The organism is Anoxybacillus andreesenii (assembly GCF_030813005.1).
Classification (GTDB): Bacteria; Bacillota; Bacilli; order Bacillales; family Cytobacillaceae; genus Robertmurraya; species Robertmurraya andreesenii.
The window spans coordinates 1-115,343 of record NZ_JAUSTU010000006.1 but is presented as its reverse complement, the minus strand read 5'-3'; the positions used below and the strand labels follow the sequence as shown (position 1 = coordinate 115,343).

Below are 115,343 nucleotides of genomic sequence, written 5' to 3'. Positions count from 1 at the left end.
CCACAATTGTTCCGTTACCATTTGAATAGGTTGCAGGGAGAATTAATATATCTGCCCCTTCATATATCTTGTGCATATTATTCCAAGAATCTATTTGTGTTATGAACTCAATATCCTGCAAACTTTCGGTTTTAATATACTTAATACACTCAGATCTTAATGGGCCATCATTGTTTATTAACATTCGAATATTAGGATATTTTTCTTTAAGAACTTTAAACACTTCTAGAGCAAATAAAGGCTGATAACGGTCGATCAATCTATTGGCAAAAAGTAATGTATAATCCTTATTAGGTTTTTCCGCCCTAAGCGTATGTTCAAAATACATCTCTATGTCTAAAGGATACATTGCACATGTTACCTTTGATTTTTCGAATTCGATTTCCTCGATAAATTGTGCCTCCGCCACAGTTCCCATTCCTACATATAGATCTGCTCTTGAGAATAATTTCTTAATCCATTTTAATTTCCTTGAAGAATTTACTTTATTCATCAAAGATTGTGATTGGTCTCGATCACTGCTTACATTTCTTAATGGTTCACTCATTATTATCACTTTCTTATTGAAAAATTTAGCGAATATTAATAATAGCCAGTGCCACCTCATAAATCCTCCTAACATAACGATATCGGGTTTAAAACGTATAAGTTCTGAGAAAACACCAAAAGAAAAATAACCTACCTTTGGGAACACACCTGAAAATCTAAGTATTTTACATTTTTCTCCCAATGGTATTTCCCACCATTTTGGGCGCTCTGCTTCTCTTCTAACATAAAACCAAAACTCTGTATCAAAGTGTTTTTGGAGTGAATAACAAAACTTAACTTGGTAGGGAGCGGCCATATTACTAATAAAGACCAATTTCTTTTTCATAAAACACTCTCCTAAAAATATGTTCAGAACTAAATATAGAAAGGTATGATAGCTATTTTGTTAACGTATGATATATTTCTATTAATCTCTCATTATTCAGCTCCCGATCATGCGTTTTTTTCGCCTTATTTCTTGCATTTTTGGAGAATTTTAACGCTATCTCATCGTCCCCAAAAATTTCACAAATAAAATGAGCAAGCATATAAGGAGCGTCCCCTTGATAAACATAACCTTCTTCTTTATGAATTAATAAATCAGAAATTCCACCAACATCGGCTGAAACAGAGGGAACACCTAGTAGCATAGCTTCCCCCAAGGAATTAGGACTGTTTTCGATAGATGAAGGACAAACAAATACATGTGAGCCTAAATATCTATTGCACATTTCCTTTTCATTTAAGATACCAGTAAAAATAATCTTAGAATGTAAGTTATATTTCTTAATAAGGGTTTGGATGTATTTTCCATATGGGGTCAATTTTAATTTTTCTATCAGTGTGCTGGTGTTAGTAATATTTGGACCGCCTACATATAGTTTGCATTCCGGAAAACGTCTTAATATTTGTGGCATGGCTTCGATCATAAAATGTAGCCCTTTTACAGGGTAACTCCCTTGGCTTAGAAAAATTGAAAATCTTTCACAAGTGTTTATATCCCATTGATTCTCATAAAACTCATTTCTCAGTGTTTCATTACAATGAAAATACTGTAAATTGGGATTAATTTGTGTGCAACAAGCTTTATCCCAAGTTGTTCTTCCAATCACGTAGTCTACTTTTCTCAATGCTTCTATTTCATATTTGCCTCTTTTAAAAAATTTTCTTTGCTGCTGCCTTATGTTATTCATTGTCACAAGTGCTCTAAATGTATAGCTTTTCTGTACCTTTGAAGGTAAACTAGCCAGGTAATGTTTTGCGATGACTGACACCAAACCTTGAATTGAAATAATGACTTTTATATTTTTTTCTTTACACAAATTTACTACTGCAAGAGTATGAGAATACTCGGTTCCAAAAATATGAACGTAATCTGGGGTAACTTGGTTAATCATTTCTTTCAAATAATTGTTTCTTTCAATCGATCTACTAGAAGTATTTACAGCAGGAAAAGCAAAATAAGTTATTTTTTTTCCTTTAAGAGTCTTTATTTTGTTAAGCCCTTTTTTAGGAAATGCAATATTAAGATTTATTTTTTCCATATTAGACAGAATAGATGAGGAGTTCTCGAGCCAACCAGCAAACGGAAGAGCCTTTTCATTCATTAATTCACTTGCTTCAGGAAGGGGAATATTAACAATCCACATTAAATTCATCCTAGCACCCCCTTTGAGAAAATTTTTGATAATAGTGTTCAAAAAATAAGGAGAACTCTATACACTCCCCATTTTCTATTTCTTTAAAAAAGCATAGGGTAAGAAAGGAAGTGTAGGTACAATAACAAAAATGGAAAATCCTATTTCATAAATTGTAATAGTAGGATTTATAAATCCAAAGACAATAAATAATATGTTTACAATCAATAAGTAGATAAAGTAAGGATGATTGAAATAAAACAATAATTGTCTTCTTAAGATTAAATAAATTCCTATAAATAAAGGAAGCGATCCAAATAATCCATAATACGCCATTAGATCAAGCCATCCTGAATGACCCCCAATTACTGCATTCATTTGGTTTCCAAAAGGGCCATAAATTCCGAATAGAGGATTATCTAGAAATGTTTGGAAGGAGCTTAAATATAGTTGAACTCTATATGATGTCTGAGCACCTGTACTTTCCGTCAAGAATCCTTGAGCAAAATCAAGGAATTTTACCCTGATCGTATCATTTTCTTGAAATAGGTTAGCCATATGGATAAAAAATGACCCGATTAAATCTCCAGGAATAAATATTAAGAAGAGTACAGCGAACAAAACCCCAACTATTAAGCTTTTTTTTCCACGAATAAAGAAAACTAAAAATATCCCGACTAATGTGAAAAGCAATGCTATCGTATATGATGCACGGAAAAGCATTAGTAACATCATCACAAAGACAATTATGCTAATCACTTTATGCCAAACATTGTTTGTGCTCGTTTTTTTAGAAAAGAAGTATATCAAAGGTATAATAATGAATACGGAGCTATAAACAAACCCGAACCCACCAATTCCAAGGCCATGATAATTTTGTTTAATTGTTTCATCCCCGACTGCCAGCATTCTTGATGCAAGTGGATATTTCTTTAGTCCCAAATACGTTTGTAAGGATGCAATAGCGTAAAAAGAAAGAGAGAATAAGGCGATCTTTCCTAACATTTGAAAATCCTTTTTATAATACATATAGTAGTGAGTTATTAATATACCGCAAATAAATAGAAAAAATAATAGTAGTGCAGCACGTGGTGAGTATGCCCCATAAAAAAAATTCCCTGTAATTATGTAGGGAAAAAAAGTGACCAGCCAACAGCCAATCATTATAATGTCAACTGTGAGATGATCAACAAAGCACTTGTAATCTGTTGTAAGCAGCCAGGTACCAAATAACAAAATGAATAATAATAATCCTACTTTTGAGCTAAGATAGGGCCAACATACAAAGGCACATAGAAATATACAAACAATCTTATTTATTTTATCCACAGGATTAAAGGAAACATTTTTATTTAGAATTGATATTTCAGATTTGGTCATACTTTTGATCTATCCATTTCTTATCATTTTTCTTCCCATACAACTTATAGAACTTCAGATAAATACTTCTGGATTTTTCGCTTGTTTTGCTCAATTGAATGTTTTTCCCGAACAATTTCAATTCCTAATTTTTTAAATCTACTATTATCTAATTCTGAGCTCATTTTAAGAAGAATATCTGTTATGTTTTCCTTCTTTTGCGAGGTTATTACATAAGGCAAATCCAGTTTCTTTAAGTATTTTATGGATGAAATATCACTTGGCCCCATTGCGAGTATAGTTTTCCCACTTGCTAAATATTCAGGTATTTTGGTGCTTATTGAAAGCCTAGTTTTTTGTTTCATTTTTCTATCGAAACTCTCCACATGTACCAATACATCATACTTTTGCATTTCATCAATTATTTCGTTTTCTGTTACACTTCCCATATACTTCAAGGATGTTCCATTATTTAAAGAAGTAAAGATTTTTTTATCTGGAAGCTGGTTTGAATAAATGGATAGGCTTATGTTAATTCCTTCCGCCTCTGATATATAGGCACAAGCACTTCCTATCGCTTTAAGTGATTTCCATCTATTCAAGTGCATTCCACCAAAATATGCCATTTTAATATTAGAGTGATTATTTTCTTCAGCAGAAGTAGGGACCCTTGCACTCAAAAACCTTTCAATATCAATTGCATTCATGATTGTAATACATGGTTTTCTCAGCTTATTTGCATACTCTTTACCCATGTCATCACCAATTACAAAAACTTTATTCACATTTCTAAGTGTCTTTTTTAAGACCCTTTTTAATCGGATCCAGTTTATCCACTGAAATAAATCTAACGAATAAGCTGGAGTTAAATAATCATCGGTGTAATACAAATAGATGGGAATAGAGAACTTTGAAGCTATTTGATTGGCAATTTTGTATGAAAAAGTGCTTTCTCCACCAACAAAAAAGATTACTTCAGGTGCATATTCATCTAGCCAATCTTGTAATTTCTGGTTGTTCCACTTATTAGAAGACCAAAGAACATCTCTAAGAAAATTAAAAGCTGACCATTTATTTTGTTTTATGAAAAGAATAGTTCGAGATTGTTCATGACTATGAATTTTAATATTATTTCCTTTAACCCTCTCTCCAATATTCTCTTTCTTACTACGTAGAATGCTAACATCTGTAATTTTAAAGAAGTTATGACACACTGAAAAATTTGGGATCTCATTTTGAAAATACAATTGTGCAATTTTTTCCTTTGGCCAACTTGAGAATATAGATGAAAATGTCTTGCCGTTATTTAATGTGCTACTAAATGCATTGTGACTAATTACTAATACTCTTGGATATCGTTTCTCTTGCAAAACATAACCCTCACTTTTGCGTTAGCTTTCCTTTATTTTCTCCATGTCAAATCGTTTATTATTTTTGTATAACTCTGAATCAACTTCACAACCTTCACCGACACATTCTCATCAAAATAATCATTGGCACGATATGTCCGAACATTTTCCTCCCACATCGCCCGACTTAATTCAACAGCCTGCACAATTGTCTGTTCAGTAATTCCACCAATAACGATGGTTCCCTTATCCAGCACCTCCGGCCGTTCTGTTGAGGTCCGGATTAATACTCCCGGAAAACCGAGAATGGCTGATTCCTCTGATAAGGTCCCGCTATCAGACAGAACCGTGAAGGCATTATGCTGGAGCTTGTTATAGTCAAAAAAACCAAAAGGCTTCAGTTGTCGCACGAGTGGATGGAAAGCAAAGCCTCTTTCCTCAATTCGTTTCCAGCTTCTTGGGTGGGTCGAGTAGATTACAGGCAGCTGGTATGTTTCGGCAATTTGGTTAATGGCATTCATCAGTGAAAGGAAGTTTTCCTCGTTATCGATGTTTTCCTCACGATGAGCAGAAACAAGGATGTATTTACCCTGTTCAAGCCCTAAATGCTGGAGCACTGTACTACTTTGGATCTGTTTCATGCTCTTAGCAAGAACTTCTGTCATCGGCGAGCCCGTCACAAAGATATGCTCTTTCCGAATTCCTTCCGATAATAAATAACGTCGACTGTGCTCTGTATAGGGTAGATTGATATCAGAGACGTGATCGACGATTCTACGATTAATTTCTTCGGGCACATTCAAGTCAAAGCAGCGATTGCCTGCTTCCATGTGAAAAATAGGAATTTTCAAACGCTTAGCGGAAATCGCACTCAAACAGCTATTCGTATCTCCCAGGATTAAGAGAGCATCCGGGTTTTCTTCTAGCAAACATTGATAGGAGGAGGAGATGATATTTCCCATCGTTTCCCCAAGATTTTCTCCAACCACTCCCAAAAAATGATCTGGCTTTCTTAACCCTAATTCCTCAAAGAAAATCTCATTTAAGGTGTAATCCCAGTTTTGTCCTGTATGAACGAGAATATGTTCAAAGTAGCGGTCACAGGCCTTAATCACCTCTGATAGGCGGATAATCTCTGGCCTCGTACCGACAATGGTCATAACCTTAAGCTTCTTCACAACTGTTAAACCTCCACATAATACGTATCCGGCTTTTCTGGGTCAAAGATTTCACATGCCCAGAACAATGTAATGACATCCTCATCCCCTGTATTTTCAATCGAGTGGGTATAGCCGACAGGAATGTCCACAACTTCAGGCACTTCACCATTTACGTGATATTTAATAACTTTATCTGAGTCAATCTTTCTAAAGCGAATGGTCGCCTCTCCTTGAATGACGAGAAATTTCTCCACCTTCGTATGATGCCAGTGATTGCCACGAGTCACCCCTGGTTTTGTCTTAGAGATGAAGATTTGACCAAGCTCTTTTGACTTTATAAATTCCGCCAGCCATCCTCGATTGTCGCTGTTTTTCTTAAGACGATAGGAAAAATTGTCCTCTTCCAAGTAGGACAAAAAGGTGCTATACAAATTGCGGTCAAACTCTTTTTCTAAGGAAGGCATCACAAGTGATTCTCGGTTTGCTTTGAAGGAAAAAAGCTTCTCGGCTAGTTCACCGAGCTTTACTTCATATGTCATAGGAACCGTACAGAATTCTCCGTATTTTGTCGGATTTCCATCAAGGGCGCGCAGAAATTCATTCAACACCTCATCGATATAACACATCGTTAAACTAGTCTCTGGATCGTGAATCTCAATTGGTTCATTACGTGAAATCTTATGACAAAAGGTTGCGACGACGCTGTTATAATTCGGACGACACCATTTTCCAAATAGGTTTGGAAGACGATAAACAAACACCTTTGCTCCAGTTTCCCCACTGTACCTAAACAGTAGTTCTTCGCAGGCCCTCTTGCTGTTTCCATAAGGATTATCCTTGTCAGCCTGGGTAGAAGAAGAGAAAAGGACTGGCGCTTTGTTATTATATTTTTTTAAGAGCCCTAATAGTTTGCTAGTAAAGCCTTCATTCCCTTCTACAAACTCTCTTTTATCAAGCGGTCTATTTACTCCTGCCAAATGAAAGACAAACTGGCATTCTTTTAAATATTGTTCAAGTGTTGACGAATCTGTATCACGGGTTACTTTATAAATGTTTTCATACCCCTTATTGATGAGCTGAGAAATGAGATTTTTCCCAACAAAACCATTTGATCCGGTTACGAGTATTTTCACTTTTTCGCCTGCTCCTCCCTTGATTTCTACATGGCTTCTACTATATACTTCGCCTTCTTTAATTCCTCTTGGATATAGTTTAATTGAAGCAACTTCTCCTTTATTTGCTCAACATTTAGAATTTGCGTGTTGTGGGAGTTATACTCTTTGTCCTCTGAAAGCTTTTCATCACCATTGATAAAATATTTGTCATAATTTAAGTCCCGTTTATCTGCCGGTACGCGGTAAAATCCACCCAGATCCTCGGCAACAGAGTGCTCCTCTCTTGTTAAGAGGGTTTCGTATAATTTTTCTCCATGACGAGTTCCAATCACTTTAATCTCATTGTCCGCCTCAAATAATTCCTTTAAAGCCTGCGCTAAATCTCCAATAAAACAAGCTGGCGCTTTTTGCACCATAATGTCTCCTGCATCCGCATTCTGAAACGCAAAAATGACAAGCTCCACCGCTTCTTCTAAGCTCATGAGGAATCTTGTCATTTTGGGATTAGTGATTGTTAATGGTTTGCCACTCTTAATTTGCTCTACAAACAATGGGATTACAGAACCACGAGATGCCATCACATTGCCATACCTCGTACCGCAGATGAGTGTTTGTTCTGGAGAAGTTGTTTTTGCTTTTGCCACAAACACCTTTTCCATCATCGCTTTCGAGATGCCCATCGCATTGATTGGATAGGCAGCTTTATCCGTTGACAGGCAAATCACCTTTTTAACTTTATATTCAATAGCTGCTGTTAAAACATTGTCTGTACCAAGAATATTGGTTTTTACAGCTTCAAGTGGAAAAAACTCACAAGATGGTACTTGCTTGAATGCCGCTGCATGAAACACATAATCAACCTGATGCATCGCATTTTTTACACTTGTGATATCTCTTACATCGCCTAAATAAAATTTCAGCTTATCATTGCGATATTTTTTTCGCATATCATCTTGTTTTTTTTCATCCCGGGAGAAGATCCGAATTTCTTTTACATCCGTGTCCAAGAACCGCTCCATCACGGCGTTTCCGAAGGAGCCTGTGCCTCCCGTAATAAGTAATATCTTGTCTTTAAACATCAAGTTGCCCCTTTCGCTAATGGTAGGTGTTTCATAATGATGTTGATATTTCTACGAATATCGTAATGCTGTTCAAGAAAATGGCGTCCATTTCGCCCAAGGCGTTCCCTAAGATCTACAGTCGAAGCCAAGCTTTGGGCATTTTTGATAAATCCTTCAATATCACCGCTTTCTGACCAAAGACCACATTCGGAATTAAGGAGGACATCCTTTAAGTCCGTTCTTGAGTCGGTGGCTGCAAGAACTGGAAGCGAATGCTCCATATAGGCGGTTAGCCTCGATGGAAAATTTGGAATGGTAAAACGATGATCTAGGAAAATTAATCCAACATCTGCCACAGATAGTAGCTGATCATATTCTGATTTGGGTAATTCCTTCAGCAAGGTTACATTTTGAGGCATGATTTTTTTTAAATGCTTCCTAATTTTTTCATACTCCGTGCCAGAACCAACAATTAACAAATGGGCATTTTCTATTTGGTAGAAATGATCGATGACCTGTAATAGAAAATCGATTCCCTGTGGTCTCCCTAAATTACCTCCATAGACAAATAGAGTCGAGTCGCTTGGAACATCGTATTTCTCAAATACCTGCCTATCTCCCATTTCTTTGATTTCAATTGGCTCAATCGAATTCGGAAAAATTTCTACCTTTCCCTTCTTTATTTTATGATTGTGCTCGAGTATATACCTCACATTGCCTTCTGACATACAACCAATCTTGTCGGACAATTGATATAGGTTCCTTTCCTTTCTACGAAAGTATCTCCATATGAGACTGCCCTTTTTTAGAATTTCGATATCTACAGCATTTTGTGGAAAAATATCCTTCAGAACTAAATAAGTTTTGCTTCTATGCTTTCGTTTGAAGTACTTAATCACTCTTTCGAATGTAATCGGTGGGGTCGAATACATGACTAAGTCAAAATGTACCCCAGCAAAGTACTTTTTAATCGCCCATAGGTATTGCTCTTCAATCAAAAGCGTGGATATTCCTTTTTCAATGAAGCCTGTTTTGGTAATATTCCCCGTCTTCACTTTAAGGAGCTTAATATTCTTCAAGTCTATTAATTCCGTGGGTAGATTTGTTCTCTTTTCCCTTGGAAACACGACATATACATTCAGCCCTCTTCTTGCAAGTTCTCGCACTAGATCTGTATAAATTCCTCTCTCATGAACATCTTCCATCTCTGACAAAGTTAAAAATAGGACATTCAAAAAATTCACCCTTATTTAAAGAAAAATGATTTTCAAAGGCCGTTGCTTGCACCTTCCTAAAACAAGCCTAATATTTTCTTTCGAATTGGCACTGGCTCTTGATGTTCAAGCTTCTCACCCATTAACAGCGCCTCGGCATTTGTTTTGTAAAACGCTGTAAAGTTCCTACCAAAATCAGCAGATATTCGCCGGTAGGCCTCTTGCAATGAAAAGCCTCTGGAGCTACAGTTATGTGCATCTGATGCAATGAAATGAACCATGTGATGTTCGATCAGCTTCTCTGAAAGAGCTTTAGCCTTTTTTCCAAAATTGCCTAGTACACTTGCAGCGGTTACTTGAACGAGAGCGCCCTCATGAATAAGTTCATATAGCAGATTCGGCTCTTCCTCAATCCCCTTATTTCTCTCTGGATGGGCAATGATTGGCACAATTCCCTTTAATCTTAGCTCATACACTGCATGATGAATATTGGGTGGCACCCCTCCTGCTGATAGCTCTAGTAATAGATATCTTCCTTTATCATTAAGAGTAAGTACCTCTTTTTCAAATAGCTTGAACATATCCCGATGCAATCTTAACTCCTGTCCAGGATGAATCGATAAAGGGATTCCTTCATTCTGTAAGTACTTTTGATACTGCCGAATAGCGTTCCGTATCTTTTCCTTTGGATTTTCATAAACCCCATTCATGTGATGAGGAGTGGCTATGAGGTCAGTGATCCCATTACTTACTGCAGCAACTGCCATTTCGATAAACTCCGCTATTTGAGGAGGTCCGTCATCCACACCAGGTATGATATGGGAATGGATGTCAACCACGCTTATCCCTCCTTAGTCATCAACTAACTCATTCTATTAATCTAACTATACTGGCTATAATATTCCGTCTTCTTCGATTCGACCCCATTCACAACAACCCCAAGGATCCTTGATTTTGCTTTTTCAAGGAGTTCTTTTGCTTTTAAGGCACGCTCCTTATGAGTTTTTCCACTAGCCACTACCATCACCACTCCGTCACAACGGTTGGCAATGATTTGGGCGTCTGTCACAGCAAGTACTGGTGGCGTATCATACACAATGTAATCATACCTATTTTCCAATTCCTGCATTAATTTTTCCATCGCCTTTGAGTTTAATAGCTCTGAAGGGTTCGGTGGGATATCGCCAGAGGTCAGGATTTCCAAGTTGGGCACAAAGGTATTGGAAATAGCCCCTTCTAGATCGGTTTCTTTCGTTAAAATATTGGTTAATCCCACAATATTACTCGCCTGAAAGGAATAATGGATGCTAGGCTTCCTTAAATCCGTATCTACGAGCAATACCCTTTTTCCCTGCTGTGCAAGAACAATCGAAAGATTCAATGCCGTTGTTGACTTCCCATCAGCTGGCTCGGGGGAAGTAACCATGATCGATGTAATCTCTTCGTCCACCGAGGAAAACAATATATTTGTACGAATGAGCCTGTATTGTTCGGATATAATTTCTCTTGGGTGATGATGGGCAATTAAAGGAATTGTATTCTTATTTCTATTTCTTTCTCTATACCTTGATCTGCGATTCAATAACCTCTACCCCCATCTTTTGAATTGTGGAGCTTTTTTTCACCTTTTGCTTTGACATTTTTTGAATGGATCCAAGTACAGGAAGTCCTAAATAGGCTTCAACATCAGATGCAGTATGCAATGAATTATCCAGGTACTCCAAAAGAAACACCAGTCCAACGCCCATCAACAATCCCAGTACAATGCCAACGGCAATATTCATTCTAGGATTAGGACTTATCGGTGCCGGATTCTCCTTTAACTCCGCTTTTGCCAATATATTGACATTATCTACATTCATGATCCCTTTAATTTCCTGCTGGAAGGTTTCTGATATTTGATTCACAATTTCAACTGCACGCCCTGGCTTACTATCCTGAACGGTCAATGAAAATACCTGTGATTCCGACTGGCTACTAACCGAAATATTCTGTTCTAACTGCTCAACTGTTTGATTAAGCTCCAGCTTCTCGATCACCTTTTCTAAGATCGCTGCACTTTTAATGATGACGCTATACGTATTGATTAATTCAATATTGCCTCTCATTTGTGTAGTATCTAACTGATAATTTGTGTCCTTTTGATTAACTAAAATTTGTGTTGAAGCTTCATATTTGGGAGTCAGGAGAAAATAAGAAACAACGGCACTTAATGCCCCCATCACAAATGTAAAAAGTGCAATAAGCATCCATCGCTTCCTTATTATTCCAAATAATTCTTTCATGCTAATCGAGTCTTCCATTTTAACCTCCTATCTAGTAGGTTAGATCTGTATTATTTTTCAAGCCTATCATTCTTTAAAAAATCCATAATGATCTGAAACCATAAAGAGTGCCCTCCTTCATTTAGATGAAGGCGGTCACTTGTCATGATATCCGCCAATACAATATTATCCTCATCTATTTTTGTTAAAATCTTTTCATGACTATTGATATAGGACCATTTTTTCTCCATTATTTTTTCTGTTGATGCATTCACATAGTCTAGGTACGTTTGCTTCAAATTATTTTTATTCTCACTGTTAATGATCGGATTAGGTGATAACAATATTATTTTTGCATTTGGAAGTCCCATTTGAAGTGAAGACACTAGTGTTTCCATTTCGTTCACAGTTTGTTCTAAACCAATAGATTGATGGTAATTATTTAATAAAGCCGTTTCAAAAATAACCAAATCTGGTTGCTCTGGAATAATATCATTGATTTTTCCACTATTGATGAAATCAGTTGTTGTATAACCCTCATACCCACGTGCAATGAATCTCAAATTTTCTAGTTCGGGAAACTCGGCCCTTAAGCCTTTTTCAAGCAGCTCTGGCCATGTGTTCGCGGGATGGCTCGCTCCGCTTCCAGCAGCACCATCGCTTCCAACAACTGCGATGACTACATGTTGTTGCGTAAGAGCTTTATATAAAAGATAATCGATGAGCGTTTGGGATGGATGAAGATTTGGGTCCAAGCTTTGGATTCGTGCCTCTTTCGCTTCCCTCTCTCTTAATTGGATTTTCTCTTGCTCCTGTTTCCCTTCTATTCCAGCCGCTGTGAGTTTACTTTGCCAATGCAGATTCCCCATGACAAGCACCCCGATACAAAGAGCGGCTACTATGAAAAACAAAAATGTTCTCACCTTATCCTCCTAAATTTTTTCTACATGGTTACAGTTTTGCTTCTGCCACTTTATAAATTCCACCAATGTCTTGTATTCTTGAATTTCTTTTTTTTCGATCCCAAGCTCTTTTAGTTCCTTTAGCAGGTCGCTCCACTCCTGTTCAATATACAAATGGGAATCGATATCAAGATCAGGTTCGATTAACATCATGAAATCTACATTTAGAACCTTAGCGATTTTCTGAATCACATCAATTGTAGGGTTTTTATTGATGTTTCGTTCAATATTACTTAAATAAGATTTGGAGATATTCGATAGCTCTGCTAATTCCGATAATGTATAGCCTCTTCGCTTCCGGATTTCTGCGATATTTTTTCCAATCATTTTTCAACCTCTTTAACTAGATTTTCTTTTGAAAACTTAGACAATCACTTCCTCTTAAAGTAATCTTCTATTCTATTTGAATTTGATTTTTGACGCAGTTGATTACTCGCATCTGCTCTTCCTCGTTCATATTCGTTCCAGAAGGCAAGCATAGTCCATCCTTGAACAGCTTCTCTGAAATGACCTCTTCTTGACTATGAGCAAAAAACTGGTACCCCCTGAAAAGTGGCTGAAGATGGAGCGGCTTCCACACAGGTCTGGCCTCAATATTTTCTTTATCAAGCGCTCTAAGTAGTTCGTTCCTATTAAAACCAGTTATTTGAGCATCCAGCACAATGGCCGTTAGCCACCGATTCGAATACGTCTCTTCCAGTTCTGGCATAAAGGAAATACCCGGAACCGAACCTAGTTCTTTTTCATAGGTATTGAAAATCTCTCTTTTTCTTTTCACTCTTTCCTCTAATACTTCCAATTGACCTCTACCAATCCCAGCCAAAACATTGCTTAGCCGATAGTTGTAGCCCATTTCACTATGCTGATAATGGGGGGCAGGCTCTCGTGCTTGGGTTGCCAAGAAACGGGCTTTTTGCAGTGATACGATATGATTCGAAACAAGCATTCCTCCGCCAGAGGTCGTAATAATTTTGTTGCCATTAAAGGAGAAAATCCCAAAATCCCCCATGCTTCCACTCATTTTGCCTTTATAGGAAGAGCCTAGCGATTCCGCTGCATCCTCGATAATTGGAACCTGATAGGCGTTACAGATGGCGATGATTTCATCCATCCGAGCAGACTGGCCATAAAGATGAACAACAATGACTGCCTTTGGAAGCTTATTTTCCCGTTTCGCTACTTGGAATGCTCGTTCTAATGCAAGTGGGGACATATTCCACGTTTCTGGCTCTGAATCGATAAAAACTGGCTCTGCCCCTTGGTATAAAATAGGATTTGCCGATGCGACAAATGTTAGGGAGGAGCAGAAGACAATATCCCCCTCTTTAACATCCAATAAAGAAAGAGCCAAGTGAATCGCTGCAGTACCTGAGCTTACTGCAACGGCATCCTTGACTCCCACATAGGTCGCTATTTCTTTTTCGAATTCATTCACATTAGGGCCTAATGGAGCTACCCAGTTAGTATCAAAAGCTTCATTAATATATTTCATTTCCATCCCGCTCATATGTGGGGACGATAAGTAGATTCTATTCTTGATTGTGGTATTTAGCAGGGGGCTCCCTCCTTTCATAACTTAGCCATGGCTCTTTGTTCGTACCTCTCCTGCGCCCTCAAAATCTGGTTCATCGAGATGAATATTTTCCGATCGAATCACCTTCAAAAAGGTTAGCCAGAGAATCTTTAGATCCAATAAAAAAGTTTGATGCTCTACATACCATACATCGAGCTCAAACTTCTCTTCCCAGGTGATTGAATTTCTGCCATTGACCTGCGCCCAGCCAGTGATCCCAGGTTTCACCAAATGCCTTCTTGCCTGCTTTTCCGAATACAGAGGAAGATACTCCATCAATAGTGGTCTTGGCCCAACAAGACTTAACTCGCCCTTCAAAACATTGATTAACTGTGGCAGCTCATCAAGACTGAATTTACGAAGAAATACACCCAAAGAAGTAATCCTTAGATGGTCTGGCAACAGCTTTCCATCATGATCTCTTTCATTACTCATCGAACGAAATTTATAGAGATCAAAGGGAGCACCATGCAACCCTGGTCTTTTTTGTTTAAAAAGGACTGGTGCCCCAAGCTTCCATTTGATTAAAAGAGCAACTAGGAGCATGAGCGGTGCAAGTACTATCAATCCTAATATTGAGATAAATAAATCCAATATTCTTTTCATCCATTCACATCCATAAAATCTTCTCGAAATCGCTATTTATTTGAATCTATTTCATCAAGTCTCTTCTTAATTTCTTCTATTAAACTAGATAGTTTCATATCTTCTACTTCATTCCCTATTGTATAAGCGTAGATTAGTACTTCTTTGAATTTTTCCTGATCTATACAGCCCTTCATTTGTCGATTACTCTTTTCATTAAATATTATAAAAATAGATTCTTTTCTTCTATTACATACCCATCTGGGTTCAGAGATTGCCACTTCCATGTATCTCTGCACATTTCACTAATTCCCTTTTCAGCGCTCCAATCAAGCTCTGCCTTAGCTTTTGTTGGATCGGCATAGCAAATCGCAATATCGCCTTGTCTCGCTTCCACAATTTTATATGGGATTGGAACCCCAGTTACCTTCTCAAATTCCTTCACCATTTCAAGAACACTATAGCCTCGACCAGTTCCAAGATTATAAGCATCAACACCAACCTCATTTAGCGTCTTATCAAGTGCTTTGAGATGGCCTTTTGCAAGGTCCACTACATGAATATAATCACGGACCCCCGTACCATCGGGCGTTGCATACTCAGCTCCAAATACATTAAGATGACTTCGCTTCCCAACAGCTACTTGAGCAATATAAGGCATCAGGTTATTCGGAATCCCATTTGGATCCTCACCAATCCGCCCACTTTGATGAGCCCCAATCGGGTTAAAATATCGTAATAGAGCGATACTCCACTTCTTATCAGATAGATAGATATCTTTCAATATTTCCTCAATCATTTGCTTTGTTCTTCCGTAGGGATTCGTTGGACTTAACAAAGAGTCCTCTGTAATTGGGACGGTTTCGGGGGCACCGTACACCGTTGCAGAGGAGCTGAAAACGATTTTCTTAACATCATATTTTTGCATCAAATGACAGAGAATGATCGTTCCTGTCACATTGTTTTGATAGTAGTGAAGAGGTACAGATACGGAGTCACCAACGGCTTTGAGGCCAGCAAAATGAATGACTGCGTCAATTTCATTTTCCCGAAACACAGACTCCAGCCCTGCATGATTCAGAAGATCCACCTCGTAAAACGTGGGCTTCTTTCCAGTTATCTCATATACTCTATCAAGTGCCCTTGGATTACTGTTCGATAAATTATCGACGACAATTACCTCATAGCCTGCCTCTAGAAGCTCCACACAAGTATGACTTCCTATGTAACCAGCCCCTCCTGTAACAAGAATTGCCAATATTCCACCCCCTGAACTTAAGAATTTAACACCTTTTGACTCCCTACCAAACCCTCGATATACGATAAAACGTCATGCTGTATGTCCTCCTGCTGTATAGCAAAATCAATGGTAGCCTTCACAAATCCAAGCTTATCCCCAAGGTCATACCTTTTTCCTTCAAATTCATAGGCTAAGACTTCCTTCTTCTCATTAAGAAGATTGATGGCATCAGTTAATTGGATTTCCCCTCCCGCACCTGGTGGAAGCTCTGCCAAAATCTCAAATATTTCCGGCTGCAAAATATATCTGCCTAAAATTGCATAATTCGATGGAGCTTCATGAATACTAGGTTTTTCAACTAGGTTCCGAATGGAGATAATTCCTTTCTCCACGTTGCCTCCTTTTGGATTAATAATCCCATACTTATGGACGTCCTCACGCTGGACCTCCTGTACACCGACAACAGTCGTACTATAGCGATTAAAGACATCCATCAGTTGCTTTAGGCAAGGCTTCTCCGAACGGACAATATCATCCCCTAGAAGGACTGCGAACGGTTCATTTCCTATGAATCTACTGGCGCAGGAAATGGCATCCCCCAGTCCCCTTGCTTCCTTCTGCCGGATATAATGAATGTTCGCCATATTCGATATCTTTTGAACCTGGTAAAGAAGGTCATGCTTTTTTTTCTTAAGAAGTGTTTCCTCGAGTTCGTAGGACTTATCAAAATGGTCCTCAATGGCTCGCTTTCCACGCCCTGTCACAATAATAATGTCTTCAATCCCTGATTCGATCGCTTCCTCGACAATATATTGAATCGTCGGCTTATCGACGATCGGCAGCATTTCCTTTGGCTGTGCCTTTGTAGCAGGTAGAAACCGTGTTCCAAGACCAGCAGCCGGTATAATCGCCTTTCTTACTTTCATATGTTCAATCCCACCTAAATATTTATAGTACAGCTAGCTTTTTCTCCGTTGCCTGATCATTGCTAAGGAATAACAGATGTTCTCTCAGAGTATTTTTTTCCATGGATGCAAACCCATCAATCAACTGCATAATCGATTCCACATCCGTATTCATCGTTTTTCCTACATAAATTTTTGGATGAATTTGCTCCTCATGAATTTCTCCGGGCTTTAATAATTCTTCAAATAACTTCTCGCCCGGTCTCATTCCTGTGTATTCAATTCCGATTTCTTCAACCGTACTGCCTGATAGATGAATTAAGTTCTTAGCAAGGTCGACAATTTTGACTGGCTCTCCCATGTCGAGCACAAATACCTCTCCCCCTTCAGCCAATGCCCCTGCTTGTAAGACAAGTCTGGATGCTTCCGGGATGGTCATGAAGTAACGGACCATATCAGGATGAGTGACCGTCACGGGCCCCCCTCTTTGAATTTGCTTTGTAAAAAGCGGGATGACACTGCCTCTACTCCCCAACACATTTCCAAAACGGACAGCCACGAATTTCGTTTCACTTTCCTTATTGATGTGTTGAATGATAAGTTCAGCGAGCCTTTTCGTTGCTCCCATCACACTCGTTGGATTTACCGCTTTGTCTGTAGAAATCATGACGAAATCATCGACCCTGTTCCAGTTTGCTGCATTCGCGACATTCAAGGTACCAATAATATTATTTTTGACGGCCTCATCAGGATTCATTTCCATCAAGGGTACATGCTTATGTGCAGCAGCATGGTAAACAACGTTTGGCTGATACTCCTTCATCAGCGACATCATTTTGTCCCCATCCTGGATATCCGCAATTTCTGTGTAAAATTCAATCCCACTCGAGCCGTATGATTCCTCTAACTCCATCCTGATGGAATAGATGCTATTCTCACCGTGCCCTAATAAAATGAGTTTTTGAGGCTGGAATTTGCAAACCTGCCTACAAATCTCTGAACCTATCGAGCCACCAGCACCTGTTATTAACACTATTTTATTTGTTAAATAATCAGATATTCTTTCCGAATCCAACTGTACTGGCTCTCTTCCTAATAAATCCTCTACTTGCACATCACGAAAATGGTTGACGGCTATTTTTCCTGTCATTAAATCCTCTAATCTTGGAATCGTTTGGGTCCTTATTCCTGTTTTTAAGCATTTTTGAACAATGAGGTTTAACTCTCTTCGTTCCAGGGAAGGTAAGGCAATAACAATATTTTCAACCTGATAATGTTGAATCGCTTTTTCAATTTTGTTTCTCCCCCCAAAAACAGGAATTCCAAGAATATCGAGATGCTGCTTTTTGACGTCATCATCAATAAAGGCGACAGGTTTTAACTCAGCATCATGACTAAGAAGCAGCTGCCTTGCAACCATAGTGCCAGCTGAGCCTGCACCAACGATAAGTGTTCTAATCTTGCTGTCGTCCTCGCTCTTTCGATAGTTATTCAGGACCCTCCAGCCAAAGCGGGAACCGCCGATCAATAGCATATGGAGCATCCACGTAACAACGATAAGGCGTAGGTAAGCATCTTGAAAAAAAATAAACTGTAAGATACCTACAGTCAGAAACGTAAAACTCACCGTCTTCAGTACGATGAGGAGCTCACCAATACTGGCGTACAGCCATGCTTTTTTGTAGAGCTTATAAATATAGCTAAAAAAATGATGACAGCTTAACAGAATCAAAGTACTCAACATGTATGTACTTGAAGCAAAATCAAAATGAATATTTGTTAATGCACTTCCAATAAAAAGAGCAATCACTACAATGATAGAATCGGAAAAAAAAAATATAGAAATCCTTCTTTTATAACTCACCCATATCCCCCTTAAGATAAAATAAAATTCTTAACTACAAAGTTTTTCTAAAAAACTCCTTAGTTAAGAATTTTATAAAAAATGGGCATCTAACCCGTCCTCACACCACACTATCGACGACTAGCGTCTAAGGTAATTGCAACCCACAGCATGACCGAGTGCCTTCGTTATTAAAGGTAAGAAGACATCACCTATCCCAAAACCAAGTTCAATATAAGACTTAGATTTGTGCTTTTTAAAGAACGGTAAGAGAAAAATAAAAAACTTGTTTGGAACCTGTTTTATTTTCATAACCTATGATAGTTCTTTATAAAGAACAAGTCAATACCTTTTGAAGAATATTTTAAAAAAAAATGATAATATTGAACTAGACACATTCTTTATATTGAACTCTTCATTTTATGACGCTTGGGGTTCTTTCATTCCACCAATCTCGCCCTTCTCCTTATTTCCTTCTAAAAAAACTCTATCAATTTTTTAAACTTCATAGTAACATGGAAAAATATCAACAGGTTGAAGGAGTATTCGCATAAATGAAAATTGAAGAACAATGGACATCAAAGCTAGGTTTTATTTTGGCAGCTGCTGGGTCAGCGATCGGACTTGGGGCGATTTGGAAGTTCCCCTATGTAGCAGGAACGAATGGAGGAGCGATCTTTTTTCTTCTTTTTATTTTATTTACCCTATTTATTGGAGCTCCCATTTTAATTGCAGAGTTTATTATAGGGCGGGCCACACAGAAGGATGCCATTAGCGCATACCGGGAATTAGCACCTCGCACGCCCTGGCATTTCATCGGATACTTGGGCGTAATAGCCTCGATTGTCCTTCTTTCCTTCTACAGTGTTGTCGGGGGATGGATCTTATCTTATTTATGGAGAAGCATTACGGGAGCTTTTAGTGGTTTGTCACAAGAACAATATGCATCCCTATTCGAGAAAACGATTGGGAACCCTGCTGAAGCCATTATTACCCAGCTTATTTTTATGCTTATTACCATTTGGGTCGTTCAAGGCGGCATTCAAAAAGGGATTGAGAAAGCAAATAAATATATGATGCCAGCTTTGTTCATTCTCTTTATTATTCTCGCGATTCGTTCGATGACATTAACAGGGGCATCAAGCGGAATTGAATTTCTATTGAAGCCTGATTTTAGCAACGTTTCTGCTCAAACGCTTCTCCTCTCACTCGGACAGTCCTTCTTTGCCTTAAGTGTCGGGATTTCCGTAATGGTGACCTATGCATCTTATTTATCAAAAGCTGAAAATATGATGAAATCGGCTTTTTCCGTTGTTGGTTTAAATATCTTAATTTCATTGTTAGCGGGATTGGTTATTTTTCCAGCTGTTTTCGCCCTTGGGTTTGAACCTGATGCTGGTCCTGGACTCGTATTTGTCGTCCTACCTGCAGTTTTTAATGAAATGGTGTTTGGCGGCGTCTTTTTATCGATTTTCTTAATTTTGTTATTGTTTGCTACATTAACCTCTGCTTTTTCCATTTTGGAAATTGTTGTTGCCGTTATGGTCAAGAAGGAAGCAGGAAAAAGGAAGCGAGCTGCTTGGATAGCAGGAATCATTATTTTCGTCATTGGGATTCCAAGCGCACTTTCATTTGGGGTTCTCTCAGATATTACTCTGTTTAAAAAAGGTATTTTTGATTTTGCTGATTTCATGGTCAGCAATGTCGGCTTACCACTTGGTGCCTTGTTTATTTCAATATTTGTTGGCTACCGAGTTCCACGTAAGCTTGTAAAAAAGGAACTAGAGCTTGGAACAAAGGGCTTAGGTAAGCTTTTTGATCTATGGTATTTTTCTATTCGTTATGTGGTGCCAATCGCTATTATAATTGTTTTCTTGAATTCTGTAGGGATTTTAAAATAGACAAAAGCAAGTGGAGTGAATGCTACCACTTGCTTTTTTTTACAAGGATCCTATTGATTTAGATACGTTCCACAAAACGCTTCATTCTTTTAACGGCTTCCTGTAATTGTTCCATGGATGAAGCATAAGAGCAGCGAATATGTCCTTGTCCACTTTCTCCAAACACATCTCCTGGAACAACGGCTACCTTTTCCTCAAGCAACAGCCTTTCTGCAAATTGCTCAGAGGTGAGACCAGTGCTTTGAACCGATGGGAAAGCATAGAAGGCGCCACCTGGAACATGGCACTCCAGCCCAATTTCATTTAAGGATTGTACAAAATAATTTCTCCTACGGCGATAATCCTTTCGCATCCCAATGACATCCTCTTGGCCATTCTTCAGTGCTTCAACAGCAGCATATTGAGCCATGGTGGGTGCACACATAATCGCATATTGATGAATTTTGAGCATCGCCTGTGTAATTTCCTCAGGGGCACAAACAAAACCGAGACGCCAACCTGTCATGGCAAAGCCTTTGGAAAATCCAGAAATCAAAATCGTTCTTTCTCTCATTCCTTCAATCGCAGCAAGACTGACAAATTTCTCATCATAGGATAGCTCGGCATAAATCTCATCAGATAAGATAAGCAAATTATACTTTTTCGCCACTGCAGCAATTTCCTCGAGATCATGCCGATTCAACATCGTCCCTGTTGGATTGTTTGGAGAGCAGAGAATAACAGCCTTCGTCCGATTGGTAATCGCTTGTTCAAGCTCCTCGGCAGTAATCTTAAAATCATTTTCCTTCTTTGTCTGCACCGTAACAGGCTTCCCACCAGCTAGGGCAACAAGGGGAGCATAGGAAACAAAGCATGGCTCAATCACAATGACCTCATCACCCGCGTCGATAATTGCTCTCAAGGCAATATCTAGCGCCTGGCTGGCCCCAACCGTCACGATAATTTCTTTTTTCGGCGAGTAGGTCACATGAAAGCCCTTTTCCATATACGCTGAAATTTCTTCCCTTAGCTCCAGCAACCCCGCATTCGCCGTATAGGACGTATACCCCTGTTCCAGGGATAGAATAGCCGCCTCCCGTACAGACCATGAAGTGACAAAATCCGGCTCTCCTACTCCAAGGGAAATAACCCCTTCGATTCCGGCCGCTAGATCAAAGAAGCGACGTATACCAGAAGGCTTGAGTGCATTCACAGTTTCAGATAGGTATGTTTTCGTCTGTTCCATTAAGGAGCCACCACAATTCGCTTGTCGTCATCATTCTGCTCAAAAATGGTTCCATCGTGCTTATATTTTTTCAAAATAAAATGAGTGGTTGTTGAAATGACAGAATCAAGGGTAGAGAGCTTCTGTGAAACAAAGTTTGCCACCTCATTCATCGTCTTTCCTTCAATCACAACTGATAAATCATAGGCACCAGACATCAAATATAATGCCTTGACCTCTTTAAAGCGATAAATTCTTTCTGCGATTTCATCAAAGCCAACACCTCGTTTTGGCGTTACTTTGACATCGATCATCGCCGTGACTCCCTCTTGCCCCGCTATTTTGGACCAATCTACAATAGAGGAGTACTGTACAATCACATTGCTTTCCTCAAGCTTCTTGATAAGCATTTCTGTTTCTTGTACACTTAAGTTCACCATTTTGGCTAAATCTTCTACAGGAATTCGAGCATTTTTTTCAAGTACTTCGACAATTTCCAACTCAATCTCTGTCAGCTTCATAAAAACCACCTTAATTTATGTCATAAAATAACTAAATTATATCAAAATATGCTGTGATTGAGTATTTCATTTTAATACTTCTACGATTTTTTTGAGAGGAGGGTTTTTTCATGTCCGTTTTGAAGGGCAAACAGAAAATAAATGGGAATGATCTTTACTATGAGCATTATTTACACGAAACATCCTCCAAGACCATTCTTTTAATTCACGGTTTTCTTTCGTCCACCTTTAGCTTTCGACGCTTGATTCCATTGCTATGCCAAGAATACAACGTGATTTCAATCGATTTTCCTCCCTTTGGCAAGAGCGGCAAGTCAACAAGGTACGTCTATTCCTACAATAATATTGCTAAATCGATCCTCTCGCTTCTTGAGCAGCTTCATATTCGTGAATTTGTCGTAATTGGTCATTCAATGGGAGGACAGCTCTCTTTAAACATTGCTTATTTACGACCAGATTTAGTAAAGAAGGTTGTCCTATTATGTAGTTCAGGATATCTAGAACGCTCGAAGCAATCCTTGATCTATTTGAGCTATTTACCTTTTTTTCATCTATTTATAAAACGGTATCTAGAAAAATCAGGAGTGATGAAAAATTTGCAAAATGTTGTCTTCAATCAGCAATTAATTGATGAAGAAATGTTCCAGGGGTATATGGAGCCATTTTTAAATGAAGAAATATTTAAGGGACTAGCAAGATTGTTGCGCCACAGAGAGGGTGATTTATCGGAAGAAATGTTACATAAAATTGAAACGCCATGCCTCCTCATTTGGGGAGAGGAGGATAAAGTGGTACCACTCAGCATCGGCAAACGATTACAGAAGGATTTGAAAAATTCTCGTCTTATTGTGTTAAGTGAGACAGGCCATCTTGTTCCAGAGGAGCGGCCAAAAGAAGTTTTTCAGCATATTGTTAGCTTTTTGCAGGAAACAGAAGTTCATGTGGAAGCCTAATAGCTATTGTTGTTATTTTCATAATTTTTGTTTTATGATAGGAATGGAAATTATTATATTGAAAGAGGTGCAGCAATGAGTCATTATGATTTCAGCAAACAAATTAGTCGGCAAAATACCGCCTCAGTGAAATGGGATCGGAACGATATCGTCTTTGGAACATCTGATGTTCTACCAATGTGGGTTGCGGATATGGACTTTGCGCCACCAGAAGAGGTCACAGCAGCATTGAAGGACCGACTTGAGCATGGCATTTACGGATACACCTATGTACCTGACACGGCGACAGAAGCGATGCAAGCATGGCTTTCAAAGCGGCATCACTGGAATATTCAGCCTTCATGGGTCCTCTATAGCCCAGGGGTTGTGCCAACGATCGGAATGGCTGTTCAAACGTTGACCAAGCCTGGTGATAAGGTCTTACTTCAATCGCCAGTATACGCACCCTTTTTCAGTATGATTGAAAAAAATAACCGGGTCGTAGTGAATTCTCCGTTATCATTAGTGAATGGGAAATATGAAATTGATTTTGCTGATTTTGAGGAAAAGCTAAAAGAGGGTGTAAAGCTATTCCTTCTATGTAACCCTCATAACCCAGGTGGGCGTGTTTGGAGTGAAGAAGAGCTTCGAAAAATAGCCGATCTATGTATCCAATACGATTGTCTCATCCTCTCAGATGAAATCCATTCGGACTTAGTTTTCAAGCCGAACCGACATATCCCTGTGGCTTCCTTAGAGGAAAACTATCAGGACCATATTGTCACCTGTGTGGCACCAAGTAAAACCTTTAATTTAGCGGGCCTACAGGCTTCGGCCATCATCATTCCAAATCAGTCGATCCGCGAGGCCTTTAAAGAGACTCAAAATCGGCTTAGTATTAATAGCTTAAACACCTTTGGGGTGGTTGGTTTAGAAGCTGCTTATCGTTACGGGGAGCAATGGTTAGAAGAACTGCTTGATTATTTAGAGGAAAGCACCCATATCGCCATTGATTATATTGAGAAGGAGATCCCTGATCTAACTGTCATGAAACCGGACGGTACGTACCTCCTATGGATCGACTGCCGAAAGCTCGGCTTGTCAGATGCGGAAATAAGGGACAAACTACTTAAGAAAGGAAAGCTTGGTCTTGAACCTGGCCCTAAATATGGTCCTGGTGGAGAAGGCTTCGTGAGAATGAACATCGCCTGTACGAGAGATATGCTGCTTGATGGGTTAGAGCGGCTAAAGCTAGCATTTACGTAAAAAAAATCTTATGAAAAATGGGAGCAGTGATCCTTCAAAAGGAAGTTGCTCCCTTTTTCATGGAAGCTTCATTTCGCTATATTTCTTTCATAAGTGTTGAGCTGCATGGAAATTCGTCATATACTAGATGATAATGAGAATCAATAATAATGGCTCTTTTCTCAAACATTGTTGCTTTTGAACAAAAAATTATTAGACAATACAGTTGTTTATGCTGTCTATCTGTTTGAACCAACGGAGAAAAGTGCGACTCAAACTATGCGTATCGCACGCCTAGTATGAAACGGAATGGCCGGTATTAAGGACATTCCAGAACCACAATCCGTGCGAAAACAGCCATAATAATTAAGAGTTAGGAAGATGTCTCTTGGAAATATATGATGTAACCATTATTGGCGGCGGGCCAGCAGGATTATACGCAGCATTTTATAGTGGATTAAGAGAAATGAAAGTTAAAATCATCGAGGCACAGCCCTATTTTGGCGGAAAAATGCAGCTCTATCCTGATAAAGTCGTCTGGGATGTTGGCGGTCAGCCACCAACCTTAGCATGTAAGCTAATTGATCAAATTGTTCGCCAAGGATTAACATTTAATCCTACTATTGCTCTGAATGAGAAAATCACATGTATCGAGAAACGAGATGACTTGTTTATTGCTCATTCTCAGAAGGAAGCTCATTACTCAAAGGCAATTATCTTGGCAATCGGTGGAGGTATTTTTTCCCCACAAAGATTAGAAATATTTGAAAATCACCTTGAAAATGTCCACTACACCTTAAAGCCACCTAGCTACTATAAGGGGAAGAATATTATTATTTCTGGAAAGGGTTCTTCTGTATTCGATTGGGCCATTGCTTTAGCTGAAGTAGCCAGTACGGTGACAGTCATTATTTCAGAGGATAAGGAAAAAATCAATGCTGCCGTATATCAGCAGCTCATGGATCTTTCTGTATGCATTCTTGAACATACAACGATTTCGGAGCTAGAAATAAACAATGATCAGCGGATTACTGCGATAAAATGCGAGGATTTGAAATCAAAAGAAAGCAGGAGTATTTCTACGGATGAGGTACTCATTAATTTAGGCTATAATCGAGATTTCACATTATTAAGCAACAGCCAGCTTCCCATTCAAACCGTAGAAAACAGCTATGTTGAAGGCCAGCCAAATGGGGTAACCTCGGTTCCAGGTTTATTTGCAATCGGAGATATTATTAAACATAATGCAAAAATAAATATGATCACCGGTGCCTTTCAAGATGCAGCCAATACCGTCAACATGGTGAAGCAGTTTGTCGACCCGAGTGCACGGAAAACAGCGATGGTCTCTACCCATAATTCCGTCTTTAAAGAACGTAACAAAGAAATTCGAAGAACATTAGACTGATTCAAACAAACATGATTCTATTTATCTTTGGAGCAAGAGATTTCGACTTTGAGAAATCTCTTGCTCCAAGTTATTATTTAGATCGATCCCGACCAAGTGGGACGATAAGCGGCGTATGGGTGACGGGATCATCGATGACTTTGCACTGTAGACCAAATACCTCTTCGATCAGTTCTTCGGTGACAATGTCGAATGGATTACCTTGGGCGATAACCTTCCCCGCTTTCATAGCGATTAAATGGGTGGCATAGCGAGCAGCATGGTTTAAATCATGGAGTACAGCCACTAAGGTATTCCCTTGCTCATTAAGGTCTTTAAATAATTCAAGCAGATCAATTTGGTGCGCGATATCTAAATATGTTGTCGGCTCATCCAAAAGAAGCAAGGGGGTTTGTTGGGCAAGCAGCATCGCGACCCAGACTCGTTGTCGTTGACCTCCAGAAAGCTCATCTACATAGCGGTTGGCAAGATCGGTGGTATTGGTCAGCTTCAGCGCCGTTACAACGGCCTGTTCATCCGACTCCGTCCATTGCTGAATGAGGTTTTGATATGGATAACGTCCATGGGCCACCAAATTGGCGACCGTGATTCCATCTGGGGCAGTCGATGATTGCGGCAGAAGACCAAGCCTTTTCGCCACTTCCTTGGATTTGTATTTGCTAATTTTCTTTCCGTCCAATAATATATGACCTGTTGTAGGTTTGATTAAATTGGAAAGGGTGCGCAAAAGAGTCGATTTTCCGCATGCATTAGGACCGATAATAACCGTAAAGGAACGGACAGGTATCTCAATCGATAGATTCTTGGAAATGACTCGTTGATCGTATTGAATGGTAACATCTTCCGCTCTTAGGCTCGAATGGATAGAAGAATTCGCTTGGCTTTGAATATCTGCTTTTGTTATGGCCATAATCAATGAAAACCTCTTTCAAGAAAATCTATAGAATCAAAGGTACTTTTCTCAAACATTGTTGCTTACATACCGCCTTATATGTATGCGTTCATTAAGTTATTCATACTGAATAAAATCCATTCACACACACATATATAAGGCTGGAATCAACACGATATTTTAACACAATATTTATACAGTAGAACGTGCTTGGTGAAACAATAACCAAACTAAATATAATCCTCCAAGGGATAAGGTTAGCACCCCTACAGGAAGAATCATTCCGGGAATCATTCTCTGGGCCAGAACATCCGCACTTAATAGAACAAACGCACCGACAGCCGCCGTTGGAGCTAGGCTTTCTGCCGTATTTGTAAAACGAAGAGCAATTTGCGGTGCCGCTAATGCCACGAAGGTCACCGGTCCCATAATTGCTGTCGCAACTGCTGTTAAAGCCACAGCAATCAGAATCAGCAAAAATTGGGTCCGCTCGAAATGGACACCATGGGACTTGGACGCATCCTTCCCCAGTTCCATCTCACGAAGAGGTCGATTCATGATCACTGCCAAAATAAGCAGGACAAGCACCAACAAAATTCCAGGAAGCACATGGTACCAATCGATTCCATTTAAAGATCCCACTCCCCATGCACCTGCTGTTAATGCAACCTCCGCTTTACTTTGAAGAAGCAGCATTGAATTGATACTGCCTAAAACCGTCGAAATGGCAATCCCAACAATAATTAAGCGGAAGCCCTGTGTCCCATTACGAAAAGCAAATAAATAAATAATAATTGCTGTGGCAAATCCGCCGATGAGCGAACCAAATGCAATCGTCGTAAAGGACATCGACTTGATTACGAGCATCACAACTAAGGCTCCGGTATACGAGCCTGAAGTAAAGCCCAGAATGTCAGGTGATCCTAATGGATTTCGGGTAATCGATTGAAAAATCGCTCCACTTATCGCCAAACCCGCCCCAAAAACAATAGCAGCTATTACCCGAGGCAAACGCCAATCGATAACAACTGTCCGTTTTAAACCTGTCAATTCACCTGAAAACGCGGAAAAAACTTCGACTATACTTAATTTAAGGGTTCCAACCATGAGGGAAAACAGGCCAAGGGCTAGTACAGCAGCGAGAAAAATCGCAGTAACACTCATACTTCTTACATCTAAGCGGAGCTTAACTGGTCCTTTTAGATGTATATATTTTCGCCCAAAATCAATTCGATCCACGAGAAACACTCCTTTCTTTTCCCTGCATCATAAACTACTCGCTTTTCGTCTCCGTACAAGGATAAGAAGAATGGGAGCACCGACAAACCCTGTGATAATACCGACTGGAACCTCTGCTGGAGACATAACAACCCTTCCAATAATATCAGATAGAAGTAGGATCAACGGTGCAACAACGACGGAATAGAGAAAAATCCATGGTTGATCGGGACCGACAAACCATCTCACACAATGAGGAACCATTAACCCAATAAAAACAATTGGGCCCGCAATCGCTGTTGCCCCACCCGCTAATAGCGTCACGGCAATAAGGCCAAGGATTCGCATCCTATTCACGTTCACCCCTAGAGAGGAGGCGCGGTCGTCCCCAAATGCAATCGCATTTAACGCTGGTGCGATTGCTAGGGCCACGATAAGGCCTATGACGAGAAAAGGAAGTATTGGCCAAAGATCCTCCAGACCTTTTCTTGCAATCGAACCGATTCTCCAGTTCAGCATTCCCGCAAACGCTCGGCTATTTATTAAAGATAAAGCAGTAGTTATTCCGTTCAATGCCGCCGCCATCGCCACTCCAGCAAGAACAATTTGTTCAGGAGACGGGGATTTCTTGCCTGCGCCACCACCAATGAAATATATTGCTATAGTTGCAACGAATGCACCAACAAGAGCAAACCAGATATAACTTGTTATCGATGTAATAGAAAAAACACCCACTGCCAATGCAACAGCAAAGGCTGCCCCAGCATTCACGCCAAGAATGCCAGGGTCAGCCAGTGGATTCCGTGTCAAAGCCTGGATCACAGCTCCTGCTAGTCCAAAAGCTGGTCCAACCGCAAGAGCGATGATGGTCCGAGGGATACGGGACTCATGAATAATCGTATAGTCATAGCTATTAGCAGAAGAAAACAGAGCTTCCCAAACGACGCTAAAGGAAAGTGGCTTCGCTCCGACCATGAGGCTTAGAAAGACAGCCGCCAGCAAAAGGAACAGGGCAATGACTAATCCTATCATCCGTTGCAACCTTAAGGCAGTAATTGGCTTCATTTTCTTTTCAACTACTTTTTCAGATTCGCCTTTTGGCTGCTTACTTGCTGTCACTAGTTTCACTCCCCGCCTTCCAAGGCTTTGTTAAACATAGGTGGCAATTGTTCAATGGCCCATAAAACGGCCGGTGCTGTACCTGCTGAGAAGGCATTTGCATAATCGCCATCAATAATCATCGATCTGCCATCAGCAACGGAAGGAATTTTTTGATAAAGGGCATTGCCAGTTACTTCTTTTGTATCAACCCAAATCGGTAAAATAACAGTAAAGTCAGCATCTAAAAGCTCTAATTGCTCGTCAGCTACCTTAATATAGAAATCACCTTTTGCCTGTTTTTCAATTTCTTCTTTATTTTTGAATCCCAGCTTAGTCATAAAATCCACACGGGAGTCACCGGTTACATACGCTCCCCAACCTTCAGATGTATAAGCACCTACTGCAACCGTCTTGTCAGCAAATTGTGGGTATTCTTCTCTTGCTTTTTCAAAAGCAGTGTCAACATCCTTCAATAACTGCTCACCCTCTGCTTCCTTACCAAGGGCTTTCGCAATCATTTGTACTTGCTGTTGATAAGAGGTCAAATAACTATCGCCACCTTCTGGAACACCAATGGTTGTGGCAATTTCAGAGAGACGATTATAACGCTCTTGATCACCCGAAGATCGAACATCGAGGATTAGGTCTGGCTCAAGGGAAGCAATTTGCTCATAATCAAGTTCCATCGTTCCAAGGATGGTAGGAGCAGTCTTATAGGCTCCTTTTAACCAAGGACCGACACCTTCACCACCAAAAGCAAGCCAGTCACTAGCACCAACTGGTTCTCCTCCAAGAGCTAAAACAGTTTCTGCATCTCCCCAGCCAAGGGCAACAATACGTTTTGGCTCTTCCTTAATCTCTATATTACCGAATTTCGTTTCAATTGTTCTACTAGTAAAGTTATTTGTTTCGGGATCTGATTTCGTCTTAGACTCTTTGCTTGTATCAGAACCGCATCCAACTAATCCTATTACTACGAGCATAACCATAAAAAAGCTCATCCATTTAGTTAAGCTTAAGCCTTTCCTCATAATTTATGTATTCTCCTCTCAACGTCTCAGACAAATAATAAGATAATGATAATGATTATCATTATCTTACATTATGGACACCTTAACCAATTTTGTCAACCACATCTTATCAGGGAGATCAAAACAGAATAGGAGCATTGTATCCATTATCTTCCCAAAAAAAAGAGCATTAACACTTACTATTTTTTACCTTCAACCATAAAAAAACACCCCTCAAAGTAATGTTAATAACATCTACTTTAAGGGGTACCGTTCATCACACTCTAGGGGCCTCTTTGTTCTGATCTCGCTGTTGTAATATCTTCTCCTCAAGTGCTTTCGTCTTTTCTTCATCCTTTTTGGATTTCTTGACGATGAACCGCATCGTCAAAATCGCTGCGATCAAAAAGATGGAAAATGAAATTGCAGCAGGAATGTATTCTGTCTTATCCTCTGGAAAATATAGAAAAAGCTGTAACACCGTCCAATGGAACATAGGATTCTTCCTTTCCGTCGCTCTCTATTGAACTATTATAGCAATCAATTTTCAACATCTCCAGCTTTTAAACCTTGCCTAGCTAAACTTTGTTTTGTTTCTTCTTCCGCCTTATGCGTATGGGTTCACTAAGTTGCTTGTATCAAGCAAAACACGTTCACCCATACACATAAGGCTAAACTCAATAAGCTACTTCAAAACTTTAATCTTCTTAATCACGACATCCTCGAATGGTTTTCCTTTTGAATCCACATCCACACTGGCAATGTTATCGACAACATCCATTCCTTCAACAACCTGTCCAAATACCGTGTGAACTTTGTCAAGCCAAGGGGTTCCGCCCTTCGCCTTGTAAGCTTCAATAATCTTCTTAGGATATTTTAATTTCTCCATATCCTTAACCTGGCTCTCATCAACAGAACTGCGCTGCACGATGAAAAATTGACTGCCATTTGTGTTTTGAGTGCCTAGGTTAGCCATCGACAATGCTCCACGAATATTATAGAGCTCGTCCGAAAATTCATCCTCAAAAAAATCTCCATAGATGCTTTCTCCGCCCGCACCTGTTCCTAGCGGGTCACCCCCCTGAATCATAAAGTCATTCATGACACGGTGGAAGGTAACACCTTCATAATAGCCTTCTTCACTATGGGTAATAAAGTTTTCAACGGCCTTTGGCGCCTGCTTTTCAAAAAGCTTGATTTTTATCCTCCCCATCGATGTTTCCATCTCGACTAATCTCTCCCCTTCTTGCACCTCTGAGGTGAGCTGTGGAAGAGAAAGCTCATCTTTATTTTCAACCGTATCTCCCCCTTTTTTCAATAAATAAAAATAGGTGGAGAAAATTAGAATGGCTGCAACGACCATAATCCAAATCTGGTATTTTTTCAATATCTCTTACCTCCTGATTACATCCTCTTTGTTTTTCGACTAAAATGATCCATAATTATCATAAGATATTCTTTAAGCATTTGGAAAGGAGCTTTATCAATGAGTGAATTAAAAATTGGCGATTATGTGACGGCCTTTTATAAAACAGGGAAATATATCGGAGAAATCACGGATATCCGTGGGGAAAATTATTTAGTGAGGGTATTAGCAGTCGCTAAGCATCCCATGCAGGGAGACATCCATACGGGAAAGGATGCAGACGTCCCTTTTTTCCATGAAAGACGAGCATTAGCCTATCGAGAACAAGCCAATATGCCAAGAAAAATGGTGAAGCCTTTTGAAGGTGAAGTCCCTGATTACAAGGCCTCATTACGGGAAGCGGTAGACAAACTTAAAAGCGAATTAACAGCGGACCCTTCCCTTTGGGCCGAAAAAAGCTTAAGAAATATAGAAATATTAGAACAAGATTACTTTAAATAAGCCAAATCGCAAATAGGGATTTGGCTTATTATACAAAAATATTAAAGAGCTTTGAGAAATCTACCCGATCTCCTATTGTCGTAGGTTCGTGCTGCTTTAAGTATTTTTTGTCCTTTTCAACGAGGTTGAATATATGAAAGGTTGTAAGGGCATCATCTAATGCACGGTGATGCTTCCCAACACCTTCTTTTCCATATTCCTGAACGGCCTTCCACAAACCTGTCTGGTTCTGATCTCCAAAAAAACGTTTATATTCCATGGACAGATCGATCTCTTGCCCCTTAATCGGAAATGTGTATCCCCCTTTGTGACAATTATTTCGAAGCACCTTCATATCCATATTTCCCCATGTCACCACAGTATTTTTTCTAGCGTTTGCGTTGATCTCTTTTAGTTTGCTTACTAGCTCAGCAAAGGGGATGCCTGAATCAACCTGCTTCTGCGAAATATTGAGAAATGCTTTACATCGGTCCGACAAAATGGGAAAGTGAACAGGTGTAACATAGGAGGAGTACTTCTCAGCAATCTGATGATCGCGGACTACTACGATCCCAACCTCGATAATTTCAGGGAAAAAACCCCGATAAATCACACTTTTCTCAGGCATTGTAAATTCAAAATCGATGAATAAATGCTGCTCCACTATCCTTTTCACCTCCTCCAGCCTTATTTACTCATTATAACACTTTTGAGCCTAATTTTTTCATTTTTCTGTTAAAAGGATAGCTGATATTTCGGAAAAAATATTACTCAAACCTGAGGGTAAATGTTCTATAATGTTCATATCTAGTGAGGAAAAAGGGGTGAACGTTATGCGGATGTTCACTGGGTATTTTTTTATCGTTATATTGATTCCGATCTTCATCTTTCTCCTGATGTTTGCTTCTACAGAGACTGAAAAGGTTCAGAGCTTACATATCGTTTTAGATAAGAAGATTCATATAGAAAAAACGAATTTATCTCAATCAAGCTATGTGAAGGATCGCCAGGGACAGATCATATCGGAAATTCATCAACCAATAAATCGAATCTTCGTAAGTTCCGACAAAATTCCAGACTTTATTGAAAAGCTCTTTGTTTTGTCAGAGGATCGGAATTTTTTTGAACACCCGGGCTTTGACCTTACCGCAATGGGAAGAGCATTGGCTGTTAATATCAAGGCCAGTGGGATCGAGGAAGGAGCCAGCACCATTACACAGCAGCTGGCACGAAACCTTTATTTGTCCCATGAACAATCCTATAATCGGAAGCTAAGCGAAATTTTGTATGCCTACCAGCTGGAGCGGACCTATACGAAGGATGAGATATTAGAGCTTTACTTAAATACTGTCTATTTCCAAAATCGGGCCTACGGAATTGAGGCCGCTGCGAACACCTACTTTCAAAAAGGCGTTGGACAATTATCCAATGCGGAACTGGTCTTTCTCTCTGCCATCCCGAACAATCCGTCCCTTTATAATCCGCTCAAGCATTTCGACCAAACGAAGGCGAGACAGGAGAGATTAATAGATTTGGCACAGGAAGAGGGTCTGATTAATTTCGAGGAAGCTGAGGAGATGAAGGGAGAACCAATCCAGCTTTCCGTCAAAAAAAGAATCGATCGGTATCCAGACTATGTGACCTATGTTGAAGCAGAATTGAAGGATCTGATCGCCACAACGGATGGATACCAATCTAAAATGGCTGCAGCGGATGAGACAAAGAAGGAAGAGCTAGAAAAAGAGCTCAATAACCGAGTCAGTGAAGTTATGGCCACGGGAGTGATCATTGAAACAGCACTCAATCCAGCCATCCAGGAAAAAGCCGTAACGACAGTGAAACGACAGCTTCCCTATCAGGATATTGAAGGGGCCGTTTCCGTCATCGATCACGAAAGCCACGAAATCATCGCCCTTGTCGGTGGAAAAAATTATCAAAAATACGATTTTAATCGAGCCTATCAAGCCTTTCGCCAGCCAGGCTCGGCTATCAAGCCATTGCTTGTCTATGCTCCCTATATCAACCGAACAAATGCCTCTTTGACTGAAAAAATCTCGGCTGACAATTTTTGTTCAAAGGGATATTGTCCGAAAAATTATGGGGGTGGAACATACGGAGTGGTGACGCTTGAGCAGGCGTTAGTTCGTTCCTATAATACACCTGCGGTCCGTCTACTTCAGAAAAATGGAATTGAGAACTCGTTCAATGATTTGGCAAAATTTCAATTTAAAAAAGTGACAGAAGAGGATCAGCGACTGCCTTCTGCGATTGGCGGATTCACACATGGAATGACGCCCCTTGAAATGACAAATGCCTATACGGTTTTTGCGAATGGAGGAAGCTACCAGCCAGCGAGAGCGATCAAGCAGGTGACCGATTTAAGCGGAAAGGTGCTTTACAAGTGGGAGGATCAGCCTGTACAGATTTGGAATGGCGCAACCATTACCAAAATGAGAACAGTTTTAAACAAGGTCGTGACCTCTGGGACTGGGAGAAAAGCCAATTTTCAAAGCTCTTACATTGGCGGTAAAACAGGAACAACGAATGATTACAATGATTTCTGGTTCATTGGCTTAACCGATAAGGTGACAGCGGGCGTTTGGATCGGAAAGGATAAGCCCTCCAGCATTAAATATGTCGAATCTACTGCCCCCCATCAAAAAATCTGGAAGGAAATTGTTTCGGGAATTCAATAGACAGGAAGAAGCCCCTCAAAAATTTTGAGGGGCTTCTTCCATTATTGATTCGATTAGATTTGTACGGTTTCCTTTTTACCCCGCATCGCCATGGGGATGTAGACACAATATGGTTCGCTTTCAAGATAATCCCCCGTTACTGCATAGGTTCTTGAACGGGAGCCTCCACAGACAAAGCGGTATTCACAAACTCCACATTTTCCCTTATAAAGATCTGGATTTCGTAGCTCTTTTAAGACAGGGGACTCGCGGTAAATTTCCTTTAATGGTTTATCTCGCACATTACCTACATTAATTGGAAGAAGTCCGCTTGGAAGCACATCCCCCACATGAGAGATAAAAATAAAGCCATTGCCATCATTGACTCCTTTGGGAGCTCGCTTTAGTCCATCAACCATGGAAGCATGATCGGTCGTAATGGAGTCCTCATAACGAATATCGGAACCTTCAATTTTGTGCTCCCTCATTTTTTGCTGTAGCACGACGCGACGATAATGCTGGGCTGCTGTTGTCTTAATATCATATGGGGCTGTTTTGCTTAGCTCATAGAGCCATCTGAACACCTTCTCATGCTCAGCTGGCGAAATGCAAGCATCCTCCTGCCCACGGCCTGTTGGCACAAGAAGAAAAATGTACCACATAATCGCCTTTAGTTCCTTGACAAGCTCAGCCATTTGCTCAAGATGATCATAGTTATAACGGGAAATAACGGTATTGATTTGGAGCGGCATATCCAATTCATTTAAGTACTTAATTTTTTCAAGTGTCAGCTCAAAGGAACCTGGCGTTCCGCGAAAATGGTCATGAATTTCTGGTGTTGGACCATCTAAGCTAAAGCCCCATCTTGATAGACCGACATTCTTTGCCCGCTCCATTCTTTCCTTCGTAACATTCGCTGTCGCACTTGGGGTCATTGAAACACGCATCCCTTTTTTCACTGCATATTCCGCAAGATCAAAAAGATCCTCCCTCATCATGCAGTCTCCGCCTGTAAATACAAGCATCGGGTTATTCATTTCATAGATTTGGTCAATCAGCTGCAGACCCTCTTCGTGAGTAAGTTCCCGCGGATCTGGCTTTGTTTGCGCATCTGCTCTACAATGAACACATTTCAGCTGACATGCCCGCGTTACCTCCCAGATTGCAATGAAAGGGTTTTCGTTATAATCGATCATCTTTCCTATTCCATGTGGATGTCCTTTTCCGTGCACTCTATTCACCTTTTTCTATAATACTTTATATTACATTATAGAAATTATAAATAAGGATCCGCAGTTACTTTTGTCACTCAAAAAATGAAAAAAGGATGACAAAATCATCCTCTTCCATCCACTTAGATTGGTAAGCTTGCAATGATGCTATTATAAACCTTGACTGCTAAATAAAAGACCCCTGTAAGCAAGGAGGACCAAACCACGACCTGAAAAAAAATCACGCCAATCACCCCTGCGAAGGACATCGACGAGCTGATCTTAAAGACAAAGTAGATAAAATAGACGACGGTGGCGCTAACAAAAATAGCCCCAATCCCCAAAAAGCTATATAAGCTTAATAGCGATACCGCCCCGCCCATAAAATAAATAATGGAGCCCGAGCGAATTTGTTTTAGATTTTCCCCTTCTGAATCCTTAGAAAAAAAGAGGAGAGACAGTTCATTGATGGTGTCCGCAATTAATTTTAAGGCGGCAAACACCATGAAGAACAATACGAGAAGTAAAGCAATTAATGCTAATTTAATACCACCATCTGAAAAGAACTCTTTCATCCCCGAATAGATCCCCGCATTTTTCAACAGCTCGATCAGACTCATTTCAACTCGAATGGATAGGGATAGGCTAAATAATAGGATCGATAAAAGCGGAAAATAGCTTGTTAAATATGTATTTTTCATGTTCCTGCTCCAATTTACCTGATTAAGAAAGACTACTACTATTATGCAAGGTTCATAGACTTCTGACAAGTTTATGAAATCTATTCCAAATTATGTAATGGCCCAAAAACAAATTAAACTAAATTTTTAATCTCTTTCGACAATTTAGGCGTGTTTCTACCTATTTAATATAGCAACTTCATTCCTAGACAAAATTGCTTTTCTGTTATGCATTGCTATACATTTTCGGTTATAATTTACTCAAGATGTAAATATCGATAACATCCTAGATTGCTTTTTCATACTATCGTTTGAAAATTCACATTCTTTAGATAAACTGTTTTCAAATTAAATTACATAAATACTATTACTAAAGGAAGGGTAGAAATTTAAAAAATGATAGGATTAATTATTATTCTGATTTTAGTTTTATTCTTGCCTTTTTCAGTGAAAAAGGTAGAGCATAATCTGGAGATTTTCCTATTTATCATGGGGATTTTGGCCGCTACTATTAGCGGGATGATGAATGCTCAATTGATCGAAAAAGCTCTGGTAGACCCGATTAATATCACCATTGCTGTTCTACTTGCTGGTCTATTAACAAAATGGCTCCAAGGCCCAATTGAAAAAACGATTTTAGCTACAAGCAAACTATTAACACCAAGAGTTTTCTTTGCTTTAACAGTCATCATTTTGGGACTTGCTTCAAGCATTATAACAGCCATTATAGCAGCGATTCTACTTGTTATCGTGATTAACGTACTTCCTCTCGATCGCAAAGCGGAGATTCGGTTTACGATTTTGGCTTGCTTCTCGATTGGATTGGGCGCTGCATTAACACCCATTGGCGAGCCCTTATCCACGATCACCATAAGTAAGGTCAATGGAGATTTTTTCTACTTGCTTAAGTTGATCGGTCCCGAGGTAATCCCTGCGGTCGTGATTTTCGGTTTACTCACATTCTTTTTGGTTAAGCCGCACGAAAGTTCAGATGGCTTAGCAACCGATGAAAAGACTGAGAACTATAAGGAAATCATCATTCGCGCCGCAAAAATTTACTTGTTTGTCATGGGCTTAACCTTCCTCGGTCATGGTTTTGAGCCGTTGATTAATGAATATATCATTGGTCTTCATCCAATGCTGCTCTATTGGATCAATATGATCTCTGCCATCCTAGATAACGCCACACTAGCAGCGGCAGAAATTAGTCCAGCGATGAATACAGAAACCATCCGTGCGGTGTTACTTGGCCTCATTATCAGTGGTGGAATGCTTATTCCAGGAAATATCCCTAATATCATCGCAGCAGGAAAACTAAATATTACAAGTAAAGAGTGGGCACGCTTTGGTGTTCCAGTTGGCCTCATTACCATGGTTGTCTACTTTATTGTCCTATTTGTTTTCTACTAAGTTTCATATAAAGAAAAAACGAGGAATCCTATGAAATTCATCATTTCGTGGGATTCCTCGTTTCTGATCATCAACAATTATTTTCTTTTAATAACTGCCATTGTGCATCTCGATACACAGATGAGCTTATCCTCTTCATCGGTAATTTTGATATCCCAAACCATCGTTGTTTTTCCTTGGTGTAAAATGGTGCCCGTCGCCGTTACGATTCCATCCCTTTTTCCTCGCACATGGTTTGCATTAATTTCTAAGCCAACGGCAGCCTCCGTCTCTTGATCAATCAGGGCAAAGGCTCCTACGGAAGCGACGGTTTCTGCTAATGCCACAGAGGCTCCCCCATGCAAAAGCCCAAATGGCTGATGTGTTCTGCCGTCAACTGGCATCGTCGCCACGACAAGTCCTTTCTCAAGCTTTGTTACTTCAATTCCTAATGCATCCATGAGTGTTTGCTTAGTTTCCAATAAGTTCTCCTCCTACTTTTGTCTATTTCTATGTAAATTTTAAATAGATCACAACGATTTCTGTTTCTGGCTAGTGAACTAAATTCAGAAACTCCAATGTACCAAAAGTATACCAAATTTTCCTACAATTTGGATCATTTTTGCTTTAGACCTTTTTTACTTCATTACAGAAAAAAGCCCTCCATCTCCCGGAGAGCTTTCAAATGCTGATTTTCCCTTAATAAAATGGTGGAGCACCATAACCATATCCAAATCCATATGGATTAAATCCTACCGGATAGAATGGGTAGGGCCTTGGGCGAAAAAATGCTCCGCCAATTAAGCCACCAGCCAAGCCGCCTAATAATCCGCCGACAAATGGACCGCCAAAAAAGAATCTCTGATCGTTTACTACGGGTCCTCTATAATATTGCATCCGATACCCTCCTTGTTCACGCTTTTTCCCCTCTCTACTACATATGCGATAAACACCTAATAAGAGTGGGCGAAAGCTCCAAGAACGAATGGATTTACGGATGTTCCCTATAGAATCATTGCTGCTATCCAGCCAAACAGGATTAATGGAATATTATAGTGCAGAAACGTTGGAACACAAGTGTCCCAAATATGATTATGCTGGCCGTCGACATTAAGCCCAGCGGTGGGACCAAGGGTACTATCGGAGGCAGGGGAACCCGCATCTCCTAAAGCCGCTGCCGTTCCCACCAAGGAAATCGTCGCCATCGGACTGAAGCCTAGCTCTAAAGCAAGTGGGACAAAGATGGTAGCGATAATCGGAATGGTTGAGAAGGATGAGCCAATTCCCATCGTCACTAACAATCCCACGATGAGCATTAATAAAGCCGCGAGGGATTGATTTCCTCCAATGAGATCTGCCGATTGTTTCACAAGGGATTCGACATCGCCGGTTGCCTTTAAGACATCTGCAAATCCAAAAGCGGATAGCATAACAAATCCGATGAATGCCATCATTTTCATCCCATTTGTCAAAAGCTCGTCCGCTTCCCCCCATTTAATTGCGCCACTCAAATACAAAATAATAATTCCTGTTAAAGCTCCAAATATCATCGAATCCGTAGCAATTTGCACAATCAATGCTGCGACAATCGCTATCAGCGAGAATAGAATTCCAACCTTCGTATACTGCCCTTTCTCTGTTTCGACAAGCTGAAAGGAGCGGTAATTTCGTTCCTTGCGATAGGTAAAAATAGAAACGATTAGCCCTAAGACGAGACCAGCTGTAGGAATCAACATGGCTACAGGAATCTGATTTAACTTAACATTTAAGCCACTATCAATCATGTTGGTTGCCAAAATCTCGTGAAATATTTTCCCGAAGCCAACGGGTAATAAAATATATGGAGCAGTTAAGCCAAAAGTAAGAACCGATGCAATCATTCTTCTATCTATTCTTAATTCATTCATCAATGTTAATAAGGAGGGAATCAAGATCGGAATAAAAGCAATATGAATCGGAATGACGTTTTGCGAGAGGCAGGCCATGACAAGAATGGCCACAGTGATGATCGCCTTTGGATACATTTTCCCCTTGGATGCCCCATTATTTTTCACAAATCCCAACACTTTTTCGACCATCAGGTTTGGAAGACCCGTTTTGGATATACAAACTGCAAAGCCACCTAAAAGCGCATAGCTTAGAGCAACTTCAGCACTTCCTCCTAGGCCGCCAGAAAAAACTTCTATTGTTTTATGCAAAGATAATCCACCTGTTAACCCACCTACAAGTGAACCGAGGATTAAAGCAAGAACGACATTTACTCTTAATAAGCTTAAAATTAACATAACTAGGACAGCGATCACTACCGCATTCATTTCATGTTCCCCTCTCGATGCTTTAGTTTGGTAAATTGGTAGAGAATTAAAATATAGTAATTAAAATAGCATGCTAGCCTTTTTTCTGTCAATTGTTTTTGATTTGTAAAAATTTTACTAGAAGACCCTCTTCTCAAATATGGTAATACTAGGATGTTCCAAACAATAATCCTACGAAAAAAAGCCCAGGGAGTAAACCCTGGACTTAGCATGATGCTGTCTATTTATTCATTTCAAATCTTTCAACTAGAAGAGCTAGGGTGCGCGTCATGACTCCGGTTGCACCAGCTGGACCGAGCTCTGTGTTTTTGCGAGTTACTGAAGTTCCAGCGATATCTAAATGAACCCATGGTGTACCTTCTGCAAACTCACCGACAAAGGCTCCGCCCATGATCGCGTGTCCTTCTCGTCCTGGTGAATTATTTAAATCTGCAATCTTGCTGCTCCGAACCCGGTCAATATCCTTTTGGAAAAGAGGCAAGCGCCAAATTGGCTCTCCTGCTTCATAGGATGCTTCCAGTACCTGCTCAAACCACGCTTCATTGTTCGTTAAGGCACCCGTTGTTTCATTTCCAAGGGCAACGATAACGCCCCCTGTTAATGTCGCAACATCGACTAGATACTCGGCACCATGATGCTTGGCATATGTAACGGCATCAGCAAGCACCAATCTTCCTTCAGCATCTGTATTCAACACCTCAATCGTCTTTCCACTCATTGAGGTAATGACATCATCTGGCTTGAAGGCAGAACCGCTAATCATATTATCTGTCGATGGAATAACAGCGACCACATTTTGTTCAGGCCTTAATTCCCCGATGATTTCCATCGCGCCTAATACGGCTGCCGCTCCTCCCATATCGGTCTTCATGCCAACAATCCCATCCTTTGGCTTGATGGAATAGCCGCCGGTATCGAAAGTGATGCCCTTCCCAACTAGGCCGATAACATCCTTCCATTCTTCTTTTCCCTGATATTTTAGAACAATCAGCTTTGGAGGCTCCTCTGACCCTTGATTGACTGCGAGCAATGCCCCCATGCCAAGCTTAAGCATGTCTGCTTTTTCCAAAATCTCCACTTCAAATCCGTATTTCTCACCGAGCTCCTGGGCATAGTTAGCCATATCTGTGGCAGTCAGCAGGTTTCCAGGTGTATTCACTAAGGTGCGGGCTGAATTGGTTGCTTTTCCATAAACATAGCCAACCGTTAATGCCGCTCCCACCTCTTCCTGATCCTGCTCACTTAGGATGGTTATCCTCCTAATTTGTTTCTTAGGCTCGTTCGATTTTTGCTTGTAGCCAGCAAATTCGTATGTAGCAAGTGGCAGTGCTTCACTTAAGGCATGGGCCACATCCTGGTGCTCGATTTTTTCTGATAAAAACGCATCCAAATAAATCGTAGCATCCTCAAGCTTTGAGTGCTGTATCTCCTTAAAAGCCTTTCCAAATGCTTCGCGCACTAATTCAAACGTTACATCCTTTTCTTTGCCAAGACCAATGAATATTAATCTTTTTGCTCCGATTTTTCCGAAGGTATGTATTTTAGAAATTGCTTTTTTCTTTGCGGAGATATCACCGCTTTTTACTAATTCTGTTAACTGCCCCTCAAAAAGCTCGTCCAGCTTGGCAATATTCCCTTCGAACTTTGTTGGTTTATCATACAAACCGACGATTAAGCATTCTGTAGCTTCCACAAAATTGATTTCATTTTTTACATGGAACATCATTTCACCCCCAAGAAATATGTTTTTATTATATACGAAATGAGGAATTGTTTCGACTTTCTAACTATCATGAGGGCGCAACCTTTTGGTTATGGTATAATGTGTATACTTTTTATTATTGGGGATTCAAATGCAACAATGTTCGAGAAAAGAGCCATTTTTTATTGGTGCTTCAAGGGCAACATTGTTTGAAAAAATTATCGTTAATAAAGGTGGTTGGAGCATGGACTTGTTTATGAATTTTTCATTTTGGGCTGCAATTGCTGCCATCCTCTTTGCACAATTTGTTAAAGTTCCTATTCATTTTGCTGTGACGGGGAAGCTTGACTGGTCTCTGTTGACAAGCACAGGAGGGATGCCCAGCTCCCACTCAGCCGCTGTCACTGCCTTGACAACAGGTGTTGCGTTGGAATCTGGGATGCAGTCGCCAGTATTTGCGGTCTCGGCGCTCTTTGCAATCATTACCATGTTCGACGCCACAGGTGTGCGCCGTCAAGCAGGTGAACATGCGATTGTCTTAAACCAGCTAGTCAATGATTTTAACAAATTTATTGAAGAAGCAAAGGACTGGCCCCAAAAACCGGAACAGCAAAAACGAAAGGAGCTAAAGGAATTGCTCGGGCATAAACCGATCGAAGTCTTTTTTGGAGGTTTAACCGGGATCTTTTTAGCTTTATTCCTTCACTATTTACTGCAGCTATAATAAGAATTCTTTTCAAAAAGCAAATTAGAAAAGGCAAACAGTTGATTTTATCACTGCTTGCCTTTTTTGCTCCAAATTATTGGCTTTTTGATTGAATATATTGCTGTCTAAATACTTGCATCGACTCTTCTTCGTTCAATGCCTTTAGTTTCTCCTCGGTTAGCTTGCCGTTACCCTTCTCAATGACATAGACCTCAACCTTCTTCTTGCCCCATTTTTCATAGACTTCTTTTACCGTTTCATAATAGAGATCTACCTTGTTTCCTTTGATCGCTCCACCTTTATCCGCTACCACTCCATAGCCGTAACCAGGGATAAACAGGATCGTACCGATCGGAAAGACATTTAAGTCTGCTGCGACGGTTGAATACAAATCCCGGGTCACCTTCACACCTGAATAGGTGATCCCAAATTCGGGATGTCCAGGACTTTTTCCCGTTGACTCATAGCCAGCTGTATACCCAGTAGCAATCACTTCTGTACTAGGATATTGGGACCAATCAATGGCCTCCTCCAAGGAAGGTGGTTTCCCTGAGACCTCTTCGCTCGAGGAAATTTTTAAATCATTATTTGTAATTCTTTGAAGAAACTTATACGCAAGCTCCATCGGCCTTATTTTATGTTCCAAATTCTTGTTAGCTGATTCATTGCCTTCATTTTCATGTACACTGAGATAGTTCGTTAAGGACATAGCCTCAACACCAGAAATTCCCTGATAAGTTGTAAGTATTGCTGCACAAAATAAGAACGTCATAAGGATACGTCTTACCCACTTCTTAATATTTATCATGTGAATTTTCACTCCTCCCAAAACTATTCATTTCCCAAAGTGAAATGAAATATTCATAGGAGGAAGATTTTTTATCATTAGCCTTTTGCATAATAGCCTAGATACACCAATGAACATAGACATATTGACAAGGAAAAACCCCCACAAAAAGTGGAGGTTCCTTCGTTCTTATATAAGGCTTAAAACATCTGATAGCCCCTTTTACGTAATATTCGGATAGTAATGCCCGCGACAATCGCACCAGCCAAACCGCTGCTTAATATCAAAATATCTAACAAAGCAATATTAGCGAAACTTACCATTAGGTCTTGAAAGGCAGATTTTGTGTTTGTGAAATACTGGGAAAATCTCACCTTATCAACAAATAAAATCACAACAATAGGATAAATAATAGCCATAATCCAAGTCATTCTGAGAAGCATATTTAGAATAAACCCAATTCCAAAAAATAAAACGAAAAATAATAACATCGAAACGATTGTTATTGGCACGGCATAAATACTCATTTCGTGTCCAAGCCTCCCTTAGCATCAACTCTAAGTGTAATCGAAAGGCATTTTAAGAGTCAACAGAAAAGACAAAGCTATCCGTTAAACAAAAATGCCCCGAAGGCTCGGAGCATTTTAATTTAGGGATTTTTTTCATTTAGCCTACCGTTTATTATTTTAAAGCAACAATATTTGATAAAAGAACCTTCTTTATAATAGATTAAATTTCCCCTTTTTCAATACGAGGGATGGTCCACCAATCATAAGGAGTGCTCGGTTATCAATCATTTTCTTCATGAAGGATGCGGTTCCACCCTTCATTTTCTTACCAAAAGCAACCCCAATCGCATCATCTTCCCCTAATGAGCAAACCGTTCCTTTAATATCTGCCTTAAAGGCCTCTAGCTCCTTACCCCGAATAAGAGCAAGTAGATTGCGGGCACAGACAATACCTTGCTGCATTGCAATTTGTGCTGTTGGTGGGTATGGACGATTAATTTCCTCATTGATGACTAATGAGCAATCACCAATAATGAAGACATCCTCATGACCAGGAGCTCTTAAATCTGGTTGGACCTTCACACGGCCACGCATAGCCTCAAAACCAGATTTCTCGATAATGGAGTTTCCTCTCACACCTGCAGCCCAGACAACTGTTCCAGCTTTAATTTCTTCAACTTCATCTTCACCCTTGCCAACGATAATCCCTGTTTCAGTTGCTTCCTTCACTGCCGTACCAATCATGAAGGTGACACCTTTTCTTTCCAATTGGGCCATCGCATAGTTCACTAGATCAGGATCAAAACCAGGCAATACCGTTGGTGCAGCTTCGACACAAATAATTTTCACTTTTAGTGGATCGATATCATATTCTTTGCAAAGCTCAGGAACACGATTTGCAAGCTCCCCTAGAAACTCAATTCCTGTAAATCCTGCCCCACCGACAACAATGGTTAATCGTTCTTCCTTTTTCTCTACTTCTGTATTATAGGTTGCGAATTGATACTCAATATGTTCGCGGATTTGACGGGCAGCATCGACGTTAACAATCGAAAATGCATATTCCTTTAAGCCCTTGATCCCAAAGGTTTCCGACTCGGCTCCAACCGATACAACAAGATAATCATATGGAAGCTCCCCTTCCTCAAGGATGACCTTCTTATCTTCCGTTTTGATTTCGACAACAGTTCCTTGAATAAACTCGACCTTATTACGATCGATAACATCTCTAATATTGTAACGAACGCGATCATGGTGTAGAGTGCCTGCAGAGGCTTCATGTAACCAGGTTGTCTCGTAGTGATAATCATTCTTGTTAACAAGCTGGATCTCAACCTCGTTCATACCCATACCTTTTTGTAATTGTGTTGCTGTCATCAGGCCACCATAACCTGCTCCTAAAATTACGATTTTTTGCTTTCTCAAAGTGATCACTTCCACCTTTTTTGTTTTATTTTATGTTCTGTACTCTTTTTCTTAGCTTCACCACAATAGAAAAATATAGTAGTATAGATATAAAAAAGTATGTGATGAATTTCACTATTAATTTCAAAAAAATGTCGAAAAATCGTCACAGAAATTTAACATCTTATCTCAAATCCATGATATGCCTTTTCAATCTTAATTTCAAGTAAAAAAATATGATATCCAGCATATTTATAGTGTCTATATTTTTAGAATCTTTTAAAAACTAATCCCCCCCTCCCTTTATATTGTTTTTTATTTTGATATCTGACTTATTCATAGGAAATGTTTGAGATTTCAAAGGACAGAATGTTAGTTTTAAACTATTTGTGGTAATATATAGGATGGATTTGTACTATTCAGTTTGGGGGGATTCGGAATGAAAGAAGACAAAAAGATATATGATGTGACCATTATTGGTGGTGGACCAGTAGGACTATTCACCGCTTTCTATGGTGGGATGAGACAAGCAACTGTGAAAATTATTGAGAGCCTACCACAGCTTGGCGGACAGCTTTCGGCGTTATACCCAGAAAAATACATATATGACGTTGCTGGTTTTCCAAAGGTTCGTGCACAGGAACTAGTTAATAACCTAAAAGAACAAATGTCGAAATTCGAGCAAGCGATCGTCTTGGAACAATCTGTCGAGAAAATTGAGAAGCAAGATGACAATGTTTTTAAATTAACAACAAATAAAGAAATCCATTATACAAAAACCGTGATCATTACCGCTGGAAACGGTGCATTCCAGCCTCGTCGTTTAGAACTTGAAAACGCTATACAATATGAAGGCAAGAATCTCCATTATTTTATTGATGACCTTAACCAGTTTGCAGGAAAAAAGGTTGTCGTTTTTGGTGGTGGCGACTCTGCTGTGGACTGGGCGCTCATGCTTGAGCCAATCGCAGAGAAAGTAACGATTGTTCATCGACGTGATAAATTCCGTGCACATGAGCACAGTGTTGAGAACTTACAAAATTCAAAGGTAGACATCAAAACACCTTATGTTCTTGTTGAGTTAATTGGAGATATTAGCGGCATCAAGCAGGTCGTTCTTCAGGATGCAAACGGGGATGCGAAGGAAACTCTTGATGTGGATGCAGTTATTTGTAACTATGGATTCGTTTCTTCACTTGGACCAATTAAAGAATGGGGTCTTGAAATTGAAAAGAACTCCATTGTCGTTAACTCTAAGATGGAAACGAATATTCCTGGGATTTATGCTGCCGGAGATATTTGTACCTACGATGGCAAGGTTAAGCTCATCGCTAGCGGATTTGGTGAAGCCCCAACGGCGATCAACAATGCCAAAACCTATATTGATCCAAAGGCAAAAGCTCAGCCGCTTCACAGCTCTTCAATGTTCAAATAAATTGGAAAAGCAAAGCCCGACGGCTTTGCTTTTTGGTTTTAACAGTTTTCTGGAGTCCCCTCGTTTGTCGCAGTTCTAAATGAAGAGCCACAGCCGCATGATGCAATGGCATTCGGATTATCGATCGTAAAGCCGCCACCCATAAGTGATTGCTTGTAGTCGATCTTCGTCCCTTTCAAAGCTGGGGCACTGTCCTTATCAACAAGAATTTTGATTCCATATTGTTCAAATTCTGTGTCCCCATCCTCAACCTCGTGGGCAAAGCCCATTCCATAGGAAAGCCCACTGCAGCCGCCACCTTGAATTGCTACGCGAAGGAATGCTCCCTCTTCCTCATTTTCCTTCATCATATCCTTTATTTGCAAAGCAGCAGCTTCTGTAATCGTTACAATATCCATGTTCCTACCTCCCAATTATATAATCCAGTAGCTCATCTTACTATTAGTATATACAGCAATCAACAGTTCCTCAACTAGACAGCATTATAATCTCGAATATGGGGATTTTTATCAGTGAAAATGGTCCTTTCCTTATGATTATACGCTATAATTAAGGTACTATATATTTCTAGACCTCTCCAGACTTTGCAAAAGAAGGTGTTATGATGGCTGAATTACTTCCTTTATATGATAAAAAATATGAATGTCTCATGTGCAAACAACCCTTTACCTCCAAAAAGGTTCGTTCTCGATTTGTAAAGGTAACACATTACGATACTGATTTCTGTCCTACCTACTCATCGGAAGAAGCGAACCCTCTTTTCTACTACGTAAAGGTTTGTCCTCATTGTGGTTTTTCCTTTTCTGAAGATTTCCAACCATACTTCGCACCAGGAACAAAGGAAGTCATCATGCAGAAGGTTTGTGAACAGTGGGTTTCTCAGGACTTTGGAGGAGAGCGAAATGTGAATTCCGCTATCCAAACCTACAAGCTTGCTGCATTCTGTGGAACTTTGAAGAAGGAGAAGCATATTATCATTTCGGGCTTATATATGCGACTCGCCTGGCTTTATCGGTCGCTTGAAAACAAAGAACAGGAACGACGATTTACCAATTTGGCCCTGAAGGAATACATGGATTCCTACATGGCAGATGATTACAAAGGAACTCAGGTAACCGAGGTTCGTATGCTGTATTTAATTGGTGAGCTTTCCCGTCGGATAGGCAATATCGAACAGGCTGTGAAATATTTCTCCAAAGTCATCGAAAATCAAAAGAGTACAACGGAAGCAACTACCGTCGAAATGGCAAAGGAACGGTGGTACGAAATAAGAGACATGCAGAAAGAGCAAGAAAATATGCAGTCCGAAAGCTAGAAAAAAAGTGGTGTACTTTTTCAGGTAGTCATTCCCTTTAGTACACCACTTTTCTTTTGGCTGCTTTCGTTTGAGAAGAGAGCCTTTCCTTTAAAACATTGGGTTTTCCTCTAAATGTCGATAGATATTCTCTACCAGCTCATCTGGGGTTTCTCCTGTCACGACCTCTCCCTCAACTAAAGCATATAATGACGTTGCACATTTGCCACAGTAGCTTAGGCAGCCGTACTCGATAATATCTAAATTCGGATCCTTTTCAAGCTTCTCCAATGCTTGTTGAGACCCGTTAGCCAGATTGCTGATGCAAAATTCTATAATAGGTTTTAACAATTCTATTTCACCTCTGAGGTACTACTAGAGTAAGCTGAACAAAGCTTATGAAATTCATCATAGCAATTTTATTGAAATTGGCAAGTTTAACGTTTGCCATTGAACGACAATTTACGACAGATCCTTTCTAATTCTCGTCGAAAAGTTGTCATGAATATGTTGTGATTTTGTCACAATTTCGTTATACTTTGGGTGACCTTAAAGCATTTTTTCGAATTAATTTAATATCATTTTAGAAAAATTAATAGAGATAGAATTAGTCAGCTAATAGAGTTGCAAAAGGGGATAAAAAATGAAGAACTTAGTGATTTTGGGCGGAGGATACGGGGGAATGAAAATCCTATCTCGTCTTTTGCCAAATGAACTCCCAGAAGACGTATCAATCACATTAGTAGATAAGACACCTTATCACTGCCTGAAGACAGAGTACTATGCGTTGGCTGCCGGAACCATTTCAGACCAGCATATTCGCGTACCATTTCCAGAGGATCCAAGATTGCATATTCTCTATGGGGAGGTTACAGACATTCGCCTTGACGAGAAAAAAATCTATTTAAAGGATGCTGAACCGCTATCCTATGATGATTTAATTATCGGTCTAGGCTGTGAAGACAAATACCACAATGTACCAGGTGCAGAGGAATTTACCTATAGTATCCAATCGATAGAGAAATCTAGAGAAACCTATCAGGCTCTAAATAATCTTGCACCAGGCTCTGTAGTCAGTATCGTTGGCGCTGGTTTAAGTGGGGTTGAATTAGCAAGTGAGCTAAATGAAAGCAGACCCGATTTGAAGATAAAGCTTTTTGACAGAGGAAACTATATCCTTTCCGCCTTCCCAGTTCGTCTTAGCACATATGTTGAAAATTGGTTTGATAATCATGGTGTTGAAATTGTCAATACTTCTAATATCACAAGGGTGGAAGCCAATCGGCTATATAACCACCACGAACCAATTGACAGCGACATTATTGTGTGGACTGCTGGCATTCAGCCATGCAAGGTTGTGCGTGAAATGGATGCCGAAAAGGACAAACAGGGAAGAATTATTTTAACACCTTATCATAATATACCTAATAATGAGCATGTCTATGTAGTCGGTGACTGTGCCAGCCTGCCGCATGCTCCAAGCGCACAGCTTGCAGAGGGACAGGCAGAGCAAATTGTGGATGTATTGCTCAAACGCTGGAAAAATGAAGAACTCCCAGAAACCTTGCCAACGATTAAGCTAAAAGGGGTACTCGGATCCTTAGGAAAAAAACACGGATTTGGAGTTGTCGCTGATCGACCAATCACAGGTAGGGTGGCTCGATTGCTTAAATCAGGTATTCTGTGGATGTATAAGTTCCATAAAGGCTGATAGTAGTCTTATTTTGCTATGTCTAAAAAAAGAGTCTTATCAAAAAAGCGCTGATCTTTGTGATCGGCGCTTCCTTCATTTTAGCTTGGTGTATAGCCATGCCTTTCCATTTCTGAAAAAATCGTTTTTAACCGCGGATTCCCTTCCCCTACAATTTTATCCTCGATTAATACGATAGGATAAAACATATCTTCCTCGATCACACGCTGTGCAAATTCCCTTTTCGACTCATCTGAGGGCGGATCATAAATATCTACATAGGTAATCTTAAAGGCTTGATTGGGAAATTTCCTCCCCACTGCCGCCTCTAGCCATTCATAGGTCTCCTTTGAAGATGGGAGATTGACACAGCTAGGACAGAGTTGTTCCGCACCATAAACCAATATTTCCACTTCTTTTTTCTCCACTTTGCTCCCTCCCCTATATCTAAATCCTATTCTACAATAGCTGCAACATAAATTCCCAATATTAGGTCTGTTGCAAGTGTCTGGAAAAGGGTCTTTTAGATAGATTTTTTTGTCGGAAGTCATTATAATAGGGATAAAGAAAGGAGCGATTACGATGGCTGAGCAAATATTTGAACAAGTGCAAGATGTATTAGATAAATTGCGCCCATTCCTTCTTCGTGACGGTGGCGACTGTGAATTAGTAGATGTAGAAGATGGCATTGTGAAATTACGTTTATTAGGTGCATGTGGGTCCTGCCCAAGCTCCACCATTACATTAAAGGCTGGGATTGAGCGAGCGCTTTTAGAAGAAGTACCTGGCGTAGTTGAAGTTGAACAAGTATTCTAATCGATAAAAGTAAAACGATTCCGCATGAGCGCGGGATCGTTTTTTTATTTATATTCACATTTTTGAATCTGTATCTGACTTCCGATCTGGTCAATTTGTAGTTGATGGTAGATCATTTCTGGATTATGACTTTGCAGCTTCTGTTGTAACTTATCTCCTTGTCCTTTTTCATAGCAGCAGACGACCGTCGGGCCGGCCCCGCTTAAGGCCACACCAAAAGCTCCAAGCTCATAGGCAAGATTCTCAATTTCCTGTAAATGTGGAACGAGGGCTCTCCGATATGGCTGATGGTACAGGTCTTTTGCCATCATCCTACCGGCTAAAGCATAATCCCCTCTAAGGAGTGCCGCAATCATGACGTTCGCAATCGCACCTGCCTGAACAGACTCAGAGTAAGGTAGCTGGCTCGGTAGCACGCCTCGGGATTCCTTTGTTAGGAGCTCCTGTTTCGGAACAACGGCAATTAGATCAAACTCAAGGTCACGATAGACCACCGCTTCCACTGAATCATCCAGCTGTACCCCGACCACCAATCCTCCAAAAAGGCTCGCCCCGACATTGTCTGGATGGCCCTCAATCGAGGTCGCTAGACGGAATTTCTCCTCATTGGTCAATTCTAAATGACAAAGGGCATTCGCAAGTTCAATTCCAGCAACGATCGCAGCTGCACTCGAACCTAAGCCACGGGCAAGAGGAATATCACTCGTCATTTTTATCCTGCAGGATGGTAGTGATTGATTGAATTTTGCAGCGGTTTGGAGAGCAACCTGAATAACGAAATTGCTCTCATCCTTTGGAAAGACTTGAAGTTTTTTTGAGCATGGGATAACCTCCCATTGATCCGCTCTCTCCACCTCAAGTCGCAAATATAAATTTACCGCCAAGCCAATAGAATCAAATCCCGGGCCCAAATTGGCTGTACTTCCCGGAACCTGGATCGTTAACATGTCGCCCTCATTCATGCATGAACAACTCCCCTAATGTGCCTGGCAACTGCCTCCTCATCATTAGGAAGAAGCACTGGTTTAATGGAGCTGTAATCGATCGCTGTATTCGGATCCTTCAGGCCATTTCCGGTCAAAATTGCTACAACTGTGCTACCCTTTGCGATTTTTCCATTTTGAATATGCTTGTACAGTCCCGCCAACGAAGCACATGAACCTGGTTCAGCAAAAATTCCTTCTGTACGAGCAATTTTTTTATAAGCATTGATGATTTCATCGTCACTTACTTCATCAATGATTCCTTTCGATTCGTCGGCAGCAGCGGTAGCCAAATGCCAGCTTGCTGGATTTCCAATCCGGATCGCCGTTGCAATCGTCTCAGGGTTTTCAATCACCTGATTGCGAACAATTGCGGCTGCACCCTCTGCTTCAAAGCCGTGAATTTTTGGTAATCCTGTATTTTTTGCCTCGTGATATTCCTTGAAGCCTTTCCAGTAGGCACTAATATTTCCCGCATTCCCTACTGGAATCGCCAGAACATCAGGAGCTTTTCCACCAAGCTGATCACAGATTTCAAAGGCACCGGTTTTTTGACCCTCTAGACGATATGGATTCACCGAATTTACCAAGGTAATCGGTTCTTTTTCACTAATATTGCGAACCATTTTCAGCGCTTCATCGAAGTTCCCTTCAATTGAAACAATCTCAGCCCCATACATGACCGCTTGAGCGAGCTTGCCCATGGCAATTTTCCCCTCGGGAATGACAACAATGCATCTCATTCCTGCTCGGGCTGCATAAGCTGCAGCCGCTGCTGAAGTATTTCCTGTTGATGCACAAATGATCGTATCGCTTCCCTCTTCCTTCGCCTTGGCGACGGCCATGACCATTCCCCGATCCTTGAAGGAGCCTGTCGGATTCGTTCCCTCGGTCTTCACATAGAGCTCGACTCCCCACTCCTCAGAAAGTCGTTCTAGCTTAATGAGAGGTGTATTTCCTTCATTCAATGTTAGTTTTGGTGTATTCTCATTAACTGGTAAAAATTCTTTATATTCATCTAATAAACCATTCCACCTCATGAATTGCCATTCCCTTCTACCCGATAAGAGCTCTTAATATGATGTACGGATTGTAAAGCCTCTAATTCTGCTTGAACATCTTCATATGCCTGAAGAGATGCATTGTGAGTAACTAATACAATCTCTGCAATGCCTTTTTCCTTTACTGGGAGCTGGAGGATTTTCTCTAGGCTTACACCATGATGGGAGAAAATCGAGGTAATATTTGCAAACACCCCAAGCTCATCCTTTGCATGAATTCTCAAGAAATATTTAGAATAGATCTCAGCAGGTTTCTTTAACTTCTTCTCGTGTTGAGGAGTAATAATTCTCTTACCATTCACTCCAAGCACCATGTTCTTCATCACAACGACTAAATCAGCGACAATAGATGTGGCTGTTGGCAGGCTCCCTGCTCCTGGACCGTAAAACATCGTCTCTCCAACTGCTTCTCCATATACATAAACAGCATTAAACTCATTGTTCACAGAGGCCAGTGGATGGGAATCAGAAAGAAGAGTCGGTTGCACGCTCACCTCAACCTTGTCATCCTCGAGCACAGCGATTCCTATCAGCTTCATCGTGTATCCAAGCTGCTTGGCATATTGAAGATCCTCTTCTGTAATATGAGTGATTCCTTGAACCTTTACATCCTCTAAATCAATTTTCATGGAAAAACCGAGCGTAGCGAGAATAGCCATTTTCCTCGCTGCATCAAGACCCTCCACATCCGAGGTTGGATCCGCTTCTGCATAGCCAAGCTCCTGTGCTTCCTTTAAAGCTACTTCATATGGGCTTCCCTGCTTACTCATTTTGGTTAAGATATAGTTGGTCGTTCCATTGACGATCCCCATCATCTTCGTAATATGGTCCGAGGATAATCCCTCGACAAGACTTCTAAGGATAGGGATACCTCCAGCGACACTCGCCTCATAGAAGAAATCACAGCCATTTTCGGCTGCAGCGGTTAACAGCTCTGAACCATGCTCTGCCATTAAATCCTTATTAGCCGTCACCACATGCTTTTTATTTTTTAAGGCTTGCAATAGGTATCTTCTTGTTTCCTCTACCCCGCCCATGACCTCAACAACGACATCAATATTAGGATTATCAATAATATCCAATGCATTCGTTGTGAGCAAATCGAGGCTAAGCTCAATGTCTCTCTTCTTAGTTAAATCTGTAACGAGCACTTTATTTATCTTGATTGGACAGCCGATTTGATGCAAAAGCTTTTCCTGATGGTTTTCAATGATTTTGACAACACCCGAACCGACTGTACCCAAGCCTAACAATCCAATCGAAATTGCTTCCATCTCTTTCCCCTCCGTCCTTGTTCTCCCTAGAAAAACAACTGTATTTGTATAGTAGACATTATAGATGGAGAAGACAATTTTTACAATAGTAAAATCGCCAAGCAAAATGCGTGAAACCGCTTTATCCCTTCCCCTACAAAACTTTTGATCCACTTGATTTTTTCTTCATACTGTGAAGGATCAAAAAAAACTGACCTCACGATGAGATCAGCTTCTCTACCACCTATTTTTTATTCACGCGAGTCTTTGATTCTTGACCAGATAAAACCAAGTCAATATTCTCCACACACATATTCATCATATCCATTCTTGTTTCGATCGAAGCACTTCCAATATGAGGTAGTGCCACGACATTTGGCAGCTTCAATAATGGATGAGCAGGGTCAATCGGTTCTTGTTCGAACACATCCAACCCGGCAGCAGCGATATCGCTCGCTTCAAGTGCTTGATAAAGGTCCTCTTCATTGACGACAGGGCCACGAGAAGCATTAATGAAGATGGCTGTCTTTTTCATTTTCTTAAAGACATCCTTTGTAAACAGATCCTTTGTTTCTGCAGTTAATGGAGTTAAGCATACAATGAAATCTGCGGACTCAACCAATTCATCGAACGAACAATAGATGGCCCCAAGCTCCGCTTCCACGTCCATTTTTCTCGAGCGGTTATGATAGAGGATATTCATATCAAAGCCCTTTGCCCTTTTTGCAACGGTTGAACCAATGCTCCCCATTCCAACAATTCCAATTGTCTTGTGGTGGATATCATGTCCAGCTAGTAAAAGCGGGGCCCAGCTTTTCCATTTTCCCTCTTTGACAAACTCCGCTGCCTCTACAATTCTTCTTGCTGTTGCCATTAATAGAGCAAAGGTTAAATCCGCCGTCGTATCCGCTAAGACATCCGGTGTATTGCAAACGGCCACGCCATGCTCTGAAGCTTTCTGAATATCGATATTATCATAGCCAACTGCTAGATTGGCCACAACTTTAAGATTCTCACCTACCGAAAAAATTTCCTCATCTATTTTATCTGAAAGCATAGTCAATAAGGCATCTGCCTTTTTTGCTTCTTCAAGTAACACGGAACGGGGAACAGCGACGTCCTCTTTATCCCACATTGTTACTTCATATTTATTTTTCAATGGTTCTACGGCTTCATCAGGTAGTTTTCTCGTAATAAAAATATATGGCTTCATCTGCTTCTTCTCCTTTTTCCTCATGCTGTGATTTCTGAGTCTTCCAATATTATTATAGGGAAAAAGAAAAAGGATGAAAAGCATCTTACCTTTGAAGCCATTCGACGCTCGGGATATTCATTCTTCTGACAGGAACCCGTGCGATACGATAAAAGTCTCTTAAAAATTCTTCATATTCACGTGATTGTTCGACACATTTCTTTAATTTTTCTTCCTGTAGATGTCGCTCTTGCTCCGATGTCGTGATATGGTATTCCTCTACACTTTCAAAGTAATGAAGCGGAAATAATAACCGCGCATACAAAAGCCTCCAAGAGAAGGATGACAACATCGAGATACTTGCATAGTCTTGAAAAAACTGGCTCACTTCCGGTTCATAGGTTTTGATATTACGGAAGTAGCAATCCCTCGTCCATTCCGCTAAATCCCTTGTCCCGTGATCAAATACCCAATCAAAGGGGTTCTTGATCAACAGCTTTTCCCCCCATGTACGTGAGGAAAAATGCTGATGACAAATGGTACCGCTATCGATTGCCGCTGGGTCATCATCCTGTTCGGTATCGCTTAAGTATTGAATCGCATTTTCAGCGAGGCCCATATAATATGGAAATGACTCGATGAACAGTCTTTCAAACTCATTTTCTGGGGCTTGAAAAAGCTTACTATTCCACACCTTCTCCATCTGATCAAGCCTTTGCTCCCAAAAGGTTTTCCACATTCCAATCCGATTGATACTGCGTACCTCAAAGGGTACCGTTCTTCCCCTTGCATGAAATTTGGCTAGTTTTCTTCCGATTTGTTTAACAGGGCGACGATCAACGTTTTTTTTGCTGAGAACGCAATATTGGCTGTTTTCCCACTTGATCACACTATTCCCATCCTGTGATTTAAGGAACTGGTACACACCTGAATCCCCAGTATCAGCTAAATGTTTAGCTAAATGATCGAGTTCCAAAAGGAAATTTTCCTCCATATTTTGAGTAGGTATTAATAAATAGATGTTTTGTTCATTTTGACAGGCCTCATAAGGTCCAATTCTAATTTCTCTAGGGGCTTGAATCCTGAATTTTTGATGTAATAAACGTTGGAGCATTTTTTGCACCACCTACCGCCTATTTAGTCCTTAGGCTCTGTTAACTTTATGTGAGCATGATACCGCCTTCTGTGTATGTGTTCACTACGACTACGCTATTCGTACCGAATAAAACCCGTTCACAACATACACAGAAGGCTATATCAACATTGAAAATAACACAGCCAATCCCTAAAATCATGTATATGTGGAAATTTGCGAAACTTGTTCTTTAGTTAGGGGATTGCCTGATGATAAATCGATCAGCTTCTGCATATTCTAAGTAAATAGAATTATTAAGCCAAGCAATAGTTATTGGAAAGGGTGGCGCAAATGTCAGAGAAAAGAAGCTTAGATATGGTAGGAAAAACGGCGAGAAAATGGCTGCAGGAAAGAGGAGTTGAAATTCAAGATATTGCAGACCTTGTTTTTTATCTTCAAGAAAAATATCACCCTAATTTACAAATGAAGGATTGCATCGATAATGTGGAGCGGGTCCTTGCAAAACGAGAGGTCCAAAACGCGATTTTAACAGGGATACAGTTGGATATGTTAACAGATAAGGGATTGCTTGAGGAGCCCTTGCAGTCCATGCTCGAAACAGATGAGAGCCTTTATGGTGTGGATGAAATCCTAGCTTTTTCAATCGTGAATGTATATGGTTCGATTGGATTTACGAATTATGGGTTTATTGACAAAATGAAGCCAGGCATACTGGAAAAATTAAATGATAAATCATCAGGGGTATGCAATACCTTTCTTGATGACATAGTCGGCGCCATCGCAGCCGCTGCCTCCAGCCGGCTTGCTCACCGTGCAGCAAATGCTGAATAAGTAAGGCGGGAGAATCTCCCGCCCTTTTGTGTTTCGCCGATATATTCCATTTTCCGCCGATATATCTCAATTTTGACCGATATCACTTATTGATCATATCTCCCACTCATCCAAAGAGTCGACCACATAGGTCGGCTGCACCTCGTATCGGGATAAATGCTCCTTTTTCGTAACCCCTGTATGCACAAGTAACGTATCCATGCCGGCATTAATCCCTGCCATAATATCTGTATCATAGTTATCCCCAACCATCAAGGTCTCCTCTTTGCTTGTTCCTAGCACGGCGAGGGCCTGTTCCATTATGATCGACTCTGGCTTTCCGATAAAAATCGGCTGCGTTTGAGCAGAAACGGTAATCACAGAGGTTAAGGAGCCATTTCCAGGCAGCAATCCTCTTTCCGTCGGGATGGCGATATCGCCATTGGTGGAAATGAAGGTTGCTCCATTTCGTACGGCTAGACAGCCGATTGCCAATTTTTCATAGCTAATGGTACGGTCAATCCCCACTACCACGAAGTCTGCCTGCTCTTCTGCAAAGCTCAAGCCCTTTTCTTCAATGGCAGAACGAATCCCCTCTTCACCGATCACATAGACAGAGGCATCGTTCTTAAGATTATGTATATAATTGGCCGTTGCCTGACTTGTTGTAAATACCTGCTCTTCCTCTGCTGGTATCGTAAATTTTCTCAGCTTTTCTGCCACCTGTGCGGGAGTCCGAGAGGAGTTATTTGTTACAAAAAGGTAGGGAATATTTTTTTCGTTTAATCTTTTTATAAAATCCGCCGCTTCCTCAATAAGCTCAGTTCCTCTATACATCGTTCCATCTAAATCAATTAAATAGCCTTTATATTTTTTCACCATTCATCACTCCTATGAAATAGATTGCCCCATCTTAAGAAGCAAAAATACAAAAACGCCCCTACTTGAGCGTTTTGACTTAATTTCTAAATGCTGTAACAGGACCTAATTCGTTCAGCAGATACTCCCGAACCATGGGAGCAAACTTTTTTAGCATTGGATGTTGCTTAGCAAAAGCTGTGTGAATCTCCAAATGTTGAACGTCTGTATACTCCTGAACCAACTGCTTGCGATAAGGGATGATCGCCTTTAAACAAGCGCTCAATTCACCAGAGATGACCCTCTCATCTAAGAGAATATCTATAATGTCCTCATAGCTGCCAGGATCGCGCATAATGAACCCGTCAATCATCGCATTGCCAACATCCAGAATCCCTTCAATGATCGTATGACAAATTCGTTCAAGAGCTGCTTTTTCAATAGGTGTTTCCCAATTTTCCATCGTTTCAAGAAGAGAAAGCTGTTTCTCAATAAAATCCAGGATGCCATCTATTTTTTCTCTGTCAACAAAGTACATATCATCAGTTCCTTTTGCTATTTAGTTGCGGCAGCGTTTGTTCTCTAGCCCTTATTATTTCGTATACTACCACAATTGTAGCATATTTCTTATCCATCGTATATTTCCCAAACGAGACAAACCATTTTTCAAGACCATCTTTTCTTCATTTCTGTTAAGATAGAGAAGTAACTCGAGTTGAATGGAGGAAATGTTTTTGGAACGGGAACTAGCATTAGAAATTGTTCGAGTAACCGAGGCTGCTGCTCTTGCTTCTGCACAGTGGATGGGGAGAGGCAAGAAAAATGAGGCAGACGAGGCAGCAACAAACGCCATGAGAAAAATGTTTGATTCCGTTAATATGGACGGAATTGTTGTTATAGGTGAAGGAGAATTGGACGAGGCGCCCATGCTTTACATCGGGGAGCGCTTAGGCACTGGAAATGGTCCTAAGGTCGATATTGCCGTCGACCCGTTAGAAGGTACCAATATCGTTGCAAAAGGGCATAACAATGCAATGGCGGTAATTGCGATTGCTGATAAAGGAACGTTGCTGCATGCTCCTGATATGTATATGGAAAAAATCGCTGTTGGAAAAAATGCTGCGGGCTTAATTAACCTCCTCGATCCTATTGAAAAAACGATTGATATCGTTGCCAAAGCAAATAATAAACGCATTCAGGATTTGACGGTTATTATTCAGGAAAGAGATCGTCATGAGGAACTGATTGACAGAATCCGTGCTAAAGGGGCTAGGGTCAAGCTATTTGGTGATGGAGATGTGGGTGCGGCTATTGCAACAGCCTTGCCTCATACTGGTGTGGATCTTTTTGTTGGCATTGGTGGAGCCCCTGAGGGTGTGATTTCGGCTGCTGCTATTAAAGCATTAGGTGGAGATATGCAGGCACGTCTCGTTCCTTATTCTCCTGAAGAAGAGAAACGTTGTCGAAAAATGGGGTTAAAGGACCCTCGACAAGTATTAATGCTGAATGATTTAGTTTCAGGTGATGATGCGATTTTTGCCGCAACGGGTGTATCAAGTGGGGAGCTTCTCAATGGGGTGCGTTTCCTCGGTGGAGATTTAGCGGAAACAGATTCCATTGTCATGCGCAGTAAAACAAAGACAGTAAGATACATAAAGGCCCATCATCATTTGGAAAGCAAGCCACATCTTATCATGAATATTTAAGGAGGGATTTTGTGTCTGAGAGGTTTTTCTTATATGATGATTTAGAGAATACAAAGACTCGCTTCGTTAGCTTCATGGGAGACAATACACGCTTTGATTTGGCTATTGTGCAATCGGATCGCCACTATGGAAAGCAAATTGTCCTCGATTTACAAGGGAGCCGCTTTGCCATCATTGGTGAGGACGATTTGAAGGAAGAGGGTTATCTGGAGTATGCCTTCCAGCTTTCTGAAGAAGATGCCGAGGAGTTAAGATCCTTTTTATATGAAATTCTTTGAGAAGGGGTGGAACCCTTCTTTTTTCTTGGACAGTCATACTTGAGCGCCCTCCGGAGAAGAAAAATCGCTACAATGGGCATCTAACCAGCAGATTGATGACCGTAAGTGCAGAAATATCCCGGCAACAGGCATCTAACCAAGAGTTTGATTACCGACAGAGCTGAATTTTCCCTGCTACGGGCATCTAACTAGCGGATTGAAGACCGTAAGTACAGAAATATCCCGGCAACAGGCATCTAACCAGCATTTCCCTCCCCTTTTTTCAACATTCTCGTAAACAATAAGGAAAAAAGGAGTGGTGAAGGTGAATGACGAAGAAAAGACAGTCTACACAGATTTTTCAAATGTAGAGGTACAAAAAAATTTCCTCACAGCTGAGGAATTCCCAGAAGGAGCATATGGCTCCCCGATTCATGCTAATGACCCCGTACAGAATAAGGAAACTCCCTGGAAGGCCGGTCAGCAATTCTACAGTAACTTCACCTATGAGAACAGGAGCCTACATGAAGATCTTCCGAGACAAATGGCAGGAGCCCACCCAACTCATGATGAAAAGGGGAAGAACTCGGATCCATTTGCTGATCCATCCAAAACGGCTCAAGAAAAATAAAAGAGCTATCAGTGGTCCTTCCACTGATAGCCTTTCATTTTTCAACCTTTCTTAAAACAAAATACGAGCAGCCAAAATTACAGAATTCATAAATATACTCGGTAAAGGTGCTTATTTTCGTATCAAAGGTCGCCTTTTGATTCTTATCATGGTAGAAGCCCTTCAGCCTTAATTGTCCGTAACCCCAATCCCCCACGATATAATCATATTTATTTAAAATCTCGCTATATCTTCCTAAGAAGACCTCCTCATTAAAGCCTTCTCCTCGTTCCTCAACGATCTCATAGCAAATATTATTGACACAGATCAACTTTATCACCCCATTAGAACACTCTTTATTCATTATAACTGATTCCCCATCAATTACTAAGAGAAAAAAATGATGATTGGCTCATACTAACATTGGGAGGTGTACATCATGAAAAAAATGATTTACGCAACTTGTCTACTTAGTCTATATCTTTTGACCGCTTGCAACAATAATATGGCTGATGAAGGACTTTATCAAAAGAGTGGCAACACAATCAATGTCAACAACCAGCGCTCAGATATTTATAACGAGAAGCATCAAAGGAGTTCGACTGACTTCGGATATGTTCGTCATCAAAAAAGTCCCATTAGGGGAACAGACATGTCCATCGATCCCTCTGTTTTTGATCGGGAAAAGGTAGCAGACACCATCAGCAGGCTTTGTACGGCTCTCCCAAATGTAGATGACGTGTCAACCTTAGTAACGGATGAAGAAGTGTTGATTGTATATCATACCGAAACGGGCGATCGTGATTTCACTGCTGATCAGGTGAAGAGAACGGCCATGTCTCTTGTTCCTCGTTCCTATCATGTCTATGTAAGTGATAACACAAATCTTAGAAAAAATGTGGAGAGCTATTCAACGATGCGATCGAACAACCCGAAGCATGAGTCTGCTCTAAATAAGCTCATTAAAGAAATGAAAAAATCGCCTCAAGGGAAGAAAATGAACAATGGTGAAAATGAAAATGGTGAAACAAGAGAGGATTTAAATCGACAATAATGTCAAAAAAGAAGTTCGGCTTAAATGCCTGAACTTCTTCTTGGTTTATGCCTCTTTTGCTTTTTCATCTGCTAGCATTTGCTTGCGCTTTGTTGCTTCGTTCACCTGTTCATCCGCATGATAGGAAGAGCGTACTAAAGGACCCGCTTCACAATGACTAAAGCCTTTTTTCAAAGCGATTTCCTTAAACTCCTGGAACTCATCGGGATGATAATATTTAACGACGGGAAGATGTTTTTTTGTTGGCTGCAGGTATTGTCCAATCGTCATAATATCCACTTGATTTGCTCTTAGATCATCCATCGTCTCCAGAATTTCTTCTTTCGTTTCACCTAGTCCAATCATCAAGCTTGATTTAGTTGGAATATTAGGATTTATCTCCTTCGCACGTCGCAAAAATTCTAAGGAACGCTCATAGGTTGCCCGAGCGCGGACTCTCGGGGTCAGTCTTCTTACGGTTTCAATATTGTGGTTTAGAATATCGGGCTTCGCATTCATTAATGCCTCTAGATTTTCATAAATCCCACCCATATCAGATGGCAATACCTCAATACTTGTAAAAGGATTCTTTCTTCTAATCGCTCGCACCGTCTCAGCAAATACAGCTGAACCTCCATCCTTTAAATCATCTCGAGCAACGGCCGTTACGACCACATGCTTGAGATTCATTTGGACAACTGAATCCGCCACTCTTTCCGGCTCCTGCCAGTCTAATTCTGTTGGTAAACCCGTCTTTACTGCACAAAATCGGCAGGCTCTTGTACAGGTATCCCCTAGAATCATAAAGGTAGCTGTCCTTCTTACAGCCCAGCATTCGTGAATATTAGGACATCTTGCTTCCTCGCAAACCGTATGAAGACTGCTCGTACGCATCATCTTCTTCAAGTCCTTATAATTTTCATTCGTATTGAGCTTTATTTTCAACCACTCGGGTTTACGTAATACTTCTTGATCCTTACTCATTCTCTACACCATCCCTTAATGATTAGTGTTTTTCTAATATGGGATAACTCGCACAACAGCGATGTGACATTCCTTCCCTCGCTGGTCTTGCATTCGCAAGAAAGGCTCCTCCAGGAAGTCACATCGCCTGTTTACTCAAGATTGTGTTCGTTATGCCATATAAGTTTTTTCAAAAGTATGTATCTATCCACCTATGTCACTTTATCATAATTGAAATGTCACCGACAAGCACTTGAGCCTCTCCCCTATCATTTCCAATTTTTTATATTTATGTTTTCCATAGATTGTCACAAACTAATGAATGTGAAAAATATTTAGGGGAGGATTCATGTGCGGCATTTTCTATTATTGTTATCTACCATCATTCTTTTCCTAATTTTCAAAGCCATGCCGGCCTATGCAAGCGAAGATAAGACAGATATTTACGAGCAAAGAATGACGTTGTATAAAAGGGTCGAAGCGGTCACAAATATCCCCTGGTACTATTTAGCTGCTGTCGATCAATATGAACGAAATATCCGCTCTTCACGACGTGATTTGCCTAAGGCTAAAGGAATAACGGGCATTTACTTTAAACCTGAAGAGTGGGTCGGATTATTGAATCCAAATCTTGAAGATACGAATCCAACCTCGATCCATTTTTTCGGGGGGATTGGATTTGATGGCAACGGGGACGGCAAGGCAGATTTGGATGACGATGAGGACGTGCTGCACGCTTTTGCTCAGTATCTTCTCACCTATGGAATCGATCATGATAATATCAAAATCGGTCTCTGGGATTACTATAAAAGAGACAAATCCGTAGGCATTATTATCGATAAAGCAAAAATCTACAAGCACTTTGGCAGAATTAATCTCGATGACCATGCCTTTCCACTTCCTTTAAGAAGCAATTACAGCTATCGAAATACATGGGGCGATGCAAGAGGCTGGGGTGGAAGAAGAATTCATGAGGGCACGGATATTTTTGCAGGATATGGAGTGCCTGTTAAAGCAACCTCCTACGGCATTGTGGAAATGAAAGGCTGGAACCGTTATGGTGGCTGGAGAATCGGGATCAGAGACATCAATAATAATTATCATTATTTTGCCCACTTGAGCGGGTTTGCGAAGGACCTTAAGCTTGGTCAAATTGTAGAACCAGGGATGTTAATAGGTGGTGTCGGCAGCTCTGGCTATGGGCCACCAGGAACATCAGGCAAATTCCCGCCCCATCTTCATTACGGTATCTACAAAGACAATGGTTATACAGAATGGTCCTATGATCCCTATCCACATTTACGGCTGTGGGAAAGACAGGAAAGACAGAAATCCAGAAAAAAATAAAACCGTTTACTCTGCTAAGGGCTACTAAAGAAGTAGTCCTTTTTTATGATGTGACCGAATATATATCTATTATTCAGAAATATATCAATAAACAAAAAATTATATAGACTAAAGGGAGGGATTGATCTAAAATACTGTTATATACAAAATATTTATAATTATTTTTCTATTCTGCAATAATTAATAATCTACTATTTTCATGGTAGATATTATTTCTATCACCAAATTTCAGAATAGTAAAACAAAAGAGGGGGAGTTTTTCTAAATGAAGAAAAAATTTTCAATGCTAATGATGACGGCTATGCTCTTTGCAGGTGTATTAGCTGGATGTTCGGGCGGAGGCAAGACATCTAGCGGCGGTGACAGCTCAGGTGGTTCATCTAGTGGAGGAGGCGACACCATTAAGATCGGAGCTAACTTGGAGCTTTCCGGTACTGTTGCTTCATATGGACAGGGTATTGCAGAAGGAATTGACCTTGCTATTGAAGAAATCAATGCAGCTGGTGGTGTGGATGGTAAAGAGCTGGAGCTAGTTAAAGTCGACAATAAGTCAGATGCAGCAGAAGCAACAAATGCAGCCATCAAGCTGATCACAAAGGATAAGGTCACAGCCATCATCGGCGCTGCTACAAGTGGAAATTCAAAGGCACAAACCCAATTTGCCAATGACAACAAAACGGTACTGATTACTCCATCTGGTACGGCCGATGATTTAACATTAGGAAAAGATAAAAAAGTGATGGATTATATTTTCCGTACATCATTTATTGATTCCTTCCAAGGAAAGGTTGCGGCTAACTTTGCAATTGAGCTAGGTATCAAAAATGCCGCAATCTATGCAGACAATGCAAGTGATTATGCAAAGGGTCTCGCTGCAGCCTTTAAGGAAACATTTGAAGCCGCTGGTGGTAAAATTGTCGCTTCTGAATCCTATGTAGCAAAGGATACAGATTTCCGTTCTACATTAACATCTCTTAAATCGGAAAATCCAGAGTTTATCTTTATCCCTGGATACTATGAAGAAGTTGGACTAATTGTTAAGCAGGCTCGGGAAATGGGGATTACTGTTCCATTAATGGGAGCGGATGGCTGGGATTCACCAACGCTTATTAAGCTTGCTGGAGCAGATAGTCTAAACAACACCTATATTACAAACCACTATTCTTCTGGTGACCCAGATGAAAAAATTCAAAAGTTCGTAAAAGCTTTCTCTGATAAATATAAAGGTGCACAGCCTGACGCCTTCAACGCACTAGGCTATGATTCTGTTTACCTATTAGTCGATGCCATGAAGCGGGCTGGAAGTACATCTGATTCAGAAAAGATCAAGGATGCTCTAGCAGAAACAAAGGATCTATCTCTTATTACAGGAACGATTACAATTGACGAACTACACAACCCAACTAAGTCAGCTACAGTATTAGAATACGTGGATGGAGAGCAAAAATTCAAATCTAAAGTTAATCCTTAAGATTAACGAAAGAAATGGGGGGAGTTCTGTTTCCTCCCATTTCCCATTTATAAAACACGGATCCAATTATTAACGAATAATTAGCTGAAAAGGAGTGAAATGAATGGAGTGGATTCAGCAATTAATCAACGGAATTTCACTCGGCAGTATCTATGCGCTTATTGCATTAGGCTATACGATGGTATATGGAATTATTAAGCTTATTAACTTTGCCCACGGGGAAGTATTTATGATCGGTGCATTTGTTGGTTTTTATGCCATTGCTGGATGGGGACTGGGCTTCTTTCCTGCATTAATTCTCTCCATGGTCACTTGCGCCATTTTTGGGGTATTAATCGAACGAATTGCCTATCGCAGACTTCGAAATGCAACTCGAATAGCAGCTCTAATTACTGCTATCGGAGTATCACTACTCATCCAATACACAGTCATATATGCTCGTGGTGCACAGGTAGAAGTATATCCAAACGTTCTAGCAAACAAGAAATTTGACATTTTTGGGGTTCAAGTGAGTAGTCAATCCCTTCTCATCCTTACCGTTTCCATCATTCTGATGATCATTTTGCAATTTATTGTTCACAAAACGAAAATTGGGAAGGCAATGCGTGCCGTTTCCCACGACATGGAAGCCGCTCGGTTAATGGGCATTAATGTTAACACTACCATTTCAGCCACCTTTGCGATTGGTTCCTCTTTAGCTGGTGCTGCAGGCGTCTTCTTTGGTGTGTACTATACAAAGATCGAACCGCTTATGGGTGTAATTCCTGGGGTGAAAGCCTTCGTTGCCGCTGTCTTAGGTGGAATCGGGATTATTCCTGGAGCCATGGTTGGCGGAATGTTGCTAGGGATTGTCGAAACGATTGTCAGTGCGATTGGCCTTTCCCTTTGGAGAGATGCGGCTGCCTTCATTATCCTGATCCTAATCTTGTTATTTAGACCTTCCGGCATCTTCGGAAAGAATACTAGAGAGAAAGTGTAGGTGAAGAAGTCGATGAAAAAGGTAAGAGGGTTTTGGTTTTTTCTTATTCTATCAGTCTTTGTCTATGGTATTGTTCAATTTCTCATCAGTGCTGGAATGTTAGATATCTATTACTCAAATACACTTATTTTTATTGGGATTAATATTATTTTAGCTGTAAGCCTGCATTTGGTGATTGGAATTACTGGACAATTTTCCATTGGACATGCTGGATTCCTAGCTGTCGGTGCTTATATCTCTGCCATTTTAACCATGAAGCTGCAGCTTCCCCTTTCCATAGCACTAGTAGCTGGAGGAATTGTTGCCGCTCTTGCTGGTTTAATCGTAGGAATTCCAACCCTTCGCCTAAAGGGTGATTATCTAGCAATTGCCACTCTAGGATTTGCAGAAATCATTCGAATCATATTCCTGAATATTGATTATGTGGGCGGAGCTGCTGGAATGCAGGTCACTCACCTGACTACATGGACCTATACGTTCGTTTGCTTATTTATTACGATTACCGTTATTACAAACTTTACGAATTCTAGACATGGACGAGCATGTATTTCCATTCGTGAAAACGAAATTGCCGCAGATGCAATGGGCATCAACACCACTTACTATAAAGTGATAGCTTTTACACTTGGCTCCTTCTTTGCTGGAATTGCAGGTGGATTATACGCCCATAATTTCTATATTATCCAACCATCAAACTTTGGATTTTTGAAGTCCTTTGATATTTTGATTTTTGTTGTTCTAGGTGGATTAGGAAGTCTCTCAGGTTCTGTAATCTCTGCGATATTTTTGACCATCGTCTCTACCTTCCTTCAGAATTATCCTGAGACACGTATGATTATATACAGTTTAGTACTAGTAATCGTCATGCTTTATAGACCTCAGGGATTGATGGGAACTCGCGAAATTACCGATTTCTTCGGAAAATGGAAAGGTTCGAAAGGAGGCAACTCTGATGCAGCAAAGTCCTTTACTGAAAGTTCATAATGTTGGAATTAACTTTGGAGGGTTAAAGGCGGTCTCAGATTTCAATATGGAAATTCATCAGGGGGAACTAATTGGTCTTATTGGTCCAAACGGTGCCGGAAAAACGACCTGCTTTAACCTGCTTACAGGTGTTTATATACCAACTGAAGGTGATATTTTGCTTGAGGGAATTCGCCTTAATGGACTTGCTCCTTATCAAGTAACACAAAGAGGAATTAGCCGAACCTTCCAGAACATTCGTCTATTTAATGAACTGTCTGTTTTAGATAATGTAAAGGTAGCCTATCATTCATTAGCCAAACATTCGATCTTAAGTTCGATTTTTCGCCTCCCTACACATTTTTCCGGAGAAAAAGAGATGGAGGAAAAATCAATCGAATTTCTAAAAATCTTTCAACTGGATACCTTCCTATATGAAAAGGCGAAAAATCTGCCCTATGGAATGCAAAGAAGGCTAGAAATTGCGAGAGCCTTAGCTGCTGGGCCAAAATTACTGCTCCTTGATGAGCCAGCCGCTGGGATGAATCCGCAAGAAACCCAAGAGCTCATGGAGTTAATCGCATTTGTTCGAGAAAGATTCAATTTGACTATTCTTTTGATTGAGCATGATATGAAATTAGTCATGGGTATATGTGAGCGAATCTATGTACTCGATCATGGTCAACTCATAGCAAAAGGATCTCCAAATGAAATTCGAAATCATCCGAAGGTAATCGAAGCCTATTTGGGAGAGGAGGCCGCTGAAAGTCATGTTGAAGGTTGATCAAATTGATGTTTATTATGGAAATATCCAGGCACTGAAGGAAGTATCATTGGAAGTGAATGAAGGAGAAATCGTCACCTTGATTGGAGCAAATGGAGCAGGAAAGAGCACACTTCTCAAGACATTGTCAGGCTTGCTTAAGCCGAAGAAAGGGACGATTCAATATTTAGGAGACACCATTACTGGCAAACAGGCACAGAGTATCGTGAAGGCTGGTATTTCGCATGTACCAGAGGGTCGTCGCGTCTTTGCCAACATGACCGTGGAAGAGAACCTCGAATTAGGTGCCTTTTTAAGAAAGGATTCTAAAGGCATTCGTGAAGATTTTGATCGAGTATATGAGCTTTTCCCACGACTTCTTGAACGAAGAAAGCAATTATCTGGAACCCTTTCAGGCGGTGAACAGCAAATGCTTGCCATGGGAAGAGCAATTATGGCAAGGCCTAAGCTGCTTCTTCTCGATGAACCATCCATGGGGCTAGCACCACTTTTGGTTAAGACAATTTTTCGCATTATCGAGGAAATTAATCATGCTGGTACAACGATTTTATTAGTTGAGCAAAATGCCCATATGGCTTTATCGATTGCGAGTCGAGCTTATGTGATTGAAACTGGCAGTGTTATGGTGTCCGGACCAGCAAAGGAACTACAGGCAAGTGAAGAAATTAAAAAAGCTTATCTTGGTGGATTATAAAAGGCTGTCTCCGTGACAGCCTTTCTTCATGTTTTTACAGATGTGGATTACTCTACTGGTAATTCGATCGAAGGTGCTCCCCCTTCTCCCCCACTATTATAAAATTGGGGAACTTCTCCTTCTAAGATTCCTAATGCAATCGGGATTTTCTGCTCTAATTTCGCTACTTTCGTCGCAAAAGGAATAATAATTTGAACACTTACTTTTAGTTTAATTAAGACCTTAATATAAATGTTATTAATGCCAACCTCCTCAAATTCTGTTTCAATATCAGATTCCATATGGCCAATGGCATTAAAACGCACGGGTATTTTGGGACCGAGATTTCCGAGCAAAGCATTTTTGGTGGCCTGACCAAGGGGAACGTAATAAACAATGCCCTTTTCCTCTTTTGTTTCCTCCACATCAATCTCAACATCTGCCATTGATTGGAGCTCCTCCAAATCTCCATCCTCAGCCATCTTGATGTTATGTAGGATTAATTGGGTCGTTTCACCAAGCTTCTTGTATATTTTCTCCGTATCAAAATTAGTCAGGGATGTTTCCGTATCCTTCGTAATAACATGATTAATGTCATCAACCTTTGTTTCTAGAATAGCTCTGTTAATAACAAGAGAAGCAATTTGTACCGTTTGCGATTCTGCATAATCCATTAGGGTCGGCTTCAGGCCTTTATTGATGATCCATAGCCCGATTGTTGTGGAGATGACAAAAAAAACCAAAGTTAACAGAAAGACATATCTAAACGGTAACGGGCCTCTCCGCGGTAAGCGACCGCGAAATTTAGCCAAAACAAATCCCCCCTTTACATGCTATATGTATGCTGCAAAAGGGGGGACTATCTCATTTTCGTGAATCTTTTTGGTGAAAAGTTGTATCACAGCCAGTAATAACCACTGAAATTTCTTGTAGTAAATCCAGTTCATATGGAGTAACTTCCTCGCCATTTTCCTCAAGCACTCTAATGATGGGGCGGTCACTCATATGACTATTTTGAGCTGAAACGACGCCTTTTCTACCATCACTAAGCTCAACTGTTAAGCCAACCGGGTAAATCGCCACAGCTCGACGAAAAGCCTGAACAATCTCTCTTTCAAATAAGGGACCTGCACCTGCAAATAGAATTTCTAGACCATTATGAGGAAGCATAGCCCCACGATAGATTCGATCAGAGGTAACGGCATCAAACACATCGGCAACCGCTATTATTTTTGCGAAATAGTGGATTTCATTTCCCTTCAGCTTCCTTGGGTATCCAGATCCATTAAGTCTTTCATGATGCTGATAAGCACAATGCGCCACAATTAAGGAAAGGGTCTGGACATTTCGCAAAATATCAAATCCATCCTGCGGATGCTTCTTAATTTCACCAAATTCTTCTTCTGTTAGTTTCCCGGGCTTAAATAGGATCTCGGTTGGAATCTTCATTTTTCCGACATCATGAAGAACCGCTCCCAGCCCTAATGTTTCCAATTCCTTTTCGCTAAGACCTAGCTCCATTCCAATAGCTAATGAGTACAGCGTCACATTAAAGGAATGGGTAAAAATATAATTATCATATGTATATACGTCAGATAATAAAGATAATAAATCCTCATTATTCTTAATTTGCGAATGTAGTTCTCGAACTAATGCAGTAAATTTCTTGGTAGCCTTCTCAATGACTATTGCGCTCGGTATCGTGCTATCCAAATCGATTTGTTGAAAAGTCCCCTCAATCGATTTGATAGCCTTTGTCTTTAAAGCTCTTGGAACAACCTCTTTATAGCAAATATCATCGGTTTTCCCATCCTTTACATAAATATACGGAATCCCGATTTCAAGCAGTCGCATCAATAACTCTTCTTTTAGTGCGACACCCTCACTTAGCAACACTTGCCCTTTGTCGTTATATATTGTCCTAGCTAGAATCGTCCCTGGCTTTACTGTATCAGTTGCTACATATCTCATGAATAACTCCCATTTCAAAAAAATGTTCTTTGTACAAAACAGCCCTGTCTATTTATATATCATATTTCATTTTAACGTTAACCTAGAATAATTGAATTTTATTCTACAATACATGTATTGTCCGTCCCGTTTCATCCGACAATAGTCCCTTTTTCGATAAAATTAGACAAAGCTCGCCAATTTGACGAGCTTTTCACATTATATCATCTTTAGCATCGCTTCTTTTCCAGTCATCCCTTTATGAATGCCAATTGCCTCTGCTTCATATGTGACTGATTCAAGAGGCGCCTCAAGCAATTGTTCAATCGTTTTGACACCAACCGCCCTGCCTGCGATGACTTTCCTATCCTTCAGTTTATCGTTCAGTAAGGACACATCCAGGGCCCCACACATGATATATCCTTTATCACTTGTCACAACAAGCAAGTTTGTTTTAGGCAGGGCAACCGAAACGCTTAGAAAAGTATGACCATTTATGTCAATCGGTGATAAATCAATCATTCTAGAACGCTCCCTTCCACTCGCTAATATTCTATGTAGGGAATGGGAAAAGCGTGTAAAGGACGAGGAATTTTGGTTGTTGTTACTAATTTCATTCCATTCTCAAAACAAATCTAATTGCCTTGGGGCTAAGTTTGTATATTCAATGTTCAATAAATCAATGAACTGCCTTCCATTATCTGCTGCATCTCCGCCCGAGTTATTATTGAAGACGACATATACATCCTTGCACTCCTTTTGAAGTTCATTCACTCGGGTAACCCATTCCATTAATTCATCCTTATTATAACGATACAGATAACGCACCTCTCGCCAGTTCACTCCGGTCTTTTTCTGCCACCCGTGTACGTTTCTGCCATGAAACCGAACGAGTACCTTCTCATTATTAGTTGGCTTAAGTACAGTGGGGATTGAGCCTGCTCCAGCCTGCGGCTCATCACAAATACTGTGAATCCAACCTTCTTCCTTCATGAACTGGAGCGTTTTTTCATAGAAGGCAGGCATAAACCAGGACTGGTGACGAAATTCTAATGCGCATGGAATCTCTCCCATTGCTGCCTTGCACCATCTTAAATATTGAACATTTTCTTTTTTACAATCAAACCATGGTGGAAACTGAAACAAGACCATGGCGAGTTTTTTCGATTTTATATAAGGTTCTAAGGAATCTTTAAAGGCCGAGAACATTTCTTTTCGGTTCTCAAATGGAATATCTCCTCTTTGATGGCCGGTCATTCCTTGGTAGGCCTTCACAATAAATTGAAAGCCTTCTGGGGTATCACGTATCCATTTTTCTGCGTTTTTCTTTGGCTGTACCGCATAGAAGGATGTGTCGACCTCTACCGTTGGAAAATAAGCTGCATATTCCCTCAGCTTGGCATGAGAAGGCGTATCTGAACGATACAAGCTATCATGGTCACCCCAACCTGTTAAACCGATGTAAATCATCATTTCACCTCGAAGATTAATACTATGATTATACTACAAAAGGGTATATTCTTTGAGGAATATACCCTTTTGTAATCGTTGTTCACTTCATTTATGAGTTTTTTTACTTTCGGCGAAGTTTTTTCACTTCATCTGCAACAAATTGGACGTTGGTTCCTACGATAACTTGAATGCTATTTGCTCCAATCAATTTTATCCCATGAACACCTGTAGCTTTAATTCTTTTTTGATCCACTTGATCCATGCTTTTTACTTCGACCCGCAATCGTGTGGCACAATGTTCAACGGATAGAACATTTTCATCTCCACCAAGGCCTACAAAAATCTCCTTAGCTTGATCAGCAAATTTAGAAGCACCGCTAGATTCCGTTTGAGCGTCTTCCTCTACATCATCCCCACGTCCTGGAGTCTTCAAATTAAATTTCGTAATTAGGAAACGGAACAGGGCATAATAAATAACAGCAAACACCAAACCTTGAAGAACAAGCATGAGCGGCATATTGGCAATTGGAATACGCTGACTTAAGAAAAAGTCGATAAACCCTGCACTAAAGCCAAAGCCTGCCGTCCATTGGAAAGTAGCTGCGATAAAGAGAGATAACCCTGTTAACAAAGCATGAACAAAATAAAGGGCTGGAGCCAAGAACATAAAGGAGAATTCAAATGGCTCTGTAACACCTGTGAAAAATGAAGCAAAACCCGCTGCAAGCATTAAGGAAGCTACTTGCTTTTTCCTCTTTGTCTTAGCCGTATGATACATAGCAAGTCCTGCTGCCGGTAGACCAAACATCATAATTGGGAAGAATCCAGCCTGGTACATACCTGTAACACCTTTTACTCCTTCACTACTCCAGAACTTACCGATATCATCAATGCCAACCGTATCGAACCAGAATACAGCATTAAGCGCATGATGCAGACCCGTTGGGATGAGGAGTCGGTTAAAGAAGCCATAGAGTCCAGCTCCAGTAGCTCCTAAACTACTAATTCCTTCCCCAAAGGATACTAATGCCCCGTACACAAATGGCCAGATAAAAAACAGCGGGGCAGAAATAATAAGCATTGAGACAGCTGACATAATTGGCACTAATCTCTTGCCACTAAAGAAGGCGAGGAAATCTGGCAATTTCACATGACTAAAGCGATTATACATGGATGAAGCAACAATACCGGAGAGGATGCCTATAAATGCATTATCAATCTTATCAAAGGCCGGATCTACACTTTCCACATCCACACCTTGCAACAAAGCCACTGTATCTGATGATAGCATCGTCGTAACAACCAGGAAGGCCACCAATCCACTCAATGCGGAAGATCCATCCCTTTCCTTAGCCAAGCCGAGTGCCGCTCCAACGGCAAATAAAACGGGAATATGCTCAATGATTGAAGCGCCAGCCTTAATTAGAAAGGCGGCCAGCACATTCCCCGTACCCCAGCCATCATGGTCAATCCAATATCCAATCCCCATTAGAATAGCCGCTGCAGGTAGTACAGCAACCGGAAGCATCAATGAGCCACCGAGTCTCTGCAAATACTTCTTCATCATTCCCCAGCTCCTCTCATTCAGACTATAAAAATATTATGAACAAAAATAATACCTTTGGATTGTTAACGCTTTCATTAAACTCCAATATAAATTGTGATATAACCAAGTTCTTGAACAGGAAGGTTATTTCTATACAATTCATATCTGAATATTCAGATATATTTAGGCCGATTGACTTATGTCTCGAATAATTGTTGCATGTCTTCCCGTCTGCTGAAAATCACCTCCAAACTCTTTTCGGTGTAAGAACTCACCTCCTTTCACTCTTATTCTATTACTTTGTTATGGACATAATGATTGATTCACCTGAAACATAGCCGTTAATTTCCATATACTGTATCGTCCTATCCTGACTATTGGTGACGACAATCGGAGTAACAGTGCTTTTAGCATGTTCACTGATAAAAGCCAAATCCACTTCAATGAGCAGCTGTCCTACTGAAACCTTATCTCCAGCTTTGACATGAGTGTTAAACCCTTCACCACCGAGTGCGACCGTTTCCAAACCGATGTGTATGAGTAGCTCTGTACCATCATTAGCTTGAATCCCTACTGCATGCTTTGTATCGGCAACAAGGATGATCGTTCCTTCAACCGGAGAACTAATCCTTCCTTCTGACGGTACGATTGCCAAACCCTCACCCATCATTTTTTCACTGAACACGGGATCTGGAACCTTTTCAAGTGAAACAAGTTCACCTTTCACTGGTGCATATACCTGTAGTGGCTGCTTTTTAAATAGTTTTGAAAACATATAAAAAACTCCTCCTCTGTAGATATTCTTAATGTTTAAAAAAAGCGTTGAAAACAGTTTTTAAGCACTTTTAATTATAACATTTTTTCCTCTCAATAAATGAAGATAGACACCGGTTTAATAAGCAATATTCCTTTGGTGTAAAAAACAGGTAATAGGCAAATAATACCTATATATTCTGTTTATCGGAGGAAAGTCATGGATAATTTCCAAAATACAAACAAAGCACGACGCTATATAGCTCATGTAAGTATTTTTGGAACCACACAGATCCATTTAAGGAACCCTTGGACCGTCGCAATGTGGTCCGTTGCATTCCCAGGGTTTGGGCACTTCCTACTAAATAAATATTTTAGAGCTTTTTCTTTATTTTTATGGGAAGTTTATATAAACCAAGTGATAAAGCTTAATCAAGCTATGGTTTATTCATTCACAGGTAACTTTGAAGCAGCAAAGGAAGTATTAGATTTAAAAATGGTGTTAATGTATATCCCTGTTTATCTTTTTGCTATATGGGATAGTTATCGTACTACTGTGGATTTGAATAATATTTACACCCTTGCCAAAAGAGAGGACGCTCTGTTTAATTCATTCTCATTAGGAGCTCTTGAAATTAATTATCTGGATAAAAGAAATCCTTTAATGGCTATCTTTTGGGCTATGACTATTCCCAGTATTGGACAGCTTTATGTTCATAGGATTATCCTCGCTGGCTTTACTCTCATATGGACTGCTATTTTTGTTTACTATTCACATTTTCTTGAAGCATGCATCTATCTATTAAATGGAAATCTTGTTGAATCAAATGAAATTTTGGATGTACAATGGCTTCTATATCTTCCTTCCTTCTATTTTTTTACTATTTATGATTCCTACGTAAGCGCCGTTGAAAATAATAAGTTATTTGAAGCTGAGCAAAGAAAATATTTAAAAAGTCATTATCAAAGTTATATTTTTAATTTGAAGAAAGTAAGTAAGGTGGATAACATGCAAATTTTTGCTACTTTCGAGCATTCAATCTATCTAGAATTGGCTATAACAGAATTAGAGGAACACGGTATTAAAAACATTTTAGCTGTTCCTTTAAACAACAGAATAGAAGAGCGGAAAATTTTTGATAACCTTCATCAATCTGATGGGGTTTCCCTTATATCAAAAGGAATGATACTAGCTTTTCTCTTTTCAACCGTGGGAGCTAGCAGAGGATTTGCAATGGAATGGGGTCCTATAATTTGGGGGTTATTCGGAGCAGGGAGCGGATTCATTATAGGCTTTATCATTGATATATTTATGAAAAAGGTGATTAAAAGGAAACAGAGGATATTAAGGGGGAAAAATTCAGAAGTTATTCTCATTGTTGAATGTGAGCAACATCAGAAAGACCATGTAGAAAGCATTCTTTGGAACCAACTTGCTCTTGGAGTAGCGGAATTAAATCAAACTTAATAGCGCATTTAAAAGCAGCTAAATAATAGTAGCTGCTTTTTATCTTATCCAAAAGGTTTGCCTCTGCCAAGAACCGAAACTTAGCACATGCCAAAAATAAGAAAAACCCTTGATAAACAAGGGTTAATCATTAATTATCCAATTGAACCTTCCATCTCGAACTTGATCAAACGGTTCATCTCAACAGCGTATTCCATTGGTAGCTCTTTTGTAAACGGCTCGATAAAGCCCATGACGATCATTTCTGTTGCTTCCTGTTCGGAAATACCGCGGCTCATGAGGTAGAACAATTGCTCTTCTGAAACCTTAGATACCTTCGCTTCATGCTCAAGAGAAATATTATCATTTAAGATTTCATTATATGGAATGGTATCAGATTTCGATAAGTTATCCATAATGAGTGTATCACACTCAATATTAGAACGTGCTCCCTCAGCTTTACGTCCAAAATGAACTTTACCACGGTAGGTTACATTACCACCATGCTTAGAGATTGATTTTGAGACAATCGTTGAAGAAGTGTTTGGTGCTAAATGAATCATTTTAGAACCAGCATCCTGATGCTGGCCTTTACCAGCAAGGGCAATGGAAAGCGTCATGCCACGAGCGCCTTCTCCTTTAAGGATAACCGCTGGATATTTCATCGTTAATTTCGAACCGATGTTGCCGTCGATCCATTCCATTGTTGCATTTTCTTCACAAACCGCACGCTTTGTAACTAGGTTATAGACGTTGTTCGCCCAGTTTTGAATCGTTGTATAGCGGCAGTAGGCATCTTTTTTGATAATGATTTCAACAACCGCACTATGAAGGGAATTCGTTGTGTAGACAGGTGCTGTACATCCTTCTACATAGTGAACATGTGCCCCTTCGTCTACGATAATAAGCGTACGTTCGAACTGTCCCATATTTTCAGAGTTGATACGGAAATAGGCTTGTAAAGGAGTCTCCACCTTTACTCCCTTTGGAACGTAAATGAACGATCCACCAGACCAAACTGCAGAGTTAAGAGCTGCAAATTTGTTATCTGTTGGTGGGATTACCTTTGCCCAATGCTCACGGAATAGGTCTTCATTCTCTCTTAACGCAGAGTCTGTATCCTTGAAGACGATTCCGAGCTTCTCTAAGTCCTCTTGCATGTTGTGGTACACAACCTCAGATTCATACTGAGCGGATACCCCTGCAAGATATTTTTGTTCTGCCTCTGGGATTCCAAGCTTATCAAATGTTTGTTTGATTTCTTCAGGAACCTCATCCCATGAACGTTCTGTTTTCTCTGATGGCTTTACATAATACGTAATCTCATCAAAGTTCAAGGAATTTAGATCTCCACCCCATTGCGGCATTGGCATGTTGTAAAAATGCTCCAATGATTTCAAACGGAAATCAAGCATCCACTGAGGCTCTTCCTTCATTTTTGAAATTTCTTCAACAATTTCCCGTGTCAGACCACGTTTAGAGCGGAAAATAGAGACGTCTTTATCATGAAAGCCATATTTGTAATCGCCGATCTCAGGCGCCTTTTTTGCCATCGTCGTCTTCCTCCTTCATAGTAGAAATCTACTTTACTTATCTTCATTGAGACCTTTTTCCATCGCCTTCCACGCAAGTGTTGCACACTTAATTCGTGCTGGAAACTTAGCTACACCCTGAAGCGCTTCAATATCCCCAAGATCGATATCGTCATCATACTCATTCCCAAGCATCATATTGGAGAAAATTTTCGACAGCTTGATCGCATCCTCAGTCGTTTTCCCTTTAATTGCTTGTGTCATCATCGAAGCAGATGACATCGAAATGGAGCAGCCTTCCCCTTCAAACTTGGCATCGATGACCTTGCCATCTTCCACTCTCAAAGTTAGCTGTATTCGATCTCCACAGGTTGGGTTGTTCATATTTATCGTTAAGCTACCATCCTCTAATACACCTTTGTTACGAGGATTTTTGTAATGATCCATGATTACTTGTCGGTAAAGTTGATCTAGGTTATTAGAAGACATCCGAAAAATACTCCTTTGTTTTGACGAGTCCCGCTACAAGCTTATCAATTTCTTCCTCTGTGTTATACAGGTAGAAGCTCGCACGTGCGGTTGCAGAGGCCTTCAGCCATTTCATCAATACTTGAGCACAATGGTGTCCGGCTCGTATAGCAATTCCTTCCGCATCCAAAACAGTTGCTACATCATGGGGATGAACGTCTGCAAGATTGAAGGTAACAAGACCTGCTCGTTTGGAAGCGTCCATTGGTCCATAAATCTTCATTCCTTCGACCTCAGACATCCTCTCTAATGCATATGCAGCAAGACGGTGCTCATGTGCTTGAATTTGGTCAAGACCAATTTCAGTTAAAAAGTCGATCGCAGCCCCTAGTCCAATCGCACCAGCAATGATCGGAGTTCCACCTTCAAATTTCCAAGGAAGCTCCTTCCATGTTGAGTCATAAAGGTCGACAAAATCGATCATTTCTCCACCAAATTCAATTGGCTCCATATTTTCAAGCAATGATTTCTTGCCATAAAGAACTCCGATTCCTGTTGGTCCACACATTTTGTGAGCAGAGAATCCAAGGAAATCACAATCTAAGTCCTGAACGTCGATTTTCATATGTGGAGCTGCTTGTGCCCCATCGACAACAAGAATAGCTCCATTTGCATGAGCAATTTGTGCGACTTCCTTAATCGGATTAATCACACCCAATACGTTCGATACCATAGTCATGGAAACAATTTTTGTATTGGAGTTCACAATTTCCTTGACATCCTCCAAAGAAACCGTGCCATCCTCTTGTAGCGGTATATATTTTAAGGTTGCACCCGTCGCCTTTGCCAGCTGCTGCCATGGGATAATATTGCTATGATGCTCCATATAGGTGATCGCAATTTCATCGCCCTCTGACAGATTGGCTCGACCATAGCTTACAGCGACCGTATTTAAAGCAGTCGTCGTGCCCCTTGTAAAAATAATTTCTTGTGTTGATTTCGCATTAATGAACTTTCTAACCTTTTCCCTTGCACCCTCGTATCCGTCTGTAGCTCTTGTTCCTAGCGTATGCACGCCACGATGCACATTTGAATTGTACTCACGATAATATTTATCAAGAGCCTCTATCACCTGCACCGGTTTTTGTGAAGTAGCAGCGCTATCTAAATAGACAAGAGGGTTCCCATTGACTTCCTGATTTAATATTGGAAAATATGAACGAACATCCGCTGCATTCATTATTTTACTTTCCTTTCAATCACTTCACGAAGTTGATTCTTAACTCCTTCAATTGGTAACTCATTCACCACAGGGGCTAAGAATCCATGAATGATTAATCTTTCTGCTTCTGTTTTTGAGATTCCTCTACTCATAATATAGTAGAGCTGTAGTGGATCAACACGGCCAACAGATGCGGCATGTCCTGCCATTACGTCATCTTCATCAATTAATAGAATTGGGTTGGCATCCCCTCGCGCCCCTTCACTTAACATGAGAACACGAGATTCCTGCTGTGCATTTGACTTTGTTGCACCATGCTCAATTTTTCCAATTCCATTAAAAATGGAGCTTGCCTTATCCTTCATGACACCGTGCTTTAAAATATGACCCTCAGAGTTCTTTCCAAAATGAACTACTTTTGTTGTGAAGTTTTGAGTCTGCTCTCCACGACCAACAACAACAGTCTTTGTATCTCCAACAGATCCATCGCCAATCAGATTTGTCGTATTTTCAGAAATGGTATTTCCATCATTCATTAAGCCAAGCGCCCATTCAATTCGAGCATCTCTTCTAGCAACACCACGACGATTTACGTACGTCGTTGTTCCTTTTGCTAACGTATCAACCGCACCATACTGTACTCTTGCATTGGTACCGGCTAATACCTCTGTCACAATGTTAAAGATCCCATCAGAGGCTTCAACCGTTGAGATATAGTTCTCCACATAGGTGACGGAGCTATTATCCTCGGCAACAACAAGCACATGGTTGAACATATTTGCCTCAACTTCATCGTGAAGAAACACGGCTTGAACAGGAGAAGTGAGTTCAACATTTTTCGGAACGTATAGGAATACTCCTCCGTTTAATAATGCGGCATGAAGGGCTGTTAGCTTGTTTTCATCCACCTTCACACCGTCCTTCATGAAATACTTCTGAAGGAGGTCTCCGTGCTCTCTTGCAGCGGTGAAAATATCGACAAAAATGACGCCTTTTTCCTTCAGTTCTTGAGAAACTGATAGGATAGATGGACGGTTATTTCGTTGAATATATAAGTTTTGTTCACCAGCGTCCACAGCCACCAATGCCTTGACGTCCTCAGGAAGATCATTTAAGGAAGCAAAATCGGTGCTCTTTACAATATGCTTATCAAATTGAGTAAAATTCCATTTATCAATTTTTGTTTTATCTGGCTTAGGTAGAGGAAGTGTATCCGCCATCTCTAATGCTTCTAGACGAAGAGTCGTTAGCCATTCAGGCTCGCCCATCTCTTTTGAAAAAGAGGATACGTACTCCTTATCAAATGGTAATTTAATTTCGGTTGTCATTTTGATCCTCCTAACACTTATGCTTCTTGCCCAACTGTTTCGTCTTCAATGCCTAATTCTTTCTTAATCCAGTCGTATCCTTCCGCTTCTAGGCGCTGTGCAAGCTCTGGTCCACCAGATTTTACAATACGACCTTGCATCATGACATGGACATGGTCAGGAGTAATATAATTAAGTAAACGTTGGTAGTGAGTAATGATTAAGCAGCCAAAGCTGTCGCTACGCATTTCATTGATTCCCTTTGATACAACCTTTAATGCATCAATATCAAGACCAGAGTCAATTTCGTCTAAAATCGCAATCTTAGGTTCAATCATCATTAATTGAAGGATTTCGTTACGCTTTTTCTCTCCACCAGAGAAGCCCTCATTTAAATAACGTTGAGCCATATCTGGATCCATTTCTAATAATTCCATTTTTGAATCCATGTTACGGATGAATTTCATTAATGAAACTTCATCGCCTTCCTCACGGCGGCTATTAATAGCAGAACGTAGGAAATCTGCGTTTGTTACTCCACTGATCTCACTTGGATATTGCATTGCTAAAAATAGACCTGCACGAGCACGTTCATCAACTTCCATTTCTAGAACGTCCTCACCGTCTAGTGTAATGCTGCCCCCCGTAACCTCATACTTAGGGTGTCCCATGATCGCTGAAGATAATGTTGATTTTCCAGTACCATTCGGTCCCATGATTGCGTGAATTTCTCCACCTTTTACTTCAAGGTTAACTCCTTTTAATATTTCTTTCCCTTCAATAGAAACATGAAGGTCTTTAATTGTTAAAGTTGATCCTGCCATGATATTACCTCCGTATATGAAATGAAAGTTCTTCCTTTGGCTTAAGCCAATTTCTATTCTCATTCTATTCTCATTACAATCTTATAACAAATGAAAAGTGTTAGCAACTCTTATGCAGTGTTAAATCATTTTGAAATAAATAGTAATCCGTTTCCTTCCTTCCCACGATTATTTATTTCTCAGCGTTTAAAGATACTCTCAATCTTATATGTAAGATTAGAATTGCTTGGTTAATATATTTTCTCCCTAACCAATTTTTGTATGTATATAGACTCTAATTGAGAATAGAAATCATTTAAATCTTTCAAATGAAGAAACCAGTGTATTAAAACACCGGTTTCTCCTAACTTCCTTATTATATACTTCTGTACAAAATGTTTCTATATACGTCACTTGCCAATCGTTGGCATTCAATATGATTTTTCTCTCGTCTTCTTTCCACTCGCATCCTTGCTTCATGCTTTCTGGAGTATACCTCATAATTAATCTTATGTGCACCCTGCATCGCTTTGTCCATCTCAGCTGTGTAGTTCAATTTTAATGGGTTGATAATGAACCATTCCTTTCAATTTGTCATTCCAAAAGCAGCATCATTTACCTTCCCTATGTTAGCAGAGTATTTTCTGTTACTCAATGCTGATTTTTTCAGTTATTTGGATGTACTCAGCGATGAGGAGCTATAGGATGATGATTGCTTTAGCTTTCTTAGAATTGGTGTGGTTTCCTTTCAATTGAAGTAAAAAAGGTATCCAGCTCGGATACCTTTTTCCTCTCTTTATTCTGAGACGGGTACAACAGCACCCTTATATTTTTCTAAAATAAAGTTTTGAATTTTTTCAGAGCGAAGCACTTCTACAAGCGTCTTGATTGCTTCTTTATTCTCATCCCCACTACGAACAGCAATGACGTTTACATAAGGAGAATCACTTTCTTCAATTGCAATTGCATCCTCTAATGGATTTAGACCAGCGTCAATCGCATAGTTTGAATTAATAAGTACTGCATCTCCTTCATTATTATTGAAGATTTGTGGAAGTAAGGATGCCTCATATTCAGTATCAAATTTTAATTTCTTTGGATTCTCTACAATATCGTCAACGGTTGCTTCTGTTTTCTCAACGCCCTCTTTTAAAGTAATGAGCCCTTCTTTTTCAAGTAGCGATAAAATACGTCCGTGATCAGGTACAGAGCTGCTCATGATAATGGTTGCACCTTCTGGTAATTCATCAAGGCTCTTATATTTCTTCGAATAGACTCCAATCGGTTCAATGTGTATTCCACCAGCGTTGACAAAATCATAGCCATGCTCTGCAATTTGGCTATTCAAATATGGGATATGTTGGAAATAGTTAGCATCTAAATCCCCTGACTCTAATGCTTGGTTAGGTAGAACATAATCCTGGAAGGTTTCAATTTGTAGCTCAATTCCTTTTTCCTTAAGCAGCGGCTTTGCTTCCTCTAAAATCTCAGCATGGGGAACGTTTGAAGCTCCAACAACCAGTTTTGTTGATTCCTCTGATTTCTCCCCACCATTATCAGCATTTCCACCTTTTTCAGTGTTGGCATTCTCAGATGTACCACATGCAGCTAAAAATAAAACCAGTGCGAATGTAAATAAAACTGTTAACCATTTTTTCATGAAAATACACTCCTCTTTATCTCTTATCTAATTTGTTTGTAATAAAATCTCCAATAAATTGGATAATAAAAACAATGACCAGAATAATAATGGTTGCCATCAAGGTCACATCATTTCTACTGCGTTGGAATCCGTCAAGATAAGCGAGATTCCCTAGACCTCCTGCACCGATAACACCAGCCATTGCGGTATAGCCCACTAGTGCAATCGCTGTAACGGTGATCCCAGAAACAAGGGCTGGCATAGATTCAGGAAGAAGTACCTTCCATATGATTGTACTTGTCTTAGCACCCATTGATCTTGCAGCCTCAATAACCCCTTTATCAATTTCTCTTAAACCGATTTCTACCATTCTTGCATAAAACGGTGCTGCACCTATAATTAAAGCCGGAAGGGCGGCATTTTCCCCAATCATCGTCCCTAGCAGTAGTTTGGTAAAGGGTATAAGTAGCACAATTAGGATGATGAAAGGGATTGAACGAAAAATATTAACAAATCCACTTATAATTTTATTAATTAGCATATTTTCCCATATATTTTCTTTCGCTGTTAGGAAAAGCAACAACCCCAAAATAATTCCTAAAATAAACGTAGCTATTACCGAAATCCCTGTCATATACAGAGTTTCTACTGTTGCCTCCCACATCTTCTCCCATCGAACATTTGGAAAGAGTTCATTAAGCATTCTTGATCACCTCTACTCCAACTTGCTGGGATTGGATAAACTCAATCGCCTTCGCTATGTCATTTTGGTTACCGTCTAAATGAATGAACAGAGTACCATAAGATCCATTTTGTGTTTGCGAAATTTTCCCCTGCAAAATATTAACCGTCACTTCAAAATTTCTGATTAAATTCGTGATAAGAGGCTGCTCAGCTGTTTCTCCCACGAAGCCAAGCTGGACTACCGTTCCAGTAGGATACAAGGCAATTAAATGTTCAATTGTTTCCCTTGTTTCCTCGGGCTCTGTAACTTGTTGGACAAATCGTTTTGTAATTTGTTCTTGGGGATTCTTAAACACCTCTAACACCGGCCCAATTTCGACCACTTTGCCCTCTTCCATTACGGCTATACGATGACAAATTTTTCGAATTACATGCATTTCATGGGTGATAAGAACAATCGTTAACCCGAGCCGTTTATTAATATCCACAAGCAGCTCAAGGATAGAATCTGTCGTCTGTGGATCAAGTGCAGAGGTTGCTTCATCACAAAGCAATACCTTCGGGTTATTAGCAAGCGCCCTTGCGATGCCAACCCTTTGTTTTTGCCCTCCACTGAGTTGGGAAGGATAAGCATCCTCTCTTCCTTCTAAACCGACTAGCTTAATTAGCTCATCCACACGCTTAAGCCTTTGACTCTTGGGAATCCTGGCTATTTCTAACGGAAAAGCAATGTTTTCTCTTACCGTTCTTGACCAAAGTAGGTTAAAATGCTGGAAGATCATACTGATTTCCTGCCGGGCCTTTCTAAGCTCACTTCCCTTAATCTTGGAAACTTTTTTTTCGGCTACCACAACAGAGCCACTTGTTGGAATTTCTAAACCATTTAACATTCTGATTAGCGTGCTCTTTCCGGCTCCGCTATAGCCGATGACACCGAAGATTTCACCTTCTTTTATTTCGAGGCTGACATGATCAACAGCGGTAACCTTTCCTTTACTGGAAGCGTATATTTTTTTTACATTTTGTATAGAAATCAATTGTTGCTCACCCCATTTTCAATCCGATTACTCCTACATAAATACCTAGTTTTAAACGTATAAGCAAGAATGCTACAGTTATCTTTCTCTCACCAAAGGTTTTCATTCACCCTACTGTCCACCCCAGACGGACAAATCTAACAAAAAGTCCACGAGCGGTACCAGGTACCAAATAATGCAAAAATGCCTTCCCGCAGAAAAGCAGAAAGGCATCAATAAGACAAGTTCCCTTTCTCTCATCTGCCAAAGCAATATTTGCTTTGTGTGAATTGGCACCATTTCAGTGTCGACCACTGACGGTTGCCGGGCTTCATCGGGCACATCCCTCCACCTCTCTGGATAAGAGTAAAACCATCTATTCAATTTGTATACATGTTTAAATATAGCATTTATACTATCACGGAAATAATGGGGTGTCAACAGAAAAAGATTTTACTAGCCTATTAGATTTGCTTAGGCCTTTGCGGTAATGGAGGATATTCCTGTTGCGGCTTCAATGGCCTGATCCAGGTCCTCAATTAAGTCCTCTACATTCTCAATCCCTATGGAAAGTCGAACAAGATCCTCCGATACCCCAGCAGCTGCTAGCCCTGCCGCGTCCAGCTGTTGATGAGTCGTACTAGCAGGGTGAATAATTAGACTCTTTGCATCTCCTACGTTAGCTACATGTGCCCATAGTTCGAGCTGATTAATAAGCTTTGCTCCCGCTTCTCTGCCTCCTGCAATTCCAAAGACAACAACCGAGCCAGCTCCCTTCGGTAAATATTTTTCCACTAGGGCCTGATCAGGATGTCCTTCATCACCTGGATAAGAAACCCATGAAACTGCTGGATGGTTGTGCAGATACTCGACAATTTTCTTCGTATTTGCGATATGCTCCTTCATTCTGACATGAAGCGTTTCTATGCCAAGTGTAAATTGGAAAGCATTAAGCGGACTTAGCGCTGGACCAATATCTCGTAGCAGCTGGACCCGAGCCTTCGTAATATACGCTGCAGCACCAAGTGCCTCACTATAAACAATATTGTGATAGCTTGGATCAGGCTCAACAAACCCAGGGAATTTCGGAGAATTCCAATCAAAATTACCACCATCGACAATAATTCCTCCAAGAGTCGTCCCATTCCCTACGAGCCATTTCGTTGCTGAGTGAATAACAATATCAGCTCCATGCTCGATTGGACGGCATAGATACGGAGTTGCAAAGGTATTATCGATAATTAGTGGAATTCCAGCTTCATGTGCAACATTTGCTACGGCTTCAATATCCAACACTCTTAGGCTCGGATTTCCGATTGTTTCGGCAAAAAGTGCTTTTGTCTTTTCGGTAATGGCTTCTTTAAAATTATTCGGATCAGTTGCATCAACAAACTTCACATTAATTCCGTATCTTGGGAGTGTCACTGCAAAAAGATTATAGGTCCCCCCGTACAGATTGCCAGCAGCTACAATCTCATCTCCTGCTCCTGCAAGATTCAGGATTGCGGTCGTAATGGCCGCCATTCCACTTGCGACTGCTAATGCTCCAATTCCCCCTTCAAGGAGAGCCACACGCTCTTCAAAAACAGTGACAGTCGGATTATGGATACGAGTATAAATGTATCCAGCCTCTTTTAAAGCAAATAAATTCGCTGCATGCTCAGTGTTTTGAAACTGATAGGCATTGTTCTGATAGATCGGTACTGCCCTTGCCCCTGTTACCGGGTCCGGACTTAGTCCTCCGTGGACTCCCAATGTTTCTAAACGGTACTTCTTCTTGTTTTCACCCATTTTTCCTACTCCCCTTCTTTTCAAAGAATGCAAAAACCCCTCTTCATAAGAAGAGGGGGATAGAATCAACACTCTTCTTATCTTTCAGAGCAAAGCTCTGCTGGAATTGGCACCGTGTAAAAAACCGGTTGCCGGGCTTCAAAGGGCCAGTCCCTCCACCACTCTCGATAAGAACATCTCATTCAATTAATAGAATACTAGCACGAAACAGATTTCTCGTCAACTAATAATTTTGAAATTTCTGTATGATTACCACTCGTTAACGCAAGAAAAAATAAAGACTCTAAAAATAAGGAATTTCGAATAGTCGATTTCAATTGCAAATGACCGTTTTTTCTGGCTGCTCTCAATTTAATTCTTCCCATTAGCAATTCTTTCATAATCGCTTCCTTACCCGAAATATAAGCATCTATTTCCTGATCTGCCTCCTCTTCCATCCCAAGCTTCCCGTTCTCAATGATTAAGACATTAACCCCGCTATTTGAGTCGAGCATCACCGACATCTTTACACCATTGAGCAATGAGGATAAATGTCCTCTGGAATTAACTTCATCTACTAATATATGTAATATACGCTGCAAAGAAAGCCCTCCTTAAGCAGTGCTTATAACATATATTTCGTTCTAAAAGCTCCTTACCCTTTTTCTTTCTTTCGACAAATACGTAGAAAAGAGCCATTAAAAAGATCATTTCCCGAGAAATATGTAAGTTTCTGTTAGGCTATTGGGCTGCATTTGCTGTCGAAGAGGCCTTCGGTTTATGAATGCTTCTGAAAACAGCAAAAAAGTAAATGGAACCTACTAAATACAAGGAGGCCGTGATGGAAAAGACGATCGCATAACCCCAGTAAGCCCCATGCGCCATAACGATCCCGGTAGATATTGGACCCATTATCGCCCAACCAAGACTAAATACCATTTGGTTGACTGAGTTTGCCAACCCTTTAACAGAGTCGCTTACTTTCGACATCATCAACGAGGTTTGAATTGGATTTCCAGCATTCATCAATGCCTGTCGAAACAGGAAGCCAATCGCAGCAAGCAGCAAGCTCTCCGTATATGCTGTTAAAAGTAAGAATGGTAGAGACGCTAATTGTAAAATCACCACCGCTTTCACTTCGCCAAACCTTTTCACCATTAACGGGCCAATGATCATCGCTACAGCAGTTGCAGCTTGGCCTAGGGAGATGATAAAGCCGATGATTGAATTGGATGCATGAAAACGATCAGCAAAATAAAGGTTTAGATAAGGGATAACCAGTCCTGCTCCAACACCAATAATCAATTGAGCAACAGCAAATAGAATAATAATTTTAAACCCATCGCGCTGGTCCTTAATTTTTTCCTTAAGTGGAATCTTCTCTTTCTTTTCTGTTTGAATTTCTCTTTTCTCCTGGAATTTAAATATAGGGATTAAAGCGATTAAAAATATCGCTCCACCTATAAGCAATGTAAACCGAATACTAATCAGCTCTGAAAAAAACAAGCTAAAAAAATCAGTCAGGGTTCCACCAAGTAGGTTTCCTATTACGTTTGCAGCAGTCATTACGGCTGAGTAGATGCTGAATAAATGAACCCTTTGAAATGGTTTGGAATTCTCAGCCAGCCAAGGAATTCCCGATACTTGCATGAAAGCCGAGGTTAAGCCTGTTAGAAAAGCCAAGGTGACCAATAAGCTTTGCACTTCAATTAACCCTCTAAATAAAAGGACAATTCCCGTCAAGAATGCTCCAAAAAGCATGCTCTTCTTTCGTCCAAAGCGATCACTTAATAAGCCTGCAGGAACTAGGATGATGGCCGTTGCTAATGAGGTCATTGAAATAACCTGACCGTTAACTTGTTCATTATACCCAAGCTCACGGATATAAAAATTGTAGATAACCATAAAAATCCCAAGTCCTACTTGAGCAAATATATTAGCTAATAAAGCAAGCTTAATATTTTTATTGTAACTCTTAAATTGATTAGACCATTCTTGAAAAAATGGCATAGATATATTCCCCTTTTGTTTATTTCGTATCCCTAAATATCATAAGCCTCCTCAGGGATAAAGTAAACAAAAAATTTGAAAATTTAAAATAGACCCATATATGAGTCTATTTATCCGTAAATTGTTTAATTGAATCGTATAGGAATGGGACTGAATGAAAGGCGTAAATCCTTTGCTGAATTTGATTCTGTTTAAAAATAAGTAGACATGGCACACTTTCGATTTCCCATGCTTTCGCAAGATCGGGAAAAAAGTTCAAATTGATCATGCCCCATTTAAACAAAGGGAATAATTCAGCTACAATATTGATCATTTTTCCGGCTACCTGGCAGGTGCCACACATAGGGGTATATAGATAAAGGAAAGAAGTGTCCATGTTCTCTTCAAGCTCCAAAATGTCCTTTTTTTCATACTCCCTTATCATCGATCAAGAAACTCCGTGTGTACATCAATATTGGCCCCTAGTAGCACAGTTGCTAGATGATGCTCAGGGGCTGTCGCAACCTCTCGGTACATTTTATCAATATAAATATGCTCTGCCTCTGGTAGCTCTCTAAGAAATTGCCTTCTGAGCTTTTCACCGGAATCATCTGCATCAACAAGAACATAGACCTCTTTTCCAGTCAGATAATCGATCAATTCGTCCAATCGTGTGATCCCAATCGTCCCGTTTGTACAAATAATTTCAACTGGTTCTTTAATAATGCTTTGAACCTTTCTTTTATCTGATTTACCCTCAACAATCAGTATCTTTTCTGTGTTCCATTCATTCATGCCTATCACCTTGTTCTTTATGACAAAAGCGCCCCACCCTGAGTGGAGCGCTTTTACTTTTTTAGTCTTCCTTCACCATTTCTTCATATTGCTCAGCAGTCATAAGATTCTCAACATCTGCCATGCTAGCCGGCTCAACGACGATCATCCATGCCTTTTCATATGGAGATTCATTCACGAATTCTGGGCTGTCACTTAGGTCCTCGTTTATTTCAACCACCTTGCCGCTAATCGGTGCATATAGCTCAGAGACAGTCTTTACTGATTCAACACTTCCGAATGGCTCGTCTGCTGTTATTTCGTCGCCTACCTCTGGTAGCTCGACAAAAACAATATCGCCGAGCTCGGATTGAGCGAAATCAGTAATCCCAATGCGAACCTTGTCTCCTTCTACTTTAACCCACTCATGCTCTTCTGAATAGCGTAATTCCTTTGGTGTATTCACCTTAACCCCTCCTAAATACTATAGCCAATTTTTTTCGTAATCCTCTTCTTTAAACCCAACTGTTACTTTGTCACCATCTGTAAGCAATGGACGTTTGATAAGCATGCCATCTGAAGCAAGAATATCAAGCAGCTCTTCATCCGAGGCCGTCTTAACCTTATCCTTTAATCCTAGCTCCCTATACTTCATGCCGCTTGTGTTAAAAAACTTCTTTATATCAAGTCCACTCTTAACGTACAGCTGTTTCAGCTCAGCCCGAGAAGGAGGATTTTCGACAATATGTACTTCTTGATACGAGATCTGGTGATGGTCCAGCCATTTTTTTGCATTTCGACATGTACCACATTTCGGATACCAATAAAAAGTCAGAGCCATTTTTTCACCTACCAATGTTATCATATCCACATCTGTATAAATTTTGCAATCTATAATTAAATTTTATCATATTTGCTACGAAAGATCATGACAATCTAAGGTCAGTCGAAACAATACTTGATTGCTTTGATCTAGCAAAAGGCTCCCTTACCACTGGAAGGGAGCCACATTAATATTATAGTACAAACTTTTCAGCTTCGATTAGCTTCACAGAAGCTTCACGTTTCTTCGCAATCACATTTGTTGGAACATGACGAGTAAGCTTACGAAGAGTTGACATCATCATGCGAAGCATATCTCCATCTTCACAAGCAACTAAGGTCTCTTTTGCATCTGCTTCAATTTTGTTGAATGCTTCTTGACAGAAGATTTGTGTATAGAGAAGCTTTTGATTGCTCTTCTCTAAACCGCTCTTGGCAATTGCTTTTTCTGTACGTAGCACAACAGATTCCATCGCATACACGTTTGCCACAATGTCCGCAATATTAACGAAGATTTCTTGTTCTTTTTCTACTTCCTTGCCGAATTTTTGAGCAGCTAAGCCTGCAGCAAGTAAAGCAATCTTCTTACCGTTGTTCACAAGCATCTTCTCTTGTGCTAATGGCTCATCACCTGGCTCTTCTGGCATAAGCATCATAAGCTCTTCTTGTAGAGCCATTGCTTTTTGGAATAGCGGAAGCTCACCCTTAAGGGCTTTCTTCAAATAAGTGCCTAGCACAAGTAGACGGTTGATTTCATTTGTACCTTCAAAGATACGGTTAATACGAGAGTCACGGTAAGCACGAGCAATTTCATACTCCTCCATGAATCCATATCCACCATGCAATTGAACGCCTTCATCTACTACATAATCAAGAACTTCTGTATTGAAGAATTTTCCTAATGAGCACTCAATCGCATATTCAGCGATAGAAGCAGCAACGGCTTTACCTGTTTTTGCTTCTTCTTCAGAAAGCTTGCTCATTCGATCCTCGAACAACCCTACTGTACGATAGATGGAGCTTTCTGCAGCATATACTTTAGAAGCCATTGTTGCAATTTTTTCTTTTGTAAGGTTGAAAGCAGAAATTGGCGTCTTAAATTGTTGACGCTGGTTCGTGTAAGGAATCGTTACCTCCATTGCACGTTTCGCACCGCCTAGTGCACCAACTCCTAGCTTATAGCGACCAATATTAAGGATATTGAAGGCAATCACATGTCCTCTGCCGATTTCTCCTAATAGGTTCTCAACCGGTACTTGAGCATCCTCAAGGATTAATGTACGAGTAGAAGAGCTCTTGATTCCCATTTTGTCTTCTTCCGCACCTGTAGATACACCTGGGAATTCTCTTTCCACGATGAATGCGGAGAATTTATCGCCATCGATTTTTGCATAAACAACGAATACATCAGCAAAACCAGCATTTGTAATCCATTGCTTTTCACCGTTTAATACATAGTGAGTCCCAGCTTCGTTTAATTTAGCTACTGTTTTTGCACCCAGTGCGTCAGATCCTGAGCTTGGCTCTGTTAATGCATAGGCTGCAATTTTCTCACCAGTTGCAAGAGTAGGAAGATACTTTTGCTTTTGTTCTTCATTTCCAAATAAAACGATTGGAAGTGACCCGATCCCAACATGCGCACCATGTGTAATCCCAAATCCGCCAGCAATCGCCATTTTTTCTGCGATTAATGCGGAGCTTACCTTATCCAATGCTAGACCACCGTATTCTTCTGGTACGTCAGCACCAAGCAGGCCAAGTTCTCCAGCAGTGTGTAAAAGCTTCACAGAACGCTCAAATTCATGCTTTTCTAGATATGGAACCTCTGGTAAAACTTCATTAATCACATAATCTTCTGTTGTCTTCGCAATCATCACCTGCTCATCGGTGTAATCCTCTGGTGTAAATACTTGATCATATGTGACATCTTCAATTAAAAAGCTTCCGCCTTTAATTAGGTTATCCGTTTGGTTTGTCATTTTCATATTCCTCCATTCTATTTATGAGGGGCAAGTAGCCCCTTTTTGATTTAATTGCTGTCAAATTTTTATGTTGATCTTGATACCGCCATATGTGCATGGGTTCACTACGTTGCTCGTGCCGAGCAAAACCCGTTCACCCACGCACATATGGCTATTATCAGCACTGAAAATATCACAGCCCCGATTTAAATTAATTCAAACACCCCAGCAGCACCCATTCCGCCACCAATACACATTGTCACGACTCCAAACTGTTCGTTGCGGCGTTTCATTTCATGGATTAGGGAAAGGGTTAACTTCGCTCCTGTACATCCTAGTGGATGGCCCAACGCAATGGCTCCACCGTTCACATTGACCTTTTCTTCGTCTAGGCCAAGCTCTCTAATCACCTGAAGAGATTGGGAAGCAAAGGCTTCATTCAATTCAAATAATCCAATGTCGGAAAGCTCAAGTCCAGCAAGCTTTAATGCTTTCGGAATAGCTACAATCGGTCCAACTCCCATAATTTCAGGTGCTACTCCACCGACAGCGAAGGATCTGAATTTCACCATTGGAGTAAGTCCTTGTGCTTCCGCTTTTTCGCGATCCATTACTAGCACTGCTGCCGCACCGTCACTTGTTTGTGAAGAGTTACCAGCTGTGACAGTACCCGTAAGTGAGAATGCCGGGCGAAGCTTGCCAAGGGTCTCCACATTTGAATCTGGGCGAACACCTTCGTCTTGACTAAAAAGGAATGTCTTTTCAACTAATTTATTCTTGCTGTCCACAAAGCGATTGGTTACTTCCACTGGGACAATCTCATCAACAAATTTACCTTCTTGGATCGCCTTTGCTGCTTTTTGGTGACTGCGAACGGCAAAAGCATCCTGATCCTCACGAGTAATGCCATACTTCTTCGCTACTTGCTCTGCTGTATGTCCCATTCCCATATAGTATTCAGGTGCTGTTTCCGCCAATTTGGAATTCGGACGAACAACATGCCCCATCATCGGAACCATACTCATAGATTCGGCTCCACCGGCTAGAATCGTATCAGCATGGCCAATCATGATTTTTTCTGCCGCATAGGCAATTGTTTGCAGTCCGGAAGAACAATAACGGTTAACCGTTACCGCTGGAACCGTATGAGGAAGTCCTGCTAGTGCACCGATATTACGGGCCATATTCAAGCCCTGCTCTGCTTCAGGCATCGCGCACCCAATAATTAAATCATCTATATTGCCCTCATAGTTCCCCGCACGTTTCAATGTTTCCTTTACCACAAGAGCCCCTAAATCATCCGGTCTGACATTGGCAAGAGAGCCTTTTTTTGCTTTCCCAACTGGAGTACGCGCTCCTGCTACAATTACCGCTTCTCTCATCTCATTCCCTCTCTTTCGATTTTTGATAGGAATCTATCTGTCTTAAAAAATACTATTATGATGAAGGCATAAATGAATATGGAAGATTCATTCATGCAACAAATGATTAGTTACGCAACGGCTTGCCTTTTAGAAGCATATGCTGCATACGCTGCTGTGATTTTGGTTCTGCCACAAGACTTAAGAAGGCTTCTCTTTCCAAATCAAGCAGGTATTGTTCATCCACTTCTGTTCCGTATGGAACTTTACCACCAGAGATGACATAAGCTAGCTTTTTCGCTATTTTCATATCATGCTCGGAAATGTAGCCAGAGTAGAACATTCCTTGAGCTCCAAGTAACAGAGTTGCATAACCTGGTTCACCCACAACTGGAATCTTCTTGCGAACTGGCGGCTTGTACCCTCTCTCATGAAGGGCAAGTACCGCTTGCTTTGCATCATAAATGAGATGGTCGCCATTTACGCTAATTCCATCAGCTTTGCTTAAGAAGTTATTGTCACGTGCTTCCTCACCAGAAGTTGAAACCTTCGCCATTGCAATCGATTCAAACACTTGGTTCGCAACCTTTTGCAGATCAAATTCCACTCCATTTGGCAAGCTGTTCAAATTCTTAATATAAAGCTCCTTGTTACCGCCACCGCCAGGAATTAACCCAACTCCTACTTCAACAAGACCCATATAGGTTTCAGATGAAGCTTGAATATGAGCAGCAGGGAGACAAACCTCCGTTCCTCCACCAAGCGTCATGCCAAATGGTGCAGCAACAACGGGCTTTGGACTATATTTGATTTTCATCATCGCCTGATGGAAGTGACGAACAACCATATCAAGCTCAAAAGGATCATCCTGCGCTTCCATGAGAATCATCGCAAGGTTTGCACCTACACAGAAGTTCTTGCCTTGGTTTCCGATGACAAGCCCTTTGAAATTCTTCGCCACTTCATCCACGGCAAAGTTAATCATCTGCAGGATGTCTAGACCGATAGCGTTGCTCTTCGAATGGAATTCAAGCAATGCAACTCCATCACCAATATCAATCAAGCTTGCACCAGTATTCTTCTTAATGACGCCTTTTTGCTTCTTAATCTTGGCAAGATTAATCACCTTTGGATTTTCTTCTACTAATCTATATTCACCATTATGGTAGAAATACAAGTCACCGTTTTCCTCTTCTTTATAGAAGGAAGTAAAGCCAGCCGCCAACATATCTTTCACCCATGCTGGTACCGTTAAGCCTTCCTCTTCCATCTTTTGCACGGATTTCTCCACACCGATGGCATCCCATGCTTCAAATGGACCTTGTTGCCAGCCGAAGCCCCATTTCATTGCTCGGTCAATCGCCACCACATCATCCGCAATTTGGCCAAGCAATTCTGCAGAGTAGACAAACACAGGACTGTAAATACTCCATAATAATTCTCCCGCTCTATCCTTAGCGTAAACAAGCGCTTTCAATTTGTTGGCTAAGCCCTTAGCTTGCTTTGCCATTTCGATAGACGGAGCTTGGAGCTTTTTACGAGGACCATATTCTAATGTTTGTGGGTCCAATTCTAAAATTTCTTTTCCTTGCTTTAAGAAGAAGCCTTGACCAGACTTTGAGCCTAACCAGCCCTTTGTAATCATTTCCTGCATAAAGCCAGGTACTTCAAAGACTTCCTTTTCGTCGCCTTCCACTTGGTCATAGACGTTCTTGGCAACATGTGCAAATGTATCAAGACCTACGACATCCAATGTTCTGAAGGTTGCACTCTTGGCTCTTCCAATTAATGGTCCTGTTACAGAGTCAACTTCACCAACACTATAGCCACCCTTAACCATTTCGCGAACGGTCACAAGCAGTCCGTATGTTCCGATACGGTTGGCGATAAAGTTTGGAGTATCCTTTGCCTCCACAACACCCTTACCAAGAACATCTTCCCCAAAGGTTTTCATGAAAGAAAGAACTTCTGGGTCTGTATGTTTAGTCGGAATAATTTCCAATAGCTTCAAATAACGTGGAGGATTAAAGAAGTGTGTTCCAAGGAAATGCTTCCTAAAATCCTCTGACCGTCCTTCTGCCATCGCTTCCACAGAAATCCCGGATGTATTGGAGCTGATGATGCTGCCAGGCTTGCGGTAGCGGTCTACTTTTTCAAAAATTTGTTGTTTAATCGCCAAATTCTCAACAACAACTTCAATTACCCAGTCCACGTCCTTCAGACGTTCCATATCATCCTCAAAGTTTCCTGCTTCAATTAAAGCTAGATTCTTTTTCGAAGTAAGTGGTGCCGGCTTTTGCTTCAACAGCTTCCCGATCGCCCCAGCACTAATTCGATTGCGAACGGCCTTATCCTCTAAGGTTAACCCTTTTCCTTTTTCAGCTTCCGTTAATTCACGAGGTACAATGTCAAGTAGCAAGGTTGGTATCCCAATGTTTGCTAAGTGAGCGGCAATTCCAGATCCCATAACGCCAGAGCCTAGAACAGCTGCTTTTTTAATTTGTTGGATCAACGACTTCTCCCCCTTTGATAATTTGAATGAACCCTCATTCATTTTCATGGTAAAAAAAATATGAATAAGTTGTGCTACTACAATAATAAAATATTTAGACTCTTTCCGCAATAATTAGATATGTAATTTTGAATTTTTTTTGAATCTTCGAAACGGATACTTCTACTTCTGAAGGAGTGGGATTTCCCGTTCGGAAGTTCGGTAAATAATTTGTCATCGAATGGGGACCTTATAAATGCAACTTTGAAGTTACTAGGAGGTGTCCAAATGGCGAAGAGAAAAAACAATCCATCTAAAGCTGGAGTAAGTGCCGCGAGTGTTGAAGGAAATGCTGGCCCCGGACCAGAAAAGGGGAACAAGGACAAAAAGAACAGTCAGAATAACCAGTTCAAGAGATGAACATGATTAAGCAGGCCAATGTAAACTGGCCTGCTATTTTTTTTAATAGAAAAATCCAGCCTCAAGTCTTCTAACCCATTAATGCATTGACCCTGGATCCTTATCATTTGGTAAATACTCCATATTAGGCACCGATGGATTAAGGCCCACATTTGATAGCGCAGTACATGATAGCACTACTACAGCGATTCCGATTGTAATAAAAACCTTTTTGATTTTTCTCATTATTTCCACCCCTATTGTTTTGATATTAAAATACTATCATATACAGAAAAATGAAAAATTCATCAAATCCTTTGATATAATGGAAATATACGGCGATTTTCTGTTGATTTCTTCCTTTTTCTCTATTTTAGATAAACATAGTTATCTTAGTTGGAGTGATCTGAATTGACGCACTTATTAGGTAAGAGAATAAAAGAACTTCGGGAACGAATCGGAATGTCACAAAGAGATGCTTGTAAAGGAATATGCACACAATCATATATTAGTAAAATTGAAAATGGCGTTATTTACCCATCCGCCTATTTATTAATGGAACTATCAAATCGATTTAATACGGATATTTCGTACCTACTAGATATATCAAACACTCCAAGCCATGAATATATTATTGAAGTATTTACGCAAATCAGAGAAGCCATTTATCAAAGGGATTACTCTCTAGTTAGAGAATTGCTAAATTCGGTAAAAGATAATGATATTTTTCAAGTTCCTGAACACAAGCAATTCCTGCTATGGCATGAAGGAATTTGCTTGTACTACGAAGACCATAATTTTCCTGATGCAATCGATTACCTAAACAAATCATTATCCATTACTTCGTCAGAGAAGAAATTTTTGTCTGAACGTGAAATTGAAATATTGTTAAGTAAAGCGAATATTTATACGGATAAAGGAGAATATTCAGTTGCATTATCCATTTATGAGGAAGCATTTATTCAGCAACGGTCTATTCCCAACATCACAAATAAGTACCTCCCTGTTCGTTTTTTTTACAACTATGCCAGGGCTCTACGATTAAATAAAGATTATGAACAATCATTAGAAATGGTTGATAAAGGAATTCAATACGCTAAAAAGAATAACCTTCTGTATCTACAAGGAGACTTATTCTATCAAAAGGGAGCTAATTATAAAGCTCTCAATCTTATTGAAAAAGCGATAGAAAACTTCAATTTGGCAGAAATGGCTTACCGAATTGAGGATAATTTAACCTCTCTAAATTTAGTAGAAAGCATGAAAGAAGAACTATCCAAGAATACGGTAAAAAAAGAATGATTCGTAACGGAGTTATGGATGGGCTTTGGTATAATAAATATAGGAAAATACTGGGCTTTGAAGGGAGTTATAATGAGCAATATGGAGTTAATGAATAAAGATAAGCTGCTGAAAATATTTGATTATCTAAATGAGAGATTAAAGGAAAATCAATTACAACTTGAGATCACTATTTATGGTGGTTCCATAATGACGATGGTCTATGATAATAGGCCAGCAACAAAAGATATTGACTGTGTATTCGGCGAAACAAATGAAAAATTATTAAATAACATATTAGACCTTACAAAGTTTGCCTTTAATCTTTCTGAGGATTGGATAAATGAAGAAATTAAAGAGCCACTGAAAGTTATTTTAAAAGAAGATAAGGAAACCTATAAACTCTATTCCAATCTCAAAATTTTGAAGCCAAAGGCTAAACAATTATTAGCCATGAAAATACTAGCAGCACGACCAGAACCCGCCAAGGACTTCATAGATGCCTATATATTATGTAAGGATTTAGATATTACAACGAAAGCGGAACTGTTGGATGTCTTTGAAGAATTTATACCTCTAACTCTTCTTGGAGAAAGGCAAAGAATTTTTATCAAATATTTAGGAGAGGATTTAGGATATGATTGGGAATAAGTACTTACAAGCATTATTCAGCTATGATGATGAAGACACAAGTCTCAATCAGTTATTGGAGTTATTAAAATCAAAAGACATCGAGTTTATCCAAAGTCTCCGTGAACCTGTAGATTTGGATTTATGTAATCAAGCTGAATTAGATTATTTAACGAAAGTATCAGCTTTAATCGACTACTATTTACAGGTTCATGCTATTGAGGTTCCAAGCTGGCTTAGGGATGACAAACTAAAATACGATAAGCCTTATTACCATTCTAAACGAATAAGCGATTTTATGAAATTCAAATTGCAATATACCAATCCAGCACCCTTCAAGGAAAGAAATGTTTTTTTTGACTTGAACGGGCTTGAAAGAGTCTAGTGTTCTTCCAGGATAAAACCGCATCAGATACTTTGGTTTTTACTTTGAATGAATTTATTTTTTGGTAAAGAATACTGAAAATATGGGAGAAGTTAAGATGATTCGTAAATTAAATAAAGCTGACCATGAATCAGTTATGGCCCTTATCGGTCAAAAGCCAGCGGAAAATTTATTCATCATAGGGGATATTGAAGCATATGGTTATGATTCTGATTTTCAAGAAATTTGGGGCCATTTTCAAAATAGCAAATTGATCGCTGTCTTATTAAGATACGACCAAAATTATATCCCATTTAGTGAGCAACCATATGATGCACAGGGTTTTGCGGAAATTATTAATCGTAATCCAAAGCCGATTGAAATAAGTGGATTAAAGCATTTAGTAAAGCCTTTGCAAGAATTTATAAATAGAGATATAAGAAAATTTAGTGAAACCTATTATGCGAAATGTACGGGTTTAAGCTATAAGGTGGATGAAGAAAGAATACAACAAGCAAGTTATTTACAACCATCAGAATATCACGAAAATATAGAAATGCTACGTTCGATACCTGAATTTGCAGCTGGAAGTTTTAGTGTCGAAGCGAGAGAACGTGCTGAAAAATATAAGACTGGAAGAACTTATATTGTACGAAATGAGCAAGGGACAATGGTTGCATCGGCATCTACTACTGCCGAAAACTCTCAATCTGCCATGATTGTTGGTGTTGGGACTAGGCCAGGCTTTGAACGTAGAGGATATGCAACAATTTGTATGGAAAAGCTTTGCAGTGAATTACTAGCTGAAGGTAAATCCCTTTGTTTGTTTTATGATAATCCTGCAGCAGGGAAAATTTATAAACGATTAGGATTTACCGATATGGGTTTGTGGACAATGATTCGTTACGAAGCATTGTGATCCACTTCTAATTTTAGATCCTTTTCTTCTCTTTAAGCAAAAGGAAAAAGGTATGCATGAATAAGAAAGGAATTAATACAATATGTCAACAGAACTCCAACCTCATATTCAGTTAAAGGATAATTTTCAGGCCAAATATGCATTGCTTCCAGGAGATCCAAAACGAGTGGATAAAGTAAAACCATTTCTGACAAAAACGAAGGAAATCGCCTACAATCGAGAGTATAGAAGTTTGCTAGGGTACTACAAAAACATCCCAGTACTCGTTGTATCAACGGGGATTGGTGGACCATCAGCAGGGATTGCGATTGAAGAGTTAGCAAATATTGGTGTAACCACGCTAATTCGTATTGGTAGCAGTGGCGCACTACAGGATCATATTCATCTTGGTGACTTAATTATTGCAACAGGAGCGGTGCGTGATGAAGGCACTTCGAAGGCTTATATTGATTTGAGTTATCCTGCCGTTGCGGATCATGAGCTTGTTTCTGCTTTGTCTCATGCTTGTGTTCAACAAGACTTTCCGTACCATACAGGTCTAGTAAGGAGTCATGACAGCTTTTATACAGACCGAGAGGAAGAGATAGATCATTACTGGTCTCGGAAAGGAATTCTTGGTTCTGACATGGAAACATCGACTCTTTTTGTTGTTGGTGCTTTGCGTGGCTTACGAACGGCTTCTGTTTTGAATGTTGTCGTTCCATCGAAAGGGAACCTCCAGTCAGGTATAAATGATCTCGCCCACGGGCAAGGGTTGCCGGCTAAAGGAGAAGAAAATCAAATTTTGATTGCGTTGGAGGCGATTGCTTCCATTGACAATAAAAGGTAAAGGTTGTTTTCGTACGAATTGATGATTTGGAATGGCTCTAGTGCCAGCCATTCCGTTTCATACTAAGCGTGCGATTACGCATAAAGTCCCCTGCTCTTTTCTCCGTTGTTTCAATAGATAAACTGAAAAGGCATTGGTTAATCCTATTATTTTTGTCCAAAAGCAACAATGTTTGAGAAAAGAGCTTAATAAGAGGAGGAATGGAAAATGAGTAAGAAAAGTATGTGGACATTAAAGTTGTCAACAGCAGCGATTGCATTAATTCCAGCGGCAATCGGGATCAATTACTTAGGAAAGTTATTTGCTGGATTATTAAAACTACCACTTTGGCTTGACTCCATTGGAACTGTTCTTTCAAGTATGTTAGCAGGACCTATCATCGGCGCTCTTTCGGGAATTATTAATAATGTTATCTATGGCGTCACGGTAGATCCGATTTCAACGGTGTACGCCGTTACAAGTGGGGCCATTGGTTTAGCTGTTGGGATCATGGCTTATAAGGGCTGGCTTAAAAACTTGAAGACCGTCATTCTAGTAGGTCTAATTGTTGGTTTTGTTGCGGCCATCATTTCTACACCGTTAAACATTATCTTCTGGGGTGGCCAAACTGGTAATGTGTGGGGCGATGCCTTCTATGCATTCTTAGTTGCGAAGGATTTCCCGGTTTGGCTAGCTTCGTTTGGCGATAGTATCGTGGTGGATGTCCCTGATAAGGTAGCAACTGTTATTATCAGTTACTTCATTTATAAAGGATTACCGAAGAACCTTATCTCTATTTTCCGTGGCCAAGGTAAAATCGAAGAATTGTAGGGGTTGACTTAAATGAGTACGATGACACTTTATGTAGACAGAAAATCTCTCATCCATGATGCATTCGCCCCATTAACAAAACTATTGTATGTGATGGTGAGTATCGCCATCACATACATCTATCCAGATTTACTTTTTGTCCTTTCTGTCGCTATTTTTAGTGGAGTGGTACTGTTGGTGGGAAAGGTATTTCGAAAAATACTACCCATTTTGACGCTTAGTATTCTACTCATCATTTCTATTATTATTGTTCAAGGATTTTTTCATCCTGAAAATCAAACCGAGCTTTTTTCGCTTGGATTTCTTACCTTTTATAAGGAAGGGTTAAGTTATGCGGTACTACTGACGCTCCGTGTCATGAATATGGTGATGTCGTTTGGCATATTAATTTTGACAACCAAACACGATGAATTCGTCGAGGCTCTGATTAAAAGAGGATTATCGCCAAAAATTGGTTATGTCTTACTTTCCGTCCTACAGCTCATCCCGCAAATGCGAGCCACAATGGGAAAAATCACGGATGCACAAAAGTCTAGAGGAATGGAAACAGAAGGAAGTCTTATTGTTAGAGTGAAAGCATTTTTCCCATTGATTGGCCCAGTTGTCTTAAACTCGTTAAACAATACTCGAGAACGGGCGATTGCGCTAGAGGTAAGAGGATTTAACACAAGGATTAAAAAGACCTTTCTCAATGTTTCCCGTACATACCACTATCAAGGGCTTATCCAATTCATCCTATGGATGGCGCTCATTGCGACAATTGTTTGGAGGATCCTATCATGAGCATCATACAGGTAGAAGGTTTAAAATATAAATACCCGGATTCAGATAAATTGGCCTTAAATGATCTTTCCTTCAATGTGAATGAAGGAGAGTTCATTGGATTAGCTGGCCGAAATACAGCGGGAAAATCAACTCTATGTTTTGCCTTAGCCGGGCTTGTCCCTCATTTTTTCAATGGTGGGTATGGTGGAAAAGTAATTGTCGATGGCCTAGAAGTAAGGCAGCATGAAGTTGGAGAGATTTCCACCCGTGTGGGTCTCGTATTTGAGAACCCATTCTCGCAGATGACTGGTTCCAAATATACGGTTTTTGAGGAAATTGCTTTTGGCTTAGAGAATATGGGTCTAGAACGAAACGAGATCATACAAAGAGTCGAAGAAAGTTTAGCTTTATTAGATATTGTAGCGATTAAGGATAAAAATCCCTTTGACCTTTCCGGAGGGCAAATGCAACGGGTAGCGATTGCTAGTATCATCGCGATGAAACCGAAGATCTTAATATTGGATGAACCGACCTCCCAGTTAGATCCACAAGGTTCAGAGGAGGTTTTTAAAGTGGTAGAAAATCTAGCCAATGAAGGAATGACCATTATTATGGCAGAGCATAAAATGGACAAGCTGGCTCAATATGCGGACCGAATCTTACTACTGGACAATGGGCAGATTGTTGATTTTGACTGTCCTGGAAAAGTTTTTTCAAGGGATGATTTACACGGGTTTGGGATGGAAGCCCCAGCAGCAACTAGAATTAGTAAAGCATTGGGAATAAAAAATAAAGAAACGGGATATTTTCCTGTAACGATTAAAGAATTAGCCGACGAAATTGGTGATAAGTTATGAGCCTATTAGAAGTTAACCATTTGCATTTTTCCTACACACCCGAGGTTGAAGTCTTAAAAGGAATTGATTTGCGATTCAATGGGGAAACGACGGCGATTGTCGGGCAAAATGGAGCCGGAAAATCCACCTTTGTTAAATTGCTAAAGGGCTTGCTCCATCCAAATGAAGGAGAAATTCTTTTTAACGGGAAGAATACAAAGGACTATACACCGGCACAGCTTGCAAAGGATATTGGCATGGTTTTTCAAAATCCGAATGACCAAATCTTTAAAAATACCGTTATTAGTGAGGTCATGTTTGGCCCTCTTAATATTGGGAATAGCGAAGATGAAGCAAGGGAAAAATCGATTAAAATGCTGAAAAAGGTAAATCTTGAAGGATACTTGGAAACGAATCCTTATGATTTAAGTTTATCCGAGCGAAAAATGATTGCCATTGCCTCTATTTTAGCCATGGAAACGGGAATTGTTATCTTTGATGAGCCGACGATGGGCCAAGACTTTGCAGGAAAACAGAAGCTGAAAGAAATTATTTATGAACTTCGTGATCAAGGAAAGCAAGTCATCTGTATCCTTCACGATATGGATTTTGCGGCGGAGATATTTGAACGAACGATTGTCTTCAATCAAGGGAAAGTCTTGATGGATGGACCAAGTAGAGAAGTATTTGCACAGAAGGAAACACTCGGGCAAGCCTATTTAGAACAGCCGCATATTGCTCAGATTGCAGACCAACTTGGCTTAGAGGGAAGTTATTTGACAGATGAACAGTTAATTAAAGTGTTGAAAGAAAGATTGGAAGCATAGGGATACCTATGCTTCTTTTCTGTCGTTATATCCCTCCAGATCAACATTGTCATTGCCATTATGAAGACCTTTTTTTCTTGATTCTGCATCGTTTGAGGTGTTCATTGCCTTCATGAACGCGTCTTTATCTTGATACTGCATCGCAGTAAGCATTTTTGATTTTAATATCCTAAGATGGTCTTGACACTCCTAAGAAAACAGATTAAGATAAATGTGTAGTTGAAAATGATTATCATTAACATTTAGACTACCGACAGAAGAAATTGATATTCCCTAGCTCAATTTACCCCCTCACACAAATTGAGCTCCCCCTCTTTGAGAGCCCATAGTTAATATGGGCTCTTTTTATTTCCTTCAATTATTTACAATATCCTATTTCGGATTATTAATTTTGAGGATAAACCTTCCAAAAGGATAAATAATATGGTTAACCTCACTGATAAGGGGATTAACTTCGATGAAAAAGACCATTCAAAAAAATAATCAAGATAAGCTCGAGCTTGAAAAGATACTTTTGAAATCAAATGATTTTGAAAATCTTTCTTTTACAAATGAAAAGACAAAAATCAAATTTTGCTTTACCTACATGTCGACTCTAATTGATGAGAAAATCCTTCAAGATAACGTTCTTCCCGCGCTATTAAAGGAGGAGTTTCAGCAATTAGATGATGTTAAAGAAATCATCCCTATATCAGATGTACAAATCTCCGATAATGCCTCTGATATTGAACAAAAGCTTTTTAACGGCTATGTTCTATTAACTATCATCGGAGAGCACAACAAATACTGCTTCTTCGCTGCACAAAAAGAAGTTGGGAGAACCATTAATCCACCTGAAGTTGAGTTCAGTGTCATTGGGCCTAAGGAAGCATTTGTTGAATCTCTTGACATGAATCTCAATTTAGTAAGAAAAAAGCTCCCTATTAAAGAATTAATCATTGAAGAATTGTCAGTTGGTGCACTTTCAAAAACGAAAATCGCCATAATCTATATCGATAATGTCGTTAATACAGAGAATGTCAATACCATTCGTCAAAGACTAGAGGGGATCCAATATGACGATATTGCTGATAGCTCTTATATCGTTCAAATGGTCTCTGATAATCACAATTCGCCATTCCCTCAGCTTCTTGACACGGAACGTCCCGATCGAGTTTCTTCAAGTCTTGCTGAAGGAAAAGTCGTCGTCATTGTCGATGGTTCTCCCCATGCGTTAATAGGACCTACCACTTTTGTGGAGTTCTTCAGTTCATTTGAGGACTATTTTTTAAACTGGCTAATCGCTTCTTTTTTCCGTCTTATTCGATTGTTCTCTGTGGCATTCTCCATTTTGGTTACACCTATTTATGTAGCCGTACTGAGCTATCATTATGAACTCATCCCACGAGACTTATTAAACGCTTTAGTTGCTTCAAGAAGAGCTGTACCGTTGCCACCAATTTTAGAAGCCTTATTTCTAGAATTAACGATTGAGCTTCTAAGAGAAGCAGGAGCGAGACTACCGACAAAGGTTGGGCAAACCATTGGTATCGTTGGTGGGATCGTCATAGGAACAGCGAGTGTGGAAGCAGGTTTGACGAGTAACGTACTGCTCATTTTAATTGCACTAGCAGCCCTCGCTTCTTTTACAACACCTGTGTACAGAATGGGCAACACGATACGTTTTCTTCGATTCCCATTTTTATTATTTGCTGAGCTTTGGGGGTTACTTGGAATCGTACTAGCTTTTTGTTTCCTATTGGTCCATCTCATCCGTCTGACTTCTCTTGGAAGACCCTATTTAGAGCCGGTATATCCATTGAGAAAAGTCGATTTCAAGGATTCGTTTATTCGGTTATCATTCAGTAGTCAAGGACATCGTCCATTGCTGTTACGGTCAAAACGACCGAAAAGAGTCGACGAAAGCGATGCTAAGAAAAAGAAAGATATTGATGAATAGAGGTTCTACATTATGAATCCCGTTATTCCTGAAAATAAAAAAATATCACCATTCCTCGTATTTTTTGTCATCAATTCAATGCAAACAGGAGTTGGTGTTCTCGGTTTTCAAAGAATCATTGCTAAATCTGCTGGCTATGATGGGTGGATAGCTGTCATTCTTGCTTCAATTTGCATCCATTTTGTTCTTTGGATGATGTATAAAATGCTAGAGATAGCAGGTGGGGATCTTATTTCCATTCATACCTTTGTTTTTGGAAAAACAGCTGGTAAAATTTTGAGCTCTTTCTACATTCTCTATTTTTGTTCCTTAGCCGTAACAACATTACGAAATTTTATCGAGATTGTACAGGTGTGGATGTTTTCAGACCTCATAACCTTTTGGTTTGCACTTGTCTTTCTTATTTTGGTTATCTATATCGTCTACGGTGGATTCAGAACCATTACCGGGATCAGTTTCTTTTCAATTATTTTACCGAGCTACATATGGCTATTATTTCTTTTTACGATCCCTTATGCTAATTTTACAAATCTACTTCCTATTTTTAATCATTCTACAAAGGATATTTTATTGGCTAGTAAAGATATGTCTTTATCTTTTTTAGGATTTGAGACGTTGCTCTTCTTCTACCCTTTTATCAAAAGGCCTGAGAAGTCCAAAAAGTGGTCACACTTAGCCATTGTCTTTTTAACGATGATCTATTTATATTTGGCTATTCTGACCTTTGCCTATTTTCCAGAAGAACAGCTACAAAAAAATATTTGGCCGACACTTACGATGTGGAAGATTATTGAATTACCATTTGTTGAACGATTTGAATACATCGGGATCGCTAACTGGTGCTTAATCATTCTCCCCAATGCATGTATCGCATTATGGATCGCAAGTCGATTGACGAAACAGCTATTTTCCGTTAAGCAACGGATATCTGCTCCGATTTTAGCTGTCTTTTGTTTAATCGGGACAAGTTTATTAATGACAAGAGATCAGATTAACATCCTTACTGACTTTGTTGGTCAGTGTGGCTTTTATATTAATTTCATGTATGTTCCTCTTTTATTTATAGTTACATTAATCGCAAAGAAGGTGAAAGAAAGATGACTGCTATTGTTAGATCAATCGTTATCATACTTCTTGGAGTGTTCCTTAGCGGATGTGTCCAAAAAGAAATATTAGACGATATTAATCTAATCGAATGCATTGGCTTCGACCATTCCGATGAAGAGGATAAAATTAACGGTACCATCCTCTTCTCAATCTATCAGCCTGACCAACCTCCTAAAAATACAACGATTAATGCAAAAGGAAGAATGAAGAAAACCGTCCTACAGGATATGCAATTGCATTCAACAAATCCTATCGTAACGGGGAGCATGGAACTGGTACTATTCGGAAAGGAGCTCGCTACCAAAAATGGGGTTCTTGATTTGGTCGATCCATTCCAAAGGGATCCAGGTGTTGGCTCAGGTCTGAACGTAGCGCTTGTAGATGGAGAAGCTAAGGATTTATTAGAAGGGGAATACGGAATAAAAGGAAATGCCACATTTATTAGCGATTTAATTAAAAACAACATTGAAAATGAAGATCTTCCAAAAACCAACTTGCAGCTTTTTCTCAAAGGCTTTTATTCAGAGGGACAAACACCCTTTTTGCCACAACTGAAACAGCTATCTAAGGATAGTATCGAATTAAATGGAATTGCTTTCTTTCGGAATGGAAAAATTGTCGAAACCATTCTTCCGGAGCAAATGTTTTTCTTTAAGCTTCTTGTTGATAAATATAGCAATGGGTTACATCGAGTCAAAATTGATGGTGATGAAGCCGCGATTCGAAGCATCCGTTCAGTCCACAAATTTAAGCTAGAAAGCAGATCCCCTTTCGAAATTACCGTTGACATTCGAGTAAACGGGATTATCAACGAGTTTTCTGGAAATCGTCTTACCCCTAAGAAGATTGCAGAATTAGAACAACGTTTTGAAGATGAAATCACAAAAGAATGCCTTAAATTAATAAGTATTTTTAAGGACAAAGAAATTGACCCAATTGGTTTTGGTCATTTTGTCAAGACTCAAGATCGGAATTTTGATATCGATAAGTGGAACGAAGCTCAGTATCAAGAACTGATCGTGAAGATACATCCAAAAGTAAAGATCACAGAGGCAGGAGTGATTGAATAAAAAGGCTCTTTTCTCAAACTTTGTTGCTTTTAGTAAATGGAATGGAAAGCTGCAATACTAAATATCATAACCAAGTTCACATCTATACAACCCGAGAAAAATGCCGTGGATACTGATTGCGTAAGGAAAACTGAATATTAAACGTAATGGCCGGTATTAGGGCCATTACAATAACCACAAACGTTACGAAAACAGCACATAAAAAAGAGCAAAGTGACACCTTTGCTCTTTCGTCATTCTGAAAACATATATTTCCTATAGTGATAACGAATCGAGAAAATTAGGCTAATCGCAAGCATATTCCCCATCAATGAGCTGCCACCATAGCTGATAAAAGGCAGCGGAATTCCTGTAATCGGTAGAACACCGATCGTCATACCGATATTTTGGAAGACATGAAAGGTGATCATGCTGATGACTCCGACGCATATATAGGTGTAGAAGTTGTTTTTCGTTTCCATGGCCACTCTCGTAATATAATAAATGAGCAAAAAGAATAGACTGATGAGAATACTCGCTCCAACAAAACCAAATTCCTCACCAACGATGCTGAAGATAAAATCCGTATGGCTCTCAGGTAGATAAACCTCTCTTGTGCCAAATCCCTTTCCACTTGTTTCTCCTGAGCCGATCGCGAGCAAAGATTTCGTCAATTGAAACCCAGTTGTGCTTGAATAATGATAAGGGTCCAGCCAGGAATAAATCCGACCAAATTGATACTCCTTTACCCCTAAATACTTCTCCAATAATTCCGGCTTCCATAATACGAAATAAAAAATAGCAGCAATGAGGGATATACCCAAACTAAAAATAGGCAAGAGGATTTTCCAGCTAATGCCCGAAATGAAGATCATCCCAAGCATAATGGCAATGAATACAAGCGATGTACCAAGGTCCGGCTGCTTCATGACAAGGAGTAGCGGCGCACCTGTGACGAGTCCAATTTTGATTAAAAGCCAAAAATCAGTCTGAACCGTCTTGACTTGATTTTTTTCATGGTGGTCCATTATTACCCTTGCTAATGCGAGAATTAGGAACACCTTTACGAACTCAGAGGGCTGTAGAGAACCTAATCCTGGAACGCGATACCAGCTTTTCGCTCCATTAATGACAGGCGCAATACCGCTTGGGGCAATCAAAAGAAAGCCCAATAAGACTAATCCAAGACCATATAGATACCAAGATAGCTTTCTTAATTGATCAGAGTCAAAAGGGATTACCGCAGCAATAATGCCAACCCCAATGCCATACCAGACAATTTGCTTAACGAGAAAATTCTCTCCATACTGCCCGGTTGATTGCGCACTATAAATCGATATACAGCTGACAATAAACAATAGAAATACGATAAAAACTAAATTAAGGTCTATTTTCGAAGTTGTATAATTCTCTGTTGACATTTCCTGTTCTAGACTCCTTAAAAAAACATATTCAATTTTTCATTATATTTTTATAAGGAACAGATCACAACTTTCCAAACACACTTGGGTAAAATTACCGCCTCAAGAAAAATACTTCGAGACAAAATCATCCCTCACCCATTGTAGATTATTGGGCACCTGCGGGATAGAATACCCTATGTAGAGTGGTGTCGTGACAAAGCGTGGTACAATCTTTCCATATATCGCCCCATCCATTTTATAAAAGAAAAGATTATAGCTATTCGCACGAAAAACAAATTGATTCAAAATATAATGCGCAGCCATCTGAATATAGGAAGAAAAAATGGGGATCTGGCTATCATCCGTCATCTTAACATTAAATTCATAAAAGCCGACCCTAGGCATCGTCGAAAGGGAAAAAAGCACTCCATTTTGCTCATGGATTTTGAGCCCTTCAAACTGAGCGGCAGTGACGCTTTCCATATAATCAATATTCCTTAAACCTACAATTTGCATATGCGGGTGTGCGATTGTCCCCCCTGATAATGGGCCATGATTTTTGAAGAACAGAACAGAACGAAATTCGCCGCTCTCATCCATCGCCCTCCAGTGTTTAAGTGCAAAGGTAAAAAGTTTGACTAAGTGTTCCTTCGAATATAATGATAGCTCACTTAAGCAATCATCTGTCTCAATTAAGACCGTTTGGTAGGCATTTTCTAAAACGGGATATTTATTCTTAAGTAAAATAATCGAACCCTCTGTATCGATAATATCTGTCAGTTCATCTCTTGCACAAAATGGACAGCTTGTATTCTTATTGCGAATGCTTTCTGGCTTTTTTACCCCAATCTCCGTATTGAAAAATAAATGTGTATCCTTCATGCTTCACCACTTCTCCCCTTCTTTCTATCTATTTTATGAAAAATTTCCTGCTAATGCGAACTATCCGCCCAAGCACATGGTTTGATATGATAAGGATAAAATAAACGCCTTTTTCATATAGATGATTCTTTAAATTGTGTACAAAATGTGAATTCACTAGACAAAACTTAACGTAACTTAATAAAATGTAATAAAGGTCACAGTTAATAAGATGAACATCTTGTAAAGTTGAAAAAGAGCAAATGCTAAGGGTGATTGAAATGAATAATGCAGCGTATACACCAGATGAAGTGGCGAAGCTTTTTAAGATTTCCAAGCATACCGTTTATGAATTAATTAAGCGTGGTGAGCTGCAAGCCTTTAAGGTCGGAAACAAGATGAGAATTGAGCAAAGTGAGATTGAACGATTCAAGAATCTTGACGCCCCTTCAAGCAAGAGAGTTCCTGAACAATCTTCTACTTTACATATTGCGGGCAGCCATGATTTTCTAATTGAACATCTCATTAAGTATGTCACAAAGCAGGCAGACTTTTTGACGATTCAGCCAACGTATATTGGGAGCTTAGAAGGTCTTATGATGCTTTATCGTGGCGGCTGTGATGTAGCAGCCATTCATCTTCTTGATCCATCATCAGGTGAGTATAATCTTCCTTTTATTCGCCTATTCTTTGTTCACGAGCCGCTAACCGTCATTCGCTTGGCAAGTCGTGAGCAGGGACTGATCGTGGCAAAAGGAAATCCAAAGAACATCCAAGGCTTTCGTGACTTAACCCGTAAGGATGTCACATTTATCAATCGCCAAAAGGGTTCGGGAACAAGGTTCCTCTTAGACTCTTCTCTAGCAAAGGAAAAAATTGATCCAGCTATCATCAAGGGCTATGACAATGAAGAGTGGAATCATCTGTCAACCGCTTCTTATATTAGCCGTGGGATCGCCGATGTGGCTTTAGGTATCCGTTCGGCAGCTGAACAGCTTGGATTGGATTTCATTCCTATTAAAGATGAACAGTTTGATTTAGTTCTGCGCTGGAATAAGAAGAACGAAGAAGCCCTTCAGCATTTACTTGATATTATTCAACTAACGACCTTTGAAGAGAGCATTCGTAATCTTGAAGGCTATAACACAAAGGAATTAGGAAAAATTATTTTTGAAAACAAATAGGGGGAAATCGTAGTGAAGCTTAAACGTTTTATGTCCACAGCCTTGATTGCATTCTTACTTGTCTTTTTAGCGGCTTGTGGAAATACACAGAGTTCTGAGCCTAAGAAGGAAGATAATAACAATGCTGCACAACAAGAAAAAGAGAAAGTTGAAGTAACCGATTTAATTCTTGCAACAACGACAAGTACTCAAGATAGCGGTCTTCTTGATGAATTGATTCCAATGTTTGAGAAAGAGCATCCTTACAAAATTAAGACAGTTGCCGTGGGAACTGGACAAGCTCTTGAAATGGGTGTAAAAGGAGAAGCGGACGTTCTTTTAACACATGCTCCTGCATCTGAACAAGAACTAGTTGATAATGGTGATGTTCAAAACTACAAGCGCGTGATGTACAATGATTTTATCATCGTTGGACCAAAAGCTGACCCTGCAGGTATTAAAGGCTTAGAAACGCAGGCAGCTTTCAAGAAGATTTTCGATGATAAGGCTATCTTTGTTTCTAGAGGCGATGACTCTGGTACTCATAAGAAGGAATTAGGCATTTGGGAAAAGCTTGGCCTCACACCAACTGAAAATACAAACTATGTTGAAACAGGACAAGGAATGGGGAATACCCTTCAAGTGGCTAATGAGAAGCAAGGCTATGTGTTAACAGATAGAGCGACTTACCTTGCGCAAAAGAGCAACTATGCGGATATGGAGATTATCGTTGAAGGCGATAAAGACCTTATGAACATCTATCATGTGATGGAAGTAAATCCTGAGAAGAACGACCAAATCAATAATGAAGGGGCAAAAGCCTTTGTTGAGTTTATGGTCAGTGACGAAATTCAAAAAGTCATTGAAGAGTTTGGAAAAGACAAATACGGCGAATCTTTATTCTATAAGTACACAGAGTAAGATTTAGCCATTACAAACACAAAATACCTAGTAATTCATTTTACTAGGTATTTTTCTTGGTACCGCCTTATATGTGTACGTTCACTACGTTATTCCTATGAATAAAACCCGTTCACGCACACATATAAGGCTGGATTAACATTGTAATTAAATAGTTTTTATTTGAAACTTTGCAAAGAGAGAGTTGGAACGATATGGATCTACTACTTGACGGACTCAAACGAGCATTAGAGATGATTGCCGCTGGCGATCCGGAAATACTTGAAATTACGTGGCGTACGCTTCGGGTTTCCTTGACTGCGGTCTTAATTAGTACCATCATTGGCATCCCTCTCGGTATTATCATCGGGTTAACGAAATTCCCTGGAAGAAAGCTTTTATTAGTCTTTATCAACATAGGGATGGGACTTCCACCGGTTATTGCTGGTCTGTGGATCACGATTTTCCTGTGGCGCTCAGGACCGCTTGGCCATCTCTCGCTTTTGTACACACCAACAGCGATTATTATGGCACAGGTGCTCGTGTCATTGCCGATTCTCATTGGTTTAACCAGCAGCGCCTTCCAGGAAATTAATGAGAAAATGATGATGCAAATTAAGGCTTTAGGAGCAACTAGGCTGCAGTTCTTTAGGATTTTGCTGATTGAAACAAGAGTAGCGATTCTTGCAGCTATTATCGCAGGCTTCGGACGGGTGATCGCTGAAGTTGGGGCTGCCATGATGGTTGGAGGTAATATTAAAGGAGACACAAGAATCCTCACTACCTCTATTGTCATGGAGGTCTCAAAGGGAAACTTTGATATCGCTTTTGCCCTGTCCTTCATCATTATGACGATCGCCTTCATGATTACATTTTGTTTGACCTTTCTACAGCAGAGGGGGAGAAAAGCATGAGTACACTACTAAGTATAGAAAATATTACTTATTCCAAGCAGCAAAGAACCATTCTTTCCATTCCGGCCTTTGCCATTGAACAAGGGGAAATCATCGGAATTATGGGACCAAATGGAGCAGGAAAAAGCACCTTGCTAAAGCTTCTCTCTATGCTTGATTCTCCTAGCGAGGGCAGCCTATTTTTTAAGGGTGCTAAGCTATCTGCACAAAATGTGTCCATTGACATGCGCCGAAAATTCGCCATTGCCCTGCAGCAGTCCTTACTCCTAAATACAACGGTCTATCAAAACGTTGCCCTTGGTCTAAAGTTAAGAAAGCTGCCTAAAAAGGTAATAAGAGATAAAGTTGAGTATTGGCTTGAAAAATTTAAAATAGCTCATTTGGCAAAAAAACATGCCTATCATTTATCTGGTGGGGAGGCCCAAAGGGTCAATCTAGCGCGAGCCATGATTTTGGATCCTGAGGTTTTATTCTTAGACGAGCCCTTCTCTGCCCTTGACTTTCCGACAAAGGTGCAGCTCTTAAAGGAACTAAAGGAAATCCTCAAAGCCACAAAGACAACGACCGTTTTCGTCAGCCATGACCTGCTTGAGGTTAAGTACTTAACCGATCGGCTGGCGATTCTCATGAATGGGGAAATCTGTCAGATTGGTCCAACGCTTGAGGTTGTCAATAATCCAAATCAGGTGACGGCTCCATTTATCGAGGAGTGGAATGAATTTATTAAATAGAAGGAAAGCACGCTAGCAAAATTAATCGCTTGTTATCCCATCAAGGGGGATGAACCGATTTGATGGAAAGCTACACATTCAAAAAAAGAGTAGCATGTAAGTATATACACTAACATGCTACTTTTATATAAGAGGAGGTTTGGGTTGTAAGAAATACCATACGGTGTAACTGGATTACAGTGTTAGTAGCGCATTCGGCCTGATGAACGAGTGATGCTTAGAAGATATCAATTTGGATGAGTAATGCTAGTAGTAATTGAAGTAGTAATTGGATGGATACAGCCACATCTGTGTCACTTGTTGTGACTTCAATATCACGTGAATTTTCAATATAAACGGTTTGACGATTCACTTGCTCAATTTGGGAGAATTGTAGCAATTCCTGTGTTACCATCTCTGCTTGCTCATTGTCTGCAATGGTTAAATTGACGACTAGGGCAATGGCCACTTGTAAGGCAGCCTGTAAGGAGACTGCTACTTGAGTTTCTGTTGTTCTTACTTTGATATCACAGCTGTCTTTTATAATGATTCGTTCAACAGATTTTTGTTCCACATCAGATACTTGGTCTGCAGCTTGGAGTGCCTCTTCGTCATCAAATGGGAAACGGCAGTTCCGATCCAGGGCGTTCCATCTTCTATCATGAGACTCCCTTCTCTCAGGGCATTCCCTTCTTTCTTCCCTTACTTCACAGCTCGGTTCAAATCTTTCTGCCATTACACGATTATGAGTTCTCTCGCCTAACATTCATATCTCTCCTTTACCTTTTATTTTTTCTAACTCGATCTCTTAGAGTTGTTCGGGTCTTTTTCGCTTTTCCTTCCGCTTCTGCTTCGGTAGCGGTCCCTTTTTCCTTTGTTTTGCTGACAAAATCATTCACTTGTTGTTCAAGATCCTTAAAGAGATTGCGAATTTTTTCCTTATCATCATCAGAAAGATTCCTCAACTTTAAACCATCCTTTTTTTTGCTGAACACGTCTTTGACATGGAGCCCTAGAAGACCCTTGGATAGGTTTTGTAATTTCTCATTCATTTCTCCCAACCTTTTCACCCCCTTGACGGCTTTACTACTTAATATGTAGTTTTCCCATCATCGTTGAGGGCTTTTCCACTAATCTAGCAAGAAAAGGCGAATGTATTAGTAATTTAGCCCTTTGTCACATTCACCCGATTCTTCCAGCTTTATTGCAGGGAATATAAATAAAGGCAAAAATATTTAGTAATGATGATTAGAAGTGGGGAAATTTGGTAACAATAAGGATACAAGTGTAATTCCCCCTTTTTAATTGACCTCATTTAGAGGTCTCTTTTTTTTGGCATAATTATCTTTGATAAAGAAAAACTAAGCTAAAAGGAGGGCTATCGATGACGAAAAAATATAATAAGGGCAGTCGTAATCAAAATTCTCCGAAAACGGAGTTCTCTAAGGAAATTACAAGCGGAGATAATAGTAAGGGAAATAAGCGGAATAAGGATCATTGAACTACCCACCACTTAGTATCTCTTACGAGCTGCTTGAAGTGGGGGATTCCTAAGTAAGGAGGCCTATCGGCTTCTAATTGATTAGGCTAGCCCCGTAGTTCCTACGGTTAGAAGCCTTATGGCTTCGCTTTCAAGATTTTTGCCTGCGTTAATGTCTCTATCGTGATGCGTACTACAAGAAGGGCAGTCCCACTCACGAAGATTAAGATTTTTAACGTCTTTATTTTGATATCCACAACTAGAACATAGCTGAGAACTGGCAAAAGTTTTGGATACAGTAACCACTTCTTTGCCATACCATTTTGCTTTATACTCGAGCATCGTTTTAAATTGTGACCACGATACTTCACTGATTGCCTTGGCTAACTTGTGATTCTTTTGCATGTTAGATACTTGCAAATCCTCCATTCCGATTACATCG

Annotated in this window: 120 protein-coding genes and 2 riboswitches (1 of these 122 running past the window's edge); of the genes, 41 read left to right on the top strand and 79 right to left on the bottom strand. The window is 40.1% G+C overall.

The window, feature by feature from the left end; all coding sequences use genetic code 11:
- The 19 genes from J2S07_RS08185 to J2S07_RS08100 form a co-directional block, all read right to left on the bottom strand.
- Positions 1–874 carry the 5' portion of a glycosyltransferase family 4 protein gene (locus tag J2S07_RS08185; RefSeq protein WP_307149932.1) on the bottom strand. It extends 254 nt beyond the left edge of the window, so 874 of the gene's 1,128 nt are visible here — the first part of the coding sequence; its start codon is at positions 872–874; its stop codon lies beyond the left edge, outside the window.
- Between the two features lie 52 nt (positions 875–926).
- Positions 927–2,186 carry a glycosyltransferase family 4 protein gene (locus J2S07_RS08180; RefSeq protein ID WP_307149931.1) on the bottom strand — a complete coding sequence of 420 codons (1,260 nt, stop codon included), beginning with the start codon at positions 2,184–2,186 and terminating at the stop codon, positions 927–929.
- Positions 2,187–2,261: 75 nt separating this feature from the next.
- Positions 2,262–3,545 carry an O-antigen ligase family protein gene (locus J2S07_RS08175; protein ID WP_307149930.1) on the bottom strand — a complete coding sequence of 428 codons (1,284 nt, stop codon included), beginning with the start codon at positions 3,543–3,545 and terminating at the stop codon, positions 2,262–2,264.
- A 44-nt stretch (positions 3,546–3,589) separates the two neighbouring features.
- Positions 3,590–4,894 (bottom strand): glycosyltransferase family protein, encoded by a 1,305-nt coding sequence (locus tag J2S07_RS08170; protein ID WP_307149929.1) that lies wholly within the window; start codon positions 4,892–4,894, stop codon positions 3,590–3,592.
- 32 nt (positions 4,895–4,926) lie between these two features.
- Positions 4,927–6,051 (bottom strand): non-hydrolyzing UDP-N-acetylglucosamine 2-epimerase, encoded by a 1,125-nt coding sequence (gene wecB, locus J2S07_RS08165; protein ID WP_307149928.1) that lies wholly within the window; start codon positions 6,049–6,051, stop codon positions 4,927–4,929.
- A 5-nt stretch (positions 6,052–6,056) separates the two neighbouring features.
- Entirely contained in the window at positions 6,057–7,166 is a 1,110-nt protein-coding gene (locus J2S07_RS08160; RefSeq protein ID WP_307149927.1) for a capsular polysaccharide biosynthesis protein CapF, read from the bottom strand.
- A gap of 26 nt (positions 7,167–7,192) precedes the next feature.
- Positions 7,193–8,227: a polysaccharide biosynthesis protein gene (locus J2S07_RS08155; protein WP_307149926.1), complete on the bottom strand. Its 1,035-nt coding sequence runs from the start codon at positions 8,225–8,227 to the stop codon at positions 7,193–7,195.
- Positions 8,227–9,444, bottom strand: a complete 1,218-nt coding sequence (locus tag J2S07_RS08150) for a glycosyltransferase family 4 protein (RefSeq protein WP_307149925.1) — start codon at positions 9,442–9,444, stop codon at positions 8,227–8,229. Before J2S07_RS08150 ends, J2S07_RS08155 begins: the two co-directional genes overlap by 1 nt.
- A gap of 56 nt (positions 9,445–9,500) precedes the next feature.
- The gene (locus tag J2S07_RS08145; RefSeq protein ID WP_307149924.1) at positions 9,501–10,262 is read right to left on the bottom strand and encodes a tyrosine-protein phosphatase; all 762 of its coding nucleotides are present in this window, start codon (positions 10,260–10,262) and stop codon (positions 9,501–9,503) included.
- Positions 10,263–10,303: 41 nt separating this feature from the next.
- A complete protein-coding gene (locus tag J2S07_RS08140) occupies positions 10,304–11,005 on the bottom strand; it encodes a CpsD/CapB family tyrosine-protein kinase (RefSeq protein ID WP_307149923.1) in 702 nt (233 codons plus the stop codon).
- Positions 10,983–11,726, bottom strand: coding sequence for a YveK family protein (locus J2S07_RS08135; RefSeq protein ID WP_307149922.1), 744 nt, complete (start codon positions 11,724–11,726; stop codon positions 10,983–10,985). The genes J2S07_RS08140 and J2S07_RS08135 overlap by 23 nt, the downstream gene beginning before the upstream one ends.
- A gap of 32 nt (positions 11,727–11,758) precedes the next feature.
- The gene (locus J2S07_RS08130; RefSeq protein WP_307149921.1) at positions 11,759–12,610 is read right to left on the bottom strand and encodes an SGNH/GDSL hydrolase family protein; all 852 of its coding nucleotides are present in this window, start codon (positions 12,608–12,610) and stop codon (positions 11,759–11,761) included.
- A gap of 9 nt (positions 12,611–12,619) precedes the next feature.
- Positions 12,620–12,976: a helix-turn-helix domain-containing protein gene (locus J2S07_RS08125; RefSeq protein ID WP_307149920.1), complete on the bottom strand. Its 357-nt coding sequence runs from the start codon at positions 12,974–12,976 to the stop codon at positions 12,620–12,622.
- A gap of 67 nt (positions 12,977–13,043) precedes the next feature.
- Positions 13,044–14,204 (bottom strand): DegT/DnrJ/EryC1/StrS family aminotransferase, encoded by a 1,161-nt coding sequence (locus J2S07_RS08120; RefSeq protein WP_307150021.1) that lies wholly within the window; start codon positions 14,202–14,204, stop codon positions 13,044–13,046.
- Between the two features lie 21 nt (positions 14,205–14,225).
- Complete coding sequence (locus J2S07_RS08115; RefSeq protein ID WP_307149919.1) at positions 14,226–14,828, bottom strand: sugar transferase; 603 nt, start codon at positions 14,826–14,828, stop codon at positions 14,226–14,228.
- Positions 14,829–14,860: 32 nt separating this feature from the next.
- A complete protein-coding gene (locus tag J2S07_RS22065; RefSeq protein ID WP_510182027.1) occupies positions 14,861–15,004 on the bottom strand; it encodes a YwzD family small protein in 144 nt (47 codons plus the stop codon).
- 26 nt (positions 15,005–15,030) lie between these two features.
- On the bottom strand, positions 15,031–16,065 hold the full coding sequence (gene galE, locus J2S07_RS08110; RefSeq protein WP_307149918.1) for a UDP-glucose 4-epimerase GalE: 1,035 nt from the start codon (positions 16,063–16,065) through the stop codon (positions 15,031–15,033).
- 17 nt (positions 16,066–16,082) lie between these two features.
- Positions 16,083–16,973 (bottom strand): UTP--glucose-1-phosphate uridylyltransferase GalU, encoded by an 891-nt coding sequence (galU, locus tag J2S07_RS08105; RefSeq protein ID WP_307149917.1) that lies wholly within the window; start codon positions 16,971–16,973, stop codon positions 16,083–16,085.
- A gap of 22 nt (positions 16,974–16,995) precedes the next feature.
- Entirely contained in the window at positions 16,996–18,816 is a 1,821-nt protein-coding gene (locus J2S07_RS08100) for a polysaccharide biosynthesis protein (protein ID WP_307149916.1), read from the bottom strand.
- A gap of 533 nt (positions 18,817–19,349) precedes the next feature.
- Here J2S07_RS08100 and J2S07_RS08095 point away from each other — a divergent pair.
- Positions 19,350–20,696 carry a sodium-dependent transporter gene (locus tag J2S07_RS08095; RefSeq protein ID WP_307149915.1) on the top strand — a complete coding sequence of 449 codons (1,347 nt, stop codon included), beginning with the start codon at positions 19,350–19,352 and terminating at the stop codon, positions 20,694–20,696.
- Between the two features lie 58 nt (positions 20,697–20,754).
- Here the strand turns inward: J2S07_RS08095 and J2S07_RS08090 are convergent, their stop codons facing one another.
- Both J2S07_RS08090 and J2S07_RS08085 read right to left on the bottom strand, forming a co-directional pair.
- Positions 20,755–21,921 carry an aminotransferase gene (locus J2S07_RS08090; RefSeq protein WP_307149914.1) on the bottom strand — a complete coding sequence of 389 codons (1,167 nt, stop codon included), beginning with the start codon at positions 21,919–21,921 and terminating at the stop codon, positions 20,755–20,757.
- Positions 21,921–22,421: an Lrp/AsnC family transcriptional regulator gene (locus tag J2S07_RS08085; RefSeq protein WP_307149913.1), complete on the bottom strand. Its 501-nt coding sequence runs from the start codon at positions 22,419–22,421 to the stop codon at positions 21,921–21,923. Before J2S07_RS08085 ends, J2S07_RS08090 begins: the two co-directional genes overlap by 1 nt.
- A 110-nt stretch (positions 22,422–22,531) precedes the next feature.
- On the opposite strand from J2S07_RS08085, the gene J2S07_RS08080 reads away from it, so the two are divergent.
- From J2S07_RS08080 to J2S07_RS08070, 3 genes are all read left to right on the top strand, one after another.
- Entirely contained in the window at positions 22,532–23,374 is an 843-nt protein-coding gene (locus J2S07_RS08080) for an alpha/beta fold hydrolase (RefSeq protein ID WP_307149912.1), read from the top strand.
- A 75-nt stretch (positions 23,375–23,449) separates the two neighbouring features.
- The gene (locus tag J2S07_RS08075) at positions 23,450–24,619 is read left to right on the top strand and encodes a MalY/PatB family protein (protein WP_307149911.1); all 1,170 of its coding nucleotides are present in this window, start codon (positions 23,450–23,452) and stop codon (positions 24,617–24,619) included.
- Between the two features lie 367 nt (positions 24,620–24,986).
- Positions 24,987–26,006 carry an NAD(P)/FAD-dependent oxidoreductase gene (locus J2S07_RS08070; RefSeq protein WP_307149910.1) on the top strand — a complete coding sequence of 340 codons (1,020 nt, stop codon included), beginning with the start codon at positions 24,987–24,989 and terminating at the stop codon, positions 26,004–26,006.
- A gap of 73 nt (positions 26,007–26,079) precedes the next feature.
- Here J2S07_RS08070 and J2S07_RS08065 read toward each other — a convergent pair whose 3' ends face one another.
- The 6 genes from J2S07_RS08065 to J2S07_RS08040 all read right to left on the bottom strand — a co-directional run bounded on the left by J2S07_RS08065 (position 26,080) and on the right by J2S07_RS08040 (position 31,614).
- Complete coding sequence (locus tag J2S07_RS08065) at positions 26,080–26,916, bottom strand: ABC transporter ATP-binding protein (RefSeq protein ID WP_307149909.1); 837 nt, start codon at positions 26,914–26,916, stop codon at positions 26,080–26,082.
- 174 nt (positions 26,917–27,090) lie between these two features.
- Positions 27,091–28,137 carry a FecCD family ABC transporter permease gene (locus J2S07_RS08060; RefSeq protein WP_307149908.1) on the bottom strand — a complete coding sequence of 349 codons (1,047 nt, stop codon included), beginning with the start codon at positions 28,135–28,137 and terminating at the stop codon, positions 27,091–27,093.
- 27 nt (positions 28,138–28,164) lie between these two features.
- The gene (locus tag J2S07_RS08055; protein WP_307149907.1) at positions 28,165–29,235 is read right to left on the bottom strand and encodes a FecCD family ABC transporter permease; all 1,071 of its coding nucleotides are present in this window, start codon (positions 29,233–29,235) and stop codon (positions 28,165–28,167) included.
- Positions 29,236–29,240: 5 nt separating this feature from the next.
- On the bottom strand, positions 29,241–30,248 hold the full coding sequence (locus J2S07_RS08050; RefSeq protein ID WP_307149906.1) for an iron-siderophore ABC transporter substrate-binding protein: 1,008 nt from the start codon (positions 30,246–30,248) through the stop codon (positions 29,241–29,243).
- 256 nt (positions 30,249–30,504) lie between these two features.
- Positions 30,505–30,723, bottom strand: a complete 219-nt coding sequence (locus tag J2S07_RS08045; protein WP_307149905.1) for a hypothetical protein — start codon at positions 30,721–30,723, stop codon at positions 30,505–30,507.
- Positions 30,724–30,912: 189 nt separating this feature from the next.
- Positions 30,913–31,614, bottom strand: a complete 702-nt coding sequence (locus J2S07_RS08040) for a peptidylprolyl isomerase (RefSeq protein WP_370872800.1) — start codon at positions 31,612–31,614, stop codon at positions 30,913–30,915.
- A gap of 99 nt (positions 31,615–31,713) precedes the next feature.
- On the opposite strand from J2S07_RS08040, the gene kapB reads away from it, so the two are divergent.
- Positions 31,714–32,094 (top strand): kinase-associated lipoprotein KapB, encoded by a 381-nt coding sequence (gene kapB / locus J2S07_RS08035; RefSeq protein ID WP_307149904.1) that lies wholly within the window; start codon positions 31,714–31,716, stop codon positions 32,092–32,094.
- A 28-nt stretch (positions 32,095–32,122) separates the two neighbouring features.
- Here kapB and kapD read toward each other — a convergent pair whose 3' ends face one another.
- Positions 32,123–32,737: a 3'-5' exonuclease KapD gene (gene kapD, locus J2S07_RS08030; protein ID WP_370872799.1), complete on the bottom strand. Its 615-nt coding sequence runs from the start codon at positions 32,735–32,737 to the stop codon at positions 32,123–32,125.
- A gap of 169 nt (positions 32,738–32,906) precedes the next feature.
- Here kapD and J2S07_RS08025 point away from each other — a divergent pair, with 169 nt between their 5' ends.
- Positions 32,907–34,769: a transglycosylase domain-containing protein gene (locus J2S07_RS08025; RefSeq protein WP_307149903.1), complete on the top strand. Its 1,863-nt coding sequence runs from the start codon at positions 32,907–32,909 to the stop codon at positions 34,767–34,769.
- A 53-nt stretch (positions 34,770–34,822) separates the two neighbouring features.
- On the opposite strand, the gene J2S07_RS08020 is transcribed toward J2S07_RS08025, so the two are convergent.
- Together J2S07_RS08020 and J2S07_RS08015 are read right to left on the bottom strand one after the other, a co-directional pair.
- Positions 34,823–35,944 carry a TIGR04053 family radical SAM/SPASM domain-containing protein gene (locus tag J2S07_RS08020; protein ID WP_307150018.1) on the bottom strand — a complete coding sequence of 374 codons (1,122 nt, stop codon included), beginning with the start codon at positions 35,942–35,944 and terminating at the stop codon, positions 34,823–34,825.
- Positions 35,945–36,102: 158 nt separating this feature from the next.
- Positions 36,103–36,660, bottom strand: a complete 558-nt coding sequence (locus J2S07_RS08015; RefSeq protein ID WP_307149902.1) for a YufK family protein — start codon at positions 36,658–36,660, stop codon at positions 36,103–36,105.
- A 375-nt stretch (positions 36,661–37,035) separates the two neighbouring features.
- Between J2S07_RS08015 and J2S07_RS08010 the strand changes: the two genes are divergently transcribed.
- The gene (locus J2S07_RS08010) at positions 37,036–38,049 is read left to right on the top strand and encodes a DUF1646 family protein (protein ID WP_307149901.1); all 1,014 of its coding nucleotides are present in this window, start codon (positions 37,036–37,038) and stop codon (positions 38,047–38,049) included.
- 77 nt (positions 38,050–38,126) lie between these two features.
- On the opposite strand, the gene J2S07_RS08005 is transcribed toward J2S07_RS08010, so the two are convergent.
- From J2S07_RS08005 to J2S07_RS07990, 4 genes are all read right to left on the bottom strand, one after another.
- Positions 38,127–38,489, bottom strand: a complete 363-nt coding sequence (locus tag J2S07_RS08005) for a hotdog fold thioesterase (RefSeq protein ID WP_370872806.1) — start codon at positions 38,487–38,489, stop codon at positions 38,127–38,129.
- A 238-nt stretch (positions 38,490–38,727) separates the two neighbouring features.
- Positions 38,728–38,925 carry a hypothetical protein gene (locus J2S07_RS08000; RefSeq protein WP_307149899.1) on the bottom strand — a complete coding sequence of 66 codons (198 nt, stop codon included), beginning with the start codon at positions 38,923–38,925 and terminating at the stop codon, positions 38,728–38,730.
- Between the two features lie 107 nt (positions 38,926–39,032).
- Entirely contained in the window at positions 39,033–40,343 is a 1,311-nt protein-coding gene (locus tag J2S07_RS07995; protein ID WP_307149898.1) for a Na+/H+ antiporter family protein, read from the bottom strand.
- A gap of 220 nt (positions 40,344–40,563) precedes the next feature.
- On the bottom strand, positions 40,564–42,066 hold the full coding sequence (locus J2S07_RS07990) for a leucyl aminopeptidase (RefSeq protein WP_307149897.1): 1,503 nt from the start codon (positions 42,064–42,066) through the stop codon (positions 40,564–40,566).
- A 223-nt stretch (positions 42,067–42,289) separates the two neighbouring features.
- Between J2S07_RS07990 and J2S07_RS07985 the strand changes: the two genes are divergently transcribed.
- The gene (locus tag J2S07_RS07985) at positions 42,290–42,769 is read left to right on the top strand and encodes a divergent PAP2 family protein (protein ID WP_307150017.1); all 480 of its coding nucleotides are present in this window, start codon (positions 42,290–42,292) and stop codon (positions 42,767–42,769) included.
- A gap of 76 nt (positions 42,770–42,845) precedes the next feature.
- On the opposite strand, the gene spsC is transcribed toward J2S07_RS07985, so the two are convergent.
- The 3 genes from spsC to J2S07_RS07970 form a co-directional block, all read right to left on the bottom strand.
- Complete coding sequence (gene spsC / locus J2S07_RS07980) at positions 42,846–43,559, bottom strand: stationary phase survival protein SpsC (RefSeq protein WP_307149896.1); 714 nt, start codon at positions 43,557–43,559, stop codon at positions 42,846–42,848.
- Positions 43,560–43,738: 179 nt separating this feature from the next.
- Complete coding sequence (locus J2S07_RS07975) at positions 43,739–44,065, bottom strand: YuiB family protein (RefSeq protein WP_307149895.1); 327 nt, start codon at positions 44,063–44,065, stop codon at positions 43,739–43,741.
- A 192-nt stretch (positions 44,066–44,257) separates the two neighbouring features.
- The gene (locus J2S07_RS07970; RefSeq protein WP_370872798.1) at positions 44,258–45,472 is read right to left on the bottom strand and encodes an NAD(P)/FAD-dependent oxidoreductase; all 1,215 of its coding nucleotides are present in this window, start codon (positions 45,470–45,472) and stop codon (positions 44,258–44,260) included.
- 418 nt (positions 45,473–45,890) lie between these two features.
- On the opposite strand from J2S07_RS07970, the gene J2S07_RS07965 reads away from it, so the two are divergent.
- Complete coding sequence (locus J2S07_RS07965) at positions 45,891–46,886, top strand: NAD(P)/FAD-dependent oxidoreductase (RefSeq protein WP_307149893.1); 996 nt, start codon at positions 45,891–45,893, stop codon at positions 46,884–46,886.
- A gap of 38 nt (positions 46,887–46,924) precedes the next feature.
- Here the strand turns inward: J2S07_RS07965 and J2S07_RS07960 are convergent, their stop codons facing one another.
- Positions 46,925–47,284, bottom strand: a complete 360-nt coding sequence (locus tag J2S07_RS07960) for a HesB/IscA family protein (protein ID WP_307149892.1) — start codon at positions 47,282–47,284, stop codon at positions 46,925–46,927.
- Between the two features lie 206 nt (positions 47,285–47,490).
- Between J2S07_RS07960 and J2S07_RS07955 the strand changes: the two genes are divergently transcribed.
- Positions 47,491–48,201, top strand: coding sequence for a DUF2225 domain-containing protein (locus tag J2S07_RS07955; RefSeq protein ID WP_307149891.1), 711 nt, complete (start codon positions 47,491–47,493; stop codon positions 48,199–48,201).
- 90 nt (positions 48,202–48,291) lie between these two features.
- Here the strand turns inward: J2S07_RS07955 and J2S07_RS07950 are convergent, their stop codons facing one another.
- Complete coding sequence (locus tag J2S07_RS07950) at positions 48,292–48,531, bottom strand: YuzB family protein (protein WP_307149890.1); 240 nt, start codon at positions 48,529–48,531, stop codon at positions 48,292–48,294.
- 292 nt (positions 48,532–48,823) lie between these two features.
- Between J2S07_RS07950 and J2S07_RS07945 the strand changes: the two genes are divergently transcribed.
- Complete coding sequence (locus J2S07_RS07945) at positions 48,824–49,891, top strand: NAD(P)/FAD-dependent oxidoreductase (protein ID WP_307149889.1); 1,068 nt, start codon at positions 48,824–48,826, stop codon at positions 49,889–49,891.
- A gap of 80 nt (positions 49,892–49,971) precedes the next feature.
- Here J2S07_RS07945 and J2S07_RS07940 read toward each other — a convergent pair whose 3' ends face one another.
- Positions 49,972–50,298, bottom strand: coding sequence for a YuzD family protein (locus J2S07_RS07940; protein WP_307149888.1), 327 nt, complete (start codon positions 50,296–50,298; stop codon positions 49,972–49,974).
- A 154-nt stretch (positions 50,299–50,452) separates the two neighbouring features.
- Here J2S07_RS07940 and J2S07_RS07935 point away from each other — a divergent pair, with 154 nt between their 5' ends.
- Positions 50,453–50,686, top strand: a complete 234-nt coding sequence (locus J2S07_RS07935; RefSeq protein WP_307149887.1) for a NifU family protein — start codon at positions 50,453–50,455, stop codon at positions 50,684–50,686.
- Between the two features lie 44 nt (positions 50,687–50,730).
- Here the strand turns inward: J2S07_RS07935 and thrB are convergent, their stop codons facing one another.
- From thrB to yutH, 5 genes are all read right to left on the bottom strand, one after another.
- Positions 50,731–51,648 carry a homoserine kinase gene (gene thrB / locus J2S07_RS07930; protein WP_307149886.1) on the bottom strand — a complete coding sequence of 306 codons (918 nt, stop codon included), beginning with the start codon at positions 51,646–51,648 and terminating at the stop codon, positions 50,731–50,733.
- Complete coding sequence (gene thrC, locus J2S07_RS07925; RefSeq protein ID WP_307149885.1) at positions 51,645–52,709, bottom strand: threonine synthase; 1,065 nt, start codon at positions 52,707–52,709, stop codon at positions 51,645–51,647. The genes thrB and thrC overlap by 4 nt, the downstream gene beginning before the upstream one ends.
- Positions 52,706–54,004 (bottom strand): homoserine dehydrogenase, encoded by a 1,299-nt coding sequence (locus J2S07_RS07920; RefSeq protein WP_307149884.1) that lies wholly within the window; start codon positions 54,002–54,004, stop codon positions 52,706–52,708. The genes thrC and J2S07_RS07920 overlap by 4 nt, the downstream gene beginning before the upstream one ends.
- 223 nt (positions 54,005–54,227) lie before the next feature.
- Positions 54,228–55,196: a 2-hydroxyacid dehydrogenase gene (locus J2S07_RS07915; RefSeq protein ID WP_307149883.1), complete on the bottom strand. Its 969-nt coding sequence runs from the start codon at positions 55,194–55,196 to the stop codon at positions 54,228–54,230.
- Positions 55,197–55,281: 85 nt separating this feature from the next.
- Positions 55,282–56,289, bottom strand: coding sequence for a spore coat putative kinase YutH (gene yutH / locus J2S07_RS07910; RefSeq protein ID WP_307149882.1), 1,008 nt, complete (start codon positions 56,287–56,289; stop codon positions 55,282–55,284).
- Positions 56,290–56,601: 312 nt separating this feature from the next.
- Here yutH and J2S07_RS07905 point away from each other — a divergent pair, with 312 nt between their 5' ends.
- Positions 56,602–57,102, top strand: a complete 501-nt coding sequence (locus J2S07_RS07905) for a phosphatidylglycerophosphatase A family protein (protein ID WP_307149881.1) — start codon at positions 56,602–56,604, stop codon at positions 57,100–57,102.
- A gap of 93 nt (positions 57,103–57,195) precedes the next feature.
- Here the strand turns inward: J2S07_RS07905 and J2S07_RS07900 are convergent, their stop codons facing one another.
- Both J2S07_RS07900 and J2S07_RS07895 read right to left on the bottom strand, forming a co-directional pair.
- The gene (locus J2S07_RS07900; RefSeq protein ID WP_307149880.1) at positions 57,196–57,960 is read right to left on the bottom strand and encodes a TIGR01457 family HAD-type hydrolase; all 765 of its coding nucleotides are present in this window, start codon (positions 57,958–57,960) and stop codon (positions 57,196–57,198) included.
- Positions 57,961–58,039: 79 nt separating this feature from the next.
- A complete protein-coding gene (locus J2S07_RS07895) occupies positions 58,040–58,477 on the bottom strand; it encodes a DUF86 domain-containing protein (RefSeq protein WP_307149879.1) in 438 nt (145 codons plus the stop codon).
- A 196-nt stretch (positions 58,478–58,673) separates the two neighbouring features.
- On the opposite strand from J2S07_RS07895, the gene glpX reads away from it, so the two are divergent.
- From glpX to J2S07_RS07880, 3 genes are all read left to right on the top strand, one after another.
- On the top strand, positions 58,674–59,645 hold the full coding sequence (gene glpX / locus J2S07_RS07890) for a class II fructose-bisphosphatase (protein WP_307149878.1): 972 nt from the start codon (positions 58,674–58,676) through the stop codon (positions 59,643–59,645).
- 11 nt (positions 59,646–59,656) lie between these two features.
- Positions 59,657–59,923 (top strand): DUF3055 domain-containing protein, encoded by a 267-nt coding sequence (locus tag J2S07_RS07885; protein ID WP_307149877.1) that lies wholly within the window; start codon positions 59,657–59,659, stop codon positions 59,921–59,923.
- 304 nt (positions 59,924–60,227) lie between these two features.
- On the top strand, positions 60,228–60,533 hold the full coding sequence (locus J2S07_RS07880) for a hypothetical protein (protein WP_307149876.1): 306 nt from the start codon (positions 60,228–60,230) through the stop codon (positions 60,531–60,533).
- A gap of 34 nt (positions 60,534–60,567) precedes the next feature.
- On the opposite strand, the gene J2S07_RS07875 is transcribed toward J2S07_RS07880, so the two are convergent.
- Entirely contained in the window at positions 60,568–60,843 is a 276-nt protein-coding gene (locus J2S07_RS07875) for a YutD family protein (RefSeq protein WP_307150016.1), read from the bottom strand.
- A 108-nt stretch (positions 60,844–60,951) separates the two neighbouring features.
- Here J2S07_RS07875 and J2S07_RS07870 point away from each other — a divergent pair, with 108 nt between their 5' ends.
- A complete protein-coding gene (locus J2S07_RS07870) occupies positions 60,952–61,566 on the top strand; it encodes a YhcN/YlaJ family sporulation lipoprotein (protein ID WP_307149875.1) in 615 nt (204 codons plus the stop codon).
- A gap of 45 nt (positions 61,567–61,611) precedes the next feature.
- Here the strand turns inward: J2S07_RS07870 and lipA are convergent, their stop codons facing one another.
- Positions 61,612–62,529 carry a lipoyl synthase gene (gene lipA / locus J2S07_RS07865; RefSeq protein WP_307149874.1) on the bottom strand — a complete coding sequence of 306 codons (918 nt, stop codon included), beginning with the start codon at positions 62,527–62,529 and terminating at the stop codon, positions 61,612–61,614.
- A gap of 387 nt (positions 62,530–62,916) precedes the next feature.
- On the opposite strand from lipA, the gene J2S07_RS07860 reads away from it, so the two are divergent.
- The 6 genes from J2S07_RS07860 (at position 62,917) to J2S07_RS07835 (ending at position 68,746) form a co-directional block, all read left to right on the top strand.
- Positions 62,917–63,855 (top strand): M23 family metallopeptidase, encoded by a 939-nt coding sequence (locus J2S07_RS07860; RefSeq protein ID WP_307150015.1) that lies wholly within the window; start codon positions 62,917–62,919, stop codon positions 63,853–63,855.
- A 265-nt stretch (positions 63,856–64,120) separates the two neighbouring features.
- A complete protein-coding gene (locus J2S07_RS07855; RefSeq protein ID WP_307149873.1) occupies positions 64,121–65,326 on the top strand; it encodes an ABC transporter substrate-binding protein in 1,206 nt (401 codons plus the stop codon).
- Positions 65,327–65,429: 103 nt separating this feature from the next.
- Complete coding sequence (locus tag J2S07_RS07850) at positions 65,430–66,305, top strand: branched-chain amino acid ABC transporter permease (protein WP_307149872.1); 876 nt, start codon at positions 65,430–65,432, stop codon at positions 66,303–66,305.
- A 12-nt stretch (positions 66,306–66,317) separates the two neighbouring features.
- Positions 66,318–67,289 (top strand): branched-chain amino acid ABC transporter permease, encoded by a 972-nt coding sequence (locus tag J2S07_RS07845; protein WP_307149871.1) that lies wholly within the window; start codon positions 66,318–66,320, stop codon positions 67,287–67,289.
- Positions 67,258–68,052, top strand: coding sequence for an ABC transporter ATP-binding protein (locus J2S07_RS07840; protein ID WP_307149870.1), 795 nt, complete (start codon positions 67,258–67,260; stop codon positions 68,050–68,052). The genes J2S07_RS07845 and J2S07_RS07840 overlap by 32 nt, the downstream gene beginning before the upstream one ends.
- A complete protein-coding gene (locus J2S07_RS07835; protein WP_307149869.1) occupies positions 68,039–68,746 on the top strand; it encodes an ABC transporter ATP-binding protein in 708 nt (235 codons plus the stop codon). Before J2S07_RS07840 ends, J2S07_RS07835 begins: the two co-directional genes overlap by 14 nt.
- Before the next feature lie 47 nt (positions 68,747–68,793).
- Here J2S07_RS07835 and yunB read toward each other — a convergent pair whose 3' ends face one another.
- The 6 genes from yunB to J2S07_RS07805 all read right to left on the bottom strand — a co-directional run bounded on the left by yunB (position 68,794) and on the right by J2S07_RS07805 (position 74,448).
- A complete protein-coding gene (gene yunB / locus J2S07_RS07830; protein ID WP_307149868.1) occupies positions 68,794–69,537 on the bottom strand; it encodes a sporulation protein YunB in 744 nt (247 codons plus the stop codon).
- Positions 69,538–69,589: 52 nt separating this feature from the next.
- Positions 69,590–70,696, bottom strand: a complete 1,107-nt coding sequence (locus tag J2S07_RS07825; protein ID WP_307149867.1) for an HD-GYP domain-containing protein — start codon at positions 70,694–70,696, stop codon at positions 69,590–69,592.
- A gap of 198 nt (positions 70,697–70,894) precedes the next feature.
- The gene (locus tag J2S07_RS07820; protein ID WP_307149866.1) at positions 70,895–71,197 is read right to left on the bottom strand and encodes a YunC family protein; all 303 of its coding nucleotides are present in this window, start codon (positions 71,195–71,197) and stop codon (positions 70,895–70,897) included.
- Between the two features lie 102 nt (positions 71,198–71,299).
- Positions 71,300–72,145, bottom strand: a complete 846-nt coding sequence (locus tag J2S07_RS07815; protein ID WP_307149865.1) for a DUF72 domain-containing protein — start codon at positions 72,143–72,145, stop codon at positions 71,300–71,302.
- Positions 72,146–72,248: 103 nt separating this feature from the next.
- Positions 72,249–73,691 carry an N-acetylglucosamine-specific PTS transporter subunit IIBC gene (nagE, locus tag J2S07_RS07810; protein ID WP_307150014.1) on the bottom strand — a complete coding sequence of 481 codons (1,443 nt, stop codon included), beginning with the start codon at positions 73,689–73,691 and terminating at the stop codon, positions 72,249–72,251.
- A gap of 277 nt (positions 73,692–73,968) precedes the next feature.
- Positions 73,969–74,448, bottom strand: coding sequence for a PTS sugar transporter subunit IIA (locus J2S07_RS07805; protein WP_307149864.1), 480 nt, complete (start codon positions 74,446–74,448; stop codon positions 73,969–73,971).
- 198 nt (positions 74,449–74,646) lie between these two features.
- Between J2S07_RS07805 and J2S07_RS07800 the strand changes: the two genes are divergently transcribed.
- Positions 74,647–75,894 carry a hypothetical protein gene (locus J2S07_RS07800; protein ID WP_307149863.1) on the top strand — a complete coding sequence of 416 codons (1,248 nt, stop codon included), beginning with the start codon at positions 74,647–74,649 and terminating at the stop codon, positions 75,892–75,894.
- Between the two features lie 134 nt (positions 75,895–76,028).
- Here the strand turns inward: J2S07_RS07800 and sufB are convergent, their stop codons facing one another.
- The 19 genes from sufB to J2S07_RS07710 all read right to left on the bottom strand — a co-directional run bounded on the left by sufB (position 76,029) and on the right by J2S07_RS07710 (position 95,733).
- Complete coding sequence (gene sufB, locus J2S07_RS07795) at positions 76,029–77,426, bottom strand: Fe-S cluster assembly protein SufB (RefSeq protein ID WP_307149862.1); 1,398 nt, start codon at positions 77,424–77,426, stop codon at positions 76,029–76,031.
- 33 nt (positions 77,427–77,459) lie between these two features.
- Positions 77,460–77,894, bottom strand: a complete 435-nt coding sequence (sufU, locus tag J2S07_RS07790) for a Fe-S cluster assembly sulfur transfer protein SufU (RefSeq protein WP_307149861.1) — start codon at positions 77,892–77,894, stop codon at positions 77,460–77,462.
- On the bottom strand, positions 77,884–79,113 hold the full coding sequence (locus J2S07_RS07785; RefSeq protein WP_307149860.1) for a cysteine desulfurase: 1,230 nt from the start codon (positions 79,111–79,113) through the stop codon (positions 77,884–77,886). Before J2S07_RS07785 ends, sufU begins: the two co-directional genes overlap by 11 nt.
- Positions 79,113–80,423, bottom strand: coding sequence for a Fe-S cluster assembly protein SufD (gene sufD, locus J2S07_RS07780; RefSeq protein WP_307149859.1), 1,311 nt, complete (start codon positions 80,421–80,423; stop codon positions 79,113–79,115). The genes J2S07_RS07785 and sufD overlap by 1 nt, the downstream gene beginning before the upstream one ends.
- A gap of 17 nt (positions 80,424–80,440) precedes the next feature.
- Positions 80,441–81,226: a Fe-S cluster assembly ATPase SufC gene (sufC, locus tag J2S07_RS07775; RefSeq protein WP_307149858.1), complete on the bottom strand. Its 786-nt coding sequence runs from the start codon at positions 81,224–81,226 to the stop codon at positions 80,441–80,443.
- Between the two features lie 355 nt (positions 81,227–81,581).
- Positions 81,582–81,731 carry a YuzK family famiily protein gene (locus tag J2S07_RS22060; RefSeq protein WP_510182026.1) on the bottom strand — a complete coding sequence of 50 codons (150 nt, stop codon included), beginning with the start codon at positions 81,729–81,731 and terminating at the stop codon, positions 81,582–81,584.
- A 270-nt stretch (positions 81,732–82,001) separates the two neighbouring features.
- Positions 82,002–82,865, bottom strand: coding sequence for a MetQ/NlpA family ABC transporter substrate-binding protein (locus J2S07_RS07770; RefSeq protein WP_307149857.1), 864 nt, complete (start codon positions 82,863–82,865; stop codon positions 82,002–82,004).
- A gap of 16 nt (positions 82,866–82,881) precedes the next feature.
- Positions 82,882–83,550 (bottom strand): methionine ABC transporter permease, encoded by a 669-nt coding sequence (locus tag J2S07_RS07765; RefSeq protein WP_307149856.1) that lies wholly within the window; start codon positions 83,548–83,550, stop codon positions 82,882–82,884.
- Positions 83,543–84,568 (bottom strand): methionine ABC transporter ATP-binding protein, encoded by a 1,026-nt coding sequence (locus tag J2S07_RS07760; protein ID WP_307149855.1) that lies wholly within the window; start codon positions 84,566–84,568, stop codon positions 83,543–83,545. The genes J2S07_RS07765 and J2S07_RS07760 overlap by 8 nt, the downstream gene beginning before the upstream one ends.
- 233 nt (positions 84,569–84,801) lie before the next feature.
- A riboswitch (SAM riboswitch) is annotated at positions 84,802–84,914 on the bottom strand.
- A 107-nt stretch (positions 84,915–85,021) separates the two neighbouring features.
- The gene (locus J2S07_RS07755) at positions 85,022–86,338 is read right to left on the bottom strand and encodes an O-acetylhomoserine aminocarboxypropyltransferase/cysteine synthase family protein (protein ID WP_307149854.1); all 1,317 of its coding nucleotides are present in this window, start codon (positions 86,336–86,338) and stop codon (positions 85,022–85,024) included.
- Between the two features lie 74 nt (positions 86,339–86,412).
- Positions 86,413–86,512: riboswitch (SAM riboswitch) on the bottom strand.
- A 23-nt stretch (positions 86,513–86,535) separates the two neighbouring features.
- Complete coding sequence (locus J2S07_RS07750; protein WP_307149853.1) at positions 86,536–86,919, bottom strand: hypothetical protein; 384 nt, start codon at positions 86,917–86,919, stop codon at positions 86,536–86,538.
- Positions 86,920–87,058: 139 nt separating this feature from the next.
- Positions 87,059–88,327 carry an MFS transporter gene (locus J2S07_RS07745; RefSeq protein WP_307149852.1) on the bottom strand — a complete coding sequence of 423 codons (1,269 nt, stop codon included), beginning with the start codon at positions 88,325–88,327 and terminating at the stop codon, positions 87,059–87,061.
- Between the two features lie 106 nt (positions 88,328–88,433).
- Positions 88,434–88,751, bottom strand: a complete 318-nt coding sequence (locus J2S07_RS07740; RefSeq protein ID WP_307149851.1) for a thioredoxin family protein — start codon at positions 88,749–88,751, stop codon at positions 88,434–88,436.
- On the bottom strand, positions 88,748–89,101 hold the full coding sequence (locus J2S07_RS07735; protein ID WP_307149850.1) for a toprim domain-containing protein: 354 nt from the start codon (positions 89,099–89,101) through the stop codon (positions 88,748–88,750). Before J2S07_RS07735 ends, J2S07_RS07740 begins: the two co-directional genes overlap by 4 nt.
- Positions 89,102–89,162: 61 nt before the next feature.
- The gene (gene gcvH / locus J2S07_RS07730; RefSeq protein WP_307149849.1) at positions 89,163–89,546 is read right to left on the bottom strand and encodes a glycine cleavage system protein GcvH; all 384 of its coding nucleotides are present in this window, start codon (positions 89,544–89,546) and stop codon (positions 89,163–89,165) included.
- Between the two features lie 18 nt (positions 89,547–89,564).
- Positions 89,565–89,921, bottom strand: a complete 357-nt coding sequence (locus tag J2S07_RS07725) for an arsenate reductase family protein (RefSeq protein WP_307149848.1) — start codon at positions 89,919–89,921, stop codon at positions 89,565–89,567.
- A 175-nt stretch (positions 89,922–90,096) separates the two neighbouring features.
- On the bottom strand, positions 90,097–91,881 hold the full coding sequence (locus tag J2S07_RS07720) for an acyl-CoA dehydrogenase FadE (RefSeq protein WP_307149847.1): 1,785 nt from the start codon (positions 91,879–91,881) through the stop codon (positions 90,097–90,099).
- Between the two features lie 188 nt (positions 91,882–92,069).
- Complete coding sequence (locus J2S07_RS07715) at positions 92,070–93,245, bottom strand: acetyl-CoA C-acetyltransferase (RefSeq protein WP_307149846.1); 1,176 nt, start codon at positions 93,243–93,245, stop codon at positions 92,070–92,072.
- Between the two features lie 106 nt (positions 93,246–93,351).
- On the bottom strand, positions 93,352–95,733 hold the full coding sequence (locus J2S07_RS07710; protein WP_307150013.1) for a 3-hydroxyacyl-CoA dehydrogenase/enoyl-CoA hydratase family protein: 2,382 nt from the start codon (positions 95,731–95,733) through the stop codon (positions 93,352–93,354).
- A 270-nt stretch (positions 95,734–96,003) separates the two neighbouring features.
- Between J2S07_RS07710 and J2S07_RS07705 the strand changes: the two genes are divergently transcribed.
- The 13 genes from J2S07_RS07705 (at position 96,004) to J2S07_RS07645 (ending at position 107,491) form a co-directional block, all read left to right on the top strand.
- Complete coding sequence (locus J2S07_RS07705; RefSeq protein WP_307149845.1) at positions 96,004–96,135, top strand: YuzL family protein; 132 nt, start codon at positions 96,004–96,006, stop codon at positions 96,133–96,135.
- Between the two features lie 390 nt (positions 96,136–96,525).
- Complete coding sequence (locus J2S07_RS07700) at positions 96,526–97,416, top strand: helix-turn-helix domain-containing protein (RefSeq protein WP_307149844.1); 891 nt, start codon at positions 96,526–96,528, stop codon at positions 97,414–97,416.
- A gap of 18 nt (positions 97,417–97,434) precedes the next feature.
- Positions 97,435–98,046, top strand: coding sequence for an ABC transporter substrate-binding protein (locus J2S07_RS07695; protein WP_307149843.1), 612 nt, complete (start codon positions 97,435–97,437; stop codon positions 98,044–98,046).
- Positions 98,033–98,410: a hypothetical protein gene (locus J2S07_RS07690; protein WP_307149842.1), complete on the top strand. Its 378-nt coding sequence runs from the start codon at positions 98,033–98,035 to the stop codon at positions 98,408–98,410. Before J2S07_RS07695 ends, J2S07_RS07690 begins: the two co-directional genes overlap by 14 nt.
- A 97-nt stretch (positions 98,411–98,507) precedes the next feature.
- Positions 98,508–99,308 carry a GNAT family N-acetyltransferase gene (locus tag J2S07_RS07685; RefSeq protein ID WP_307149841.1) on the top strand — a complete coding sequence of 267 codons (801 nt, stop codon included), beginning with the start codon at positions 98,508–98,510 and terminating at the stop codon, positions 99,306–99,308.
- Positions 99,309–99,390: 82 nt separating this feature from the next.
- Positions 99,391–100,137: a nucleoside phosphorylase gene (locus tag J2S07_RS07680; protein WP_307149840.1), complete on the top strand. Its 747-nt coding sequence runs from the start codon at positions 99,391–99,393 to the stop codon at positions 100,135–100,137.
- Positions 100,138–100,344: 207 nt separating this feature from the next.
- Positions 100,345–100,947: an ECF transporter S component gene (locus J2S07_RS07675; protein WP_307149839.1), complete on the top strand. Its 603-nt coding sequence runs from the start codon at positions 100,345–100,347 to the stop codon at positions 100,945–100,947.
- A 12-nt stretch (positions 100,948–100,959) separates the two neighbouring features.
- Positions 100,960–101,730 (top strand): energy-coupling factor transporter transmembrane component T family protein, encoded by a 771-nt coding sequence (locus J2S07_RS07670; RefSeq protein WP_307149838.1) that lies wholly within the window; start codon positions 100,960–100,962, stop codon positions 101,728–101,730.
- On the top strand, positions 101,727–102,569 hold the full coding sequence (locus J2S07_RS07665) for an energy-coupling factor ABC transporter ATP-binding protein (protein ID WP_307149837.1): 843 nt from the start codon (positions 101,727–101,729) through the stop codon (positions 102,567–102,569). The genes J2S07_RS07670 and J2S07_RS07665 overlap by 4 nt, the downstream gene beginning before the upstream one ends.
- The gene (locus J2S07_RS07660) at positions 102,566–103,375 is read left to right on the top strand and encodes an energy-coupling factor ABC transporter ATP-binding protein (protein ID WP_307149836.1); all 810 of its coding nucleotides are present in this window, start codon (positions 102,566–102,568) and stop codon (positions 103,373–103,375) included. The genes J2S07_RS07665 and J2S07_RS07660 overlap by 4 nt, the downstream gene beginning before the upstream one ends.
- Before the next feature lie 457 nt (positions 103,376–103,832).
- Positions 103,833–105,314 (top strand): spore germination protein, encoded by a 1,482-nt coding sequence (locus J2S07_RS07655; protein ID WP_307149835.1) that lies wholly within the window; start codon positions 103,833–103,835, stop codon positions 105,312–105,314.
- Positions 105,315–105,326: 12 nt separating this feature from the next.
- A complete protein-coding gene (locus J2S07_RS07650; protein ID WP_307149834.1) occupies positions 105,327–106,415 on the top strand; it encodes a GerAB/ArcD/ProY family transporter in 1,089 nt (362 codons plus the stop codon).
- On the top strand, positions 106,412–107,491 hold the full coding sequence (locus J2S07_RS07645; RefSeq protein ID WP_307149833.1) for a Ger(x)C family spore germination protein: 1,080 nt from the start codon (positions 106,412–106,414) through the stop codon (positions 107,489–107,491). Before J2S07_RS07650 ends, J2S07_RS07645 begins: the two co-directional genes overlap by 4 nt.
- A 233-nt stretch (positions 107,492–107,724) precedes the next feature.
- On the opposite strand, the gene J2S07_RS07640 is transcribed toward J2S07_RS07645, so the two are convergent.
- Together J2S07_RS07640 and J2S07_RS07635 are read right to left on the bottom strand one after the other, a co-directional pair.
- On the bottom strand, positions 107,725–108,891 hold the full coding sequence (locus tag J2S07_RS07640; RefSeq protein WP_307149832.1) for an FtsW/RodA/SpoVE family cell cycle protein: 1,167 nt from the start codon (positions 108,889–108,891) through the stop codon (positions 107,725–107,727).
- Positions 108,892–108,993: 102 nt separating this feature from the next.
- Positions 108,994–109,755: a DUF4931 domain-containing protein gene (locus J2S07_RS07635; protein ID WP_307149831.1), complete on the bottom strand. Its 762-nt coding sequence runs from the start codon at positions 109,753–109,755 to the stop codon at positions 108,994–108,996.
- A gap of 260 nt (positions 109,756–110,015) precedes the next feature.
- Between J2S07_RS07635 and J2S07_RS07630 the strand changes: the two genes are divergently transcribed.
- The 4 genes from J2S07_RS07630 to J2S07_RS07615 all read left to right on the top strand — a co-directional run bounded on the left by J2S07_RS07630 (position 110,016) and on the right by J2S07_RS07615 (position 113,442).
- Complete coding sequence (locus J2S07_RS07630) at positions 110,016–110,918, top strand: substrate-binding domain-containing protein (RefSeq protein WP_307149830.1); 903 nt, start codon at positions 110,016–110,018, stop codon at positions 110,916–110,918.
- Between the two features lie 12 nt (positions 110,919–110,930).
- The gene (locus J2S07_RS07625) at positions 110,931–111,818 is read left to right on the top strand and encodes an ABC transporter substrate-binding protein (RefSeq protein ID WP_307149829.1); all 888 of its coding nucleotides are present in this window, start codon (positions 110,931–110,933) and stop codon (positions 111,816–111,818) included.
- 194 nt (positions 111,819–112,012) lie between these two features.
- Entirely contained in the window at positions 112,013–112,711 is a 699-nt protein-coding gene (locus tag J2S07_RS07620; RefSeq protein WP_307149828.1) for an ABC transporter permease, read from the top strand.
- Positions 112,708–113,442 (top strand): ABC transporter ATP-binding protein, encoded by a 735-nt coding sequence (locus J2S07_RS07615; protein ID WP_307149827.1) that lies wholly within the window; start codon positions 112,708–112,710, stop codon positions 113,440–113,442. The genes J2S07_RS07620 and J2S07_RS07615 overlap by 4 nt, the downstream gene beginning before the upstream one ends.
- A 217-nt stretch (positions 113,443–113,659) precedes the next feature.
- Here J2S07_RS07615 and J2S07_RS07610 read toward each other — a convergent pair whose 3' ends face one another.
- From J2S07_RS07610 to J2S07_RS07600, 3 genes are all read right to left on the bottom strand, one after another.
- The gene (locus J2S07_RS07610) at positions 113,660–114,187 is read right to left on the bottom strand and encodes a spore coat protein (protein WP_307149826.1); all 528 of its coding nucleotides are present in this window, start codon (positions 114,185–114,187) and stop codon (positions 113,660–113,662) included.
- A gap of 13 nt (positions 114,188–114,200) precedes the next feature.
- Complete coding sequence (locus J2S07_RS07605; protein ID WP_307149825.1) at positions 114,201–114,482, bottom strand: hypothetical protein; 282 nt, start codon at positions 114,480–114,482, stop codon at positions 114,201–114,203.
- Between the two features lie 521 nt (positions 114,483–115,003).
- Positions 115,004–115,343, bottom strand: a 340-nt coding sequence (locus J2S07_RS07600) for an RNA-guided endonuclease TnpB family protein (protein WP_307149824.1), incomplete at its 5' end; no start/stop codon positions are given.

Excerpts from the sequence above, each read along its gene's own strand:
- J2S07_RS08020 (WP_307150018.1), bottom strand. The coding sequence starts at position 35,944 with ATGATCGATTATAACGAAAACCCTTTCATTGCAATCTGGGAGGTAACG.
- lipA (WP_307149874.1), bottom strand. The coding sequence starts at position 62,529 with ATGAGTAAGGATCAAGAAGTATTACGTAAACCCGAGTGGTTGAAAATA.
- J2S07_RS07800 (WP_307149863.1), top strand. The coding sequence starts at position 74,647 with ATGGATAATTTCCAAAATACAAACAAAGCACGACGCTATATAGCTCAT.
- J2S07_RS07975 (WP_307149895.1), bottom strand. The coding sequence starts at position 44,065 with ATGAGTATTTATGCCGTGCCAATAACAATCGTTTCGATGTTATTATTT.
- J2S07_RS08125 (WP_307149920.1), bottom strand. The coding sequence starts at position 12,976 with ATGATTGGAAAAAATATCGCAGAAATCCGGAAGCGAAGAGGCTATACA.
- sufB (WP_307149862.1), bottom strand. The coding sequence starts at position 77,426 with ATGGCAAAAAAGGCGCCTGAGATCGGCGATTACAAATATGGCTTTCAT.
- J2S07_RS08080 (WP_307149912.1), top strand. The coding sequence starts at position 22,532 with ATGTCCGTTTTGAAGGGCAAACAGAAAATAAATGGGAATGATCTTTAC.
- spsC (WP_307149896.1), bottom strand. The coding sequence starts at position 43,559 with ATGATAAATATTAAGAAGTGGGTAAGACGTATCCTTATGACGTTCTTA.
- J2S07_RS08065 (WP_307149909.1), bottom strand. The coding sequence starts at position 26,916 with ATGGCCATAACAAAAGCAGATATTCAAAGCCAAGCGAATTCTTCTATC.
- J2S07_RS07985 (WP_307150017.1), top strand. The coding sequence starts at position 42,290 with ATGGACTTGTTTATGAATTTTTCATTTTGGGCTGCAATTGCTGCCATC.
- sufU (WP_307149861.1), bottom strand. The coding sequence starts at position 77,894 with ATGTCTTCTAATAACCTAGATCAACTTTACCGACAAGTAATCATGGAT.
- J2S07_RS07715 (WP_307149846.1), bottom strand. The coding sequence starts at position 93,245 with ATGAGAGAAGCGGTAATTGTAGCAGGAGCGCGTACTCCAGTTGGGAAA.
- J2S07_RS08095 (WP_307149915.1), top strand. The coding sequence starts at position 19,350 with ATGAAAATTGAAGAACAATGGACATCAAAGCTAGGTTTTATTTTGGCA.
- galU (WP_307149917.1), bottom strand. The coding sequence starts at position 16,973 with ATGAAAGTAAGAAAGGCGATTATACCGGCTGCTGGTCTTGGAACACGG.
- J2S07_RS08015 (WP_307149902.1), bottom strand. The coding sequence starts at position 36,660 with ATGAAAAATACATATTTAACAAGCTATTTTCCGCTTTTATCGATCCTA.
- J2S07_RS07855 (WP_307149873.1), top strand. The coding sequence starts at position 64,121 with ATGAAGAAAAAATTTTCAATGCTAATGATGACGGCTATGCTCTTTGCA.
- J2S07_RS08180 (WP_307149931.1), bottom strand. The coding sequence starts at position 2,186 with ATGAATTTAATGTGGATTGTTAATATTCCCCTTCCTGAAGCAAGTGAA.
- J2S07_RS07835 (WP_307149869.1), top strand. The coding sequence starts at position 68,039 with ATGTTGAAGGTTGATCAAATTGATGTTTATTATGGAAATATCCAGGCA.
- J2S07_RS07725 (WP_307149848.1), bottom strand. The coding sequence starts at position 89,921 with ATGGCTCTGACTTTTTATTGGTATCCGAAATGTGGTACATGTCGAAAT.
- J2S07_RS07660 (WP_307149836.1), top strand. The coding sequence starts at position 102,566 with ATGAGCCTATTAGAAGTTAACCATTTGCATTTTTCCTACACACCCGAG.
- J2S07_RS07640 (WP_307149832.1), bottom strand. The coding sequence starts at position 108,891 with ATGTCAACAGAGAATTATACAACTTCGAAAATAGACCTTAATTTAGTT.
- J2S07_RS07805 (WP_307149864.1), bottom strand. The coding sequence starts at position 74,448 with ATGTTTTCAAAACTATTTAAAAAGCAGCCACTACAGGTATATGCACCA.
- J2S07_RS07695 (WP_307149843.1), top strand. The coding sequence starts at position 97,435 with ATGGGCTTTGGTATAATAAATATAGGAAAATACTGGGCTTTGAAGGGA.
- J2S07_RS07615 (WP_307149827.1), top strand. The coding sequence starts at position 112,708 with ATGAGTACACTACTAAGTATAGAAAATATTACTTATTCCAAGCAGCAA.
- J2S07_RS07840 (WP_307149870.1), top strand. The coding sequence starts at position 67,258 with ATGCAGCAAAGTCCTTTACTGAAAGTTCATAATGTTGGAATTAACTTT.
- J2S07_RS07620 (WP_307149828.1), top strand. The coding sequence starts at position 112,013 with ATGGATCTACTACTTGACGGACTCAAACGAGCATTAGAGATGATTGCC.
- J2S07_RS08115 (WP_307149919.1), bottom strand. The coding sequence starts at position 14,828 with ATGAAAAGAATATTGGATTTATTTATCTCAATATTAGGATTGATAGTA.
- J2S07_RS07905 (WP_307149881.1), top strand. The coding sequence starts at position 56,602 with ATGTCAGAGAAAAGAAGCTTAGATATGGTAGGAAAAACGGCGAGAAAA.
- J2S07_RS07655 (WP_307149835.1), top strand. The coding sequence starts at position 103,833 with ATGAAAAAGACCATTCAAAAAAATAATCAAGATAAGCTCGAGCTTGAA.
- J2S07_RS07995 (WP_307149898.1), bottom strand. The coding sequence starts at position 40,343 with ATGAATGCGGTAGTGATCGCTGTCCTAGTTATGTTAATTTTAAGCTTA.
- J2S07_RS07745 (WP_307149852.1), bottom strand. The coding sequence starts at position 88,327 with ATGCCATTTTTTCAAGAATGGTCTAATCAATTTAAGAGTTACAATAAA.
- J2S07_RS07670 (WP_307149838.1), top strand. The coding sequence starts at position 100,960 with ATGAGTACGATGACACTTTATGTAGACAGAAAATCTCTCATCCATGAT.
- J2S07_RS07635 (WP_307149831.1), bottom strand. The coding sequence starts at position 109,755 with ATGAAGGATACACATTTATTTTTCAATACGGAGATTGGGGTAAAAAAG.
- J2S07_RS07765 (WP_307149856.1), bottom strand. The coding sequence starts at position 83,550 with ATGCTTAATGAACTCTTTCCAAATGTTCGATGGGAGAAGATGTGGGAG.
- J2S07_RS07845 (WP_307149871.1), top strand. The coding sequence starts at position 66,318 with ATGAAAAAGGTAAGAGGGTTTTGGTTTTTTCTTATTCTATCAGTCTTT.
- J2S07_RS08175 (WP_307149930.1), bottom strand. The coding sequence starts at position 3,545 with ATGACCAAATCTGAAATATCAATTCTAAATAAAAATGTTTCCTTTAAT.
- J2S07_RS08045 (WP_307149905.1), bottom strand. The coding sequence starts at position 30,723 with ATGTTCCATTGGACGGTGTTACAGCTTTTTCTATATTTTCCAGAGGAT.
- yutH (WP_307149882.1), bottom strand. The coding sequence starts at position 56,289 with ATGCTCCAACGTTTATTACATCAAAAATTCAGGATTCAAGCCCCTAGA.
- J2S07_RS22060 (WP_510182026.1), bottom strand. The coding sequence starts at position 81,731 with ATGCAGGGTGCACATAAGATTAATTATGAGGTATACTCCAGAAAGCAT.
- J2S07_RS08000 (WP_307149899.1), bottom strand. The coding sequence starts at position 38,925 with ATGCAATATTATAGAGGACCCGTAGTAAACGATCAGAGATTCTTTTTT.
- J2S07_RS07935 (WP_307149887.1), top strand. The coding sequence starts at position 50,453 with ATGGCTGAGCAAATATTTGAACAAGTGCAAGATGTATTAGATAAATTG.
- J2S07_RS07680 (WP_307149840.1), top strand. The coding sequence starts at position 99,391 with ATGTCAACAGAACTCCAACCTCATATTCAGTTAAAGGATAATTTTCAG.
- J2S07_RS07675 (WP_307149839.1), top strand. The coding sequence starts at position 100,345 with ATGAGTAAGAAAAGTATGTGGACATTAAAGTTGTCAACAGCAGCGATT.
- J2S07_RS07990 (WP_307149897.1), bottom strand. The coding sequence starts at position 42,066 with ATGTTCCATGTAAAAAATGAAATCAATTTTGTGGAAGCTACAGAATGC.
- J2S07_RS07650 (WP_307149834.1), top strand. The coding sequence starts at position 105,327 with ATGAATCCCGTTATTCCTGAAAATAAAAAAATATCACCATTCCTCGTA.
- J2S07_RS07965 (WP_307149893.1), top strand. The coding sequence starts at position 45,891 with ATGAAAGAAGACAAAAAGATATATGATGTGACCATTATTGGTGGTGGA.
- thrB (WP_307149886.1), bottom strand. The coding sequence starts at position 51,648 with ATGAATGAGGGCGACATGTTAACGATCCAGGTTCCGGGAAGTACAGCC.
- J2S07_RS08010 (WP_307149901.1), top strand. The coding sequence starts at position 37,036 with ATGATAGGATTAATTATTATTCTGATTTTAGTTTTATTCTTGCCTTTT.
- J2S07_RS07870 (WP_307149875.1), top strand. The coding sequence starts at position 60,952 with ATGAAAAAAATGATTTACGCAACTTGTCTACTTAGTCTATATCTTTTG.
- J2S07_RS07690 (WP_307149842.1), top strand. The coding sequence starts at position 98,033 with ATGATTGGGAATAAGTACTTACAAGCATTATTCAGCTATGATGATGAA.
- J2S07_RS07755 (WP_307149854.1), bottom strand. The coding sequence starts at position 86,338 with ATGGGTGAAAACAAGAAGAAGTACCGTTTAGAAACATTGGGAGTCCAC.
- J2S07_RS07915 (WP_307149883.1), bottom strand. The coding sequence starts at position 55,196 with ATGAAGCCATATATTTTTATTACGAGAAAACTACCTGATGAAGCCGTA.
- J2S07_RS07920 (WP_307149884.1), bottom strand. The coding sequence starts at position 54,004 with ATGGAAGCAATTTCGATTGGATTGTTAGGCTTGGGTACAGTCGGTTCG.
- J2S07_RS08135 (WP_307149922.1), bottom strand. The coding sequence starts at position 11,726 with ATGGAAGACTCGATTAGCATGAAAGAATTATTTGGAATAATAAGGAAG.
- J2S07_RS07740 (WP_307149851.1), bottom strand. The coding sequence starts at position 88,751 with ATGATAAGGGAGTATGAAAAAAAGGACATTTTGGAGCTTGAAGAGAAC.
- J2S07_RS07735 (WP_307149850.1), bottom strand. The coding sequence starts at position 89,101 with ATGAATGAATGGAACACAGAAAAGATACTGATTGTTGAGGGTAAATCA.
- J2S07_RS07720 (WP_307149847.1), bottom strand. The coding sequence starts at position 91,881 with ATGACAAACCAAACGGATAACCTAATTAAAGGCGGAAGCTTTTTAATT.
- nagE (WP_307150014.1), bottom strand. The coding sequence starts at position 73,691 with ATGAAGAAGTATTTGCAGAGACTCGGTGGCTCATTGATGCTTCCGGTT.
- J2S07_RS07785 (WP_307149860.1), bottom strand. The coding sequence starts at position 79,113 with ATGAATGCAGCGGATGTTCGTTCATATTTTCCAATATTAAATCAGGAA.
- J2S07_RS07960 (WP_307149892.1), bottom strand. The coding sequence starts at position 47,284 with ATGGATATTGTAACGATTACAGAAGCTGCTGCTTTGCAAATAAAGGAT.
- J2S07_RS07860 (WP_307150015.1), top strand. The coding sequence starts at position 62,917 with ATGCCGGCCTATGCAAGCGAAGATAAGACAGATATTTACGAGCAAAGA.
- J2S07_RS07825 (WP_307149867.1), bottom strand. The coding sequence starts at position 70,696 with ATGAGATATGTAGCAACTGATACAGTAAAGCCAGGGACGATTCTAGCT.
- sufC (WP_307149858.1), bottom strand. The coding sequence starts at position 81,226 with ATGGCAGGATCAACTTTAACAATTAAAGACCTTCATGTTTCTATTGAA.
- J2S07_RS08005 (WP_370872806.1), bottom strand. The coding sequence starts at position 38,489 with ATGGATGCATTAGGAATTGAAGTAACAAAGCTTGAGAAAGGACTTGTC.
- sufD (WP_307149859.1), bottom strand. The coding sequence starts at position 80,423 with ATGACAACCGAAATTAAATTACCATTTGATAAGGAGTACGTATCCTCT.
- J2S07_RS07645 (WP_307149833.1), top strand. The coding sequence starts at position 106,412 with ATGACTGCTATTGTTAGATCAATCGTTATCATACTTCTTGGAGTGTTC.
- J2S07_RS08085 (WP_307149913.1), bottom strand. The coding sequence starts at position 22,421 with ATGAAGCTGACAGAGATTGAGTTGGAAATTGTCGAAGTACTTGAAAAA.
- J2S07_RS08155 (WP_307149926.1), bottom strand. The coding sequence starts at position 8,227 with ATGTTTAAAGACAAGATATTACTTATTACGGGAGGCACAGGCTCCTTC.
- J2S07_RS07895 (WP_307149879.1), bottom strand. The coding sequence starts at position 58,477 with ATGTACTTTGTTGACAGAGAAAAAATAGATGGCATCCTGGATTTTATT.
- thrC (WP_307149885.1), bottom strand. The coding sequence starts at position 52,709 with ATGAGGTGGAATGGTTTATTAGATGAATATAAAGAATTTTTACCAGTT.
- J2S07_RS07630 (WP_307149830.1), top strand. The coding sequence starts at position 110,016 with ATGAATAATGCAGCGTATACACCAGATGAAGTGGCGAAGCTTTTTAAG.
- J2S07_RS08075 (WP_307149911.1), top strand. The coding sequence starts at position 23,450 with ATGAGTCATTATGATTTCAGCAAACAAATTAGTCGGCAAAATACCGCC.
- J2S07_RS07955 (WP_307149891.1), top strand. The coding sequence starts at position 47,491 with ATGGCTGAATTACTTCCTTTATATGATAAAAAATATGAATGTCTCATG.
- J2S07_RS08090 (WP_307149914.1), bottom strand. The coding sequence starts at position 21,921 with ATGGAACAGACGAAAACATACCTATCTGAAACTGTGAATGCACTCAAG.
- J2S07_RS08025 (WP_307149903.1), top strand. The coding sequence starts at position 32,907 with ATGCGGATGTTCACTGGGTATTTTTTTATCGTTATATTGATTCCGATC.
- J2S07_RS07610 (WP_307149826.1), bottom strand. The coding sequence starts at position 114,187 with ATGTTAGGCGAGAGAACTCATAATCGTGTAATGGCAGAAAGATTTGAA.
- J2S07_RS08050 (WP_307149906.1), bottom strand. The coding sequence starts at position 30,248 with ATGAGGAAAGGCTTAAGCTTAACTAAATGGATGAGCTTTTTTATGGTT.
- J2S07_RS07665 (WP_307149837.1), top strand. The coding sequence starts at position 101,727 with ATGAGCATCATACAGGTAGAAGGTTTAAAATATAAATACCCGGATTCA.
- J2S07_RS07945 (WP_307149889.1), top strand. The coding sequence starts at position 48,824 with ATGAAGAACTTAGTGATTTTGGGCGGAGGATACGGGGGAATGAAAATC.
- J2S07_RS07685 (WP_307149841.1), top strand. The coding sequence starts at position 98,508 with ATGATTCGTAAATTAAATAAAGCTGACCATGAATCAGTTATGGCCCTT.
- kapB (WP_307149904.1), top strand. The coding sequence starts at position 31,714 with ATGAGTGAATTAAAAATTGGCGATTATGTGACGGCCTTTTATAAAACA.
- J2S07_RS07705 (WP_307149845.1), top strand. The coding sequence starts at position 96,004 with ATGGCGAAGAGAAAAAACAATCCATCTAAAGCTGGAGTAAGTGCCGCG.
- J2S07_RS22065 (WP_510182027.1), bottom strand. The coding sequence starts at position 15,004 with ATGAAGGGCTGTATAGATCAGGAAAAATTCAAAGAAGTACTAATCTAC.
- J2S07_RS07820 (WP_307149866.1), bottom strand. The coding sequence starts at position 71,197 with ATGATTGATTTATCACCGATTGACATAAATGGTCATACTTTTCTAAGC.
- J2S07_RS07850 (WP_307149872.1), top strand. The coding sequence starts at position 65,430 with ATGGAGTGGATTCAGCAATTAATCAACGGAATTTCACTCGGCAGTATC.
- J2S07_RS07770 (WP_307149857.1), bottom strand. The coding sequence starts at position 82,865 with ATGAAAAAATGGTTAACAGTTTTATTTACATTCGCACTGGTTTTATTT.
- J2S07_RS07815 (WP_307149865.1), bottom strand. The coding sequence starts at position 72,145 with ATGATTTACATCGGTTTAACAGGTTGGGGTGACCATGATAGCTTGTAT.